Origin of the sequence: Bradyrhizobium sp. 45, assembly GCF_023073155.1 — a bacterium.
Classification (GTDB): Bacteria; Pseudomonadota; Alphaproteobacteria; order Rhizobiales; family Xanthobacteraceae; genus Bradyrhizobium; species Bradyrhizobium canariense_D.
Map to the genome: position 1 here is coordinate 499,070 of NZ_JADPIX010000154.1, position 113,390 is coordinate 612,459.

Consider the following 113,390-nt stretch of genomic DNA (forward strand, 5'->3'; position numbering starts at 1 on the left):
ACGAGGAGTTCGCACCGCAACAGCCCGAGTTGAGCGGGATCGCCGCCAAGGTGTCGATGAGCGAGATACGGTGAGGCGGGCGTAGATAGCGCGTAGGCTGGGTTGAGCTCTAGGTCGTAGGATGGGTTGAGCCCTTACGAAACCCTTCATCTCTCGCCGATCGAGCGGTGATGGGTATCGCTTCGCTCCACCCATCCTACGAGCTGGAGCCAACAATCAATAGCGACCGCCGTGGCCCTTTTGCTGCGTGATCCAGTCCGACAATGTTTTCGGTGTCGATTTCGCAGTCCGGCTCGGTGATGCCTTCGGATTGTCGCGAACGCCTTTCGTCGGACGGGTGCGCGGCGCTTCCGTTCCGTTGACGCCCTTCCGGCCAGCGATCGATGCCTCCGCGGCTTCCTTCTCCAGGCGCAACTGTTTCAATCGCGCCATCTTGAGGCGCTCTGCCTCGACTTCGGGCCGTTCGGCAAGCTGCGGCTTGTGTTGAGCGACCTCCGCCGGGACGATGACACCGATAATGGTTGTCTCGCCGAGCGCCTTGCAGGCTTCGAGCCGATGCAGTCCCTCGACCAGAACGAGGCGGTCTCCGTCGAGCCGGACGGAAATGGGTTCCTGTTGTCCGATGTCCAGCATACTTTCAGCGATCTCCCCGACGATCTCGGGCTTGATGGCTTTCTTCTGCTTCGTGGGAACGAAGATCTTCTCGATCGGGAAGCTTTCCGGTTTGGGCATAATCTGACTCCGCTTCTACCGGGCCCGCCGGAACCGATGCCGGTGAGGACGAGAGTTTAGGAGGGAAGGGCTCGACCGCAAAGGCAATTCGGCGGCAGGGTGTTGATGAGCTCGTAGGATGGGTTGAGCCCTTACGAAACCCATCCCTTCTGTCGATCTGGCGGCGATGGGTATCGCTTCGCTCCACCCATTCTACGGGCTGCACTCCAGCCATCCTGCGAGCTACAGTTAGCGGTTCAATTGATCCAGGTGGACACGCTTGCCGACGCGGGCCTCAAAGGCGTCGACAATATGCTCCCATCGGTTAGAGCGCATCAGGCTCGAAGGATTATACGCCATGGCGCGACCAACGAACGGCATGTCGTCGTCCTGGTAAATATAGAAGTCTAGCCCTTCGTAATTGCCGATCATGCATAGCTTCTGAGGATTCACGTCGCCCAAAGCGATGTTCCACTCGACGTAGCTATCCTTCGATTGGTGGTGCATCCACTGCAATATCTTGAATGGATTGACTGGCACCACGACATCAGCCAACGCCATTAATTCACTGGAAGTCTCGGCCGGATAGCAGTGCAAATGCACTGCTACAGGGGTGTCCCGCAATGCTTCAAAAAGTGGAAAGAAGTCTAGGTCCTTCGTCATGATGTGGGCTTCGGACATGTGGCCAGACGTTGCATGTTTGAAAACGTCGATTGCGAGTAAGATGTCGACGCCTTTTTGACGCAGCGTCTTGTTTTGTCCCCGCGTCAGCCCCTCTCGAACGTGCATAAAAGGCGTGCGATTAACCAGCTCGAATTGTTCTCGCTTGCGTTTCACTCGTCGTTCGTATTCCTCGCCAGATTCATTGTCCTTTTGGGCGGGCAAAGCATCGTAGTAAAAGGTTCTTTGATGCCCGCCAGCGATTGCCCGGTAATCGATTTTGTTACGACTGAGGTCGATCGCGAAATATTCGGATGTCTTCCGCACCATTGCGTCGATAAAGCCACCATCAACAAATGCATATTTTGTCACGGCTGCTGTATCCCTCGATCTGCCGCCTCCGCGGGCTCCAAGTGTCCCAAAGCTCTTTCAACCTCGTTCAGAAGTAGTTATCGATAGAAAACCATAAGTTGCAAGGCGACAATGAAAAAAGGGCGGCCTTCTGGCCGCCCTTCGTAGATGCTCGAGGCAAATCCGGGCCCAGCAATCCTAGCTGTCTAGCCCCTCACGAACACCCCGTCGTGCTTCCACACGTATCGCACTTCATACAAGTACCATTCCGCACCAGCGTGAAGTTGCCGCACTCGCTGCACATCTCGCCCTCATAGCCCTTGGCTTTGGCTTCCGCGCGGCGCTCGGCCTTGCTGGGCACCGCGACTTGCGCGCTGCCGGCCTTGCTCCACTGCAGGGCCTCCAGCTTCTCGGTGGGCGAGAGGTCGTGGGCTACTTCCTGCTTCAGGGCGACAGCGCCTTCCAGGACGTCGCCGGCACGGCCTGCGCCGTGCGAGGCGAGTGAGGTGACCTTGCTGCCGCCGGATGGTGCGCTGTCGTTGCCTTGCGCGACCGCGGTCGAGCCGCCGCGCATCACCACGAGGTTGTCGGTGCGGGAGCGGGTGAGGCCGCGCGACACCAGCTTGGAGGCGCGCTGGCCGTGATCATCCGGCTCCTTGCCTTCCTCGACGCCCTTGCCGAGCACGTCGAACCCGGTCTCGCTGGGATCGACATGGGCGAGGTCGAAGCGGCTGAGATAGCTCACAGCCAATTCGCGGAAGACGTAGTCGAGGATCGAGGTCGCGTATTTGATGCTGTCGTTGCCCTGCACGGGGCCCGCCGGCTCGAAGCGGGTGAAGGTGAAGGCGTCGACATATTCGTCGAGCGGCACGCCGTACTGGAGGCCCAGCGACACCGCGATGGCGAAGTTGTTGATGAAGGAGCGCAGTGCCGCGCCTTCCTTGTGCATGTCGATGAAGATCTCGCCGATGCGGCCGTCGTCATACTCGCCGGTGCGCAGATACACCTTGTGGCCGCCGACGACCGCCTTCTGGGTGTAGCCCTTGCGGCGATCCGGCATCTTCTCGCGCTCGCGCATCACGATGATGCGTTCGACCAGCTTCTCGACGATCTTTTCCGAGACCTGGGCGGTGCGTGCCGCCATCGGCTTGTCGTAGAGATGCTCGATCGCATCGTCCTCGTCCTCATCGTCGGCGATGAGCTGCGAGTTGAGCGGCTGGCTGAGCTTGGAGCCGTCGCGATAGAGCGCGTTGGCCTTCAATGCGAGTTTCCACGACAGCATGTAGGCGGACTTGCAATCCTCCACGGTGGCGTCGTTCGGCATGTTGATGGTCTTGGAGATCGCACCCGAGATGAAGGGCTGCGCCGCCGACATCATGCGGATGTGGCTCTCGACCGAGAGATAGCGCTTGCCGACCTTGCCGCAAGGGTTGGCGCAGTCGAACACCGGATAGTGCTCGGCCTTGAGGTGCGGAGCACCTTCCACCGTCATCGCGCCGCAGATGTGGACGTTGGCCGCCTCGATCTCGCGTTTGGTGAAGCCGACGGCCTGGAGCAGGTCGAAGCCGGGGGCCGCGATCGCCTCGGCACCAATGCCGAGCTGGTCGCGGATGAAGTCTTCGCCAAAGGTCCATTTGTTGAAGGCGAACTTGATGTCGAAGGCGGTCGGCAGCGCCTTCTCGACCTTGGCGATAGCCTCATCAGTGAAGCCCTTGGCCTTCAGCGTCGAGGCGTTGATGCCGGGCGCGTTGGAGAGCGAGCCGTGGCCGACGGCATAGGCCTCGATCTCCGCGATCTCGCTCTCGCGATAACCGAGCGCACGCAGCGCGGCGGGGACCGCGCGGTTGATGATCTTGAAGTAGCCGCCGCCGGCCAGCTTCTTGAACTTCACCAGCGCGAAGTCGGGCTCGATACCGGTGGTGTCGCAATCCATGACGAGGCCGATCGTGCCGGTCGGCGCGATCACCGTGGTCTGGGCGTTGCGATAGCCGTGCTTCTCGCCGAGGTCGAGCGCCGCATCCCAGGCGGCTTGCGCATGGGTGACGAGGTCTCCTTGCGGGCACGACACCAGGTCCATCGGCACCGGGTTGACGCTGAGCCCCTCGTAGCCGTTGGACTGGCCATGGGCGGCGCGGCGGTGGTTGCGGATCACGCGCAGCATGTGCGCGGCGTTCTTCTTGTAGCCGGGAAAGGTGCCGAGCTCGGCCGCCATCTCGGCCGAGGTCTTGTAGGTGATGCCGGTCATGATCGCGGTCAGCGCGCCGGCGATGGCGCGGCCTTCCTTGCTGTCATAGGACAGACCCATGGTCATCAGCAGGCCGCCGATATTGGCGTAGCCGAGGCCGAGCGTGCGGAACTCGTAGGAGAGCTCGGCGATCGACTTCGACGGGAACTGCGCCATCATCACCGAGATTTCGAGCACGATGGTCCAGAGCCGGCAGAGATGCTCGTAGCCTTCGACGTCGAAACGCTTGGAGGGGATGTCGTAGAACGTCAGCAGATTGGCGGAGGCGAGGTTGCACGCCGTGTCGTCCAGGAACATGTATTCCGAGCACGGATTGGAGGCGCGGATGTCGCCGGACGCCTTGCAGGTGTGCCAGTCATTCATGGTGGTGTTGAAGTGCAGGCCCGGGTCGGCCGACGCCCAGGCGGCGTAGCCGATTTTTTCCCAGAGGTCGCGCGCCTTCAGGGTCTTGGTGATCTTCTTGGTGGTGCGTCCGACGAGATTCCAGTCGCCGTCGGTCTCGACCGCGCGCAGGAAGTCGTCCTTCAGCGACACCGAATTGTTGGAGTTCTGCCCCGAAACCGTGAGATAGGCTTCCGAATCCCAGTCGGTGTCGTAGACGTCGAACTGGATGTCCTTGTAGCCTTGCTTGGCAAACTGGATGACGCGATTGATGTAGTTGTCGGGCACGAGGCTGCGGCGCGCCAGCTTGATCTCGCGGCGCAGCGCCGGGTTCTTCTCGGGGTCGAAGCAATCGTCGCCCGAGCCTTCGCAGTTGACGCAGGCCTTCAGCACGGCCTTGAGGTGCTTCTGGTTGATCTTGGATCCGGTGACGAGAGCGGCGACCTTCTGCTCCTCCTTCACCTTCCAGTCGATATAGGTCTCGATGTCGGGGTGATCGACGTCGACGACGACCATCTTGGCGGCGCGGCGCGTGGTGCCGCCCGACTTGATCGCGCCCGCCGCGCGGTCGCCGATCTTGAGGAAGCTCATCAGGCCGGACGAGCGGCCGCCGCCGGAGAGGCGTTCGCCTTCGCCGCGCAGGCGCGAGAAGTTGGAGCCGGTGCCGGAGCCGTATTTGAACAGGCGCGCTTCGCGGACCCAGAGGTCCATGATGCCGCCCTCGTTGACGAGGTCGTCACCGACGCCCTGGATGAAGCAGGCATGCGGCTGCGGATGCTCGTAGGAGGATTTCGATCGGGTCAGCTTGCCGGTAAAGGGGTCGACGTAATAATGGCCCTGGCCGGGACCGTCGATGCCGTACGCCCAGTGCAGACCGGTGTTGAACCATTGCGGCGAGTTCGGCGCGACCATCTGCATGGTCAGCATGTAGCGGAGCTCGTCGTAGAAGGTCTGGGCGTCCTCGTCGGAGGAGAAGTACTTGCCCTTCCAGCCCCAATAGGTCCAGCAGCCGGCGAGACGGTCGAACACCTGCTTGGCCGAGAGCTCGCTGACATAGCGCTCTTTCTCGGGCAGGAGGGCGAGCGCCTCGGTGTCGGGCACGGCGCGCCACAGGAAGGAGGGGACGGACTCTTCCTCGACCTTCTTCAGGCGCGCGGCAACGCCGGCCTTGCGGAAGTACTTCTGGGCGAGGACGTCGGAGGCGACCTGCGACCACGCGGTCGGCACCTCGACATTGTCGAGCTTGAACACGACCGAGCCGTCGGGATTCCTGATCTCCGACGTGGTCAGCCGGAAATCGATGCCGGCGTAAGGTGACTGTCCCGAAGTGGTGTGGCGCCGCTCAATCCGCATGGTCTTGCCCCGTCCTATCTTTGACCGGACCGCCTCCGTTCAGGCGTGCCGGGTCATCATTTCATTTCGCGGTGCTCGAGGCCGCCTGGCCCTTGGCATCGCAGCTCAGCCGGTAGACCCGGCCCGTTTTCTCCCGACGCGATTGCTCGATGCGCGCACCGATCATCCGCCGGCACGTCCAGACCCATCCGCCCCAAAGGGATGAGCCCGACATGCGTTCAACGCCCCACAACGTCACGTCTTCAACCATTGCCATCCGGGCCTGTTTCCAGCCCGTTCAGGCGCCCGAAAAGTCCGCTCTCGCCGGGCAGACAAGCCCGTATCCCGCTGCCCTTGTCTGGCTTGGCGGAGTGCTGTTTTGCAGACCCTTTGGGGGAGTGCCGGCGGGACGCAAACACACTCGCGCCGAACGGATCGAAAACTAGGACTCTCCGTTACGCCCGTCAAGAACTAGTGCGAGTTCCTGAATCAAATACTAAATATGGTGGATTATGGGGGATAACAGGGGGCAGGCCCGCGCCTGTTGTTGAGCCAAGTATCAGTGAGTCCTCAGGGATTCCCAACCGAAAAAATTTGCATCTTGGGGTGCCGCTGAGGCTTCACCCCGCTGTTCACAGGGCAGGTATATTTCTGAATCGCGGGCTTGCCTCGGGGGGACTCACGTAGGGCTACGGAAGGTGAGGGCAGGCATGCCCGCCGGGGTGGTGGTGGGAGGCGCGAATCCGCGCCAAGCTGCCCTCGATTTTGCCGGACTACCCACATGCTTGATTCGACTCGGCCGGTGCTGCGAGCGCGCATCGCCCCGGCCGGCCTGATATTCCTCGCCATCACCTCGGTGGGCTGGGGTTTCAATTGGCCGGTGACGAAATTCCTGCTCTCCGAGCTGCCGCCGCTGACCTTGCGCGGGGCGACGGGCGTGCTCGGCGCGGTGCTGCTGGCGGCGCTGGCACTGATCCGCGCTGACAGCCTCAGCGTCCCGCGCGCGATCTGGCCGCGCCTCGTGACCGCCGCGATCCTCAACGTCACCGGCTGGATGGTGCTGATGGGTCTGGCACTGCTGTGGCTGCCGGCGAGCGAAGCGGCGCTGATCGCCTACACCATGCCGGTCTGGGCCTCGCTGATCGCCTGGCCGGTGCTCGGCGAGCGGCCGACCTTGTTGCGCACCATCGCGCTGGTGATGGCCTTTGCCGGCCTGGCCTCGATCATGGGCGGCAACGGCTTTGCCGCCACTGCGGACAAGCTGCCGGGCATCGTTATGGCGCTGTGCGGCGCGCTCGGCTTCGCCGCCGGCACGGTGTTTTCGAAGAAGTACCCGATCCGCCTGCCGCCGATCACGGCCGCGGCCTGGCAGATCGGGATCGGCTGCCTGCCGATCACGATCATCGGCCTCGCCATCGAGACCACGCATCTGGAACTGGTGACGCCGGTCGGCTGGTGGCTCCTGGTCTATTCGACCGTGGTGCAGTTCTGCATCGCCTATGTCAGCTGGTTCGCTGCCCTTGCGCGCCTGCCGGCCTCCGTCGCCGCGATCGGCACCATGGCGGTGCCCGTCATCGGCGTCGTGGCGTCCGCGATCGCGCTCCACGAGCCGCTGGGGGCAGGGCAGATTGCCGCGCTGGTGTTCACGCTGGCGGCCGTGGTGCTGGCGACGCGGTAGGGCGTATATTCATGAGCGGCTGGCCGCCTGGACTTCCGGTTCATCGTCAACATCGGCCGGAGAGCGGAAGGTCTCCGAGCTCGCAGATGCGCCAAGAGCCGACCTGCCTTGCGGGGGATTGTCTCTACCCAAATCGGTTGGCGAACTCTACGACCGCTGCTGCAACATCTTTACGCCTGGCGTCCGTGCGTGTGAATCCCAGCGGTCCTGTGAACCTGATAACCACCTTTTCAGGATTGGATTTCGGCCGAGCATCGGTCGTCCAAGATAGCTCTCCGGCCCGGACCTTGACAACATCGCGACTGGTGCACGCGGACTCGATCGATGAGAATATCTGCTTTGCTTCATCGACCGAAAGCTTCATCGATTGACACTCACCAGCGCCGACCGACACAAGGGTCAAACCAGACCGTTCGACGCGGAAGTACAGCCCATTGGTCAGCGTGACTTTTTCCTTAGGTCCCAACTCGGCGCCAATACGGGCCAGCGCTTGAGACCCAACTCGCGACAGGAGCCGTCCCAACACTTCAAAAAAGACTTTGATCTTTCGGTGATCATTCATGGGTCGGGCGCCATCGTACGTGGTCCGATGGGGGGACCAAAGCACCTCGCCATTGGCAAACAGTACAACATCCACTTCGGGTCAGCATACGAAGAACTCAACTGAGCAAATCTGGTCCGCCATGCTTCGGGGAGCGACCTCCTGGAGGGCTGCCGCCATCTGCAAACCTTCTCAGAAATACTACGTCTTTTCTTTCTACCCCGGGAGCGAGGTTTCGGAGAGCGTTCGTAGCGAGATATATCTCAAGCCCGACCAGAAGCGGTATTCCCGCGCCCCAAATGTAGATCAGGCCACGCATTGTTGCCTCCGTCAGGATAATTTTGAGCCGCTGCTTCGGGCAGTCTTCCAGGCCAAGGAAGCGGCCACGACAAACGACACGAAACAGAACGCGATCACCCCCAAAGCGCGGACATCGCGGCGCGGCTCGTTGAGCCACACGAGAGCCGCCAGGCAAAGGAGCGCCGGGACCGCGCAGGCTTGTGTTGCGATATACCGACGCCTCAGCGCCAACGGCGCGCGGTCCCCCCAGATAAACGCCTCAACCTGAAACTTGCGAGAAATTGCGTCCGTCCGGGGGAGGCACGACCTATCTAGCTCTGCCACGATGGATTGAAATCCCCATCCGGCAATGCCCAGCAGTGAAAGTCCAAAAAAAGAGTAAGAACAGCGACACTTCACGTGTCTAGCAGCTTCAACACAACCGCGCGAGACCAGTTAGTCCGCAATGGGTCCAACAGCGGACCAACGTTGGGATGCCCGACCTCAGGCGAATACTCTGCGGCGGTGGCGAATGCTGGAGGGCGAGCGCCCATAGAGTTCGCGAAAGACGGCGTTGAACCGGCGCACGCTGCCAAAGCCAGCTCGGTAGGCGATCTGGGCCAGTGGTTCAGTCGTCTCGTCAAGTAGGCGCTTCGCCCTCTGTACACGCCTGGTCTTCGCGACCTGTTGGGGGCTGGCCCCGACGTACCGTTCGAACAGACGCGCAAGGTGGCGCGAGCTTACCCCGAGCCGATCGGCCAGTGCGGCAACCGAAGCGTCATCCAAGGCGCCACCATCGATCAATTTCAAGGCCCGCGCGACTGTCGAACGCGTGCCATTCCAGGCAGCACAGAAGGGCGCGGTCTCCGGACGGCAACGCAGGCAAGGTCGGTACCCCGCGGCCTCGGCGGCCGCTGCAGTTTGATAGTAGGTCACGTTACGGGTCAACGGCTGCTTCACCGGGCAAACCGGGCGGCAGTAGATTCCCGTGGTCTTCACTGCCGTGTAGAAACGGCCGTCATAGCGGGGATCGCGCTGCAAGCGCGCGGTGTTGCATACCTCAAAACTGAGCATGACTCATTTTACCGCAGGCCGCAGCCAGAAGAATAGCCCTGAGATGATCACGTCCGATTCCGGCCAGCGATATCGGTGCGCCCTTCTTATAGAGAAGGTCCAACTTCGCTGAGCACTTGGAGAAGCAAAAATGAACAGCACGAATCCTAAAGAGATCGTCATCAATGCCTGGAAGACTTTTAAAACCCGTGATGCGCAGTTGATCGCGGAGCTGTTTACTCCCGATGCCGAATGGATCGCACCGGCTGGAAATGCCACGGCGGTCGCTCTCAAACACACCGACCACATGATTGGACCGGACCAAATCGCACAGTTTATTGCCTCGGAAATGCATCATCTGTTCTCGAACGTCGACATCTCGTTTCGGGGCATTCATGCCGATGGCGATACTGTGATCGTCGAGGAGCGAATGCGAGCCACTCTTCCTGGAGGCAAGCCCTACGAGAATGACTATTGCTTCGCTTTTGTCCTTTCCGGCGAGCGGATCAAGCTGGTTCGCGAATACATGGACACCCGAAAGGGCTGGCAGATGATTTTCGAGCCGCTTTAAAGGCTGCTTTGGGTCACAAGCGGTCCTCGACCGGCTGCGCAGGGCAGGTCAGCTCTGGGCCACGAACAGACTCCTTTGCTCTTGCCGTGTCCAAGAAAAGCCGCCTCGCGGCGGCCAGATGTCGGAAATACATTTCGATCACTACGCTAGTGCGGACTGCCGCAGAGCCTAGGCTACAATCGGCCGGTGACCCGGTAGACTCGCGCCTCGCCTTCGACGCCGCGCAGCGGCGCCTCGAACTCCTCGACATGGTGGCCCGCCAGCAGCTGGCGAACAGCGGGCGCGGTGTAGAGTGCTTCAGTGAGACAGATTTCGCCGGCGTCGGCGAATGATTGCACCCGCGCGGCAATATTCACGGTCTGGCCGAAATAGTCGAGATTCTCGTTGAGGGTCACGGCGATGGAAGGACCGCAATGTGCCCCCATTTTGAGAACGACGGCGGGCTGGCCGTGCTTGGAGTTGAACTCTCCGATGTCCCGCAGAATGTGCAGCGCTGCCTCCACGGCATCCACCGGCCGGAAAAACGCAGCCATGACGGCGTCGCCGATGGTCTTCACGATGGCACCGGCATGCCGATGGGCAATTGCGTCGAGGAGAGCGAAATGTTCGCGGACGAGAGCATAGGCATTAAGATCCCCGAGGCGCTCGTAGAGCGCGGTCGAACCCTTCAGGTCCGTGAACAGGAACGTCACCTGCCGAACGCCGAGGCCCTCCTCCTCATCTACGCGCTCTGAGCGGAAGAGCTTGCGGAACGTCTGACGCGTCAGCAGCATCCCGCCCGAGACGTAGGGATCGAATTCGAGGGTCGGCTTCTCTGGCATTTCCAAGATTTCAGGTGGCCAGTTGATCAGGAGCAGCGAACCGCGCTTAGGGCCGGTGTTGCTGATCTCGAAGATCACAGGCCCCGACGGCACGGCCGAAACGGCGGGCGTGAACCGCTGCCCGTCATAGGTGGCACGAACGATCGTCGGAGTATTCGGCATCTGCACGGCAGTGGGATCGAGCGCGACCGGGAGCGTAAAGCCCGCCTGGGTCTGGACGTTGACGCCTGAGACCGCGCCCGGCCCAATATCGGTCTGCAGCGTCGTTGTCAGACCGGACGGCAGATAAGTCATTCCGCGAACGAAACCGCGCAAGACATCGACAAATCGAGTCTGTCCGCCGGGCAGCCGTCCGCTGTTGGCGAACTTGAGCTTCCAGTGCAGATCTTCGATCGAGAGATTGTCGACGTCATACAAGGCGAGGTGCCGAATTTGCGGCGAGACGGAGAAGGACACTTCGATGAAGTCGTCGAGTTCGGTGTGACCCTCGATATCGCAAAGCCCGCAGACGAAATGGCTCCGGAGCGCACGGAGCCTCCCGAAGCTTTCCAGCACCAGACCCGAGTGGGGCAGAGAATGTCCCAATGCATGTCGACCAGCCCGGCGCGAGCGGCATGGAGAAACAGATCGATCGACTCCGGCTCAGCCACACTGCGATCACGGGCGAACGCCAGCGGATTGGCGCGGTACAGGCTGACCTCGTCACCACTGCGAATCAGCGTTTCGAACTTGGAGATTACGCGCGGGCTCCAAGTGCGGGCCTGCTCGATCTGCGTCATCTTGCTTTCGAGAAGACGCTCGTCAATGGATGTCATCGATCAGCTCCTGACGATGGCAATCTATCAGCTTCGCCCGGTCCTCGCGAGCCATCCGATGCCGCACGGCCTATTGCACTGCAAGGATTTTCAATCCACCCATGTCGCTTATGGGTCAAAGTGCGAAGAACTCAACCTGAGCAAATCTACTCCGCCATGCCTCGCTGGATGGACCTCAATATGGTGCGCCCACGACGTCGCTGAAGCCCCAAAAGCTGACCCGTATATCGGGAGATGCCGCGCATTGCAGTGAGTCCGATCACATGCAGGAACGGTGGTCTGCTCCAACAGGGCCGTTTGAGAAGGGTAGCTTCCAGCGAGGGGACAGAATGGAGAAGTATGGAGGGGCGCCATCGAGGTGCGTGACTATGACCCCGACTGGCCGGTTCGTTTCCAGCAGGAGTGCCGTCGCTTGCGATTTGTGGTCGGTCCGGCGCTCAAGATCGAACACATGGGCAGTACGTCTGTGTCCGGCCTCTCGGCCAAACCGATTATGGACATCTTGGTCGGCCTCCCGAACTTGTTGCGCGCGAAGTCCACGTTTGTGAGGCCATTCGCGCAACTCGGATACACCTACATCCCCGAGTACGAAGCATGGTTACCTGGTGAACTGTTTTTTCGGAAGAGGATGCCTGGACCCTGGACACACCATCTTCACATCATGGAGCAATGCAATCCACGCTGGAGAGATTTCCTGCTGTTTCGCGACTACTTGCGCTTACACCCGGAAATCGCTGCCGCGTACGGAAGCCAAAAGAAATCGCTCGCGGATGAATTTGGCAAGAACATCGAGGGCTTTCGCAAAACAAAACATCGGTTGTGAGGGAGATAACCGACAAGGCGCTATCAGCATTCGGGAAGTATTGTTTGCGCTGCCACAGCGACGGGATATGCCGTGCGGCGCTGCTAAGATGTCCGCTTCGGGTCCACAAGCGGGAATGCCAACGAGCAGCTCCTTGCTCGAGCCTCACAGCGCAAGGCACGGGTGGAGTTCTCTCCCTTCAGGCGCTTGGCAGGGACCGAGTAAGGAGCTGCCGGCGAGCCTTCTTCAGATCGGTCGCCAGTTTTATTTTCTCTCTCAAAACGAGGATTTCGGAATATTCCTTTTGGATCTCTGGGCGGGTGCGAAGTGCTTCAAGCTGCTGGGCGGTCAGTTTCAGTATCGCGGCAATATGCGTACTCTGGATGTGGTGCATGGCAATCAAATCCGCTGTTGGAAAAAAACGGAACGGCACGATACAGCGAACTGCGGTGCGGCGTCGCTGGAAATAAACAGCCAGCCTTACTGTCGTTTTTTTTGCAGCGCGTCACTGCCCTCATCAGGTGGGGGGCTGCCGTCTGCTCATAATGAATTTCTTGACCGCATGAATCGTGCGAGCAAGCTGTCGCGGCCGGCGACTACGCGGCGGCGTGACTAACACAACGAAGAGCAGGTTCAGCAGCAGCCAGCAGCCGACCGCGATGAAAATGTACTTCATAACTCCTCAAGGGTGCCCTCGGAAGAGCACTGCAAGAAGAGCGGCAGCAACAATCGCGAGCCAGATCATCGAAACAACGAAGCTGGCGAAATGCCAATCTACGTCGCGGCGCCTGGTCTGCATTGTGTCTCCTTCCGGAGGCCGTGTGTCGTCGTCTCAGCGGCCTCTATCGTCCTTGCCGTTGGGGCTGCCGTCTCCGCCGCCGTTGCCCCAGCCGTTGTTGCCGTGATGGTGATGGTCGTCGTGGACCGCGCCTGCGCCCGACTTCGCGATCGCATCCGATGTAAGGGATGTCGACAGGAGTAGGGTGATGGCTGGAGGTGTCACCGCCGCGAACTTTCCGCAGGTTCTTAAGAACTCGCGACGGTCGTCCTGATCTGGCATGCGTTTCTCCGTCCAGAGATAAGCCCAAATTAAATCACAATAACTGAATTAAATCAATTTAATTTCGTTCCAGAAGAAAGCGGCCCGCCCACTCGTCCACTCCCTCAGGGGAAGCTCGACGCGCTGGAGTCCGCTGTGGTCACCGCCGACCACGCCGAAGGTGGGAGCTTCCGCTTTGCCTTGGTAAGCCGACGTTTATGAGGTCACGTCCTCCGCGAGAGCGGCTTCGACCGCTCGGCTCGGCGGCAGGCCAAGAGCAGGTCAGGAACTCGCGGAGGCGTTGCGGATTGGCTCTGTCGGCCGGACTGAGTGCCTCCAGCGAGACGGCTATGGCGAGCGACCGCAACACATTCCTCGGCGTCGCGGCGTGCGACCTTGCCCTGCCTCTTGGCGAAGCCGACGTCGTCATCTTCGGAGCTGCCGACGCCACGCCGCATGTGAAGGGCAGGACCAGCCATGCCGCGAATGGCCCAGCGGCCATTCGCAATGCTTTGCGCGTTTATCAGACCGACCTTGCCAGGTGGGATTTCGACCAAGACGGAATCCTGCTCGACCCGGAGCAAATCCGGGTCGTCGATGGCGGCGATCTTGCCACGTCACCCGAGGCCCCCGAGCAAAACCGGAATGCAATCAGGTCCGCCACCAGGAAGATCCTGAAGTCCGGCGCGGTACCCATGCTGCTCGGCGGAGATGATTCTGTCCCCATACCGTTCTTCGAGGCGTTCGAAGACATGGGCAAGCTGACGATCCTGCAGATCGACGCGCATCTGGATTGGAAGGACCAGCGCGACGGCTCAGCACATACGTTTTCCAGCACGATGCGGCGCGCCAGCGAGTTGCCTTGGGTCGAACGCATTGTGCAGGTCGGTTTACGGGGTATCGGCGGCTCGGGCCTGCAGGAGCTCAGTTGCGCGCGGAATTGGGGCTCCAGGATTATTACGGCACGAGAGCTCAAAAGCCGGGGCGTTCAAGCCGTCCTGAGTGCAATCGAGGACAGCGCGAATTGCCTGATCACGATCGACTGCGACGGCCTGGATCCGTCCGTCATTCCCGGCGTGCTCCTGCCGCAACCTGGCGGCTTGTCCTATTTCGACGTCATAGACCTGATCGCGAGCGTCGCCTCGAAGGCCAGAATTGTCGGTCTTGATCTGGTCGAATTGGTGCCGGAGCGTGATCCGCAGAATATTGGGGCGATCTGCGCAGCGCGGATCATCTGCAACGCCATTGGACATATCGCCAAGCAGAAACGCTAGCCGGTGGGCATGTGTCCGAGCGCCTTGCGGATCATCGCGGCGAGCTGGTTGCGGCGGTAGGGTTTTGTCAGCAGCATGACGCCGTCGTCGAGCTTGCCGTGGTGGACGATGGCGTTGTCGCTATAGCCGGAAGTGTAGAGCACCTTCACGCCGGGGCGGATCGTCGCCACCTTGTCGGCGAGGTCGCGTCCGCTCATGCCGCCGGGGATGACGACGTCGGTGAACAGCAGATCGAACGGCTGGCCGGCCCGGATCAACTCCAGCGCGGCCTTGCCGTCGGGCGCGGCGACGGTCTGGTAGCCGAGGCTCTGGAGCTGCACGGTGACGAAGTTGCGCACCAGCGGATCATCCTCGACCACAAAAATGGTCTCGGCGCCACCCTCGGCCGGCGGTGCGGCAGAGGTGACTGGCTCGGTCATGCCTTCGCCCGGCGGCAGATAGAGCTTGATCGTGGTGCCGTGGCCTTCCTCGCTGTAGATCTTGATGTGGCCGCCGGATTGCTTGACGAAGCCGTAGACCATGGAAAGGCCGAGGCCGCTTCCCTTGCCGACCTCCTTGGTGGTGAAGAACGGCTCGAACGCCTGCTGCTGCACCTCGGCCGGCATGCCGGTGCCGGTGTCGCTGACGGCGAGCATCACGTAAGGGCCGGGCCGCACGTCGGGATTGCTTTGCGCATAGGCCTGGTCGAGCACGACGCGGTGGGCCTCGAGCAGCAGCTTGCCGCCGTTCGGCATGGCGTCGCGGGCGTTGATGGCCATGTTGAGCAGGGCATTGGTGAGGCGGGACGGATCGATGTGCGCGGTCATCTGCCCCTGTTCGAGCACGGTCTCGATCTCGATCTGCTCGCCGAGGGTGGGGCGCAGGAGTTTCGCGATGTCCGCGACCGCGGCGTTGATCTCGACGTTGCGCGGCTGCAGCGGCTGCCTGCGCGCGAAGGCGAGCAGATGCTGAATCAGCTCGGCGCAGCGCTCGGCGGCCTCGTCGATCAGGCGTGCCACGCGCTGGAGCTCGGGCTGCTGCTTCAGGCTCGCCACCAGAGTCTCGGTATTGCCGGAGATCACGGTCAGCATGTTGTTGAAGTCGTGCGCGACGCCGCCGGTGAGCTTGCCGATGGCATCCAGCTTCTGCGACTGGTACAATTGCCGCTCGGTCTCGCGCGAGGTGGTCGCGTCGTGATAGACCAGCACCGCGCCGGAGACGTTGCCTTTCCCGTCCAGCATCGGCCGGCCGCTGATCATGAGATGACGGGGAGCATTGCCGCTGTGCGGGCGGACGATCATCTCCATGTTCTCGAACGGCTCGCCGCGCAGCACGCGTGCCGACGGCAGCTCGTCGGGCTTGAGCGGGGTGAGGCCGTCGCCGTGAAGCACGGTGGACATCGCGCGCAGATTGCGCAGGTTCATGCCGGTCCGGTGCAGCAGCATGCGCTCGGCGGCGGGATTGGACAGAAGGACATTGCCCTCGGCATCGATGACCAGCACCGCCTCCGCCATGCTGTGAAAGGTGCTCTGGAGCACGTTGACCGAGAGGCGCAGCTCGTCATGCGCGGTGACCAGATGCTCGGTGCGCTCGGCCACGGCGGCCTCGAGCTGCTGCTTGGCGGCCGTGGTCTCCATTAGCGTGCTCTTGAGTGCGCCCTCGCTGCGCCGGCTCTCGCGCATCATCATCACGACCAGCAGCAGGATCACCAGCGCGCCGGCGACGTCGATGCCGAGCAGCACGATTCCGGTGCGGCGCGAATCCTGGGAGCGCGCCGCGAGCAATCGTTCTTCCTCTGCGCTCAAATGGTCGAAATTGCCCATCACCGTGTCCATGAGGCCACGGCCCTCGCCCTTGCCCTGGACTGCTGCAATGCCGGCCTGATCGTTTCCGGCGCGCAGGCGCATCACTTCGGCGGCGATCTCGATCCGGCGCAGCGCCAGCGGCTCGGTGCCCTCGAGCAGCGCGACATGTTCGGGAGTGTCGCGCACGCTGCGCTTGAGATCGGCGAGTGCCGGTGCGATCCGGGCGTGCACCGCCTGGAATTCTTCGCTGAAGCTCGGGTTGCGATAGATCTCGTAGCCACGTGCGGCGCTCTCGGCACTGCGCATCAGCACGCGCAGGTCGGAGATCTTCTTCAGCACCTCGACGGTGTGATTGACCCAGGCCGCATCGGACCGTGACTTGACGTCGAGGCCGATCGAGGCCGCGGTGATGATCAGGAGGATGGCAAGTCCAGCACCGAGAATGACGCGCTGCGTTGGGATCAAGGGACTTCTTTCTTGTCCTTCGGCTGCGAGCCATCGCCCGGCACGGCGATGCATTCCCGGATCGTGGTCAGCAGCGTGTCCGGCGTGAACGGCTTGCGCAGGCAGCGGGTCGCGCCAAGCTCCAGCGCCATCCGGAGGAAGTCGGGAGAGGGCGAGGCGGATGATGCGAAGGCGTAGCCGGACATCGCGATTAGCGGAACCGCCGGCGCGCGCTCGTGAAAGATGCGAATGGACTCGAAGCCGCGCATATGCGGCATGAAGATGTCAACCAGCATCACGTCGAAATTCTGTGTTTCGAGCGCAGCCAAACCCGTTTCTCCGCCGTCAGTCAACGTGACGTCGAAGCCCTGACGTTGGAGGAGGACCTCGATGGTCGCGCCGACCATCGGATCGTCATCAACCACGAGAATGCGCGGCATGACACTTCCCAGTCATCGAAGTCCCCACAGCCAAGTTGATACAGGTGAATCGCGCGTCGGGTCAATTTGGGATTGGATAAGGGTAGATATGCACGGTGCGGTGAATAAAGGTCCGCTCGCATCGATTGTACGCGACACTTGCCGATGACGAATACGAGGCGAGCGAAACAGGTGAGGCGCCTGAATGAAAAAGGCGCCGCATCGCTGCGACGCCTTCTTCTTCAAGTGTTTCAGGTCGTGTTACGGGCAGGGATGACGCTGGCCGTCATAGCCCAGATAGGTGCCGGACGCCGGATCGTAGGACTTGTAGCGCTGCGCGCAGTAGGCCGCGGAGTCGCCGCCGCCATCGGGGACCACGGCCACTGTCGGTTCATCATAGTAGCTGTCGCCGTAATAGTAGGGGTCGTCGTAATACCCGCCGCCGTAATAGGCGTACGAGCCGAGGCCGCCGATCGCAGCGCCGGCCGCGAACCCGGGCCAAAAGCCGCCGCCGTGACGATGATGCCAGTGACGACCACTCCAATTGCCGCCACCGCCCTGCCAGTTGCCCGCAGTCGCGACGCTGCGTGTACCGCTGTAGGACGGCGAGAAGGCCTGTCGGCTCACCGTGCCCGCTGCGAAGCTGCCACCGCCCGGACGTACTGCTGCGCCGGCCGCGAAATTGCCGCCGCCGCCGCCGATCCGCGCGCCGCCGAAGTTGCCGCCGAAGTTGCCGCCGCCCATGCGGGCGCCGCCGCCACCGAAATGTGCCCCGCCGCCGCCGCCGCCACCGAAGCGTGCTCCGCCGCCGCCACCGAAGTGTGCTCCGCCGCCGCCGCCACCAAAGTGTGCTCCGCCGCCGCCGACCGCTGCGGCCCGACTTTGGGCAAAGCTCGGCGTCGCCAACGGGATAACCAATGCCACTGCCGCAGCCGTGCTCAAGACTTTCAGACTTTTCATGATCAAAACTCCTTTTCCCGGAAGCAAACCCCATGAAAGGGCCGGAGTTCCTGGGATCACGGGGGTTTGCGTGCGACGAAAAGTTCTCATGGCGACGCTGTATCCGGCATGAACGGATCGCGTCCGATTTGCGGCAGCGTTCCGTGCCGGGGACCGCATCTGCAGCGGGGCATTGCCGCCCGCGCCGAACTGGACATTTCGCCGTCCGGATGGCATCAGGACCCGACGAAGCAGGGCCCTTGCCGCATGAAACAGTTCTTCCTCAAGTTTTTCACCTGGTGGAATGGCCAGACGTTTGGCACCCAACTCTGGACCAAGCGCTACGGCGAGCTGGTCGGCCAGGACGAGCAGGGCAACCTCTATTATCGCACCCGCGGCGGGGCGATCGACCCGGTGCTCGGCTTCGAGCGCCGCTGGGTGGTCTATAACGGCTACGCCGAGGCCAGCCGTATCCCGCCGTCCTGGCACGGCTGGATGCATCACACCGTCGACGTGCCGCCGACGCAGGACAACTACCAGCCGCGCGAATGGGAAAAGCCGCACCAGCCCAATCTCACCGGCACGGCCAACGCCTACCGTCCCGCGGGCTCGACGCTCGCCAGCGGCAAGCGGCCGAAGGCGACCGGCGACTATCAGCCCTGGACGCCGAGCTAGCCTTCCGATTCCCGTCTCACCCTTGTCGTGGGAGTGGATGCAGCCGCATCCGCCTCGCTTTACTGTGGACAACGGGAACAGCGGGGATGAGTCCTGCGCGGGGGTTGCAGCCACGCGGGCGATGCGGCTCAATGGTCGCATCTTACGGAGATGGGAGACCATCGCGTTCGGTTCGGGCAACAGTTCGCGACTGTCCCGAAATGCAGCGGCCGCCGACCAGGACTCGATCGGGAGATAGGCCCCCGGTCTGGAAGCTCCGAAATCGCCCGATGAAATGTGCAGCCGCCGTAAGACAGGAAAGGCCGCTCGGGAAACCGGGCGGCCTTTTTCTTTGGTAGACGGGCGACTGGATTTCGCGTGCCCCGGACGCTGCGCAGCACCGCTACGCGCTGCAGCGCGTCCGGGACACGAGAGTGGAGACTAGGTCATCCGCTCGGCCGCACGCTTCACCGCTTCGAGGCGGCGAGCCTGGTTCGCTGCGCCGCGCTCCCTGAGTAATGCCAGCACCTCCGCCGGCGCGGTATCCGGCGAGCCTGCATTGAACGGCGGGGCCGGATTGTATTCGAGCTGAAGCTGGATCGCCTCCGCGGTGGTGCGATCGACCATGATCGACACCAGGGTCAGCGCGAAATCGATTCCCGCGGTGACGCCGCCGCCGGTGATGCGGTTGCGGTCGACGCAGACGCGCGTCTTGGTCGGCGTCGCGCCGAACTGAGCGAGCATCTCCATCGCGCTCCAATGCGTGGCGGCGCGATAGCCCTTCAAGAGGCCGGCGGCGCCGAGCGCCAGCGATCCCGTGCAGACCGAGGTGACGTATTTGGCACCCTCGGCCTGCCGGCGCAGGAAACCGAGCACCTCCTCGTCATTGAGCAGATCGTTGGTGCCGCCGCCGCCGGGCACGCAGATCACGTCGAGCTGCGGGCAGTCGGCGAATGTCGTGGTCGGCGTCAGCGTCAGCACGGAATCGCTCGGCACGGGCTCGATCCGTTTCCAGATCAAATGCAGTTTTGCGCCGGGCACGGAGGAGAACACCTGCAAGGGGCCCGTGAAATCGAGCTGGGTGACGCGCGGAAACACCAAGAGACCGATCTGGAGCGGGGACGACATGAGAGCCTCCAATTATGAGCTTGACGGAAGCAGCCTCTCATGATGCCTTTCCGTCCAGAATGGCGTATTTCCCTCGCTTTCGGACATGACCATGATCGGCATCCTGATCTTCCCGGACTTCCAGTTGCTCGATGCGGCCGGCCCGATCTCCGTGTTCGAGATCGCGGCGCGCTGCACGGGCAAGACGACGACCGGGATCCGCGTGCTGGCGGTGAGCGCGGGGCCGGTGCGCAGCTCGTCGGGCGTGGAGATGATGGCGCGCGACTTCAAGTCGGCCAATGCGATCACGACGCTGGTCGTGGCGGGAGGCGCGGGCGTGACGGATGCCGCGCGCTGCGAGGTCACGCGCGCCTTCGTGCAGCGGCTGGCGCGGCGCGGCGTGCGGGTCGCGAGCGTCTGCTCGGGCGCCTATGTGCTCGCCGAAGCAGGCCTGCTCGACGGCCGCCGCGCCACCACGCATTGGGGACGCACGCGGGATTTCGTCGCGCGCTATCCCAAGGTGAAGTTCGAGCCGGACCAGATTTTCACCCGCGACGGCAATGTGTGGACGTCGGCCGGCATCACGGCCGGCATCGACCTTGCGCTCGCGATGGTAACGGAGGATCACGGCGAGCAGATCGCGCAGGACACGGCGCGGCAGCTCGTGCTGTATCATCGCCGCAGCGGCGGCCAGTCGCAGTTCTCGTCACTTCTGGAATTGAAGACGCCGAACGGCCGCTTCGGTGCGCTGCTGTCCTGGGCGCGCGAGAACCTCGACGCTCGCTTGACTGTCGAAGATCTCGCCGACCGTGCCGGCATGAGCGCGCGGCATTTTGCCCGCGCCTTTGCCGCCGAGACCGGCACGACGCCCTCGAAGGCCATCAGCGCTTGCGCATCGAGGTCGCGCGCGAGCGCGTGCAGTCCTCGCGCGAGGCGATCGAACTCGTCGCGGAGACAACGGGGTTTCCGCGATCCCGAGCGCATGCGGCGCGCCTTCATCCGCGCCTTCGGCCAGCCGCCGCAAGCGCTGCGGCGCGCGGCAAGGGCCGGGTAGGGAGAATTGATCGAGTTGGAGAGCCCGCTTGAGCAGGTGAGCACACTTGGATATTTGAGCAGACTTGCATATTGCGCGGCATTTCCCCTTTTGGAGCCGGAACGGACCTCGTCAAGCGAATGCACCCGTTGTAGACGATGTGTACAACACGTACCGTCGCCGATCCGATGCAAGGAACCCCAATGACCGATCGAGAAAAGATTCTGATTGCCCTTCTCGAAAAACCTCTGAAGACCTTCGAAGTCATGAAGCGCGTGAACATCAAGAATCAGGACGACTGCCAATCGCTCCTGTTGAAGATGCGTGACGAAGGCGCCGTGAAGTTTGATATTCACAAGGGACATTGGCGCGCTGCGTGAGGGACATTCGCCTGGTCACCAGCGGCCTCGCGATGGCAGAGCGGACATGACTTGCGTGTTGGCAAGGCTTGCGGATTGGTTCAGCCCGATGCGGCCTTGCCGCCGGTCGCCGCAGCGCCCGAGGCCTGCGCGCGCGCCGTCAAGCGCCGCGCGATCGGCATCAGCATGTAGGGCGCCAGGTGAATGGGAAACTGCGTCATCGCGAAATAGAGCCAGGTGGTGGGCGGCAGCGCGCCGGCAGTCGCGGCGAGCATCAGGCCCAGATTGCGCTGTGACACCATCAGCCCGAGCGCCAGCGCGCGCTCATAGCCGATGCGGCGGAACAGCAGCGTGGTGACGGCGAGCAGCGTGAAATAGATCGCGAAGGCGAGAGCTGCGAAGCCGATGGTGGAGACCGGCCGGGCGACGAGATCGCTCGCGACGTCGCCCATGATTGCGGTCGCGAAGACCAGCAGGATGACGATGTTGAAGCCGTCGATCGGCTGCCTGTGGCGCTGGATCGCGGCCGCGCCGAAGATCTGTCGGATCACGGTGGCGGCCAGCAGCGATGCGGCGAGGATGCCGAGCAGCTTCAAGCCCAGCGCAGGCGGCGAGATGCTGAGCATGCCGTCGAGGAACAGGCTTGCGAACAGCGATGCCGTGAACGGTACCAGCGCCGTCGCGCTCACCAGCGTGACCAGCACCAGCGTGGCGTCGAGGCCCATCAGCGCCGCCAGCGCCGGTGCGGCCATCATCGGCGAGGCCATGCTCTGCAGCATCAACGCCAGGGCAAGGTCGGGCGCGCGCGCCGTGAGCCCGGTGACATGGACGATCAGCCCGATGATCACAGGCACGCCGATCATGGTCCAGACGGTCGCGGTCGCGACCAGCGCCGGCCGGCGCAGATGGCCGGTGAGCGCGGCGAGATCGACCCGCATGAAGGAGATGCAAAGCAGAACGAAGATCGCCTCGGTGACGTAGGGGCGCAACAACGCCCCGAGCGGCGGTACCGCGAGCGCGATGAACACGACGGCGGCCACCGCGCGGGTGCCCTGGCCGCCAAGCCATGTCAGCCCGCGCAGGGGGAGGGCGAATATGTTTTGAAGAACGGGCGGCATCGGGAACGGCGTTTCAGGCCAATCCTTTCAGCCACGCGCCGATCTCGCTCACGGCGACATTGGCCTCTCGCAGCAATTTCCCCATCGTGAGAAAGCCGTGGAACTGGCCGGGATAGTGCTTGTAGGCCACGGCCACGCCGGCCTGCCTCAGCCGCTCGGCATATTCGTCGCCTTCGTCGCGCAGGGGATCGGCACCGGCGGTCAGCACATAGACCGGCGGCAGGCCGGCCAGGTTTGTCGCCCGTGCCGGCGAGGCGCGCCAGTCGTGGATATCGCCGGCGCCGTTGAGATAATGGTCGCGGAACCAGCGGATCACCGAATGCGTCAGCAGCACGCTGGTCTCGGGCTCGCTGTGGGAGCCGTGCGTCATGGCGAAATCGGTCGCCGGGTAGATCAGCAACTGGGCCGCGATCGCGGGACCATTGCCGTCGCGCGCGGCGAGCGCGACGACTGCGGCGAGATTGCCGCCGGCGCTATCGCCGCCGATCGAAAGCCGGGAGGCGTCGATGCCGAGTTCGCGCGCGTTGGCGGCGACCCATTTGGTCGCGGCGATCGCGTCATCGATGGCGGCGGGAAATTTGTGCTCGGGCGCGAGGCGGTAGTCCACCGAGATCACGATCAGCGCGCCGGCGTCGGCGAGCTGGCGGCAGACGACGTCATGGGAGTCGAGATCGCCGATCACCCAGCCGCCGCCGTGGAAGAACACCAGCGCCGGGGACAAGCCATCATACCGGCGCGGCTCTTTCGGAACATAGAGGCGCGCGGGAATGGCGCCGTGCGGTGCCGGGATCGACAGCGGCGTGACGCGCGCGAGGTCAGGTGGCTCGGGATTGGTCGCAAAGCGCGCCTGCGCGTAATAGGCCCGCGCTTCCGGTGCGGTCAGGGTCTCATAGGCGGGCCGGCCGGCCTCCTGAAAGGCCTTGTAGACGGCGGCGGCATCGGGATCGAGCACGACGGGCATGGGAAGCGACCTCTGGGTTTCTGATTGTTCGTTGGACGTCGTTTTCGGGGCGATGCCCGCCTGACCCCTGAGAGGAGTGCTCGACTATTCCATCCGGGGGCCGATCTGGCCAGACCGGGCCGGGAAGGGCAGGGATGCCGCCCTTCCCCCGCCGTATTCGCCGTGTTAACCGGATGGCCTGCGAGCGGCGGTATCCCCTGTAGAATGTCCTCCAGCAAGCCCGATTCGCTGTTGAAGCCGCGCGAGATATGTTTCGAACATTTACCCTGACAGGTCTTGCGGCGCTTCTGGCCGCCACCGCACTGACGGCTGCGACGCCGGCGCAGGCGCAGATCGGCACGATCTTCTCCGATCCGCCGCCGCTGCGGCCGCCCGGCACCATTCCGCGTGGCCAGCCCCAGCCGCAGCCGCAGATCCCCGATGACGACGAAGAGGTGCCGGAGCTGCCGCCGCAGGGCCGTGTGCTGCCGTCGCGTCCGATGGCGCCACCGCCAGGCCGGCAGGGCAATGTGATGCCGGGGCCGGTCGAGACCCAACCTCTGGCGCCGCCGCCCGGTTCTAGCGCCGCTCCGCCAAACCAGCCGCCGCCCGTCGCGGTCGCTCCGCCCAATCCGCAAGGCGCCCCGGGTGCGCCCGGTCAGCGTCAGCCACAGCAGAAGGGCGGACCGGGCGGCGCTGTCCCGCAGACGCCGGCGAGCCTTCAGCCGGGCGACGAAGTCGTCACCGAGCCGCCGGCCCAGAAGATCGTGAACAAGAAAGCGACCTTCTCCGGCCTCGACAAGATCACCGGGCGCATCATCAACTTCGACGAGGAGATCGGCGAGACCGTGCAGTTCGGGGCGCTGCGCGTCAAAACCGATGCCTGCTACACGCGGCCCGCGACCGAGGCCGCCAACACCGACGCCTTCGTCGAGGTCGACGAGATCACCTTGCAGGGTGAGGTGAAGCGCATCTTCTCGGGCTGGATGTACGCGGCAAGTCCGGGCCTGCACGGCGTCGAGCACCCGATCTATGATATCTGGCTCACCGACTGCAAAGAGCCGCAGCAAACGATTGCGACCGCGGCACCGGATCCCGGCACCAAGCCGGCACCGCCGCCGCCCGCGCAGAAGAAGGCCGCGCCCAAGCAGGTGCAGCAGCGTCCGCCGCAGCCGTTACCGCCGATCCAGCAGCAGCAGCCGGCACCGCCGCCACCACCTCCGGCGCCCGAGCAGCGGCCTGGTCTGTTCGGTTTCCCCGGGTTTGGCCGGTAATTGCTGATTATTGCCGCGCAGCGATGATCTCGAGCGCGCGCGCGCCCGGGATCGCTTCGCCGGCCGAGAGCCTCAGGAAATCGCCAGGCTCGCCCGCGAGCGCCTTGTCGAGCAGCGCGGTGTAGCGCCGCCGCGAAATCTCGGCCGCGCCAAAACTCTTCAGGTGTTCGGTGACATATTGGGTGTCGAGCAGCTCGAAGCCGCCATGGATGAGCCGCGCGACCAGATGCACCAATGCGACCTTGGAGGCATCGCGTGCGGTGTGGAACATGCTTTCGCCGAAAAAAGCCCGGCCCAGGCTGACGCCGTAAAGGCCGCCGACGAGGTCCTCGCCCTGCCAGGCCTCGACGCTGTGGCAATGGCCGAGCTCGTACAGCCCGCCATAGAGGTCGCGGATGCGCTTGTTGATCCAGGTGTCCTCGCGCCCGGCTTGGGGTGCGGCGCAGCCGGCGATCGTGGCCTTGAAGGCGGTATTAACGGTGACGCGGAATGAATCCGAACGCACGGTGCGCGCGAGCCGCGAGGCCACGCGAAATCCGTCGAGCGGGATGACCCCGCGCAACTCCGGCTCGACCCAGAACAGGGTCGGATCATCGGCGCTTTCAGCCATCGGAAAGATGCCGCAGGCATAGGCGCGCAGCAGCACGGCTGGCGTGATTTCAGACGGGGCAGAGTCGCGCGAAGTCATGGCGCGCCATAATAGCAGGATCGCAAGGCGCTTGCGATGGGCGGTGCGGATCAGTTCGCTGCGGCAGTAGCCGGCTTGCCGGCGGCAGCCGGGACACGGCGGAACATCAACATGACGCGGGTTCCGGAATGGTTGGGGTCGCGCTCGACCGAAGCGTCGAGCTTGCTGGCCATGGCTGCGACGATACGCTGCCCCATGCCGGTGGAGCGCGGATCGGCCTTGACGTTGTCGCCGACGCCATCGTCGCTGATCGACAGCAGGAGATCGTCGCCCTGCGAGGTCAGCTCCACATGGATCGGGCCGGCGCCGTCAGGGTAGGCGTATTTTACCGCGTTCATCACCAGCTCGTTGACGATGATGCCGACGGCGACCGCACGGTCTGGATCGATCTCGATCGGTTCGGCCTTCAGCGTCAGGCGCGACATCCGGTTGCCCTCGGCCGAGCGGCGCAGATCCTCGAGCAGTGAGTCCAGATACTGGTTCAGGACCACGCTCTTCAGGTCTTGCGAGGTGTAGAGGCGGCGGTGCACTTGCGCGACTGCGGCGACGCGGCCCATCGCATTGGTCAACGCAGCCTTGACCTCGTCCTGCGCGGCGGAGCTGGCCTGCAGGTGCAGGAGGGAGGCGATGATCTGCAGCGAGTTGCCGACGCGGTGGTTGACCTCGCGCAATAGCAGCTCGCGTTCGGCTGCAAGAGCAGCGTAGCGGTCGCGCGAGGCATGGATCTCGGCTTCGGCTTCCTCGCGCGCCTTCTGCAATTCGGCCTGGCGCAGCGCGCCATCGGCCGCGACGTGAAGCAGGGGAATGAAGTCGCCCTTGACGTCCTTGACGAGATAATCGGCCGCGCCCGCCTTCAGCGCCGTCACCGCGATGCTGGAATCCTGCGAGGCCGTGACGAAGACCACCGGCGGCGCGCCCGGGATCGCCATGATCTGCTCCAGCGTTTCCAGTCCGTCGAGGCCGGGCATGTATTGGTCGAGCGCCACCACGTCGATACCGCCGGTCGTGGCCGCGCGGCGGATGTGCTCGAGGCCTTCCTCGCCGCTTGCGGCGTGAACGACCTTGTAGCCGCGCCGTGTCAGGCCGCGATCGACCAAGCGCGCCAGCGCCCCGTCATCGTCGATGTAGAGCAGTGTGGGCGTACGTTGATTCATGGGGCGGCGGGCGGGACCTGGATGACCGAGAAGAACAAGCCGAGCTGCCGGATGGCATTGGCGAAATTCTCGTAGTTCACGGGCTTGGTGATGTAGACGTTGCAGCCGAGCTCGTAGCAGCGTTTGATTTCCTGGGAATCGTCGGTGGTGGTCAGCACCACCACGGGCGAGGCCTTCAGGTATTTGTTCTCCTTGATCTGCTTTAAAATGTCGATCCCGGTCATGTCGGGGAGGTTGAGATCGAGCAGGATCAGGAGCGCATTGCCTTTTTGCACGAGCCCGCTACCGTCGGGCCCGAACAGGTGCTTCATCGCCTCAGTGCCGTTGGCAAAGGAGATGATCTCGTTGTTGACGCCGGACCTCCGGATGTTCCGCTCGATCAGCCGCGCGTGGCCCTCGTCGTCCTCGATCATGATGATGGTGACGGGTTGAGTCATTGATCCGCGTTCCGGTTGCTGGCGTTCCAGGTGATGGGCAGCGTGATGGTGAACGTGCTGCCCGTATTCAGTTCCGATGATACCGACATGGTGCCGCCGAGGCGACGCACAAGTGCACGCACATGCGCAAGACCGATGCCCTGACCGGGCTTGTCCTGGGTTCCGGCGCGGCGAAACAGGTCGAAGATCCGCTGGTGGTCCTTGGCGTCGATGCCGCGGCCGTTATCGCTGATCTCGAAGATAGCGTAGCCGAGCTTGGTGCGCCCGCGGATTCTGATCTCGCCGGGGACGCCGGGCTTGAGATATTTGATGGCGTTGTCGATCAGATTGGAGAAGATCTGCTCCAGCGCCAGGCGGTCGCTGACGAGATCCGGCAGCGGGGCGATGTGGATCTCGGCCTGCGCTTCGGCGGCCTGATGCGCCAGCGTCGACACGATGGCTTCGATCAGCTCGCGCGTGTCGATCTTTTCCGGCTGGAACTCGCGCCGGCCCTCGCGGGTGAGATTGAGGATCGCCGAGATCAGGCGGTCCATCTTGGCGATCGACGACTTGATGAAGCCCAGCGCTTCGGAAAAATCGTCTGACAGCTGCTTGTCCGGACCTTCGAGTGCGATCTCGCCGTCCGGCAACGGCGGCCCGTCGGCCGGGACATGGGTGAGGCTGCCGATACGGCGGAAAATGTCGCCGCCGAGCTCTTCGAGCTCACTGGTGAAGCCCATGATGTTAACGAGTGGCGAGCGCAGATCGTGGCTGACGATATAGGCAAAGCGCTGGATCTCGTTGTTGGCTTCGCGCAGATCGGCCGTGCGTTCGTCGACCACGCCCTCCAGATTGACATTGGCATCGCGCAGGCGCGCCTCGGCATCGTCGCGGGCAAGGGCCGAGCGCCGCACCAGCCAGATCGAGATCAGGGCCAGCAGCACGACGAGGCCGGAGCCGATGCCGGTCATCGACGCGGCCAGGGTCTGGCTGCGGTCCGAATTGACCGTTCGCAGCCGGAATAGCCGTTCCTCCTCCTGAATCATCCCGGTCGCGACATTGGCGATCGCGGCCGTGGTGTCCGTGGAGGCGATCTCGCGGACCAGCGCTGCGGCCTTCTCCGGCTCGCCGCGCCGGATGAAGTCCATCTCCTGCACGAACTGGCCGAGCCTAGTCTCGATCGCCGCGCTCAGCTTCTCGATGCTTTGGCGTTGCTCCGGATTGTCGCCGATCAGGCGCGTGAGCCTGTCGAGAGCCGGGACGATGGCCGCCACGGCCTTGTCATGGTCGACCTTGAAATCCTCGCCTTGTGTCAGAAGGTAACCCCGGGCGGTGCTCTCGGCGCGGCGGATTTCCAGCAGGAGGGCGTTGATCTGGTTCTCCGCCTCGATGGTGTGAATCACCCATTTGCTGTCGTCTCTCGCCTTGTTGACGAGGTAGACGGAGCCGGCGCTGATCACGGTCAGCACCAGGAGACCGGCCGCGAACAGCAGGATCTGCCAGAATCTACGCCGCCGCTGCGCGTCAGCGATCACGACGGTCTCGCTCGATCAGGCTTGCCGGACTTCAAAACGCCCCCTCGGTACTGTCCCCATCGTGCCAAACGCGATTAGGGCCAAAGGGTTCCACGGGAAAGGACGGCTACTTCGGGGCGGGTTCCGCCTTGTTGGCGAGATATTGTTCCAGCCAGTGGATGTGATAGTCGCCGTTGATGATGTCGTCTTCGCGCACCAGAGCGCGGAACAGCGGCAGGGTCGTCTCGATGCCCTCGACCACCATCTCGTCCAGCGCCCGGCGCAGCCGCATCAGGCACTCGCCGCGGGTCTTGCCGTGCACGATCAGCTTGCCGACCAGCGAGTCGTAATAAGGCGGGATCGTATAGCCCTGATAGACTGCGGAATCGATCCGCACGCCGAGCCCCCCGGGCGGGTGATATTGCGTGATGCGGCCGGGCGAAGGACGAAAGGTCTGCGGATTCTCGGCGTTGATGCGGCACTCGATCGCGTGGCCGATGACCTGGACCTCGTCCTGCCTCGCCGGCAGGTCGCCGCCGGCGGCGATGCGGATCTGCTCCAGCACGAGGTCGATGTCGGTGATGCTCTCGGTGACGGGATGCTCGACCTGGATGCGGGTGTTCATCTCGATGAAGTAGAACTCGCCGTCCTCGAACAGGAACTCGATCGTGCCGACGCCGAGATATTTCATCTCGCGCATCGCCTTGGCGCAGGTCTCGCCGATCTTGGCGCGCGCCGCCGCGGTCAGCACGGGCGAGGGGCCTTCCTCCCAGACCTTCTGGTGGCGTCGCTGCAGCGAGCAGTCGCGTTCGCCAAGATGAATCGCGCCGCCGCGGCCGTCGCCGAGGATCTGGATCTCGATGTGACGCGGCTTCTGCAGATATTTCTCGAGGTAGACGGAAGCATCGCCGAAGGCGGATTTGGCCTCGTTGGCGGCCGTCGACAGCGCCACCTGAAGATCGGCCTCGCTCTCGGCCACCTTCATGCCGCGGCCGCCGCCGCCCGCCGCGGCTTTGACCAGCACGGGGAAGCCGATCTTCCTGGCGATCGCCATCGCGTCGTCGTTGGGGCCGACCCCTCCGTCGGAGCCGGGCACCACGGGAATGCCGAGCTTCTTGGCGGTCCTCTTGGCCTCGATTTTGTCGCCCATCAGGCGGATGTGCTCGGCCTTCGGGCCGATGAAATGCAGATTATGCTCAGCGAGGATTTCGGCGAAGCGCGCGTTCTCCGACAGGAAGCCGTAGCCGGGATGCACGGCATCGGCCCCGGTGATCTCGCAGGCCGCGAGCAGCGCGGGCACGTTGAGATAGCTGTCCTTGGAGGCCGGCGGCCCGATGCACACGCTCTCGTCCGACAGGCGCACATGCATGGCGTCGGCGTCGGCGGTTGAATGCACGGCGACGGTCGCGATCCCGAGCTCCTTGCAGGCCCTGAGGATGCGAAGGGCGATCTCGCCGCGGTTGGCTATGAGGATCTTGTCGAACATGGTGTCCTTATTGGACTGACGCGCGGAAAGCGGCGAGGGCGATGAGACCGCCCTCGAACGTCACTCAATGATCACGAGCGGCTCGCCGTACTCGACCGGCTGGCCGTCCTCGATCACGATCTGCGTCACCGTGCCGGCGCGCGGCGAGGGGATCTGGTTCATGGTCTTCATGGCTTCGATGATCAGCAGCGTCTGGCCGACCGAGACCTTGCTGCCGACCTCGATGAACGGCTTGGCGCCGGGCTCCGGCGCCCAATAGGCGGTGCCGACCATCGGCGAGGTTACGGCGCCGGGATGCTTCGACAGGTCGGCAGCGGCAGGCGCGGCGGCAGCTGCGGCCGCCGGGAGCGCGGCGGGGGCAGCTGCCATCTGCATCGGCATGGTCGCGGCGACGCTGATATTGCGGGCGACACGCAGGCGCAGGCCGGCACGCTCGATCTCGATTTCGGTGAGGCTGGTCTCATCGAGCAGCAAGGCGAGCTCGCGGACGAGGGCAGAATCCTCGCTGGAAAACTTTGCGGCTGCTTTGTCGTCTGGCTGGCGCGCCATGTTGTTTGATCCGAATGTTCTGTGTGAAGGGGAGCGTCAGGCTTTGGGCTTGATGCCGAGCTTGGCGGCAAGGCCCTGGATGGCGAGGCGATAGCCCTCGACGCCGAAACCGCAGAGGGAGGCGAAGGCCGCGCGCGCGGTGTAGGAGTGATGACGGAAATTCTCGCGGGCGTGGATGTTGGTGACGTGCACTTCGACCGTCGGGATCTGCACCGCGAGCAGCGCGTCGTGCAGCGCGATCGACGTGTGCGAATAGCCGCCGGCATTGATGATGATGCCCTTCATCTTGCGGGCGTGTGCCTCGTGGATGAAGTCGATCAGCTCGCCTTCGCGGTTGGACTGCCGGCAGTCGGCCTTGAGGCCGAACGTCGCCGCCGTCTCCCGGCACAGCGCCTCGACGTCGGCCAGCGACGCATGCCCGTACTTCTCGGGCTCGCGCGTCCCCAACATGTTGAGGTTCGGCCCGTTCAGGACAAGGATCGTGTCGGTTGCTGGTTCGGCCATTCCAATCCCGCAAGAGCTGCTTCAGCGTGGCGGGGTTATAGGTAACAAAGCGCGTGAGGGGAAGCCTTGAAGGACCTCCGAGGTGGCTTCAGATACCTCATCCGGGGTGCAAAAATCTGTGTGGAAGCTACGGAAATTGCTTGTTAACCAGTCCGAAGCATGGCTGCTGGCCGAACGGCAAAGGGGCGGGCATTGCTGCCCGCCCCCGATGGTTGCCGGGTATCGTCTTACGTGTTCAGGACAGCCACGATCTCATAGGTGTCCGGATTCACGATCACGATCTCATCCTTGACCAGGACGTAGCGATAGGTCCGCCATTCCGGATAGATCGTCACGACGCGGGACGGCAGGGTGTGCAGCTCAATACCCTCGCGCGGAATGCGGGTGCCGACCGAGATCGAGAAGTTCACGTTGGTCACCGGACGCACGTGCTCCTCGCGGATCACCGAGGTGATCTGCGTGCGTTGCTCGGTCGAGAGCTTGGCGCCCGCGCCGGCCTGACCGACCGTCGTGTTGGTGCTGCTCTGACCCTGCGCGTTCTGGTTGGAGCTGGTGCCGGTCTGACCCTGCGCGTTCTGGTTGGTGCTGGTGCCGGTCTGGCCCTGAGCGTTCTGGTTGGTGCGCGTCTCGGTACCCTTCTGGTTCTCGGCATTGTTGGTGCTGCTGGTGCCGCTCTTGGCGCCCTCAGCCTTCATGTCCTTCTGGTCCTTGGCGCCGGACTTGCTCGTGTCCTGACTCATGCTCTTGGACTTGTCCTGCTGACCCTGCGCGCGTTCGTCGGTGTGCTGGCCCTTGGTGGCGCCGGACTTGTCCTCAGCCGCGTTCTTGTTCATCTCGCGGCCGGAGTGCTCGTCCTTTGTTGCGCCGGAGGATTTGTCCTCGGCGGACGTGCCGGACTTCATGCTGCTGGAGCCGCCGGCCTGGCCGACGGTGCCCTTCTCATGGGCGGATTCCTTACCCATCGAGCCGCCGCGTTCGGCAGCGCCGCCGGAGGGCTGCGAATGCTGCGTCTGCGCACCACCGGCGCCGCCACCGCTGTCGCGGTTCATGGTGCCCTGTGCGTTCGCCAGACCGGTGCCCGCGACGAGCGCGAGTGTGGCAACCGAGATCATAAAGCGGTTAGACATGGAATTCTCCTCACGTGTTCATTTGCGTCATTGCCCGCGCCGACAACGAAAGGAGATTTGAGTTGTTCCGGAACTTCGGTGGTTCCGAGGCTTTTGTTTGTTGAATGCCAGATGAATGCGCGCGCCAGATTTCGGCGCAATGAAAAGGCCGGCTTTTCAGCCGGCCTTTTGCGTGCGTGAGTTGTAGAGCAGATCGCTGATCAGCAAGTCGCCTTGTTAGCAGGTCGCCTTTTTAACAGGTCGCCTTGCCGCAGCGGGCCACAGCGATCTTTTCCTTCAGGCTATCGACACCGACGGCGCCGACAACGATCTGCTTGCCGATCACGTAGCTCGGCGTGCCGTTCATGCCCATTGCTTCGGCGAGCTTGAAGTTCTCCTCAATGGTGCTGCGCACCTCGGCGCTGCCGATGTCCTTCTCGATTCGAGCGGTGTCGAGGCCAGCTTCCTTGGCCGCCTGAAGTGCGCGCGCCTTGTCGGCCGCGCCACGACCGCCGAGCAGCTTCTGGTGGAAGTCGAGGTACTTCTTGCCGGAGGGATCCTGCATGCGCACCGCGACGGCGACCTGGGCCGCTTCGACCGAGCCCTGGCTCAGTACCGGAAACTCCTTCAGCACCACCTTCAGCTTCGGATCGGCCTTCATGAGGGTGAGCATGTCGTCCATCGCGCGCTTGCAGTAGCCGCAATTGTAGTCGAAGAACTCGACGAAGGTGACGTCGCCGTCCTTGTTGCCGAGCACGACCTGGCGCGGTGAGTTGAAGATCGCATCGGAATTCTGAGCGACGCTGGCCTCGTGTTTCTGCGTCTCCGCCGCGGCCTGGCGCTTGGTGAGCTCGGTCATCGCTTCCTCGAGCACCTCGGGATGGGTGACGAGATAGTTCTTGATGATCGCCTCGATGTCCGTGCGCTGGGCATCGGAGAAGCTGTCGGCCGACGCGGGCGCGGCTGCGCCGAACATGGCGAGCGCAAACAGCGCGGGAGCAAGCAGGCGCAGCGAAGGCATAGGCAAATCCTCTTATCCAAAGCAGGTTTCGGAAAACGTCCCGGCGGACTTAAGCTCGGTGTCGTGACGTCGTTTCGTAAGGCGTCGTGGCGTAAGGCGTCGTCTTGTAAGATCGTCTTGGTCTTGTCAGTTGCGCGGCGGTTTCGACGCCACGATGTCGTCGGCCTTGACCCATCCGGGCGTGCCGACGGCGAAACGGGTTTTCGCGCGCGTCGCAAGCTCGCGGGCGGTCTTGTTGTCGCCGCGCAGATAGGCGGCCTGCGCCGACGCCAGATCCGCCTCGGCATAGTCGCCTTTCCGGCCATACGCCATCGCGAGCTGCATGTAGCCGAGCACGGCCTCCGGTTCCCGTGCGACCGCGGCCCGGAGAATCCGAACGGCGTCATCGGTGTAGGCCTTATTATCGGACCCAACCAGAGCCTGCCCAAGTAACATCTCGATGAGGGGCGCGTTGTTCGAAAGTGCGACAGCCTTGCGCAGGGCCGGGATCGCCTCCGCCGGCTTGCCGCCCTCCAGCAGCGCCTGGCCGCGCACCTCGTAAAAATACGCGTTGTTGGGCTGGACCTGGATCAGCGCGTCGATCTGGGTGAGCGCGCTGCGCAAATCCCCGTGCAGATAGGTGCTGATGGCGCGGGCATAGCGCGCCGGCATGCTGTCGTTGGTCAGGGGATAGCGGCGGTACACCGTTTCCGGCCGCTCCATGAAGGCGGAGATCTTGGCGCGCACCATGTCGTGGCGCAGCTGGAGCGCGGGATCGTCCTTTTTGTCCCAATAAGGGCTGGCGCTGGCGAACTCCTGCAGTGAAGCGACGCGCTCGGCGGGCATCGGGTGCGACTGGAGATAGGGATCGGCGCCGCGCGCCGCGAACAGGCTCTCGCTGGTGAAGCGCTTGAAGGTTTCGTACATGCCCCTGGGCGACTGCTGGGTCGCTGTCAGGAATTTCACGCCGGCGCGGTCGGCGTTCTCCTCCTGCTGGCGCTGATAGGACAGCAGCGTCCGGCGAATCATCTCCTGCGGGCCGGCGAGGGCGGCGGCTCCTGCATTGGCAAGGCCATTGTTACCGGCGCTGCCGCTGCCGCGGGTGCTGCCCACGGCCATCGCGCCGGCGCCGAGCAGCATGGCGATGATCATCTGCGTCTGGGCGTTGGCGAGCTGCTCGCGCAGCTTGGACAAATGGCCGCCGGCCAGATGCCCGGTCTCGTGCGCGAGCACGCCGATGATCTGGTTTGGCGTTTCCGACTGGAGGATCGCGCCGTAATTGACGAAGATGCGGCGGCCATCGGCGACGAACGCGTTGAACGAGCCCTCGTTGACGATCACCATCTGGATGTTCTGCTTCTCCAGGCCGGCGACGCGCAGGATCGGGCGGGTGTATTCGCGCAGCAGCTGCTCGGTTTCGGTGTCGCGCAGGACCGGCGGCCCCTTGGCCTGCGCATGCGCGGCCGAGAACGGCGTCAGCGCGATCGCAGCCGCCGCGAGGAGGGAGATGAGGGCGGTGGCCTTCTTGCGCAATGCGATCTGGAACAACATCAAGCGGTCTGGGTCAAACGGTCTTATCAGCAGGCTGGTCAAGCATTCTTGGTCGAGCAGTTTCGTGATTGGTTTTGGCGATTGGCGGCGGACCGGATACGCGATATGCCCTTTTTGAGCCGTTCCCCTTATGAGCCGTACAATGCGGCCAGTCTGGGGCGCAAGCACCCCGTTTTTCCCGGGTCGGACGGATCGGCCCCGCCAGCGAATAGCAGAAATCGATGCACGATGCGACCTTGAGGAACCGGTTGGGGCAGTGGCTCGCGCCCTCCCGCCGCAGCGATGTTCCCCCGTTCATGGTGATGGACGTGATGGCCGCGGCGGCCCGAATCGAGGCGGCCGGGGGCCATGTCATCCACATGGAGGTTGGCCAGCCCGCCGCCGGCGCGCCTAAGACCGCGATTGCAGCCGCCCATGCGGCGCTCGAGGCCGGGCGGATCGACTATACCTCAGCGCTTGGCATCCCCTCCTTGCGCGAGCGCATCGCGCGGCATTATCGCGATGCCTATGGCTGTGACGTCAGCCCCGAGCGGGTCGTAGTGACCACCGGCTCCTCCGGCGGGTTCATTCTGGCTTTCCTGGCGATGTTTGACCCGGGCGACCGCGTTGCCGTGACGGTGCCGGGTTATCCGCCGTACCGTCATATCCTTACCGCGCTCGGCTGCGAGCCGGTGCTGATCGAGACCACGAACGAGACCCGCCATGCGCTGACGGGCGAGGCGCTGCTGGCCGCCCATCGCAAGGCGCCGCTGAAGGGCGTGCTGGTCGGCAGTCCCGCCAATCCGACCGGGACGATGATGTCCCGCGAGGCGCTCGCTGGCCTGATCGCTGCGGCGGAAGACGCCGGCATCCGTTTCATCTCGGACGAGATCTATCACGGGCTCGACTACGCGTTTCCCGCCGTGACGGCTGCGGCGCTGTCGGACCAAGCACTCGTGATCAACTCGTTCTCGAAGTATTTCTGCATGACGGGCTGGCGCGTCGGCTGGATGGTCGTGCCCGAGATTCTGGTGCGGCCGATCGAGCGGCTGCAGCAGAACCTGTCGATCTCGGTGCCGTCGCTGTCGCAGATCGCGGCCGAAGCGGCCTTCGACGGCGCGGCCGAGATGGAGGAGATCAAGCACGGCTATCAGGAAAACCGGCGCATCCTGATCGAGGGATTGCCCAAGGCCGGCCTGACCAGATTTCTGCCGGCCGACGGCGCGTTCTATCTCTATGCGGACGTCTCGGATTTCACCTCCGACAGTTTCGAGTTCGCCAAGCAGATGCTCGAACAGGGCCATGTCGCGGTCACGCCGGGCCTCGACTTCGATCCCATCCATGGTCGTTCATTCATACGGCTCTCTTATGCGCGTTCGGCTGCGGAGATGCGGGAAGCAGTTGACCGGATCGCTCACTGGCTTAAATAGCCGCCAGTTTTCGCCAGCCTTCTGGAGTGCAACTTGTCTGACCGTTCCGTCCCCTCTACCGCCACGCATTCTCCTCTCGCCGCATTGATGTGGCCGATCCGGCCGGGTGAAACCGTCGGCGCCTTGCGCGCTGTCGTGCTGATTGCGCTCGGCACCGCCCTAATGGCGCTGTCAGCCAAGGTGAACCTGCCGCTGCCTTACGTGCCCATGACATTGCAGACGCTGGTCGTGTTGATGATCGGCGCCGCCTATGGCTGGCGGCTTGGCAGCGCAACCATGATCGCCTACCTCGCCGAGGGCGCGATGGGCCTGCCGGTGTTTGCCGGCCCTGTCGGTGGGATTGCACCGCTGGTGGGCCCGACCGCGGGTTACCTGTTCGGCTTCATTGGCGCCGCCTTCGTCACCGGCTGGCTCGCCGAGTGCGGCTGGGATCGCAGCGTAACGCTGCTGTTTGCGGCCATGGCGGCCGGCCACATCCTCATTCTGGCCGCGGGCTTTGGCTGGCTGGCCTTCGGTCTCGGCCTGGGCGCCGCAAAGGCGTGGCAGGTCGGCCTGATGCCGTTCGTTGCGGCGTCGCTGGTCAAGAACGCGCTGGGCGCGACGTTGATGCCGGCGATACGCCGGGTGGTCGATCGCGGGTAAAGCGCGCAATATCGAGCAGTTCCGATTGACAGGGCCGGCCAAGTTGATCTTGGCTGGCCTGGCGTTTTGAGGGGGAGTGAAACAATGACGACGACAACGATGGTGGGGGCGCCGGTCGCGCCGCCCGCCGCCAAGCCGTGGTACAAGGTACTTTATATCCAGGTGCTGATCGCGATCGTGCTCGGCGCCATCGTCGGCTGGCTCTGGCCGTCGGTCGCCACCAATGAGTGGATCAAGGCACTCGGCGACGGCTTCATCAAGCTGATCAAGATGGTGATCGCGCCGATCATCTTCTGCACCGTTGTCTCGGGCATCGCCCATATCCAGGACGCCAAGAAGGTCGGCCGCATCGGCGTCAAGGCGCTGGTCTATTTCGAGATCGTCTCGACCTTCGCACTGGTGATCGGCCTAGTCATCGGCAATCTGGTGAAGCCGGGTGCGGGCTTCGGCGGTGCCGCCGCCAATGCGCAGGCCGTCGCCAACTACGCCAAGCAGGCCGAAGGCCAGAAGTCGGTCGACTTCGTGCTGCACATCATTCCGGACACCGTCGTCGGCGCCTTCGCGCAAGGCGAGATCCTGCAGGTGCTGCTGTTCTCGGTGCTGTTCGGCTTCGCCATCATGGGGCTCGGCGAACGCGGCCACACCATCCGCTCGTTCATCGACGACGCCGCGCATGCGGTGTTCGGCGTCATCTCCATCGTGATGCGCGCAGCCCCGATCGGTGCATTCGGCGCGATGGCCTACACCATCGGCAAGTTCGGCACCGGGGCGATCCTCAACCTGGTCGGCCTGATCGCGACGTTCTACCTGACCGCGGCGCTGTTCGTATTCGTCGTGCTCGGAATCATCGCGCGCTTCGCCGGCTTCTCCATCTTCAAGTTCCTCGCCTACATCAAGGACGAGCTGCTGATTGTGCTCGGCACCTCGTCCTCGGAAAGCGCGTTGCCGTCCTTGATGGAAAAGCTCGAGCGCCTCGGCTGCTCCAAGTCGGTGGTCGGCCTCGTGGTGCCCACGGGCTATTCGTTCAATCTTGACGGCACCAACATCTACATGACGCTGGCGACGCTGTTCATCGCGCAGGCGCTGGGCTTCGATCTCACCTTCGGCCAGCAGCTCACCATCCTGGTGGTGGCGATGCTGACCTCGAAGGGCGCCTCCGGCATCACGGGCGCGGGCTTCATCACGCTGGCGGCGACGCTCGCCGTGGTCGATCCGCGCCTCGTGCCGGGCATGGCGATCGTGCTCGGCATCGACAAGTTCATGAGCGAGTGTCGCGCGCTGACCAATCTGTGCGGCAACGGCGTTGCCTGCGTGATCGTCGCCTGGTGGGAGGGCGAACTCGATCGCGACAAGCTCAACGCCAACCTCGCCCGGCAGATCGATCCGACCGACATGGAAACGGCGGTCACGACGGACTGATCTGCATGTGGCGGTGCCGAGCGCCGTCAGATGTTGAAATAATAGGGCTGGTCGAGATCCTCGATCAGCCCTTTTTCTTTCGCTGCGAGGGCTTAGAACCGCTCCGGCCGGTACGGCGTGGGATCGATCGCGGGCGTTTCGCCGCTCATCATCTCCGCGAGCAGGCGCCCGGTCGCGGGTCCCAGCGTAAAGCCCTGGTGGCCGTGGCCGAAGTTCATCCAGAGGCCGGGATGGCGTGGGGCGGGGCCGAGCACCGGCAGCATGTCGGGCGTGCAGGGGCGGGTGCCGAACCATGGGTCGGGCTCGACCCGCTTGCCGAGGTCGATCAGCTCGCGCGCGGAAGCTTCCGCGCTGGCGAGCTGCACGGGCGTTGCCAGCGCGTCCAGGCCGGTCAGCTCCGCGCCGGTGGTGATGCGGAGACCCTTCGCCATCGGACCCATGGCGTAGCCACCGGCCTTGTCGACCAGCGGCAGATCGAGCGAGGCGCCGCCGCTGTAATGCATGTGGTAGCCGCGCTTGCGCACCAGCGGGATGCGATAGCCGAATTTGAGCAGGAGATCGGGCGACCACGGCCCGAGCGTCACGACGGCGTGGGCGGCGTCGACGCGCCCATGGTCTGTCTTGACCGACCAGCCGGTGGCGGTCTGCTGCAGGCTTTGGGCATCACCGAGCACGATGGTGCCGCCGAGGCGCTCGAACAGATCGGCATAGGCCGTGACCAGCGCGCCGGGATCGGACACGGTCCAGGTGTCGAGCCAATGGATCGCGCCGGGCAGGTCGTCGCGCAGGACAGGTTCGGCCTTGGCGAGCTCGGCGCCCGAGAGCGCACGAAACCTCACGCCGAATTCGCGCTGGTCTTCTTCCGCCGCCTTGACGGCGAGATCGAACGAAGCTGCGTCGCGATGCAGGTGCCGGTATCCCGCGCGGCGGATCAGATTGTCGGCGTGGGCTTCGCGAATGAGGATGTCGTGCTCCGCCGTCGCGTAGGCGATCAGCCGCGCCCAGGCGTCGATCGCCTCACGATGCCGCTTCGGCGCCGAATGCCACCAATAGCGAAGCAGGGGCTCGATATGGAGATGAAGCGAAGACAGGCTGTAACGCACGTCATTGGTGCGGCCGGTCGCGATCTTCAGGAGCGTGGCGAGGTCGCGCGGCATCGGGTAGGGGCGCACCGCTTCCGCCTGGATCATGCCGGCATTGCCGTAGCTGGTCTCTCGGCCCGGCTCTCTGCGGTCGATCAGCGTGACGGACCAGCCACGCTGCTGCAGGTGCAGCGCCGCGCTGACGCCGATCATGCCGCCGCCGAGGACGATCGCGCTTTGCATTGAACTGACCTCGCCAAATCAAAACCGCCCGGTTTGGCCGGGCGGTTTCAACTATCTTGTTGCTCTATTCGCCGCCGCCGAAGCGGCGGGACCACCAGCCGGCACGACGCGGTGCGGGCGAGGTTTCGCTTGCCGCTGAGGGCGCGGGCTCCGGAGCGGGTGTGGGCGGGGCAACCGGCTCGGCCGCCTGTGCAACCGGTGCCGGTTCACTCTGGCTGCTCGACAGGAAGCTCACCTTTTCCCGAACCGTCGAACGGCGTCGTGCAGCCTTGTCGTCCGCGTGCTCCTCGTCCGCGGCCGAAGGAGCCGGCTCAGGCTGGGCCGTTGCTTCAATCCGTGCTTCGGCCCGCGGCTCAGGCTGGGTGACCTGAGGTTCTGACGTGTGCTCGGCCTGCGCGATCGAGGGCGCTGCCTCGCCGCCAAAACTGTCGAAATCGGCGACTGCGTTGGTGGCTTCCGACGGCGCATTGGCACTAAGCTCGTCGCTGATGGAGCCGGCGAGACCTTCCTCGCCAGGACCGCGACGGCGGCGGCCACCACGGCGACCACGCCGGCGACGGCGATCGGCGCTGCCCTGCTGCTCGCCACGGGCTGCCTGTTCCTCGCCTTCCTCGCCTTCCGGTTCGGCCTCGGCATCCTCTTCGCCTTCGCCGGCCGCCATGGCCGTCTCGGCAATAGCGGGCGCTCCATCCTCGCGCGTCTCCTCGTCCCGCGGACCACCGCGACCGCGGCGGCGACGGCGACGCTTGCGGCGCTGGCTGTCCTGCTCGGTAGCGGCGTCGCCTGCGGTCTGCTCCTCGATGAGACCTTCGGTCTCCTCGGTCTCGACCTCGGATTCGCTCTCCGGATCGAACTCCTCGTCGTCATAGGCCTCTTCGACCAGGGGCGGCGGGCTTGCGGCCGCCTGGGCCGCCAGCAGAGCCTTGGCGGCTTCCAGCGTATGCACCTGCTCGCCGCGGTCGATGACATAGGCCTGCGGTCCGCTGACGCTCGGGTCGGCGATGACCGACAGCGTGACCTTGAAGCCGTTCTCAAGGTCGCGCAGATGGCCGCGCTTGTGGTTCAGCACATAGAGCGCGACGTCGGTGCGGGTGCGGACCACGAGGTTGTGGGTTGCGCCCTTCATCAGGATCTCTTCGAGGCCGCGCAGCAATTGGAGCGCAACCGAGGACACCGAGCGGACATGGCCGGTGCCGCCGCAATGCGTGCAGGGATCGGTTGAGGATTCCAGCACGCTAGCGCGGATGCGCTGGCGTGACATCTCGAGCAGGCCGAAATGCGAGATGCGTCCGACCTGGATCCGCGCGCGGTCCTGCCGGAGGCAATCGGACAGCTTGCGTTCGACCGCGCGGTTGTTGCGCTTCTCGTCCATGTCGATGAAGTCGATGACGATCAGGCCGGCGAGGTCGCGCAACCGAAGCTGACGCGCAACCTCCTCGGAGGCCTCGAGATTGGTCTTGAGCGCGGTGTCTTCGATATGATGCTCGCGCGTCGAACGGCCGGAGTTGACGTCGATCGAGACCAGCGCTTCGGTCTGGTTGATCACGATGTAGCCGCCGGAGCGCAACTGTACGGTCGGCGAGAACATCGCATCCAGCTGGCTTTCGACGCCCATCCGCGAGAACAGCGGCTGGCCGTCGCGATACTGCCTCACCGCGCTCACATTGGCGGGCATCAACATCTTCATGAAGTCGCGCGCTTCGCGATAGCCGGCATCGCCCGCCACCTGGATCTCGTCGATCTCCTTATTGTAGAGGTCGCGCAGCGAGCGCTTGATCAGCGAGCCTTCCTCGTAGACGAGGGTCGGGGCCTGCGACTTCAGCGTCATGTCGCGCACCGTCTCCCACATGCGGATCAGGTACTCGAAATCGCGCTTGATCTCGGGCTTGGTGCGGGCGGCACCCGCCGTGCGCAGAATGATCCCCATGCCCTCGGGTACGTCGAGATCCTGCACCACTTCCTTCAGGCGCGAACGGTCCTGCGCGCTCGTGATCTTGCGGCTGATGCCGCCGCCGCGCGCGGTGTTCGGCATCAAGACGGCATAACGGCCGGCGAGTGAGAGGTAGGTCGTCAGCGCCGCGCCCTTGTTGCCGCGCTCTTCCTTGACGACCTGCACCAGCATCACCTGGCGACGCTTGATGACTTCCTGGATCTTGTACTGGCGGCGGGGACGGAAGGTGCGCTCCGGCACTTCCTCCAGCACATCGTCGCCGCCGACGGATTCAACGACGTCCTCTTCGGCTTCCTCGTCGTCCTCGTCTTCGTCGTCATCCTCGGCCGTCGCTTCGGAGTCGTGATGCGGAGCCTGCGCACTCTCACCTGCGGCGTACACGGCGTCGGCAGGCTCAGTAGCCGATGTCACGGCCTCGGCAAGATCGTGAGCGTGCGCGTCGGAGGCAAACTCCTCCGGCTCGGCAACGGCCTCGGTGGCGACCGCGGGCTCGGCGCCGATCGCCGCGACAGGCGCCGGTGTCTCGTCGGCATGATCATGGTCGTGATGATCGTGCTCGCCATGATGATCGTGGTCGTGATGATCGTGCGCGTGATGATCGTCACCATGGGCATGATGATGGTCGTCGTGGTCATGCCCTTCGTGGTCATGTGCTTCGTGGCCGTGATGATCGTGGCCTTCGTGCTCGCCGTGATGCTCTGCGTCGGCGTGCAGGTGCTCGCCCTCGTGCGAAGCGCCCTCAGGCAGGGCCTCGCCCTGGACCTGCCGGGCCGCGGGATCGCCTTCGACGACCTCGCTGCGGACGCGCTCGCCATGGCTACGGCGGCGGGAATTGCGGTGGCGGGAGCGGCGGCGGCCCTGGGAGCGGTTCTCGCTCTCTTCCTCGGCCTCGCGATGGGCCTGCTCCTCGGCTTCGATCAGCGCCTGCCGGTCGGCAACCGGAATCTGGTAGTAGTCGGGATGGATTTCGCTGAAGGCGAGGAAGCCGTGGCGGTTGCCGCCATATTCGACGAAAGCGGCCTGGAGCGAGGGTTCGACCCTTGTGACCTTGGCGAGGTAGATATTCCCGCGCAGTTGCTTGCGTTGCGCGGTCTCGAAATCAAACTCTTCGACGCGATTGCCGCGGACCACGACGACCCGGGTCTCTTCCGGGTGGGTGGCATCGATCAACATCTTGTTGGGCATGTCTTAACTCTTGGCGGCGGCGGGCGCGATTCACCGTGGGCGCCATCAGCGCTGCCGGGTGACGCGACGGTCCACCTGATTCGGGGGTGAGGGGAAGGCCGAAACACCGTCTCTCGCGCCTTGCCGAACCGAAAGCCGGAGGACCGAAGCGGCGCGCGGAATTGTCACTCCGCAGCGTCGCGAATGGTCCTTCAGAATTGGTCGGCACAGTCTGGCGCATCAAGCGTCGGCCCGTATGAAACATTGGGCGGCGGGGCCGCCCCTCAATCAGTTGCTGTTGGCCAGGCATGGCGCGAGCGCGCTCGCCTTGGGGTATTACGAACCGCTCCCTTGGGATTAAGGGACCGGGTAACGGGTTGCGCCGCTGTCAGAACCGTCCCGGAAACGTGTTGGTAACCGAGGACCGTTCCGCCGCCGGGGCTTGCCCCGCTCCACCTTGCTGCCGCGCACCGCGCTGGACTTAGAGGGGAACGGAAAAACGCTGGAATTCCCAAACCTTGAGAGTTCCGGCGCTGCACCGGGAGGCTGAATGCGACACAACCGGAAATATCGGCCGTCAGCATTCCGTACATACGTGGATTGGGCCATCCGTGCAAGGAGCGTCGCACGGCGGTCACAGTCAGCGAGTTTCGCGTGTCTGTCATTAAGGATCGTTTAACCCTGTGGTTCTATTGCGTTAAAGAGGCTGCTCGGAGGCACGGAATCGGTGGCGAGCCGCGCAAATCAAAGGATCCTGCTGGGATGCGTGCTGCTCTGCGCGGCGGCATTGCCGTGTGCTGATTCCTCGCGCCTGAAGGCCGCGGAAAGTCAGCCTCAACTCCCTGTTGCATCAGCGAATTTCCCAACGGCCTGGGCCGCCCGACTGGCCGGGGACGGCAGGCAGACTCGCTTTGTCCTCGACATCGATCAGACCGTTAGCTTCCGCGCAGTCACTCTGGCCGACCCGTATCGGGTGGTGGTTGACGTTCCCCAGGTCAATTTTCAACTTCCCGCCGGGACCGGGTCCGGCGGACGCGGACTGGTCAAGGCCTTCCGCTATGGGCTTGTGATGCCCGGCGGCTCCCGAATCGTGTTCGACCTGACGGGCCCGGCCAAGATCGCCAATTCCTACGTGGTGGAGGCTGCCAACGGCCAGCCGGCGCGGCTGGTGCTCGAAATGGAGGAGGTCGAGCGCACCGCCTTCGTGCCGTCGCTGGCTCCGGAAAACCGTCCTGAGCTGCGGCCGGCTATTGCCGATCCGCCGCCCGCGACGGTTCCCGCATCTGCCCACCCTGAAGCCGGGCAGAAGGCCGATGGCCGCGCGGTCGTCGTCATCGATCCCGGCCATGGCGGCATCGACAACGGCACGCAGTCGAGCGGCGATAGCGAGAAGAATCTGGTGCTGGCCTTTGGCCTGGCGCTGCGCGAACGGCTGGAAAAGACCGGCAAATATCGCGTGGTGATGACCCGAGACGACGACACCTTCATCCCGCTCAACGACCGGGTCAAAGTCGCCCGCAGCCTCAAGGCGGCGTTGTTCGTCTCGATCCATGCCGACGCGCTGCCGCGCGCCGAGGGCGATGCGCAGGGCGCGACCATCTACACGTTGTCCGACAAGGCCTCCGACGCCGAGGCGCAGCGGCTGGCGGATGCGGAGAACCGGGCGGACGCCATCGCCGGCTTCAACCTCGCGGAGGAGCCGACCGATGTCGCCGACATCCTGATCGATCTCACCCAGCGGGAAACCCGTACCTTTTCAAGCCGTTTTGCTCGCCTGTTGATGGGCGAAATGAAGTCGACGGTGCGGATGCACAAGCATCCCCTGAAGTCAGCCGGCTTCCGGGTGCTGAAGGCGCCCGACGTGCCGTCGGTCCTGGTCGAGATCGGCTATGTCTCCAACAAGGGCGACCTCGAGCATCTGGTCTCCGAGGGATGGCGGTCGCGTGCCGTGGGCTCGATGGCGCAGGCGATCGACGGGTTTTTGGCCAAACGGATGGCCACGGCCGGATCGTCGAATTGACGACCGGGCGATCGTCCAGTTGACGACCCGGGGATCGTTGAATTGAGAGTGATTTTCCGTCCCGCCGCAAAAGCCCTAGTTTGGCCACAGCGGGCGCTTTATAAAAACGCCGCAGGGGGTTCCGGAATCGGCGAGAATCCCGCTCGGCAAGCGCCTTGAGTCCGGCACTAATAGTATTGAGTAAAGCCGGTGAATTCGCGATGGTTTGGTGCCTGTTTCTGGTGCCAGGGCTGATCTTGGGCTGATCCAGAGTTTGAACGGATAAACAGATAATGCGCTTGCTGGTGCGGTTCATGGGCTTCCTGTTCGCCGCGGGAACGGTGTTGTTCCTTGTCGGGGTGGGTGCCGTCGCAGGCCTGATCTGGCATTTCTCCAAGGACTTGCCTGACTACTCTCAGCTTCAGGATTACGAGCCGCCGGTGATGACCCGCGTGCACGCGACCGACGGCTCGCTGCTCGGCGAATACGCCAAGGAGCGGCGGCTGTACCTGCCGATCCAGGCGGTGCCGAAACTCGTGATCAACGCCTTCCTCGCGGCCGAGGACAAGAATTTCTACGAGCATGGTGGCATCGACTACACCGGCATGGCGCGCGCCGGCGTGGTCTACATCCAGAACTACGGCTCCAACCGCCGTCCGCAGGGCGCTTCCACGATCACCCAGCAGGTCGCCAAGAACTTCCTTCTGACCAACGAGGTCTCCTTCGCGCGCAAGATCAAGGAAGCCTTGCTGGCGATGCGGATCGAGAAGACCTACTCGAAGGACAAGATCCTCGAGCTGTATCTGAATGAAATCTATCTGGGCTTAGGTGCCTACGGAATCGCGGCTGCGTCGCTGGTTTATTTCGACAAGTCGGTGAATGAGCTGACCGTCGCGGAAGCGTCCTATCTCGCGGCGCTGCCGAAGATGCCCGCGACGCTGCATCCTGTCCGCAACCGCGACCGCGCCATCGAGCGCCGCAACTACGTGATCGATCGTCTGGTTGAGAACGGCTGGGTCAAGCAGGCCGACGCCGACAAGGCGCGCAAGGAGCCGCTGGCCGTTACCAGCCGTTCCAACGGCGCCCACACCTTCGCCGGCGAATATTTCGCCGAGGAAGTGCGCCGCGACATCTTCGAGCGCTATGGCGAGAAGAAGCTGTATGAGGGCGGCCTTTCGGTCCGCACCACGCTCGATCCCAAGATTCAGGTCATGGCGCGCAAGACCATGGTCGCCGGTCTCGTCAACTATGACGAGCAGCAGGGCTATCGCGGCGCAATCAGCAAGCTCGACATTTCGGGCGACTGGGGCGTGAAGCTCGCCGAAATCAAGTCTCTGTCCGATATCTCGCCGTGGCGCATGGCGGTGGTGCTGGAGACCAGCGACCAGTCGGCGCGCATCGGCTTCCAGCCGAGCCGCGAACTCGGCGGCGCCGTGAGCAAGCAGCGCGAGACCGGCCTCATCACGCTCGACGGTATCAAATGGGCAAGAGCGGCCTCGGGGGCTGCGAAGGGCAGGGCGGCGAGTGCGGTGTCGCAGGTGCTCCAGCCCGGCGACGTGATCTACGCCGATCCGCTGTACAAGGACGCCCAGCCTGTCGAAGGGCAGTACCGGCTGCGCCAGATCCCGGAAGTGTCCGGCGCGATGGTGGTGATGGACCCCTGGACCGGTCGCGTGCTGGCGATGGTCGGCGGCTTCTCGTTCGACCAGAGCCAGTTCAACCGCGCCACGCAGGCCTATCGGCAGCCCGGTTCGTCGTTCAAGCCGATCGTCTATTCGGCTGCGCTCGACAACGGCTATACGCCTTCGACTGTCGTGCTCGACGCCCCGATCGAAATCGATCAAGGCCAGGGCGCGGGCGTGTGGCGGCCTGAAAACTTCTCCTCGGGCAAATTCCAGGGGCCGGTGACGCTGCGCAACGCATTGCGGCAGTCGCTCAACACGGTGACGGTGCGCCTCGCCCAGGACATCGGCATGCCCTTGATCGGCGAATATGCCCGCCGCTTCGGTGTCTATGACGAACTGCCGAACTATCTGTCCTACGCGCTCGGCGCCGGCGAGACCACGGCGATGCGCATGGTCACGGCCTATTCGATGCTCGCCAATGGCGGCCGCCGGGTGAAGCCGACCCTGATCGACCGCATCCAGGATCGCTACGGCCACACCATCTTCAAGCACGACCAGCGCGAATGCCGTGGCTGTGACGCGCCCGGCGGCTGGAAGAACCAGAACGAGCCGCAGCTGATCGACCGCCGCGAGCAGGTGCTGGATTCCATGACCGCCTATCAGATCACCGAGCTGATGGAAGGCGTGGTCCAGGCCGGTACCGCGACCGTGGTCAAGCAGGTCGGCAAGCCGATCGCCGGCAAGACCGGCACCACCAACGAGGCCAAGGACGCCTGGTTCGTCGGCTTCTCGCCCGACGTCGCCGTTGCCATCTATATGGGCTATGACAAACCGCGTCCGCTCGGCAAGGGCAACGCCGCGACCGGCGGCCATCTCGCAGCTCCCATCGCACGCGACTTCCTCCAGCTCGCGCTCGCCGACAAGCCCGCGGTCCCGTTCAAGGTGCCGGCCGGCATCAAGCTGGTGCGGGTCGTCGCCAAGTCCGGCATGCGCGCCGGTCCGGGCGAGACCGGCGGAACCATTCTCGAAGCCTTCAAGCCGGGCACGGCGCCGCCGGATAACTACTCCGTCATCGGCGTTGCCGATGCCGATGGGCGAGGCGGCGTGCCGGCGTCGCAGCAGCAGCAGCCGGATTCCGGTTTCTTCATGCGGCCGGGCACCGGCGGGCTGTACTAAGGCTTAGGACAAGACAGACGTTCGTCGCCGCGGCGGTTGCGCTTTGCAGCCGCCGCCGCTACATCCCGTTGTCATTAGACGCGGAAAAATTCCGCGAGACCAGAGAACCACATGCGCGCCGAAATCGAACGGTTGGTAGAAGAGATCAAGCAGTCTGTCGGGCTGCTGAGGAGGCATCTTTGACGTCGAGAAATCGACGGCGCGCCTCGCTGAGCTGAACAAGCTCGCAGAAGATCCCAATCTCTGGAACGATCCCCAGAAAGCCCAGAAATTGATGCAGGAGCGCACCTCGCTTGAGGATGCGCTCTCCGGCATCGGCAAGGTCGAGCAGGAGCTCGAAGACGACATCGGCATGATCGAGCTCGGCGAAGCCGAGGGCGATGAGGGCGTTGTCAAGGAAGCCGAAGCCGCGCTCAAGACCCTCAAGAAGGAAGTCGCCCGGCGCGAGCTCGAGGCGTTGCTGTCGGGCGAGGCGGATAGTTTCGATTCCTATCTCGAAGTGCATGCCGGCGCCGGTGGCACCGAAAGCCAGGACTGGGCCCAGATGCTGCTTCGCATGTACTCGCGCTGGGCCGAAACCCACAGCTTCAAGGTCGAGGTGCTGGAAGAGTCCGAGGGCGAAGAGGCCGGCATCAAGTCCGCGACCATCCAGGTCTCCGGCCACAATGCCTATGGCTGGCTGAAGACCGAGGCGGGCGTGCACCGCCTGGTGCGGATCTCGCCGTTCGATTCCAACGCGCGGCGGCACACCTCGTTCTCGTCCGTTGCTGTGTTTCCGGTGATCGACGACACCATCAAGATCGACATCAAGGAATCCGACGTCCGCGTCGACACCATGCGCTCCGGTGGTGCCGGCGGCCAGCACGTCAACAAGACCGAGTCCGCGGTGCGGCTGACGCATATCCCGACCGGTGTCGCCGTGGTCTGCCAGGCCGGCCGCTCGCAGCACAAGAACAAGGCGCAGGCCTGGGACATGCTGCGCGCGCGGCTTTACCAGATCGAGCTGAAGCGGCGCGAAGAGAAGGCCGCCGCCGACCAGGCCGCCAAAACCGACATCGGCTGGGGCCACCAGATCCGCTCTTACGTGCTCCAGCCCTACCAGATGGTGAAGGACCTGCGCACGGGTGTGCAGACCTCCGACACATCAGGCGTGCTCGGTGGCGATCTCGACGACTTCATGGCCGCGACCCTGGCGCAGCGCGCCTTCGGCACTCCCGGCGCCGACATCGAGGACGTCGACTGATGCCCCGGATCGCCTTCATCGGGCTTGGGCGGATGGGCCATGGCATGGCCGGCCGCTATCTCGATGCTGGCTTCACGGTGACGCTGTGGAATCGCAGTAAAACAAAAGCGGAAGACCTGATCGCGCGCGGCGCGCTCTGGGCGACCTCGCCTGAGGACGCGGCGATCGACGCCGACGCCGTCGTGACCATGGTCGCCGATGATGAGGCCTCGCGTGCGGTCTGGCTCGGGCCCGAGGGCGCAGCCAAGACCGCGAAGGCCGGCACCATTGCGATCGAATGCTCCACCGTCTCCTATGACCATGCGCGCGAGATGGGCCGCGAGATGAACGCTCGCGGGCTGATCTATATCGATTGCCCCGTGACGGGATTGCCGGATGCGGCCGCGAGCGGAAAGCTGACGTTGCTCGTTGGTGCCGATGCCGCCGATCTCGAACGCGCGCGGCCTTATCTGACGCCGATCGGCTCGACCATCCGCCATTTCGGCGCGGTCGGCTCCGGCACGGTCTACAAGCTGATCAACAATCTGATGGGCGCGATCCAGATCGCCGGCCTCGCCGAGGGGCTTGCCATTGCCGAGCAGGCCGGGCTCGACATGAACCTCGTGCTGGAGTCGATTCAGGCGGGCGTGGCCGCGAGCCCGCAGGTGCAGCGTCATTCCAAGCGCATGGTCTCCCGCGATTTCTCCGGCGCGACATTCACGGCAGCGCTGCGGCACAAGGATGCCGCCTACGCGGTGAAGCTCGCCGAGAGCCTGCTGGCCGACAAGCCGCTGGTCGCGCGCGCCGCGGTGGAAGCCTACGCGCAAGCGAAAGCCGCGATGCCTGACGACGACGAAGGCAAGATGATCGAACTGGTGTCGCGGCCGAAGAAACCGTCCTAGCGGCCGCATCGACATGGGGCAGCCTCGTTCGGAACGCGGTCTCGGCATTGCCCTCGTCATATTAGCTGCGATTGCCTGGAGCACGGCGCCGTTCTTCACACGTCTGTTGCCGTTCGATCCCTGGACCATTCTGTTCTGGCGCGGCGTGTTCGGCGGCAGTCTGATCTCGGTGTTTCTCGTCGTGATGCAGGGACGCGGCGCGCTGCGGCAATTGGTGGCGCCGGGACGCGGCGGCTTGCTCGTCGCCTCATTGTCCACGCTCGGCATGGTTTCCTTCATCCCCGCGCTCCAGATGACCAAGGTGATGAATGTGGCTGTGCTGATCTCCACGCAGCCTTTCGTGGCCGCGGCGCTGGCGTGGCTGTGGCTTGGCGAAGCCGTAACATGGCGTACCCTGATCGCGAGCCTCGTTGCCTTTGGCGGCGTCGCCATCACGGTCGGAGGCATCGAAGCCGGGGCTGATGTTGGAGGCGTGGCGCTGAGCTGCCTCATGGTACTCGCCATCTCGGCGATGACGGTTGTGATCCGACGCTACCAGGAGACATCGATGGTGGCAGCGGCGGCGTTGTCGAATTTCCTGGGAAGCCTCGTCAGCCTTCCGTTTGCGCACGACCTCGTCCATATCGACAGCGCCAACCTCGCGATCCTCGCGATGTTCGGCTGCTTTCAGGTGGCGCTGGGGCTGACATTCTACATGCTCGGCTCGCGCCTCCTGCCGTCGAGCCAGGCTTCCCTGATTGCGACGCTGGAAACGCCGCTGATGCCGTTCTGGATCTGGATTACCTTTCGGGAGGTACCTGCCGTCCACGCCCTTGTTGGCGGTGTTCTGGTCGTTGGGGCGGTGGTTGCGGATATCGCGGTTGACGCGCGAAGTCGCGATCGATCCTGAATCTCGCCCTTTACCCGGAAATCGGGTGGCAATTTTGGTCGCGCAGTCCTAGCAGGTCGGACCATCGCTGTGAGACGCCATGTCCCCGATCGACAACCGTATCGACGCGCGCGACTGGTCGCTGCTCGCTGTGCTCTCGGCGCTCTGGGGCGGCTCGTTCTTCTTCAACGGCGCGGCGCTGCGGGAATTGCCGCCGCTCACGCTGGTGTTTATGCGCGTTGCACTTGGTTCAGCCCTTCTGCTGCCGCTGCTCCGTTTTCAGGGCATCGCCTTTCCCAAGGGCATCGCCGGCTGGAAACCATTCGTCGCGATGGGGCTCCTCAACAACGTCATCCCGTTCTCGCTGATCGTGATCGGCCAGACTTTCATTCCAAGCGGGCTGGCGTCGGTCCTGAATGCCACCACGCCGCTGTTCACGGTGATCGTGATGGCCGCGGCGGGCGAAGAGGCCTTACGGCTCCGCCGCGTCGCCGGCGTAGCACTGGGCCTCGCCGGCGTGATCATCCTGCACGGATGGGGTGTCGAGACACGGGCGGGGCAGGGGCTGGGCATCCTGCTCTGCCTCGGCGGCGCCTTCAGCTATGGCTTCGCGGCGCTGGCGGCGCGCCGGTTGTTGAAGGACTCCCCGCCGCTGGGGACGGCAGCATATCAACTGATGGCTTCCACGGTGATGATGGCGATCGTGGCCGGCGCAGCGGAGCAGCCGTGGCGTCTCCCGCTGCCGGGCGTGACGATTTGGCTCGCGGTGCTCGGCCTTGCCGGCCTGTCGACGGCGCTCGCCTATATCGTCTTCTTCCAGATCCTGCGGCGGTCGGGCGCGACCAATGTGATGCTGGTGACACTGCTCATTCCCGTCACCGCCATTCTTCTGGGATGGCTTGTGCTGGGCGAGCCGATCTCGATGCGAGAGATCGCGGGCGCCATCGTGATCGGCAGCGCATTGCTGGTGATCGACGGGCGCGTTCTGAACCTGCTGCGGCGCGGCACATAGTTCCAGAGCCGCCGTTTCATCTTACGGAAAATCGTGGCGCTTGCCAGCAGAGAGCCACCTTGCGACACTCTCAGCAAAACAAGACTATAAAACACAGGGGAGAGAACGATGCCGGGTCGTCGCAATAGCCTTGCTGCCCTCGCCATTCTAGCTGCCGGCGCGCTCGTCACGACACCGGCCCTGGCGCAGAAAAAATACGACCCCGGCGCCACCGACACCGAAATCAAGCTCGGCAATATCATGCCCTATAGCGGGCCGGCGTCGTCCTATGGCGTGATCGGCAAGACCGAGGCAGCGTTTTTCAAGATGATCAACGATCAGGGCGGCATCAACGGGCGCAAGATCAATTTCATCAGCTATGACGACGCATATTCGCCGCCAAAGGCGATCGAGCAGGCGCGCAAGCTGGTGGAGAGCGACGAGGTGTTGCTGATCTTCCAGCCGCTCGGCACGCCTTCGAACTCCGCCATCATGAAATACATGAACGCCAAGAAGGTGCCGCAGCTCTTCGTCGCCTCCGGCGGCACCAAATTCGGCGACCCCAAGAATTTCCCTTGGACCATGGGCTTCCAGCCGAACTACCAGAGCGAGGGGCGGATCTACGCGAAGTATATCCGCGACAACTTTCCGAACAGCAAGATCGCCGTTCTTTGGCAAAACGACGACGCCGGCAAGGACCAGTTCAAGGGCTTGAAGGACGGACTCGGCGACAAGGCCGATATGATCATCGCCGACAAATCCTATGAGGTCAGCGATCCCTCGATCGACTCGCAGATCGTTGCGCTTCACGATTCCGGCGCCGACATCTTCTTCTCATGGGCCGCGCCGAAAGGCTCGGCACAGGCGATCCGGAAGGTCGGCGAGCTCGGCTGGAAGCCAAAATTCTTCCTCGCCAATACGGCTACCTCGATCGCCTCGGTGCTCAAGCCCGCCGGGCTCGACTGTGCCAAGGATATCATCTCGACAGCATATTTGAAGGATCCGACCGACCCGACCTGGGACAAGGATCCGGCGGTCGTCGCGTGGCGCACCTTCATGGATAAGTACTATCCCGAAGGGGACAAGACCAACGCCAACAACCTTTATGGCTACGTCCAGGCGGAGGCGATGGCGCAGGTGCTGAGGCAGTGCGGCGACAATCTCACCCGTGACAACGTGATGAAGCAGGCCACCAGCCTGAAGGATTTTCACACCGACCTGATGCTGCCCGGGATCATGGTCAACACTTCGGCCGACGATTATTTTCCGATCGAGCAGATGCAGCTGATGCGCTTCAACGGCCAGGCTTGGGAGTTGTTCGGCGACGTCATCACCGGTGAGGTCGGCCACGAGCGCGGCCAATAGTCAGGGCTGGCTCCGCGGCGGGCCAGTTGCCTGGTGTGATGAAGACGGGGCGAGCCTGCCGAAGCGTTGCGATTGCGAACGAAGCTGCGCACCTCGTCGTTCCCGGCATCCGTCCGCTTATTCGGTGACGAGATCGGCGGCGCGTTTCGCCTTCTTGCCGGTATTCTTGACTGTCTCGTCTCCGACCTTTTCGGCCTTGGCGCGAAGCTCACATTTGGTGCGGATCTCGTCGAGCTCGTCGTCGGTCAAATGCTCAATTCCCACGAAGGAATTTTGCACCGCGCTCACCCGGATCAGTTCGTCGAGCTTCACCTGAATGGCCGCGCTATCGCGATTCTGGGAATTCTGAATCAGGAAGACCATCAGGAATGTCACGATGGTGGTGCCGGTGTTGATCACCAACTGCCATGTGTCGGAGTAATGGAAGATGGGACCGGTGACCGCCCAAACCAGGATGATGCCGGCTGCAATCATGAATGTCAGCGCTCGCCCGGCCGCTTGAGATGTTCGGTTAGCAATATCGCTGAAGAGTTGAGCCGCGTTGTTACGTGGCTGGTCCGCTTTGCCCTTGGCCGGACGAGCTTTCGTATGGATCTGTTGCATCAGAAGATCGCGCCATTGAGGACCTGCGACCTAACGCGGATGGAACTCCGAAGTTCCGCCATGTAAACCTGGGACGAGACGAGCGCGCTCTCAACGAGCCTAGCCCGCGCTGAGTCGCACGCCGGCGCGCAAGAACTTCTGCGGATCGACCGCTTCGCCGTCGATCCGGGTTTCATAGTGCAGATGCGGCCCGGTGGAACGGCCGGTCGACCCGACGAGACCAACGACCTGGCCGATTCTAACGATCTCGCCGACCCGGACATTGATCTCGGAGAGATGGCCGTAGCGCGTCGCAAGGCCATTGCCGTGATCGACCTCGATCATGCGGCCGTAGCCGCCGGACCAGCCGGCCGAGACGACCTTGCCGTTGGCGGTGACGCGAACGGGATCGCCGCTCGCGGCGCGGAAGTCGAGCCCGGTATGCATCGCGGGCCGGCCGAGGAACGGATCGCTGCGCACGCCGAAGCCGGAGGTGAACTCGACCTCGCCGATGACGGGCTTGCGATAGGGCACGAGCGCGAGCGTGCGATTGAGCCGGTCCATCTCGGCTCGGGTGTTGTTGATGCGATAGAGCTGCTTCTCGAACGGCCCCGAACTGGCGGTGATTTTAACAGGCACGAACGGCCCGCCCATCGCGGTGCGCGGCACGGCGGCTTCGAGATTTGCGAGGTTCAGGCCGAGATCGCTGACGACGCCGCGCATCCGGCGCATGCGCGAATCCATGCCTTCCTCGACGGCGTTGAGCGCCGCCATCTGGCGACGCTCGACCTGGTCCAGCGAGGTCGTGAGCCGAACGACGACGTTGTCGAACCCCTGGTTCTTGGCGAATTGATTGACGGGCGGAGCTGCGAGGGTCGGCGCGCGCGATTCGAGCCGCGCTTCGCGATCCGGCGGCGCCACGAAGATCACGGTGTCGCTGATCGGCGAGGGCTTTGGCGTGCCCTGCGTCGTCTGGCTGGCATCGCCACGCTGCGGGGTGGAACGTGGAATCGATCCGGTCACGTCCGGCATGGACCCGAGCGCCGTGGCACGGGACTCCAGCGCCGTCTGGCGCTTCATGATCTGGTCGAGCTTCTGGTCGAACTGCTCCTGGTCGAGCAGCTGCCGGCTAGTGGTGCGGTCGACCTTGGCGCGCAGCTCGGCGATGCGGTCCTCATAGGCGTATTGCATCTCGGCCTGCCGGGCGATCAGCCGGGTGAGGACGTCGTCGCGGAAGGCGAAATAGGTCGCGGTTGCGGCCGACCAGAGCCCGAGCAACACGACAGTGCCGACCACGATCCAGAACACCACAGGTCCCAGGCGAACCTGCTTGCCGTGATGCACGATGGTGTAGGCGTCGTCGGTGTCCGGAAGGGGAAGCGCGGTTGCCACTGCGGCGGCACGGCGATGAAAGGCCCGTCCATGGTCGTGCGGGTGATGTTGGGGGTACTGCGAGAGTTGGGCAGAACTTTTCGACATCGGCACTCCCGCGCCGATCGGATGAGTCCGTTCGGCCTAATTGCCGCGGCAATCTGGGCCGGTCATGGTTAATTTTCCGGAAACGGAACCCCTTGAATTTAAATGATTGGTTAAAGGCTCCTTGCGGCTTCCAGCACCTCGTCGGCGTGGCCTTCGACCCGGACATTGCGCCAGATCCGCGCGATCTTGCCGTCGGCGCCAAGCAGCATCGTGGTGCGAAGAATTCCCAGGAAGTTCTTGCCATACATGGACTTTTCGCCCCAGGCGCCGTAGGCCTCCAGCATCTCGTGCGTCTCGTCCGAGATGAGGGGCACGCCGAGACCGTGCTTGTCCCGGAACTTGTCCTGAGCCTTGACCGGATCGGCGGAGATACCGAGCACGGCGGTGCCAGCCTTGGCGAAGGCGCCGGTGAGCCGGGTGAAATCGATGGCCTCCCTGGTGCAGCCCGGCGTGTCGGCGCGGGGGTAGAAGAACAGGACCAGCTTCTGGCCGGTATAATCCGACAGCGCGACGACGCCGCCGCCGTCGCGGGGCAGGCGGAAGGCGGGAGCCTTCTGCCCCTCAGCCAAGCCGGCCTTCGCCGCCGTTTCAGGCGCGAATGCCGATTTGGAAGAATTTAACCGTTTCGATGCGGCCTTATGCGATGCTGTCTTTGCTATGGTCCCAGTTGATTTGCTCGCCGGTGTCCGCTGTGTTTTTGCGGACTTGGTTTGAGTCGCAGCCCGCGCTTTCACGGGCGTCTTTTTAGCCGTCGGAGTGACGGAGGGCGTTTTGGACGATTTCTTTTGGGATTTCTTGGACATACGCCTTCCTTTCGTCGCTTTCGGCGGGTCAACCAAAGCGGTATTGCAGCCCTTTTCCGCTATGCCGGAATCGTGCCCTCGGCGGGGCGAGTCTGACGACGCCGGAGTCTGGTTACAAGGAATTCCACGCACCACCCCACTGCTCGTTGAACGCGCTCCCGGGGCGACATGACGAACAGAAGGAATATTCGAGGTATGGCGGCAATGCCGGCGCGGGAAGCTTCGCTTCCCGTCGACGGCTGCGGCCCCGGCGGCGCTCAATCCCACGACGGGCGCCTGTATCGAGAGGCAATGGCAAGGAATACGTCGCCCCAGGATTACAATCGGGATTTGGATCGGCGCGGCAGCCAACCAGAGCAGCAGCAATGGGACGACGCCGACTGGGATCCGGATCAGGAAGCGGCGGCGGGCCATCGGGCGCGCCGGCTGTTGTCGCGTTCCAATTCGGGCTTCCATCGCTTCGCTGACGGGTTTGGGCCGTTGCGCCGCTGGTTGGGCGGCGGTCGCTGGCTGAAGCGCGTGGCCGTGGTCGTCGGTGTCCTGGTCGTCATCTTCGTCGGCTGTTTCGGCGCGCTGTGGTGGCGGCTCGGCGCCGGTCCCATCAATCTCGACATTGCGACGCCGTGGCTCGCGGCCGCGATCGAGGACAATATCGGTCACGGCAACACCGTGGAGGTCGGCGGCACGCAGATCGAGCGGGCCGGGCGGATCCGCATCGCCGTGCGCATCCGTGATATCGTCGTGCGCGACCACGATCACGTCATTGTCGCCACCGCGCCGAAGGCCGAGGTGAAGCTGTCGGGTGCGGGCCTGCTGATGGGGCATCTGCGCGCCGAAAGCCTCAACCTCGTCGATGCCGAGCTCGCAATCCGGATCGCGCCTGACGGCACCGTCACGGTATCGGCCGGCGACACCGCAAAGCCGCTCGCAACCGGCGTCGCCTCCAAAAGGGACGCGGGACTGCCGCCGACTTTCCCGCGCAACGGTGTGCCACCGCCGCCATTCGCCACCGAGCCTGCGACCTCCGACGCACCGCAAGCCGCGCCCCAGGCCACGTCCCCGACTGGCATTCTTCAGGGCCTCGACTGGCTCGACAGTCTGAGCATGACCGGCCTCGACGGCCAGAATCTCAACGAGATCGGCCTGAAGAACGGCAATCTGATCGTCGACGACCAGCAGCGCGGCAGCAAATGGACGTTTGAGAACATCACGCTCAGCCTGCGCCGACCGAGCCGTGGCGGCGTCGCGCTCAGCCTCGGTGAAGAGGGCGCGCGTCCGTGGTCGTTGCGTGCCACGATCGGCCCCACCGAGAACGGCGTGCGCTCGGTCGATATCCGCGCCGACAAGGTCTCGACCGCCAACATCCTGCTGGCGCTGCGGGTGAAGGACCTCACCTACACCGCCGACCTGCCGCTGACCGGCGAGATCAAGGGCGAGCTCGGCCGCGACGGCGTGCCGACTTTCTTTCGCGGCAAGATCACGGTCGGTGCGGGCAACATCATCGACACCGATACGCCCGATTATCCGATGGCGATCGACTCGGCCGAGATCAATGTCGAGTGGGACGCCAACCGGCGGGTGCTGGTCGCTCCGTTCAAGGTCCTCTCGGGCGCGAACCGCCTGACGCTTCTGGCTCATGTCGAGCCGCCCAACGGCACCGTCAATGACTGGCAGCTCGGTTTCAGCGGCGGTTCGATCCTGCTCGCCGGCATCGACAACGAGCCGCCGCTGGTCTTCAACCGCATTGCGATCGGCTTCCGCTTCGATACCGACCACAAGAGGCTGCTGTTGACCCAGGCCGATATCTCCAACGGAGAGATCGGCGTCGCCGGCACCGGTGCCATCGACTATTCGGGCGAGCCGCGGCTGACATTGGGTTTCGCGGGAACGCCGATGTCGGCCTCCGCGCTCAAGCGGATGTGGCCGACCCTTGTCGTTCCCGAGTTGCGCGAATGGGTGATCGAGCGGATCGAGCGTGGAACGCTCCAGCGCATCGAGATCGGCGTTAATTCACCGACGAAGAATCTTCCGCGCAAGGGCCCACCCATTCCCGACGACGGCTTGTCGGTCAATATCGTGGCGAGCGGTGTCACGGTTCGCCCCGTCGATGGCCTGCCGGTGGTGCACGATGCCGATTTGAAGGCGCGCGTGACCGGCCGCACCGCGACGGTGAACATCGGGCAGGGCATTGCCGATACGCCGGCGGGCCGCAAGGTCACGATTTCCGACTTCGTCTTCGAGGTGCCCGATATGGCGCCCAAGCCGTCGCCGTCGCGGACGAGGTTTCGTGTCGAAGGTCCGGTGCCTGCGGCCGCCGAAATGCTTTCCAACGATCGCTTGAGCGATCTGTCGTCGACCGTCATCGATCCCAATACCAGCAAGGGGACGTTCTCGGCGAACGTCCAGCTTGGGCTGCCGGTCAAGGGCGAGCTGACCAAAGCCGACACCACCTACAGCGTTACGGCCGATCTCAACGGTTTTGGTGCCGACAAGCTGGTGATGAACCAAAAGCTGGAGGCCAACAACCTCAAGATCGTCGCGAGCAACCAGGGCTATCAGGTCAAGGGCGACGTCAAGATCAACGGGCAGGCGGCCTCGCTCGATTACCGCAAGCCGGCCGAGGGCGATGCGGACGTCAAACTGCAGACCACGCTGGACGATGCGAGCCGCGCGCGCCTCGGATTCGATCTGGGTCCCGCCGTCAGCGGATCGGTGCCGATCAAACTGTCGGGCAAGATCGCCGGGGGACCCGACCAGACGACGAAGCTCGGCATCGAGGCCGACCTGACCTCGGTCAAGCTCGACAACATCCTGCCCGGCTGGGTCAAGCTGCCGGGAAGAGCGGGCAAGGCCAGCTTCAAGGTGGTGCCGACGGCGCAATCGACGCGTCTGGAGGACATCGTCATCGAAGGCGGCGGCGCCTCGATCAAGGGGTCGCTCGAGGTCGATGCCAACGGCGAGCTCATGAACGCGAACTTCCCGACCTACGCGCCATCCGACGGCGACAAGGCCTCACTGAAAGTGGAGCGCAGCCAGGACGGCGTGCTCAAGGGTACGATGCGCGGCGACGTATTCGACGGCCGCGGCTTCCTGAAGTCGGCGATCTCAGGCAATTCAAAGGACGATGCCAAGAGCAAGACGAAGAACCTCGATTTCGACATCGACGTGAAGCTCGGCGCCGTCATGGGTTTCAACGGCGAGGCGATGCGCAGCGTCGACGCCAAGATGTCGCGGCGCAATGGTGCGGTCAAAGCCTTCACGCTGAGCGGCAGGATCGGAAAAGACACGCCCGTGGCCGCCGACCTGCGCGGCGGCCGCGCCCAGGGCAACCGCGAGGTGATCTATCTCCAGACCAGCGATGCCGGCAACTTCCTGCGCTTCACAGACACCACCAACAAGGTCTTCGGCGGCCAGATGGTGGTGGCGATGGAGCCGCCGACGTCCGAGCCTACGACACGGGAAGGACTGATCAATGTGCGTGACTTCTCGGTCAAGGGAATGGAGCAACTCGATCGCGTCGCGGCGGGGGCTCCCAACGGCGCCCAGAACGGCGTAGCCTTCACGGCGATGCGTGCGGAGTTCACGCGGCAGAACGGCGCGCTCACGATCCGGGACGGCGTGGTCAAGGGGCCGATGATCGGCGCCACCATCGAGGGCTCAATCGACTTTCCCGGCAACCAGGTTTGTATGAGCGGCACCTTCGTCCCGATGTACGGCGTCAACAACATCTTCGGCCAGATCCCGTTGTTCGGCATCTTCCTCGGCGGCGGCAACAATGAAGGATTGATCGGCGTGACCTACGAGGTCGTCGGCACGCCGGCAGCGCCCGTAATGCGCGTCAACCCGATTTCGGCGATGGCACCCGGTCTGTTCCGCAAGATCTTCGAATTCAACACCGGCAAACAGAACTCGCCGTTCGAGGAATTCCCGTCGCAGTCGAACGATGGCTCGACCGGATCGACGCGCCAGCTATCGAGCGGGTGCACCCTCGCGCGGCGATAGCGAAGGGGCTGCCGACTTCGTCATGCCCGGGCCTGTCCCGGGCATCCACGAACTTTATGTCCATAAGCAAGTAGAACGTGGATGGCCGGGACAAGCCCGGCCATGACGACGTGCTGGCTTTGGTGCCTGCCGTTTACGCCGCGCGCACGCCCGCCAGGAAAGTCCCGACTTCGCCAGAGAGCTGCTCGGCCTGCTTGGAGAGGTTTGAGGCTGCTGCGAGCACCATGCCTGCGGCATTGCCGGTCTCGTTCGCTGCCGTACTGACGCCCCCGATATTGGTGGTGACTTCCTGGGTTGCCTCGGCCGTCTGGGAGACGCTGCGGGCGATCTCGGCGGTGGCGGCGCCTTGCTCCTCGATGGCGGCGCCGATCGAGGTGGCGATCCGGCTGACCTCCTCGATGGTGGCGGTGATGCCGCCGATGGCGTCTACCGCTTCCTTGGTCGCGCCCTGGATCTGGGCGATCTTGTCGCCGATCTCGCGGGTGGCTTCGGCAGTCTGGCTCGCCAGCGACTTCACCTCCGAAGCGACGACAGCAAAGCCGCGGCCGGCTTCGCCGGCGCGTGCTGCCTCGATGGTGGCATTGAGCGCGAGCAGATTGGTTTGCGCCGCGATGCTGGAAATCAGCTCGGCGACGTGCTCGATCTGCTGGGCGCCGTCCGAGAGGGCGCGCACGATGGTGTCGGTGCGGCGTGCGCTGTCCACGGCACGGCCGGTGACCACGGCGGACTGCGCGACCTGACGGCTGATCTCGGTGATGGAGGAGGAGAGCTCCTCGGCCGCGGCCGCGACCGTCTGGACGCGCTGGCTGGCTTCGGTGGCGGCCGAGCCGACGACGGCGGCGCGGCGGTTGGTGCCTTCCGCGGTCGACGACATCGACTTGGCGGTGACCTCCAGCTCGCCGGAGCCCGAGGCCATCAGGCCGACGAGCTGGCCGACGGAGGCATCGAACCGGTCGGCAAGCGAGATCAGCGCGTCGCGCTTCTCCTGTTCGCTGCGGCTCTTGGCGGCGACCTGCTCGGCCTCCAGCTTGCGCGCGGTCAGCGCGGTCTGCCTGAGCACTTCGAGGGTCTCGGCCATGCGGCCGATCTCGTCGCCGCGACCGGTCTCCTCGACCGCCGTGTCGATGGCGCCTTCGGAAATGGCCTGCATGCGGTTCTTCTGGCGATCGAGCGCGCCGAGCACGTCGCGGGCGATCAGCCAGGACAATGTCGCCATCAGCAGCATCAAGCCGATGCCGATCGCCCCCAGCTCCAGCGTCAAGGCTCGCACGTCGGCGTCGATGTCGTCGACATAGAGGCCGTAGCTGATCGTCGCGTTCCAGGGCGCGAATTTGCGCGCGAAAACGGTCTTGCGGACGGGCTCCGTCTGGCCGGGGCGGGGGTAGAGATATGAGGTTACGCCGCCCTGAGCAGCCTGGTTGCCGGCCGTTACGATCGCATCTGCGATGAGGACACCGTTGGAGTCCTTGGCGCCCGTGATCTTGCCTTCGAGCTGCTGGTTCGCGCCGTTGATCAGGATCGAGGTATCGGCGTTATAGACCACCGGATAGCCTTGGCCGCCATTGAAGCTCATGCGGCGGCCGCGCAGATGGAACTGGATTTTCGCTTCGGCCTGCGTCAGCTTGCCGGCGCCGACCTCCTCTTCGAGTGATTGGGCGAGGTTGTGGAGCATGTCGACCGCGGTCCGCATCTGCTGAACGCGATCCTCCAGCATGCGGCTCTTGCTGAGCACGGACGACACCCCGATGATGGCCGTGACCGTGAGTGCCGAAAGACAGACCATGCTGGCGAGCTTGGTGCGGATCTTGAGGTGACTCAGCAGCTTCATCACGGCCTCGACGGAATGGTTATTGTTGCTCGCGTCGGTAGCATGAAATTCTTACCAATCATGAATGGACGCGTGCGACGGCTGCCGCGCAAGCGGCGTGCGCAAACATGCAGGTCGTCATGCGCTTCTCGGGCGCATGGCGCGTCAACTCGGAGAAAAATCGTGTGGGTCTTTAGTCGCGACCTAATCCGTTGGGAGCGGCAATGAACCGATTCGTTCACCGCCTCATCATGTCGATGCTGCTGGTCGCGGTCCTCGTCCTGGTCTGGAACGTGCTGGGCTCGCGCTGAGATGGCACCCGTGAACATACGGATGCCATCTCTTCATTCGCGAATCAATCGCTGACGCCTCAGCGCCGCGCGAACGCGCCGCTAGTCCTTGCCCATCGCCGCATCGGCGCTGACCGAGCCGCCGCCGGCTGCCGAGAGGTAGAGGCAGGCGAAGCAGAACAGGATCGCCGCGGTGCCACCATTGAGCAGCGGCAGGAACACCGGCGTTTCGCCCTTGAACATGTGCCCCATGAAATAGGCGAAGGCCATCTCACCCGAGAGGATGAATGCCGCGAGGCGGGTGAACAGGCCGATCATCAGCAACGCGCCAAGCACGAGCTCAAGCGTACCGGCTGCGTAGATGATCGGCGGGATGTTTGCGAAGTAGGGAAGCACCGGAAACTTGAACAGCTTGGCGACACCGTACTGGAACAGCAGCAGGCCGGTGATGAAGCGAAACAGGCTCAAGAGAACCGGTTGAAAGCGAACGAGATAGGGAAAGTTCATTGGTTTGTGCCCTCCATCCAATGCTGCGACTAGGACCGCATTCAGTTCCGCCCTGCAAGCCGCCCAAGGGCAATTTGCGCTGACATTTTTGTCATGTCGGACAAAACACCGCAGGAAGGACTTTCAGCCGCGTGCGATCCACATCTTCGTAGCTGTTCGCGTCGTGCCCATCCGTAATTTCCCGGTGACGCGAATGCGCTCAAGTTACCTTCAGGAGACCTACCGCCGCAAGGCGGGCACGACCAGGAACGGGATCATCCCGAGCACCACGCTCGCGAGTGCGAAGGCGAGCAGCGCGTTGTAGCCATGGGTCGCGTCATGGATCAGGCCGCCGCTCCAGGAGCCGAAAGCCGAGCCGAGCCCGCTGCCGATCGAGATGGTGCCATAGATGGTGCCGACGCGCTTGCCCCCAAAGATCTTCATCGCGGTCGCCGTGATCAGCGGTCCACGTGAGCCCATCATGCTGCCGAAGCAGACCACGAATCCGGTGAGCAGGAGGAAATTGGCGGAGTATTGCAACAGCCACAGCAGGAAGATGCCGAGGATCGAGATCGCGTAGCTGAGCAGCACCGACGGCCGGCGACCGATCAGGCCGTCGAGCGCGGACACGCCTAGCATGCCAAACACCAGCACGATGCCGGAGAAGCCCCAGGCCGTGGCGGCCTGCAGCGGTGGAAAGCCGGCATCGATCAAATAGGCCACGATCTGGGCGGCGATCGCATACATGCCGACCGCGGTGAAGAAGAATGTCGAGAAAAGCGCCCAGAAGGCGTGATGGCGCATCGCGCTCGGAAGGGTCCAGCCGTGATCGACGAAATCCGGATCGGTCTTCTTCGCGATCTGCGGCGAGCCCGAGGCGAACAGCCGCCATGGCAGCAGCATGAGCGGCACCAGCAGGCCGAGCGCGGCGAAGCCGAACAGCTGGTAGGTTTCGCGCCACCCCAGATGATCGATCAAAAGCTGCGAGGCCGGCAGCAGCGCCAGCACGCCGCCACCCATGGCCGAGTAGACCACCGCCATCGCGGTCGGGAGTTTTGGGCCGAACCAGCGGCCCAGCAGGATCGAGTTCGGCACATTGCCGATGAAGGCGACGCCAATGCCGACGCAGAGTCCGATCGAGAGCTGGAACTGCCAGAGTGACTGCGCGTGGCTTGCGATCAGGAAGGCCGAGCCGAGCAGCAAAAGCCCCAGTGCATAGACGATGCGCGGTCCGGAATGATCGAACAGGCGCCCGACCAACGGCGCCGTCAGTCCGCTGACGAGCCAGGTCAGCGAATAGATCGAGACCACTTGGGCGCGATCCCAGCCAAAGTTTTCCGAGATCGGCTTCAGGAAGACGGTGAAGCTTTCGCTGAGGCCGCGGCCGAGCACGGCGAGTGTGAAGCAGAGCGCGAGCACCACCAGCGCGGTGCGCACGACGCCCTGCGGCGTCGCCGTGACGCGTTCCCTGGTCGCTTGCTTGGACTGTTCCTCTAGCGTGTTCTGGTCCATTGCCGATCAGGGAGCGCGCTTCAGCGCGCCCTGACAAGCAGCGAAAAGCTCATACGCCTATGCAGGCCTCAGGAGGATGTGCTTCTTCTTGCCGAACGACAGCTTGACCACGCCTTCCGGCGTCAGGTCGGCCGCCGACAACGCCATCTTCTCGTCGGTGACGGGCTCGTCATTGACGCGCAGGCCGCCGCCCTTGATCTGGCGCCGTGCTTCGCCGTTGGAGGCAACGAGGCCCGCCTTGACGAAGGCGTTGAGCACGCCGAGGCCGGCGTCGAACTCGCCGCGCGGAATTTCCACGGTCGGCAGGCTCTCGGCCAGCGCGCCTTCCTCGAAGGTGCGGCGCGCGGTCTCGGCCGCCTCGTTCGCTGCGTCGCGGCCATGCAGGAGCGCGGTCGCCTCGGTGGCGAGCACCTTCTTGGCCTCGTTGATCTCGGAGCCTCCGAGCGCCTCGAGCTTCCTGATCTCGGTCATTGGCAGCGTCGTGAACAGCTTGAGGAACTTGCCGACGTCGGCGTCTTCGGTGTTGCGCCAGTACTGCCAGAAATCATACGGCGAGAACTGGTCGGCGTTGAGCCAGACCGCGCCCTGAGCGGTCTTGCCCATCTTGGCCCCCGACGCCGTCGTCAGCAGCGGCGTCGTCAGGGCGAACAGCTGATGCGTGCCCATGCGGCGGCCGAGATCGACGCCCATGATGATGTTGCCCCACTGGTCGGAGCCGCCCATCTGCAAGTTGCAGCCGGTCCGCCTGGCGAGCTCGACGAAGTCGTAGGCCTGGCAGATCATGTAGTTGAACTCGATGAAGCTCATCTCCTGCTCGCGCTCGAGGCGCAGGCGCACGGAGTCCATCGTCAGCATGCGGTTGACCGAGAAATGCCGCCCGACGTCGCGCAGCATCTCGATGTAGTTGAGCTTTGTCAGCCACTCGGCATTGTCGAGCATGATGGCGTCGCTCTTGCCCCCGCCATAGCGCAGCACCTTTGCGAACACGCCGCGGATCGATTCCTTGTTGGCCTCGATCTCGGCGACGGTGCGGATCGCGCGCGTCTCGTCCTTTCCGGAGGGATCGCCGACCATGGTTGTGCCGCCGCCCATCAGCGTGATCGGCTTGTTGCCGGACTGCTGCAGCCAGTGCAGCATCATCATGGTCAGGTAGTTGCCGATGTGCAGCGAGCGGGCGGTGCAATCGTAACCGACATAAGCCGTCGCCTCGCCCTTGGCGGCGAGGGCGTCCAGCCCCTCGAAATCGGAGCATTGGTGGATGAATCCACGTTCCTGCAGCGTATTGAGGAAATCCGATTTGAATGCAGTCATTTGTCGGCGCGCCTGACAATTCTTGGTTTACTGTTTTGGGAGCAATTTAAGGGTCATCCGTGGGAACTCGGTTGCTGCCCGCTACTTTGGCCTGTGGCATTATAAGATGTGTCCCTCTGGCACAAGATCGGCATGCCGGAAGGGTCTCTTGAGGACGCTGATCCATGATGTTGACGGCACTCGGTTTGATGAGCGGCACCTCGCTGGACGGGGTGGATGTTGCGCTGATCGAAACCGACGGAAAGCAGGTGAAGGCATTCGGGCCGTCCGGCTACCGGCCGTATAGCCCGGCGGAGCGCAACCTGCTGCGTCAGGCGCTGAGCGAGGCCGTGCACCTGGCGCAACGCGATGCTAGGCCGGGAGTTCTGGCCGAGGCCGAACGCGCAGTGACGCTCGCGCATGCCGAGGCGGTGGCCGCCTTCGTCGCCCAGAACCGGATGAAGCCGGAAGACATCGACATCGTCGGCTTCCACGGCCAGACCGTGCTGCACCGCCCCGAGAAGCGGCTGACGGTGCAGATCGGCGACGCGCCGGCGCTGGCCAGGGCGATCCATATCCCGGTGATGCATGATTTTCGCGCCGCCGACGTCGAGGCCGGCGGGCAGGGCGCGCCATTTGTGCCGGTTTATCACCGCGCGCTCGCCCATTCGCTGGAGCGCGAAGGGCCGATCATCGTGGTCAATATCGGCGGCGTCTCCAACATCACCTATATCGACGGCAACGACACGCTGATTGCCTGCGACACCGGACCCGGCAACGCGCTGCTCGACGATTTCATGTACCGCACCATGAACCAGGCGTTCGACGCGGACGGAAAGCTCGCAGCCCTCGGCAAGGCGGACGAAGCCTGGATCGCGCGGGCGCTGGAGCTGCCGTTCTTCGTAAGCCCGCCGCCGAAATCGCTCGACCGCAACGATTTTGCAGCACTAAAGCTCGGCGATGTCCTGCCGGCCGACGGCGCCGCGACCCTGACCGCCTTCACCGCGGCGGCCATCGCCCGCATCATCCCGCTGCTGCCACGCAGGCCGCGGAGCTGGATCGTCTGCGGCGGCGGCGCCCGCAACCGGACCATGCTCCAGATGCTGCGGGAGCGCGTTGGGTCCGCCACTGTCGAGGCCGCGGAGGCAGTCGGCTGGGCCTCCGACGCCATCGAGGCGCAGGCCTTCGGCTTCCTCGCCGCGCGCGGCCTGAAGGGCCTGCCGCTGTCGTATCCCGGGACCACGGGCGTGCCGATGCCGATGACGGGCGGGGTGATCGCGCGGCCTTGAGATCATAGGCGGGATGATGCAGATGCATTGATCTTGACAGGTAGATGCACATGCATCTATCTTTGATGCAGTTGCATCTAACCGTCGGGATTCTCGCCATGACCGCTTCACTGAAACTGATCAGCCACAAGCTTTGCCCCTATGTGCAGCGCGCGGTGATCGCGCTCAACGAGAAGGGCGTGCCGTTCGAGCGGGTCGACATCGATCTCGCCAATAAGCCCGACTGGTTTCTCAAACTGTCGCCGCTCGGCAAGGTGCCGGTGCTGGTCGTGACGAGCGAGAAGGGCGAGGTCGCGCTGTTCGAGAGCAACGTGATCTGCGAGTACATCGAGGAGACGCAAGGCGGCGTGAGACTGCATCCGGCGGATGCCTTGGAGCGTGCCGAGCACCGGGCGTGGATGGAGTTCGGTTCAGCAGTGCTCGCCGATCTCTGGGGCCTAGAGACCACGACCGATGCGGCGACGTTCGAGAGCAAGCGCCAGGCGCTGATGGTGAAGTTCGCCCGGGTCGAAGCGGCGCTCGGTGCCGGTCCTTATTTTGCTGGCGAAGCGTTCAGTCTCGTCGACGCCGTATTCGCCCCCGTCTTCCGCTACTTCGATCTGTTCGACGAGCTGACCGACCACGGCATTTTCCGCGATGTGCCGAAGGTCCGCGCATGGCGCGCCGAACTGGCGAAGCGTCCGAGCGTCCGTACTGCGGTGGGCGCGGACTATCCGCAATTGCTGCGCGCCTTCCTCGTGCGCCACGACGCGCATCTGCTCAAGCTTGCGGCCTGAGCCCACGCCGATGTCGCAATCCATGGCCTGGCTGATGCTGGTGATCGCAGGCGCACTCGATGTTGGCTGGGCGATCTCGATGAAATATGCGGAAGGCTACACGCGCGCTGGCTGGAGCGTCGTTTCGCTCGTGCTGCTCGTAGCCTTCGTTGTCCTGCTCGGGCGTGCTTTGAAGGTGCTCGAGGTCGGCGTCGCCTATTCGGTCTGGACCGGCATCGGCGCCGCCGGCACCGTCGTCATGGGTGTGGTGCTGTTCGGCGAGGCGCTGAGCGCGATGAAGATCGCGGGGATCCTGCTGGTGCTGACGGGGATCGCGGCGCTCAAGCTGGCCTAGAGCTCTGCGGCCATTTTCGCGAGCGTCGCGATCGTTTTCATGTTGCGCGCGGTGCCGGTCTTGGCGGCGGGGATGACCAGCTTCGACGTGCCCATGCCGTCGCCGTAATGCACGTAGATCTCGCGGCGGCCGAGGCGGATCTCCTCCTTGTTCTGGCCGCGAATGCCGGCGAGCGCATCCGCCGGCGGCGCCTTGTCGAGGAAGATCGCGACGGTACGGTTGGGGGCGGCCTTTGGAAACGGATTATCGGCCAAGACCTGCGCCATCTCGGTGGCGCTGCGCACGAGCACGCCGACCGGCGCGCCGGCATAGGCGTGCAACCGCTTTTCGAGTGCGGTCTTGATCGCAGATTGCGACTTGCGGCTTGTGAAGACGACGTTGCCGCTTGCAATATAGGTGCGCACGGCGGCGTAGCCGAGCTCCTCGCACATGGCCTTGAGTTCGCTCATCGGCAATTTGCCGGTGCCGCCGACATTCACGGCACGCAGCAATGCGATGAACGCACCCACGGAAAGCTCAGCGCACGTTGGCGAGGCGCATGTCGAGATAGGCGGTGATGGTTTCCATCAGCGGCTCGAGCTTGGCGTCGAAGAAGTGGTTGGCGCCCGGGATGACCTGCTGGTCGATCACGATGCCCTTCTGGGTCTTCAGCTTCTCGACCAGCGTGTTGACGTCCTTGGGCGGCACCACCGCGTCCTTCTCGCCATGCACGATCAGCCCCGAGGACGGGCAGGGTGCGAGGAACGAGAAGTCGTAGAGGTTGGCGGGCGGCGCGATCGAGATGAAGCCCTCGACCTCGGGGCGGCGCATCAGCAGCTGCATGCCGATCCAGGCGCCGAAGGAGAAGCCGGCAACCCAGCAGGCGCGCGCTTCGGGATTGATGGTCTGCGCCCAGTCGAGCGCCGCGGCCGCGTCCGACAATTCGCCGGTGCCGTGGTCGAACGAGCCCTGGCTGCGGCCGACGCCACGGAAATTGAAACGCAGCACCGAGAAGCCGCGATGCGCGAACGCATAGTAGCACTGGTAGATGATCTGATGATTCATCGTGCCGTGGAACTGCGGATGCGGATGCAGGACCATCGCGATTGGCGCGTTCTTCTGCTTGGCCGGATGGTAGCGGCCTTCGAGGCGGCCGGCGGGGCCGGTGAAAATAACTTCAGGCATGATGATCTCTTGATTGATCCCTTGAAGACGCTCTTCAACAATCAACCGATTGTGCGGATTTCATCGGCTGCTGGGCCGATCAAGCCGCGAATGGAAGGGTGGAGCGGCGCCCTCGGATGATGCGCGAGCGGCGCGCGGCGAACTGACGCGCGCGTTCTAACATGAGCCGAGGGTCAAAAAGCAAGCATCTTGAACATCGCCCAATGAGCTCAAGGCGTTAGCGTCATGGCCGCGTCGTCGCGCGATGGGGGAATCCGGAATCGAGATTGCCAAGTGCTCCAGGGGAGCCCATGTCGGGTACCAGCGCTGGCGCAGCAATCAGTCTCAGGTAATATAATACTCTATGCCGAGCCGCATCTATCTCGACTGGAATGCGACCACGCCGCTTCGCGCCGAGGCCCGAAGCGCGATGCTCGCAGCCTCCGAGCTCATCGGCAATCCGTCCTCGGTTCATGCCGAGGGGCGCGAGGCGCGGCGCCTTGTCGAGGACGCGCGGGCCCTGCTTGCGACCTCCGTCGGCGCGCTGCCGCGGAACGCGGTTTTTACCTCCACGGGAACCGAAGCCAACGCGCTGGCGCTGTCACCGGGTCTTCGAGGGCCCTCTGGCGGGCCTGTCGAGCGGCTTCTGGTCTCGGCTGTCGAGCATGCTTCGGTGCTGGCGGGCGGCCGGTTCCCGACCGATCAGATCGGTCAGATCAGGGTCACGCGCTCCGGCGTGATCGACCTCGACCATTTGAAGGCGCTGCTCGGCGACGGCCCGCCGGCGCTGATCTCCATCATGGCGGCCAACAACGAGACGGGCGCGCTGCAGCCCATCGCCGAGGCCGCGGGAATCGTTCACGGGGCTGGCGGCCTGCTGCACGTCGACGCAATCCAGGCGTTTGGAAAAATCTCATTTGATATCAAAGTGATCGGCGCAGACCTTGCGACCTTTTCTGCACACAAGATCGGCGGCCCCAAGGGGGTCGGCGCGCTGGTCGTGGCCGAGGGCGTGGCCGGACTTGAGCCGTTGCTCCGAGGCGGCGGGCAGGAGCTCAACCGGCGCGCCGGAACCGAGAATGTCGCCGGTATTGCCGGCTTCGGCGCAGCGGTGCGGGTCGCCCTTCAGGCTTTGCCCGAGGATGCGGAGCGGATGGCAAGCCTAAGAGATCGCTTGGAAAATGGCATTCGCTCCATGGCGGGTGCAACGGTCTTCTCAAGTGATGTTGGGCGGTTACCTAACACCGTTCTTTTCACGGCTCCCGGGTTGAAAGCCGAGACGGCGGTGATCGGTTTCGACCTCGAAGGTGTCGCGGTGTCCTCGGGATCTGCCTGTTCCTCGGGCAAGGTGCAGCCGTCCCACGTGTTGTCGGCAATGGGGTATGATCCGACCGTCGCCCAAGGAGCGGTGCGTCTCAGTCTGGGCTGGTCCACGGAGCCGGATGACATCAACAGGGCGTTAGAGGCTTGGCGAAAGCTCGGTAATACCCTACTTAATGGATAAGCGATGAAACACGCCTTGAACGGTTCTAAGCGCGTGCGTCCCGCCAAGAAACATCGTAATAGTCGTCCGAGTTTGATGATCCACCGCGGTCCTTGAAACCGCGAGCGGAGGATAGAATGCCAGCCGTGCAAGAGACGGTCGAGCGCGTGAAGCGCATCGACGTCGACCAGTATCGTTATGGGTTTGAGACCCTGATCGAGTCCGACAAGGCCCCCAAGGGGCTGTCGGAAGAGACCGTCAAGTTCATCTCCGAGAAGAAGAACGAACCCGCCTGGATGCTCCAGTGGCGGCTCGAGGCCTATCGGCGTTGGCTGACCATGACCGAGCCAACCTGGGCCCGCGTCGACTATCCCAAGATCGACTTCCAGGACCTCTATTACTATTCGGCGCCGAAGCCGAAAAAGACGATCACCTCGCTCGACGAGATCGATCCCGAAATCCTCAAGACCTACGAGAAGCTCGGCATTCCCTTGCGGGAAGTCGCCATGCTCGAAGGCGTCGAGCCGAAGCCCGGCGAGGAAGACCCCAACAGGCGCAAGATCGCGGTCGACGCGGTATTCGATTCGGTCTCGGTTGCGACCACCTTCAAGGCCGAGCTGAAGAAGGCCGGCGTGATCTTCATGCCGATCTCGGAGGCGATCCGCGAGCATCCCGAGCTGGTGCAGAAATATCTGGGATCCGTGGTGCCGACGTCGGACAATTTCTACGCAACGCTGAACTCGGCGGTGTTCTCGGACGGCTCGTTCGTTTACGTGCCGCCGGGCGTGCGCTGCCCGATGGAACTGTCCACCTACTTCCGCATCAACGAGCGCAACACTGGCCAGTTCGAGCGCACGCTGATCATTGCCGACAAGGGCTCCTACGTCTCTTATCTCGAGGGCTGCACCGCGCCGCAGCGCGACGAGAACCAGCTGCACGCGGCCGTGGTCGAGCTCGTCACGCACGACGACGCCGAGATCAAATATTCGACGGTGCAGAACTGGTATCCCGGCAATTCGGAAGGCAAGGGCGGCATCTACAATTTCGTCACCAAGCGTGGTGACTGCCGCGGCAACAATTCCAAGATCTCCTGGACCCAGGTCGAGACTGGTTCGGCGATCACCTGGAAGTATCCGAGCTGCATCCTGCGCGGCGACAATTCGCGTGGTGAATTCTACTCGATCGCGATCTCGAATGGCTATCAGCAGGTCGACAGCGGCACCAAGATGATCCATCTCGGCAAGAATACGTCGAGCCGCATCATCTCCAAGGGAATCGCAGCCGGCAAGTCGCAGAACACCTATCGCGGGCTCGTTACCGCGCATCGCAAGGCGACCGGCGCGCGCAACTTCACCGCCTGCGATTCGCTGTTGATCGGCGACAAATGCGGCGCGCACACCGTGCCCTACATCGAAGCCAAGAACTCGTCGGCGACGTTCGAGCACGAGGCCACCACGTCCAAGATCTCCGAGGACGTGCTGTTCTACTGCATCCAGCGCGGCCTCACGCAGGAGGAGGCGGTCGGCCTCGTCGTCAACGGCTTCGTCAAGGACGTGCTGCAGCAACTGCCGATGGAATTCGCGGTGGAAGCGCAGAAGCTGATCTCGATCTCGCTTGAAGGATCGGTCGGCTAGCGCCGGCCCTCGCGGCGCGCGTCGCGCGCCCTATGCATCATTTGAATAAACTGGACACCAAGATGGCTTTGCTTGAAGTGAAAGACCTCAAGGTTCGTGTCGAGGAGCGTGAGATCCTCCATGGGTTGACGCTGACCGTGAACGAGGGCGAGATCCACGCGATCATGGGGCCGAACGGCTCCGGCAAATCGACGCTGTCCCACGTCATCGCCGGCAAGCCTGGTTACGAGGTCACCGACGGCGAGATCCTGTTCAAGGGCGAAGACCTGCTCGCGATGGCGCCCAACGAACGGGCCGCCAAGGGCGTGTTCCTGGCGTTCCAGTATCCGGTCGAGATCCCCGGCGTCTCCACCATGAATTTCCTGCGCACCGCGCTGAACGCGCAGCGCAAGGCGCGCGGCGAGGGCGAATATTCGACGCCCGACTTTTTGAAGAAAGTCCGCGAAGTCTCGAAGTCGCTGAACATCCCGCAGGACATGCTCAAGCGCGGTGTCAATGTCGGCTTCTCCGGCGGCGAGAAGAAGCGCAACGAGGTACTGCAGATGGCGCTGTTCGAGCCGAGCCTGTGCATCCTCGACGAGATGGATTCCGGCCTCGACATCGACGCGCTGCGGATTGCGGCCGACGGCGTCAACGCGCTGCATTCGCCCAAGCGCGCGATGGTCGTCATCACCCATTATCAGCGGCTGCTGAACTACATCGTGCCTGACGTCGTGCACGTGATGTCAAAAGGCCGTGTCGTGAAGAGCGGCGGCAAGGAACTGGCGCTGGAGCTGGAAGCGTCCGGCTACGCCCAGTTCGAGGACGCCGCGTAAGGAATTTTGAGATGAACGTTGCTGTGGCAAAGACCGGAAACGGCCGCGCGGTGAGCGATCTCTTCGCCAGCGCCGAAGGCCGGCTGCCGGGTTCGCCTTCCGTGATCGCGGTACGCCGCGAGGCGTTCGAGACCTATGAGCGTCTCGGCCTGCCGCACCGCCGGATCGAGGAGTGGAAGTACACCGATCTGCGCGCGCTGGTCGGCGAGGTACTGCCGCTCGCGGCTGCGCCCGATGCGACTGCGTTGAAGCGCGCCGCGGACGCGGTGAAAGCGCATGCGATCACGGGCGCCCGCAAGCTGGTGCTGGTCGACGGCGTGTTCGCTCCCGATCTCTCCGACGTCAAGGCGCTGGCCTCCGAGGCGGGCTTTAAGACATTGCGGGAGACGCTGGAGAAGGATTCCGGTCTGTTAAAGACCGCGGCCACCGATGCGGTGATCGCGCTGAACGCCGCGATGGCGACCGACGGTGTCGTGCTTCATATCGCCGACGGCACGCAGCTGTCCGCGCCGATCCAGATCATTCACATCGCGGTTGCATCTTCCGCGTCGGCTTTCACCCGCTCGCAGGTTGCGGTCGGGAAGGGCGCTCGTGCCACGATCATCGAGAGCTTTGTCGCGGCCGGCGCCAAGGCTTACCAGGTCAACGATGCCGTCATCCTCTCGGTTGGCGATAATGCCGACATCGCGCATATCCGTCTGATGGACGATTCGCCGGATGCTGTGAACATCACCTCGCAGTTCGTCACGGTCGGCGCGAATACAAAGCTGAACTTCTTTAACATGACGACCGGCGCGGCAGTCAGCCGCCTGCAGGGCTTCATCACGCTGGCAGGCGAGGGCAGCGAGCTCTCCGTCAACGGCGTGAACCTGTTGCAGAAGACCGAACATGGCGACACCACGCTGGTGGTCGACCATGCCGTGCCGAACTGCGTCAGCCGAGAAGTTTTCCGCGCCGTGATCGACGATCGCGCCCATTCGGTGTTCCAGGGCCGCATCATCGTTCGTCCCGATGCGCAGAAGACCGACGGCAAGATGATGATCCGCGCGCTGCTGCTCTCGGATGAGGCGGAAGCCGACAACAAGCCCGAGCTCGAGATCTTTGCGGACGACGTCTCCTGCGGTCACGGCGCCACCGCCGGTGCGCTGGACGACAGTCTGCTGTTCTATCTGAAGGCGCGCGGCCTGCCGGAGAAGCAGGCCCAGGCGCTGCTGATCCAGGCCTTCGTCGGCGAGGCGATCGAGCAGATCGCCAACGATGATCTGCGCGAGCACGTGATCGGCATTGCCGAGCGCTGGCTGGAGCGGCGCCAATGAGCACGCATCCGGCAGTCAAGAACGGCTCTTACGACGTTGCGCGCGTGCGCCAGGATTTTCCGGCGCTGGCCATGCAGATCTACGGCAAGCCGCTGGTCTATCTCGACAACGCCGCATCTGCGCAGAAGCCGAGCGCCGTGCTCGATCGCATGACGCAGGCCTACACCTCCGAATATGCCAACGTGCACCGCGGCCTGCATTATCTCGCCAACGCCGCGACCGAAGCCTATGAGGGCGGCCGCACCAAGGTGGCGCAGTTCATCAACGCGCCGCGGACCGAGGAAGTGATCTTCACCCGCAACGCGACCGAGGCGATCAACCTCGTCGCCTCGTCCTGGGGCGAGCCGAACATCAAAGCAGGCGACGAGATCGTCATTTCGATCATGGAGCACCACTCCAACATCGTGCCCTGGCATTTCCTCAGGGAACGCCATGGTGCCGTGATCAAATGGGCGCCGGTCGACGACGAGGGCAATTTCCTCATCGACGAATTCGAAAAGCTGCTGACGTCGAAGACCAAGCTGGTCGCGATCACGCAGATGTCGAACGCGCTTGGCACCATCGTCCCGGTCAAGGACGTCGTGAAGATCGCCCACGCCCGCGGCATTCCCGTGCTGGTCGACGGCAGCCAGGGCGCGGTGCATATCCCAGTCGACGTCCAGGACCTCGGCTGCGACTTCTATGTCTTCACCGGCCACAAGGTCTACGGGCCGACCGGCATCGGCGTGCTCTGGGCCAACTACGACCACCTGGTCGCGATGCGCCCCTATAACGGCGGCGGCGAAATGATCCGCGAGGTCTCGCGCGACATCGTCACCTACGGCGATCCCCCGCACAAATTCGAGGCCGGCACGCCGGCGATCGTCGAGGCCGTCGGGCTCGGCGCCGCGATCGACTACGTCAATTCGATCGGCAAGGAGCGCATCGCCGCGCACGAGCACGATCTCGTCACCTACGCCCAGGATAAGCTGCGCGAGATCAACTCGCTGCGGCTGATCGGCACGGCGCGGGGCAAGGGCCCGGTGATCTCCTTCGAACTCAAGGGCGCGCACGCCCACGACGTCGCCACCGTGATCGACCGCCAGGGCATCGCGGTGCGCGCCGGCACCCATTGCGTGATGCCGCTTTTAGAGCGGTTCAACGTCACAGCCACATGCCGGGCGTCGTTCGGCATGTATAATACGCGGGAAGAAGTCGATCATCTGGCACAGGCGCTGTTGAAGGCGCGGGATTTGTTCGCATGAGTGACACGGCCGAAATCAAAGCCAATCCGATGGAAACCCAGTCGGCGCTGCCGCCTGAGGAGACCGAGCGTCTCACCACCGAGATCATCGCCGGGCTCAAGACCGTGTTCGACCCGGAAATCCCGGCTGATATCTACGAGCTCGGCCTGATCTACAAGGTCGAGATCAAGGACGATCGTTCCGTCGATGTGCAAATGACGCTGACGACACCGAATTGCCCGGCCGCCGGCGAGCTGCCGACCATGGTCGAGAACGCGGTCGCCAGCGTCCCCGGCGTCGGCGTGGTCGACGTCAAGGTGGTCTGGGAGCCGGCATGGACGCCGGAACGCATGAGCGACGAGGCCCGCCTCGTGCTCAACATGTGGTGACGCGTAACCTCGGCTTTAGATCCTTGTTAGATCCTTGGCATTGAATTCGCTCGGCAACGGACCACATCATTGACATGACACAGATATCGTCGGGCTCGACACCAGCATCCACTCCAAAGCCGAGGCGGCCCCGCCCGCAGGTCATGCGGCTGACGGACGCTGCCGCCCAGCGCATCAGCGAGCTGACCCAGCGGGCCGATTCCGAGATCGTTGGCCTGCGCGTCGGCGTCAAGAACGGCGGCTGTGCCGGACAGTCCTACACCGTCGAATACGCCCATGATGTCCGCCCGACCGACGAGGTCGTCGAGGACAAGGGCGTCAAGATCCTGGTCGATCCGAAGGCCGTGCTGTTCCTGCTCGGCACCGAGATGGACTACAAGGCCGACAAGATGCAGGCCCAGTTCGTCTTCAACAACCCCAACCAGATTTCCGCCTGCGGCTGCGGCGAGTCCGTCGAGCTGCGCCCGGCGCAGATCGACGGGTAGTCCGTTTCTCGCAAATCGCTCCGCTGTCGTCCTGGCGAAGGCCAGGATCCATACCGCGTGATCTCGCGGTGATCGTCGGTGCCAATACCGACGCTGGCACGACTGGCAGTCTTCGCTAAACTCCCTCCCGTGGAATGGGTCCTGGCTTTCGCCAGGACGACCGTGCGGAAATAGTTCAGCCATGGACCGCGAATTTCTGATCGACCTGTTCGCCGATTTCGGCCCCGTCGCCATCCGGAAAATGTTCTCCGGCTACGGCATCTCCGCCGACGGCGTCAACTTCGCGCTGGCCTTGCGCGCCGGCCTGTTCTTCCGCGCTGACGAGATGACCATCCCGGATTTTGAGGCGGAAGGCTCGAAGCCGTTCCAATACTCGACCCGCGCCAAGACCGTGGTGGTGAACTCCTATTGGGAGCTGCCGGCCCGCCTGTTCGACGATTCCGCGGAACTCGCGCAATGGGCGAGGGCCGCGCTTGCTGCTGCCCAGCGCGCCAAGGTGAAGAAGCCGCCCAAGGTGAAGAAGGCGGCGAAGAAGGTTGCGAAGAAGCCCGTTGCAACGAAGCGGCCGACCAAGAAGAAAACAGTGCGCAGGGCGGGCAAAGCGAAGCGTGCCCTCCGCTGAGGTGCTGGTGTGGGAGATGATGGGCATGGCGCTGAGCGCCTTTGCCCACCCGATGGGACTTCACTCCACGGCCTTGGTCAGACCAACCCGCATGTCCCTGGCGGTGAAGACGCAGACGCCGTCGGCCAGCACGCGACCGTCGGCAATTCCGAGCACCAGCTTGCCGCGCCGGACCATCCTCATGGAGACCTCGTAGCGCACGCGTTGCGCGTTCGGTGTGACCTCGCCCGTGCACGCGACTTCGCCGACGCCGATGGCGCGGCCCTTGCCCGGCGAGCCCGACCATCCCAGCCAGTAGCCGACCATCTGCCACATGGCATCCAAACCCAGAGACGCTGGCATCGTGGCATCGCCGTGATAGTGGCAATCGAAGAACCAATGGCCCGGCGCGATGTCGAGTTCGCCGACGATATGGCCCTTGCCGAACTCGCCGCCATCCAGGCTGATCTCCGTGATGCGATCCATCATCAGCATCGGCGGCGCTGGCAATTGCGCATTGCCCGGCCCGAAATAGCCGCCCTCGCTCGATCTCAGCAGCTCGTCCCTGGTGTAGGACGGTTGCGGTGAGTGAAAATCATGCGGATTGGGCAAGACGACAAGTCCTCCGGATCTTCGCAGTCGGACGCCTCAAGACGGCGAGGGAGATGTCGTTCGTCGGGTCAGAATGTCAAGCGCTGGCGGTGCGCGGCTTCGGCGTCACGCCACCCGGTTATGGGTCTCGACCGTGAATTCCGGATCGGCCTCGCAGATCACGCGGTTGCGGCCGTTGCGTTTGGCGGCGTAGAGGCAGGCATCCGCGCGTTCGATCAGCGCATCGGTGTCGTCACCCTGCTTGAGCATGGAGACGCCGACGGAGATGGTGACCCGGCCAAGGATTTCGCCGGTGGACTTCTTCTTTAGTTCCTTCGCCATCACCGCGCGGCGGATGTGATCGGCCACCGTGAGGGCCTGGCGCAGCGCGGTGTTGGGCAGCACGACCGCGAATTCCTCGCCGCCATAGCGGGCGGTGATGTCCTGGCCCTTGATGGTCTGCTTCAGCGACAGGCCGACCAGCCGCAGCACCTGGTCGCCGGTGAGATGGCCGTAGGAATCGTTGAACGACTTGAAATGATCGATGTCGACCAGCAGCAGCGACAGCGGCTCGCCGGAGGCGAGCGCGCCTTGCACGGCCATGTCGATCATGCGATCGAAATATTTGCGGTTGCCGAGCCCCGTCAGCGGATCGGTCAGGCTCTCGGCGCGGATCGCCTCCAGGCTCTGCTGGAGGTTGCTGATCTCGCTCCTCGAGAGCGTCAGCCGGTCTTCCAGCGCCTTGTTGGTCTCGCGCATCTCGCTGGTCGAATGCAGCAGCGTCTCGATGATCGACTTGATCTGCTCGCGGCTTTCGGCCGATGACAGCTTTTTGGTCGCGTCTGACAGGCTCGCATCGTAGGAGCCGGTCATCGCGAGCGCGTCGCCGAGAACCTTTATGACGTCGTCGATCTCGCCGATGACGCGCGCGCCGACCTTGTCGATGCGCTCGGTGGTCTTGATGTGGGAGAGGTAGGTCTCGTAGATCTGATCGAGATCGGCTTCGGTCAGCTTGCCGCTTCGCGCCAGCGTCTCGTTGATGATCTTGTTGAGCGGGGCGTTGTAGCCGGTGGCGTAGACGTACCAGATCTCGTAATTGCGGGGAATTGCCGTCTGCCGTAGCGATCGGATCTGACCGAGCGCTACCTGGGCGAACGCCATCGTGCGTTCGTGTTCGTCGAGCACCTTGACCACGGAACATACCCCACAGCGACCGGCGCGCCGACGACCGCAGCAATACTTAAATTATGTTCGTAGGCTAACGGACGATCGTGAACGCCCCGTAAATATACGTCCACGAATGCATCCGAAAAAGTGCGCGCCGGCTTGGTTTCAACCAAAGCTGGGCGCGCATCGTGCTTCAGGCGCCGGCGGGGGAGCGAACTGGACGCAGCAGAAAGGCCGGCAGATGCGAGTGGTCACCCGGCTCGCTGTCGGCTTCGCGTTGGCGGCGCGGCTCGGGACGGCCGATCGACGGCACATGCGACGGATTGGCCTGCTGGCGCGCACCGTCACGCGGCTCGGATGATGGCTTGGCTTCGCGCGGCGGCCTGGCTTCACGCGAAGGTCTGGCTTCACGCGGAGGCCTTGCCTCGCGCGCGGGCCTTGCTTCGGAAGCGGGCCTTGTCTCGGGAGCGGACCGTGCTTCGGCCGAAGGCTGTGCCTCGCCACGCGGTTCGCGCGGCTCGTGGCTGCGCTCACGATCGCGGCCGCGCTGCGGCTTGCCGCGTCCGCCGCGTGAACGTTCACGGCCGCGCTGCTCGCGCGGACGCTCGCTCGCGTCGGAAGCATCGGTGCGGACTTCGAAATCGCCCTCCGCGCGTGGAATGCTCTGGCCGATCAGCTTCTCGATCGCCACCATCGACTTCTGGTCGAGCGGCGTGACGAGCGAGATCGCCATGCCGGACCGCCCTGCGCGACCGGTGCGGCCGACGCGGTGGACATAATCGTCGGGATGGTGGGGAACGTCGAAATTGAAGACGTGGCTGACCTCGGGGATGTCGAGGCCGCGGGCGGCGACGTCGGATGCGACCAGGAGGGGCAGCTCGCCCTTGCGGAACTGCTCGAGTGCCGCCGTGCGGGCCGACTGGTCCATGTCGCCGTGCAGCGCGCCGACGCTGAAGCCGTGCTTTTGCAGCGATTTGTGAACGACGGCGACCTCGCGCTTGCGATTGCAGAAGATGATCGCGTTCTGGAGATCCTTCGCCTCGCGCAGCAATCGGCGAAGCAGCTCGCGCTTCTCGTGCGCCTCGCGCCCGGCCGGGACCTGACACTGCGTAACGGTGACAGCGGTGGTGGCGGGCTTCGATACCTCGATCTTCTGCGGATTGTGCAGGAAGGTTTCGGTGATGCGCCGGATCTCCGGCGGCATGGTCGCGGTGAAGAACAGGGTCTGCCGCGTGAACGGGACGAGCTTGCAGACGCGCTCGATGTCGGGAATGAAGCCCATGTCCAGCATGCGGTCGGCTTCGTCGATGACGAGCAGCTCGACGCCGGTGAGCAGCAGGCCGCCGCGCTCCGTGTGGTCGAGCAGGCGGCCGGGAGTGGCGATCAGCACGTCGACGCCGCGCGTTAGCTTGGCATCCTGGTCGCCGAAGGAAACGCCGCCGATCAGGAGGGCGACGTTGAGTTTCTGGCCCGCGCCGTAGCGGTCGAAGTTTTCCTTCACCTGCGCCGCGAGTTCGCGGGTTGGCTCAAGGATCAGGGTGCGCGGCATGCGCGCCCGGGCGCGGCCCTTTTCGAGAATGGTGAGCATCGGCAGCACGAAGGCCGCGGTCTTGCCGGTGCCGGTCTGGGCGATGCCGAGCACGTCCTTGCGAGCGAGGACGTGAGGGATCGCCTGTTCCTGAATGGGGGTGGGGGTGGTGTAACCGGTGGCCGCCACTGCAGCGAGGACTTTTTCGGATAGTCCGAGATGGGTAAAAGACATTGAGCCTCTGGTCGAAACCGCCGTTCGGAATCGAGGGTAATAAGGCTGTCGCGTTCCACCCCAAAACGGCGCGCTCTCAAAGAAGCTGGGGGTGCTGACTCACGCGAACAAAGCGCCAAACTCAGGAATCGCTCTTCGATCTGAGCCGCGTCGCCACGGAACATAGGGGGGAATCGGCCAAAGTCAATGGAGCGGGCGCGGGAAGGCCCTAAAAAACCTGAGGTTTTCGCCCAAATAGTGGGAGCGGCTGCGGTTTTCCGCCCAAACGTCGGCTAGCGCCCCTCCGGCCCCTGCGCGCGGAAGTCGCCGGGCGCGATCCCGTAGGCGGCGTTGAAGACCCGGTAATAGGTCGCGACGCTCTCGAAGCCGCAGGAGGTCGCGATGTCGGCAATCAACCGGTCCGGGGCTTCGCGCATCAAGCGGCGGCTCTGGTTCAGGCGTTCGTCCGTCACGGTTTGCGAAAAACTCCTTGCCGCGCTTTCGAACAGCATGTGCAGGTGACGCACGGAGACACCGAGCAGGTCGGCCACCATGGCCGGCGCCAGATTTGGGTCTTGCAGGTGCCGCGCGATCAGGCGCCGCGCCTGCGAGAGCCGGGCGGTCCGCAGCGCGGCCTGCCCGAGGCGGCTGCCGGCCCGCAGCATGCCGCGCTCGATCAGCGCCAGATGGGCTAAAGCCTCGACGAGCGAAGCGGCATCGGCGGCGCCGTCATCACCCGCGGCAACCGTACCGAGATCGGCGAAGCAGGCGTCGAGCAGGGGCTTCAAGCCGGGATCGTCGAACGTCCGGGGCGCAAGCTCGCGCATGCGCTTGTCCTGCATGGAGAGGCCGCTCACGGGAATCTTCAGGATCCGCAGGTGGAAGCCGCCCGTGCCCAGCGGCGTGGCGCGATAGGTCTGGTCGGTATGGCTGGTGGCGAAGCTGCCATTGGCGATCGTGAAGTCGCTGCCGCGCATGCCGCCGAACCACGCGCCGCTGCCGAGCTGCTGATAGACGCAGAGGCTGTCGCCCGGCGCGTGAGCGATGTCGGTCACGCTGCGCTCGACCGTGTAATGGGAGGCCTTCAGCTCGACGAGGCCGGCTCCGCCAAGCCGGCGCAGCGAGAATTCGCCGAAGAAGTTCGCGCGGCGTTCGGGCTCGAGTTCGACGGTGACGCCGAACAGGCCCTTGGCGCGCACCTCGCGCCAAAAGTCGAAGCGGTCGTGCGGCTCGACCTCGTCGGTGCACCAGCGATACACGGCGGCCCCTCGCTTCCAGCGGAATTGCCCACAAGAATTGACCGAGAAAAAGCAAATTCCGGTGGCATCTACCATAGGCTGGACAACAGACCTGAGTCCTCAGGGCGGTTGAACCAGCGATGTGGCTGGGCCGACTATCACATCAAAGGCGCGGTTCCCATGAACCGCTGTTCGAGGGAACCGGCGTGGGCCGTTCTTGAGGGATTTTCGATGACGCGTCGGCTTCTCAGAGTACTGGCAGCGCTTGGCCTTGCGGCCGGCCTCAGCGGTTTCGCGCTTCCCGCCTGTGCCGAGAAGCGCGTTGCGCTCGTCGTCGGCAACAACGACTACAGGAACGTTCCGAAGCTGCTCAAGGCGGTCAACGACGCCCGCACCATGGGCGATACGCTGAAGCAGCTCGGATTCTCCGTGATGCTCGCCGAAAACCAGAGCCGGCAGCAATTTTCGGAGACGCTGCTCGCGTTCGATCGGACGATCGAGCCCGGCGACACCGCGTTCTTCTTCTATGCCGGCCACGGCTTCGAGATCGCAGGCCAGAACTATCTGCTGCCGACGGACGTGCCCGCGGCGACGGAAGGGCAGGAAGAACTGGTGCGTGACGCCTCCATCCTGGCCGATCGCATCGTCGAGCGCCTCCAGAACAAGAAGGCGCGGACCTCGATCCTGGTGTTCGACGCCTGCCGCAACAACCCGTTCGAGCGCAAGGGTACCCGCGCCGTCTCCGGTGGCGGCGGGCTTGCCCCGATGGTGCAGCTGCCCGAAGGCGTGTTCTCGGTCTTCTCGGCGGGCCCGCGCCAGACCGCGCTCGACCGCCTCTCCAATGACGACGCCAATCCCAATTCGGTATTCACGCGCACCTTCGCCAAGGAACTGCTCCAGCCCGGCGAGAACCTGGTGCAAGTGGCGCAGCGTACGCGCCGTCTCGTGAGCGAGATGGCCGACACTGTCAAGCACAGGCAGGTGCCGGTCTATTTCGATCAGATGGTCGATGACGTCTTCCTCAGCGGCATCGCCAAGGATGCCGCCGCGCGCCCGGCCGATCCGCCGGCGCAGAAGCTCGCGGCGCTGCCACCGGTGTCGGTGCCGCGCGTGCCGAAGGAGGAGACCACCAACGCGCCGATCGCGAGCTTCTCGCGTCACAATGGCGGCTGGAGCGTGGTGTTCTCCTTTGCCGATCCGACCCTCGGCGTTTCCTGGCGCATGGCCGGCAACGGCGACTTCCGCGAAACCGGCTTCATCGATACGCTCGACCCGCGCACGCGCAAGAGGATGCCGAACCCGTCGATCGAATTGCCGCCGGACGCGCAGGCCGGCACCATCGAGGTTCGCTATGTCGACCAATCCGGTGACATGCAGGGGCCGTTCCCGATCAGGTTCGATCCCGAAGCCGCGCTGATCCGTGACCAGCGCAAGATCCTGGACATGACCGCGACGAGCTGGCTGTCATTCCGCGAGTTCAACGGGCTGCTGGTCTACTACACGCACCTAGTGTCCTACCGCTGCGCCATCCGCGAGGTGCGCATCGGCATCGATACCGCCGTTCCGAACCAGGTGTTGAAGATGCCGGGCTGCGACATGCGCGATCCCAGTGCGATCAGCGCCGGCATGCCGCTCTCCATGAAGCTCGCGCCGGCAACGCAGTTCATCTCGGTGGAGCTGACCTATCGCGACGGCAGCGTGTCGGAGATCAAGAGCTTCCGCAGCGCGAACCGCAGCAACAACTGAGGTGTCGAGCAGGCCGCTTAGCTATTCGCGGCGCTTCCGGATGAAGCGTTTGAGGGCCTCGATCAAGGACGGGGTCAGCGGGAAGAAAGCGCCCATCGCGATCGAGATGATGACTTGGCGCGGCAGGAGCTTGACCTACTCCTCGTGCGGATAACCGTTCTGTTCGATGCGCACCGGCGCAAGCGGCGGCCTGCGCGGTGCGATCATGATCAAGACGAAAAGCACGTTGATCAGGATCCAGACGCCGAGCAGTATGAGGATTGTCTGCACTGCAATTTCCCGAATGAGTCGGAATTGGAGGCAAGGCTAACGGCCATTCACAACCGCAGCAAATGAATCTTGCTTGCTGCACTGCACAGAATGCTTGGCTCGTGAAGGAGGACCCGACCGTGAAACCCGATACGTTGCAGCGTCCCCAGGGCTCCCCGCTGAAGGTGCGGTGTTGCATCGTCGGCGGCGGACCGGCGGGCATGATGCTCGGCTATCTCCTCGGGCGCGCCGGCATCGATGTCGTGGTGCTGGAGAAGCATGCGGATTTCTTCCGCGACTTCCGCGGCGACACCGTGCATCCTTCGACGCTCCAGGTGATGGACGAGCTCGGCCTGATCGACGGATTCCTGAAGCTGCCGCATCAGCGCTTGCAAAAGCTGGACGGCCTGTTCGGCAGTACCCCCGTTCGCATCGCCGATCTCAGCCGGCTCCGCACCAAGTACCCCTTCATCGCCTTCATGCCGCAATGGGATTTCCTGAATTTCCTGCGCGAGGCCGGCCAGCGCTTCGCCTCGCTGCAGGTGATGATGAACACGGAGGCCGTCGATCTGATCCGCCGCGGCGAGACCATCGCCGGCGTGCGGGCGAATACGCCTGACGGTATCGTGGACATCGAAGCTGATCTCACCATCGCATGTGACGGCCGGCATTCGACCGTGCGCCAGCATTCCGGCCTCGAGGTCGAGGAGATCGGCGCGCCCATGGACGTGCTGTGGTTCCGCGTCGGACGCAAGGCGAACGAGACCGAGAACCTGTTCGCGCGCGTCGAGCCCGGCAAGATGATGATCACCTTCGACCGCGGCGACTATTGGCAGTGCGCCTATGTCATCGCCAAGGGACAATACGACGCGGTGAAGGCGAGGGGATTGCAGGCGCTGCTCGACGACGTCGTTCGCATGGCGCCGGTCCTGAAGAGCGGCATAGCCGAGGTGAAGAACTTCGACGATGTCAAGCTGCTCACCGTCGCGATCAACCGCCTGCCGCGCTGGACGCGGCCGGGCCTGCTTCTGATCGGCGACGCCGCACATGCGATGTCGCCGGTCGGCGGTGTCGGCGTCAATCTCGCCGTCCAGGATGCGGTCGCGACCGCAAACCTGCTGGCGGACGAGCTGCAGCGCGGCTGCCCGTCGGAGGACGAACTCGATGCCGTGCGCCGTCGCCGCGAATTCCCGGTGAAGATGACGCAGCGGATGCAGATGATCGTGCAGAACAACATCATCAGCGGCGCCTTGCAGGGCGGCGACCGGCCGCTGAAAGTGCCGCTGGTCCTGCGCCTCATCACCGCGCTGCCGTGGCTCCAGGGCATTCCGGCGCGCCTGCTCGCGCTTGGCGTCCGGCCCGAGCACGTGCAGTCGAAGGCTGCGCCGGCACGGTAGCGCAAGGGCTCGGTAGGGATAACGCGGCGTTAAATCGCGCTCGGCGCGTTGCCTGCGTGCAACAGCGCAAACGGATTGAAGGCGCGCTGCTTGCCAATCCGACGTCTTAACTGTCTTGATTCAAATTTGAGTAAGACCTGCGTGTGAGCGTGCACCCATCAAAGGACACGGGGTGTACCATGCGTAACAAGTTGATTGCCGCCTTCGCCTGCACGACCGCTCTGATTTCGACCGGCGCCGCTTCCGCCGCCGATCTCGGTGCTCGGCCCTACACAAAGGCGCCGGCCTATATGGAGTCGATGTTCAACTGGACCGGCTTCTATGTCGGCGGCCACATCGGCGGTGCATGGACCAACGAGCAGTTCATCAACAACGGGACCGGCGCACCGTTTGGCGATCTGACCCCGGGGCAGGGCTACCGTCAGCGCAACTCCGGCATCCTGGGCGGCGCCCAGATCGGCTACAATTGGCAGGCCAACAACTACGTGTTCGGTATGGAAGGCACGATCTCGGGCCTCGACAACAAGGGCTCGTTCTTGAACACCGCGTTCGGCGCGGGTGACGACGTGTTCTCCTGGCGCACCAATGTGCTTGCCACCGTCGTCGGTCGCGCGGGCTTCGCCGTGCAGAACAACCTGTTCTACATCAAGGGCGGCTATGCCGGCGTGAACAACCGTCTGTCGGTCACCGATACGGTCGGTCCGGCCACCGGTTCCGGCGGTCAGACCCATTGGGCCAACGGCTGGACCGTCGGTGCCGGCTGGGAATACGGCATCACCCGCAACTGGATCGTCGGCCTCGAATACAACTACGCAGCCTTCGCCAGCCAGACCTATCAACTCGGCGGCACCTCCGGCAATTACAGCTTCGATGCCAAGCCGCGCGACCTGCAGTGGGCCGTCGTGCGCGCCAGCTACAAGTTCGACGCGCCGGTCATCGCCCGCTACTAAGTGGGTCAACGAACGACCAAGCAGCCATAAAAGACGATCACTGCCCAAATTCAAAAGCCGCGGCATTGTCCGGGGCTTCTTTTTTGTGTGCAGATTTATTGGTGCGGCCTACGCCATCACCGAGAACCCGCCATCGACGGGGATCGCGGTGCCGGTGACGAAGTTGGAGGCGGATGAGGCGAGGAACACGGTGATGCCGGCGAAGTCGTCGATGTCGCCCCACCGCCCCGCAGGCGTGCGTGCCAGCACCCGCTCGTGCAATCCCGATACCTGCTGCCGCGCACCGCGGGTCAGGTCGGTGTCGATCCAGCCCGGCAGGATGGCATTGACCTGGATGTTGTCGGGCGCCCACGCATTGGCGCAGGCGCGCGTGTACTGAACGATGCCGCCCTTGCTCGCCGCATAGGCCGTTGCGAAGCTCGCGCCGAAGATCGACATCATCGAGCCGATGTTGATCACCTTGCCGTTGCCGGACGCCTTCAGCGCCGGATAGGCCAGCTTCGAGCACAGGAAGGCGCTGGTGAGATTGGTGTTGATCACCGTGTTCCACTCGTCGAGCTCGAGCTCGTGCGGCGGCTTGCGGATGCTCATGCCGGCATTGTTGATGAGGATGTCGATCCGGCCGAGATCCCCGACGACGCGATCGATCATCGCGGCGATGGCCGCCTTGTCGGTGACGTCGGTGGCAACAGAGATCGCCTTCACGCCGCGTTGGCTGAGGTCGGCGATGGCGGCGGCGGATTTGGTTTCGTTGCGCCCGACCACGGCGATGTTGGCGCCGGCGTCGGCGAGGCCACGGGCCATGCCGAGCCCGATGCCGCCATTGCCTCCCGTGACAATCGCGACCTTGCCGCGCAGATCGAACCGACTGGATGTCATGCTGCTATTCCCTGGTTTCTTCTATTGGTTGCTCTGCCAGATCAGCACCAGCCCGAAGCCGGCCATGGCTGCGCCATAGCCGGCCCATTGCAGCTGGTTGACCATGAAGCTCGATCGCGGCCACGCGACGGTGCCCGTACCCTGTCCGATCCAGAGCAGCCCGACGGCAAGGGCAAACAGGCCTGCTACAAGCAGAAATCTGCGCATGCATTCCTCCCCGGCGGTTTGCTTCTGTCGTGACGCGACATGACGATTGCCGCGGCCCGAAAACTTGCCGGGAGACTAGCCGTAGCCGTGGTCGGGATACAATGGCCGCTGATGCAGGCCGCAGGGCGGATGCATGTCCATACGCAAGGTCCGCTGAAGCACCGTACAACGAAAAAGCCCCGGACGATGCCGGGGCTTTGACGTCTGAACTTGCGTTCGGATCAGTACTTCGCGACGACCGGACCGGTCCAGTTGAAGCGGTAAACCAGCGAAGTCGAGATCGTCTGGTTCCAGCTGTTGGCGCGAATGCTCTGACCGACCGGGAGGTTACCGGCATCGAACAGGATGTCCTGGGTCTTTGCATTGTAGAAGGCCGAACGGTACTCGGTCTTCATGAACCAGCCGGGCGACTGGATGCCGAAGATGTTCAGGTTGTTCTCAACGCCGCCGCCGATGAACCAGCCATTGCGGTTGTAGCCGTTGAGGTGAACGCCGGCCGGAGCGCCAGCCAAGGTCATGAAGTTGGTGCTGCCGAAGTGGGCGCCGGAGTAACCGCCGTTGACGTAGGAGAGAACGTTCGGAGCGACCAGCCAGCCGAGGCGCACACCAGCGGCCCAGGAGTCTTCTAGCTTCTGGTTGCCGGTGATGCCGAGCAGGGGATCTTGAATGGTAGCACGGATGCTGCCGAACTGACCGTCAGCGAACACGCCGGCGACCCAGGTGCCACTGAACTGCCAGTCGTAGCCGAGACCGACGGTGCCGAACCAGCCCGAGCCACCCTGGCGCTGATCGATCGTCAGGGGAACTGCGCCAACCGTCGTCTGCACGTGCTGGTCGGCGTTCGAGAGACCGCCACCGCCACCGCCGAAGATGTAGAAGCCGGTCCAGTTGGCGACGGGAGCCGCCATCGGCGCCTTCGCGTAGGGACGGGCGCCAAGGTCAGCGGCCGAGGCCGAACCGGTCATCGCGGCAACCGCGGTCAGTGCGAGCAAAATCTTCTTCATCTTAAAAATCCCCAAGCTTTGGTCTGTCTGGCAGGCGCGAGCGCACTGAAGTCCGTGTGATCTGATGTCCCGGACTATACCTGCTTCTCTCCGAAATGCTGTTGCAGAGCAGGCACAGTCGCCGGGAAACGCCGCACGGCAGGGATTCTGGGTGCCGTCGTGGAAATGTGAAATAAGTACGCATTATCAATGCAGTACGTCGAATTTTGCGATTTGCGTTTTGGTAGCTTCTCGTTAGCGAATTCGGCTTTGTCCGAAATGGAGGCAGTCCTGCATCAGTCATGGCTCGGTGAGTCGTTGGCCGAGTCGCGGCGCGATGAGGCCGGGAATCAACGAAATCGAGGCGAACGTTGGCAGGATTGGCGGGAAAGAGCGGTTGTCATCTCCCAAAAACAAAAGAGCCCCGGGCATCATGCCGGGGCTCTGGATGGATACGACCGGGCAGCGCCTGCGGATCAGACGTCCAGCAGGTCGTCGTTGGCGAATTCGGCCTTGTCCGAGATGAACGCGAAGCGCGCTTCGGCCTTGGTGCCCATCAGGCGCTCCACCGAATCCGCCGTGGTGTCGCGGTCGTCGGCGAGCAGAACCACTTTCAACATGGTCCGCTTTGCCGGATCCATGGTGGTTTCCTTGAGCTGCGCCGGCATCATTTCGCCGAGGCCTTTGAAGCGATTGACCTCGACCTTGGCGTTGGCGTTGAACTCGCTCTTGATCAGCGCTGCCTTGTGCGCGTCATCGCGGGCGTAGACCGACTTCGTGCCGTTGGTCAGCTTGTAGAGCGGCGGCACGGCGAGGAAGAGATGGCCTTCATCGATCAGCCGCGGCATCTGCCGGTAGAAAAAGGTGATCAGCAGCGACGCGATGTGGGCACCGTCGACATCGGCGTCGGTCATGATGATGATGCGCTGGTAGCGCAGATCCTCTTCGCGATACTGCGCGAGCATGCCGCAGCCGATCGCCTGCACGAGGTCGGCGAGCTGCGTGTTCGCCGTCAGCTTGTCCTTGCCGGCGGACGCGACGTTGAGGATCTTGCCGCGCAGCGGCAACACGGCCTGGGTCTTGCGGTCGCGCGCCTGCTTGGCGCTGCCGCCGGCCGAGTCACCCTCGACGATGAAGAGTTCTGAGCCTTCCAACCCTGCATCGCTGCAATCGGCGAGCTTGCCGGGGAGGCGCAGCTTCTTGCCGGCGGTCTTGCGCGCGGTCTCCTTCTCCTGGCGGCGGCGCAGCCGCTCCTCGGCGCGCTCGACCACGAACTCGAGCAGCCTGTTGGCCTGGTTCGGATTGCCCGACAGCCAATGGTCGAACGGATCCTTCATCGCCTGTTCGACGATGCGCTGCGCTTCGGCGGTGGCGAGACGGTCCTTGGTCTGGCCCTGGAATTCAGGCTCGCGCACGAACACCGAGAGCATCACGGCTGCACCCACCATCACGTCTTCCGACGTAATGGACGACGCGCGCTTGCCCTGGCCGACGCGTTCGGCGTGGTCCTTGAGGCCGCGCAGCAGCGCGCTGCGCAGGCCGGATTCGTGCGTGCCGCCGTCGGGCGTCGGCACAGTGTTGGTGTAGGAAGACAGGAAGCCGTCGGCATCCGCGGTCCAGGCCACCGCCCATTCGCAGGCGCCATGCGCGCCGTTGCGGCCCGACTTGCCGGAGAAGATGTCGGGATGCACCAGCGTGTCGGCGTGGATCGCGGCGGCCAGATAGTCCTTGAGGCCACCGGGGAAGTGGAACGTCGCTTCCGCCGGCACGTCGTCGACGCCCTTAAGCAGTTCGGGCGCGCAATTCCAGCGGATCTCGACGCCGCCGAACAGATACGCCTTCGAACGCGTCATCTTGAACAGGCGCTGCGGCTTGAACGCTGCCTTGGCACCGAAGATGTCGGTGTCCGGCTTGAAGCGCACGCGGGTTCCGCGGCGGTTGTTGATCTTGCCGAGATCCTCGAGCTTGCCCTTTGGGTGGCCGCGCTCGAACGTCATGCGATAGAGTTTCTGGCTGCGCGCGACCTCGACCTCGAGCAGCGAGGAGAGGGCGTTCACCACGGAGATGCCGACGCCGTGCAGGCCGCCCGAGGTCTCGTAGACCTTGGAGTCGAACTTGCCGCCCGAGTGCAGCGTACACATGATGACTTCGAGCGCCGACTTCTTCGGGAATTTTGGATGCGGATCAACCGGGATGCCGCGGCCGTTGTCCGTGACGGTCAAAAAGCCGTCCGCGCTCAATTCGACTCCGATGAAGGTCGCATGCCCCGCGAGCGCCTCGTCCATCGAGTTGTCGATGACTTCGGCGAAGAGGTGATGCAGCGCCTTCTCGTCGGTGCCGCCGATATACATGCCGGGCCGGCGGCGCACCGGTTCCAGACCTTCGAGGACCTCGATGTCGGCTGCGGTGTAGTCGGCCTCGGCACCGCCCGCGCGCGGGGCGGCCTTGGCGGCGCGGGGCTTGGGCTCATCGCCGCCGAAAAAATCGTCTTTTGCTTTGGGCTTCAACTGCTTGGACATATATCTTTATGCGTTTTGAGGGCCGCATGAGCGGCGAATCGGTTGGGCCGACTATGCCACTTCTGACTTGGAAAGGTTATCGCGGGGCGGGCCCGGCGGTGTGGTTGGGAGCCAATCCCGGCGATTGTACGCCGCATCCCATCAATTCCCGGCAATGTGACGGTCCGGTCCGGCTGGACCTGGCTTTGTGACTTGATGTCACACAAGTCATTGGCTTACCAGTCATTTTCATCGAGCAGCACCTTCGGGCAGGACGGAAAGGCTATTTTTGAATGGAGCAGTTTGCGCACGGGCTCGCCGATTTCGTGCGCGCTCACCAGACGTGGGCAGCTCCCATCGTGTTCGTGCTCGCCTTCGGGGAGTCGCTCGCCTTCATCTCGCTGCTGATCCCGGCCTGGGGCGCGTTGGTCGCTATCGGCGCGCTGATCGGCGCGAGTGGCATCAGCTTCTATCCGGTCTGGATCGCCGGTGGCATCGGGGCGGCGCTGGGCGACTGGGTCTCTTACTGGTTCGGCTATCGCTACAAGGAGCAGGTCGCGCAGATGTGGCCGCTCTCGCGTTATCCGGAACTCCTGCCCAGAGGCGAGGCCTTCGTGCGCAGCTGGGGCGTGCCGAGCATCTTCATCGGCCGCTTCTTCGGCCCCTTGCGTGCCTCCGTGCCGCTTGCAGCCGGCATTTTCGAGATGCCCTATTGGAGCTTCCAGGCCGCCAATTTCGTCTCGGCACTGATCTGGTCGGCGGCGCTGCTGCTGTTCGGAGATGTGATCGCCAAGATCATGGAATGGATCTGGGGCGTGGTGTGACGTCGGAACCTTGACGGCGACCGCAACTGGCCTTATAGCCCCGCGCCATGATCAACGCCGCGACCATTTTGTTCGCCCGGCGCCGCCGCCGCAGCTTTGCGGTTTGGGCGGTCGATCGCGTTTGAGATCATCGTCTTTGCCGCTGGATCCGATCCGCGGCATTCTCTCTCCTGTCAGTGCGATCTGATCCGGCGGCCACCAAGGAGGCCAGCAGGAGACTACGATGTACACGCCACCCTTTTTCAAGCAGGACCGCGCCGCGAGCCTGAAATTCGCCGACACGCGCGGCTTCGGCACCATGTGCGCCTTCGACGGCCACAAGCCGATCGCCTCGCCGCTGCCGTTCTATTTGACCTATGCCGCGGACGGCACGCCGCAGGCCGCGTTTCATGTCGCCCGTCACAATCCGCTGCTAAAGCTTGCGGACGGGACGACCTCCTGGCTCCTCGGGGTCAACGGCCCCGATGCCTACGTGTCGCCGGACTGGTACGTCTCGCCGGATCAGGTGCCGACCTGGCTGTACCAGTCGGTCCATCTGACCGGGCCGGTGCGGTTGTTGTCGGATGGTGAACTGGCCGTGCAAATCGATACGCTCAGCAACAAGTTCGAGAACTGGCTGTTGCCGAAGAAGCCGTGGACGTCGGGCAAGATGACGGCCGGGCGGCTCGAGGCGATGAAGAAGGCGATCGTGGGTCTGGTCATGACGGTTGAGGAGGTCGAAGCCAGCTTCAAGCTCAACCAGCACAAGTCCGACGCCGATTATACGGCGATCGCCAATGCGCTTGGCGCGCAAGCCCATGCCGACGCCAGGGAGATCGCGCAACTGATGCAGGACGTAAGGCCGGATGCCTTCGCATCCGAAACCAACATGCTCGAAAGGAGCGCGCCATGAGCCTCACTGAAACGACGAAAGCACCGACCACTGGCGCTGCGACAAAGCCGGCCACTGTCTTCGTCGACGGCGGCTCCGGCACCACAGGGCTTGGCATCAACGAGCGGCTGAAGCTGCAGAGCGACGTGGTCGTGAAGACGATTGCCGACGACAAGCGCAAGGATCCCGCGGCCAAGAAGGCGCTGATGGAGAAGGTTGATCTGGTCATCCTCTGTCTGCCCGACGATGCTGCCAGGGAAACGGTTGCGCTCATCGACAGCATGGGGCCGTCGGGCCCGAAGGTGCTGGATGCCTCGACCGCGTACCGGGTCGCGCCCGACTGGGCCTATGGCTTTCCGGAACTGACGCCGGATCAGGCTGGCAAGATCAAGGCTGCGAAGAAGGTGTCCAATCCCGGCTGCTATCCGACCGGCGCGATCGCGCTGCTGCGACCGATCGTCGATGCCGGCCTGCTGCCGCGCGACTATCCCGTCACCATCAATGCGGTGAGCGGCTATTCCGGCGGCGGCAAGTCGATGATCGCGAGTTTCGAGGACGGCAGCGCGCCGTCCTTCGAACTCTACGGCCTCGGCTTCGAGCACAAGCATCTGCCGGAGATGCAGCTCTATTCGAACCTGACGCGGCGGCCGATCTTCATCCCGTCGGTCGGCAATTACCGGCAGGGCATGCTGGTGTCGGTGCCGCTCCAGCTCGACACGCTGCCCGGCAAGCCGAGCGGTGCGGACCTGCAAGCCGCATTGGCAGAACGTTACGCCGGCTCAAAATATGTCTCGGTGATGCCGCTGCAGAACGAGACGACCAAGGGTGGCAAGCTCGAGCCGGAAGGGCTCAACGAGACCAACACGCTCGAGCTCTACGTCTTCGCCAGCGACAAGTACCATCAGGCGGTGCTGGTCGCGCGGCTCGACAATCTCGGCAAGGGCGCGTCCGGCGCGGCCGTGCAGAACATGCGACTGATGCTGGGACTGCCGGAGGCGTAGGCGCAAGAGTCGCTGCTCGTCATGGCCGGGATAAGCCCGGTCATGACGGCTGCGAGGGCGCTTTCTCAGTACTTCGCGATGATCGGGCCGCCGAATTTGTAGTTGATGCGGGCGGTGATCAAGTCGACGTCCTGGCCAATGCGGTCGGTACGTGAGAACGTGCCGACGGGTGCCAGCACGCCGTTTGCCGTGAGGGTAACGTCGCGCCGGCCCATGAACAGATGGTCGTATTCGAAGCCGACCGACCAGTTCGGCGCAAAGCCGTATTCGATGCCGACGCCGACCGTGCCGCCCCAGCGGGTGTCGTCGGCGCCGTCGAACTCGGCTCCGGCCAGACCGCCGGTTCCGATGCCGCGGTAGCGATTGCGGGTGACGGCGGCGCCGCCCTTTGCGTAAAGCAGTGCGCTGTTCCAAGCGTAGCCGATCTGGCCGGTGAACAGGCCGAAAGCATCGACACGGGTGCGGTTCGCGACGCCGAGCACGGTGCTGGCGTTCCGGCCGGAGAGGTCCGCCCAGTCGCCCTGCGCTTCGAGGCCGAATACGAAGGCGCTGCTCTGCCAGCGATAACCGATCTGGCCGCCGGCGACGCCGCCCGTCGCGTCATGGCAGCCTTCCGCAACGCCGGCCGCGAAACCAACCGTCTGGTCCCAGCAATTGCGTGACGAGCCATATCCGCCGGTGGCGCCGATGTAGAAGCCGCTCCAATCATAGATCGCGGCGATCATCGGTGGCGCCTTGGTGTAGGGACGGGCGGCGAGATCTGCGGCGTTAGCCTGGGTCGCGACGGCAACGAGCGACAACGCGCCGACGGCGGATGCAATCTTCCAATTCATGTCTGCCCCGAATCAATCAATTGCGATGGGCAAATATACCTCTGGATGTGCGATCCATCGTGTCAGCCCAAGAGGGCATTGCTGCTTTTTTCCGCACTGTCGTCATTCGGCAACACCGGCAGCCGCGATAGGCCTTCGAGATTTCACCCGTTCGTTGCAGGCGCCAACCCAACCGGGGCCGATCAGAGCACCTTGAAGATCGCGAGCGCCAGCACGGCTTGGGCGAGAAAACCGACGGTGAAGGCGAGGGTGCGGAAGACGGGAATACCCATCGCATAGACGATCAGATGCGCAACGCGCGACCAGAAATAGACGGCGCAGGCAAGCACCGTCCACTTCGAGGAGTAGTCGATCGCATTCAGGATCAGCACCAGCGGCGCGAACAGCACGAGGTTCTCGACGGCGTTGTCATGCGCGAACATCAGGCGGTTCGCCCATTCCGACTGCGGCTTGTCGGTGCGCGAGGGATTGGCCATCGCACCACCAAGCCCGCGAATCTGGCAGCGGTTGATGGTGTAGGGAATCCAGAGGATTCCAGTCAGGACCACCGTCAGTGTCAGCCAGAACAATTCACGCGTCATAACCCGGTCCCCTCATCAATTTCTGCTGCAGGCATGGAGCTTATACGAAAGCGCGAAAGATTCTGCTATGCGCGAACCCTGACATAGCTGCCGGGTGCGTCCTCGATCGGGGGAAACGCCTCGCTGCCGACCGTGCGGGCCGGGACCTCCTCGGGATCGAGTGCGCCCAGCCATTGCCGCCAGTCCGGCCACCAGGAGCCCTTGTGCTCGACCGCGCCCTTCATCCACTCGGCGACGTTGGCGGACTTCACGTTGTCGTTGGTCCAGTACTGGTATTTGTTCGAGGCGGGCGGATTGACCACGCCGGCGATGTGGCCCGAGCCGGACAGCACGTATTTCACCGGGCCTCCGAAGAACTGGGAGCCGTACAGCACCGATTCAGCCGGCGCGATATGGTCCTCGCGGGTTGCGAGATTGTAGATCGGCACCATGACCTTGGAGAGATCGAGCAAGGTGTTGTCCAGCACCAACGTGCCGGTCGAGAGCCGGTTCTCAAGGTAGCAATTGCGCAGGTAGTACGAATGGTTCGACGCGGTCATGCGGGTCGCGTCCGAATTCCAGTGCAGCAGGTCGAACGCGCTCGGCTGCTGGCCTTTGAGGTAATTGCTGACGACATAGGACCAGATCAAATCGTTGGAGCGCAGCATGTTGAAGGCCATCGCCATCTTCGAGCCTTCGAGCACGCCCGCCGCCTTCATGTCCTGCTCGAGGGATGCGATCTGCTCCTCGTCGACGAACACGAGCAAATCACCGGCATGGGTGAAGTCGACCTGTGCCGCGAAGAACGTCGCGGACGCCACGCGCTGGCGGCGCTTCTCGGCGAGCCAGGCCAGCGTGGTCGCGAGCATGGTGCCGCCGACGCAATAGCCGGCGGTGTGCACCTTCATCTCGCCGGTGACCTTCTCGATCACGTCCATCGCCGTGAGCGGGCCTTCCTTCATGTAGTCTTCCCAGCTCTTGGCTCCGAGGCGTTTGTCGGGATTGACCCATGAGATCACGAACACGGTGATGCCCTGATCGACGCACCATTTGATGTAGGATTTCTCCGGCTTGAGATCGAGGATGTAGAATTTGTTGATCCAGGGCGGGATGATCAGGAGCGGCGTGCGCAGCACCTTCTCCGTCGCCGGCGCATACTGGATCAGCTGCATCATCTCGTTCTGGTAGATCACCTTGCCCGGCGTCGTCGCCATGTTCACGCCGACGACGAGATTGTCCGGATCGGACTGACGGATCTTCAGCGTGCCCTTGCCGGCGGCGATGTCCTCGGCCAGCATCTTCAGGCCGCGCGCGAGATTTTCGCCGCTGCTGGCCACCGTCGCGCGCAGCACTTCCGGATTGGTCAGCACGAAGTTGGAGGGCGATATCGCGTTGGTGACTTGCTGGACGTAGAACTCGGCCTTGCGGCGGGTCTGCGGATCGAGGCCCTCGGCTTCGCGCACAAGCTCCTGCGCAAATTTGGTCGTGAGCAGATAGAGCTGCATCATGAAATCGAAGAACTGGTTCGACTTCCATTCCGGATCGGCAAAGCGCTTGTCGCGCGGCGAGGGTGCGATCGCGGGCGGTGCGTCCTGACCGGCCATGCGGCGCGCCGCCGAACCCCAGAGGTCAAGATAGTCCTTGGCGAGCTTGGTCTGGAGTGCGGAGGCCCGCGACGTATCCGACAGCCAGTATTCGGCGACGGCGGTGAAGGTCTTGATGACCTCGGTAAGCTCCGCCGGCGGACGATCCTGCACCTCGCCGCTCTCGCGCGGCTTCAGGTACGCGGCAAGCGCCTTGCCGCCGCTTTCCATCGCCCGCGCGACATTCATCGCGAAGGCTTCCGCATCGAACTTCGTCTCGGGTTTGGGCGTATCGGTGGTGGCCATACTCATGAGGAGAACAGTAACGATTCATTCCGTATTCGTCACCGCGAAGCTCGCATGTTTGGCGTTAAACACTCTCGAAGATGTGTTGCAGTGCGACAAATTTTCTTGGTTCCGTCACAATCGAGCCGCACCGCTCGGCTTGATGGACTGGGGCTATTTTCTCGCTCGCACCATTTGGGCAGCAATGGTTTGAGCTTGGGCGCGGACTTGGGTAAGGTTGCCCGGGGCCGTGCTTTGGGACGAAGTGGGGATTTCCCTAGTGTTGGCGTTGAGGGACCTGCAAAAGTCGCGGCGGATCTGTGGCGCGCTGCTGATGGCGACGCTCGCCCTGGGCGGCTGCTCGAGCCAGCTCGCGGATATGACGCCTTCCGATGCTCAAGCGCATCCCAGAGAGGCCGGTAGCTATCTGCCGGTGCACGATCTGCCGCCGGATCGCGATCAGGCCGTCATGCCGCCGGACCAGCGCGCCAAGATCGAGGCCGAACTTGCTGCCGCGCGCGACCGTCAGGCGGTTGCCACCAAGGACGCGAAATAGGGCGCCGCAAGGTAATCGCTGGCGCCTCCGCCTCGCCGTGCTAAAAGACCTTAGTTCAGCCGAGAGTCAGGGCGAACGACTTCAGTCAACATCGTCGATGATTGCTCTAAGTATTTGATCTTGAGTAATTTTCGCGAGAGATGCGGGCGCCTTCCGCCTGGTCTTTATGGCCTGTCGATTCTGTCCTGACCGGTTGCCCGGAGCTGAGAGAGCCATGGAAGAATTTTACCGCATCCGCCGCCTTCCGCCTTACGTGTTCGAACAGGTCAACCGGGCCAAGGCAGCTGCGCGGAACGCCGGCGCCGACATCATCGACCTCGGCATGGGCAATCCGGACCTGCCGGCGCCAGCGCACGTGCTGGAGAAGCTGAAGGAGACGCTGGGCAAGCCGCGCACCGACCGCTACTCGGCCTCCCGCGGCATCCCCGGGCTGCGCCGGGCCCAGGCCGGCTACTACGCCCGCCGCTTCGGCGTGAAGCTCAACCCCGACACCCAGGTGGTGGCGACGCTCGGCTCCAAGGAGGGCTTTGCCAACGTGGCGCAGGCGATCACCGCGCCCGGCGACGTCATCCTTTGTCCCAATCCGAGCTACCCGATTCACGCCTTCGGCTTCTTGATGGCGGGCGGCGTGATCCGTTCGGTGCCCTCGGAGCCGATGCCGCAATTCTTCGAGGCGGTCGAGCGGGCGATCGTGCATTCGATCCCGAAGCCGCTGGCGCTCGTGGTCTGCTATCCTTCGAACCCGACCGCCTATGTCGCGAGCCTCGACTTCTACAAGGACCTGGTCGCGTTCGCGAACAAGCACGAGATCCTGATCCTGTCGGATCTCGCTTATGCCGAGGTTTATTTCGACGAAAGCAACCCGCCGCCCTCGGTGCTCCAGGTGCCGGGCGCGATGGACGTTGCCGTCGAGTTCACCTCGATGTCGAAGACCTATTCGATGGCTGGCTGGCGCATGGGCTTCGCGGTCGGCAACGAGCGCGTGATTGCGGCACTCGGCCGCGTCAAATCCTATCTCGACTACGGTGCGTTCACGCCGATCCAGGTCGCAGCGACCGCCGCGCTGAACGGACCGGACGATTGCATCAAGGAGATGCGCGACACCTACCGCAAGCGGCGCGACGCGCTGGTGGAATCGTTCGGCCGTGCCGGCTGGGAGATCCCGCCGCCGGAAGCATCGATGTTCGCCTGGGTGCCGCTGCCGGAAGCCTTCCGCAGCGTCGGCAGCATGCAGTTCGCGACCCTGATGGTGGAGAAATCCGGTGTCGCGGTCTCGCCCGGCGTCGGCTTCGGCGAGCATGGCGAAGGATATGTCCGCATCGCCATGGTGGAAAACGAGCAACGGATCAGGCAGGCCGCGCGTGGCGTGCGCCGCTTCCTTGAAAGCGGCATCGAAACGTTGCACAACGTCGTTCCGCTCGCCACTCGGCGTTAAGTTCTCTTCCGCAGGTTTTCCAAGGCATCATGGTTGCACCCCTGAAAGTGGGCATAGCGGGGCTCGGCACCGTGGGCGCCGAAGTTGTCCGTCTGATCGAAACGCAGGCGCGGGTGCTTGCCGGCCGCAGCGGCCGTGGCATCCGTGTCGTCGCCGTCACCGCACGCTCGAAGGCGAAGAAGCGCGGCGTCGATCTGCGCGGCATCGAATGGGTCAAGGATCCGCTTGCCCTCGCCACGCATCCGGGCATCGACTGCTTCGTCGAGCTGATGGGCGGCGCGGGCGATCCCGCGCTGGCGGCGGTCGAGGCCGCGCTCGCCGCCGGCAAGTCCGTCGTCACCGCCAACAAGGCGTTGCTGGCAAAGCACGGCCTCAAGCTGGCAAAGGCCGCCGAAAAGCACGGCGGCGCGCTGAATTTCGAAGCAGCCGTCGGCGCTGCGATCCCTGTCATCAAGACGTTACGCGAAGGTCTTGCCGGAACCGGCATCAACCGGGTCTACGGCATCCTCAACGGCACCTGCAATTACATCCTGACCCGGATGGAGCAGGAGGGCCTGTCCTTCGCCGAATGCCTGAAGGACGCGCAACGGCTCGGCTATGCCGAGGCCGATCCGTCATTCGACGTCGACGGCCACGATACCGCGCAAAAGCTCGCCATTCTCGCCAGCCTCGCTTTCGGCACGAAAGTTGCTCAAAGCGCGGTGTATGTCGAAGGTATCTCCTCCATCGCGCCGGAAGATCTCCGTGCCGCTGACGATCTCGGTTACCGGCTCAAGCTGCTCGGCGTCGCGGTTCGCACTGCCACGGGCATCGAGCAGCGCGTGCATCCGACCATGGTTCCGAAATCCTCCTCGATAGCGCAGGTGATGGGTGTCACCAACGCGGTCACGATCGATGGCGAGGGCATCCCGCCGATCACGCTGGTCGGCCCCGGTGCCGGCGGCGCCGCGACCGCATCCGCCGTCGTCGCCGACATCGCCGACGTTGCGCGCGGCATTCGCGCCAATCCGTTCGGCCGGCCGATTTCGCAGCTGCGCGACACCAAGAAGGCGCCGATGGAGCGCCACGAGGGCGGCTACTACATCCGCCTTCTGGCACGCGATTTCCCGGGCACCGCGGCTGCGATCGCGACCCGGCTCGCCGAGCAGAAGATTTCAATCGAGTCGATCGTGCAGCGCCATCCCAATGGCGGCCCTGCGCCGGCAGACGGCAAGGCGGTCCCGGTGCCTGTCATTCTCATCACCTATGCCACGCATGAGGACGCCGTGCGCCGTGCGCTCGCGGCCGTGCAGAAGGACAGGGTGATCAGCGGACGGCCACAGGTTATCAGGATCGAGAAGAACTGACACGGTTCGAACGAACTGTGGGTGTTACGAGTTGATGCGGCGGAGATGTCCGTCCAAAACTGTTTCGAAGGAGTGAGCCGATGTCGACCCATATTTCAGTCCCGCCGCAAGCATTGCTCGAGCGCATTCTCACGCTGGAGATCGTGCGTGTGACGGAGCGGGCGGCGGTGTCTTCGGCGCGTCTGCGCGGGCACGGCAACGAGAAGGCGGCCGACCAGGCCGCGGTGGACGCGATGCGGCGCGAGCTCAACAAGCTGCCGATCGAGGGCACCATCGTCATCGGCGAGGGCGAGCGCGACGAGGCGCCGATGCTCTTCATCGGCGAGAAGGTCGGCATGAACGCCGGCCCGCAGGTCGACATCGCCGTCGATCCGCTTGAAGGCACCACGCTGTGCGCCAAGAACATGCCGGGCTCGATTGCCACCATGGCGATGGCCGACGGCGGCACGCTGCTGCACGCCCCCGACGTCTATATGCAGAAGCTCGCGATCGGTCCCGGTTACGACAAGGGCGTCGTCGAGCTCGATGCGACACCGGCCGAAAACGTCCGCCGGCTCGCCATGGCCAAGGGCGTCAAGCCCGACGGCATCACCGTTCTCGTGCTCGACCGGCCACGCCATGCCAGCATCATCGAGAGCGTGCGATCGACTGGCGCCGCCGTGCGCCTGATCACCGACGGCGACGTCGCCGGCGTGATCCACTGCGCCGACCCCGACAATACCGGCGTCGACATGTATCTCGGCACCGGCGGCGCGCCGGAAGGCGTGCTCGCGGCCGTGGCGCTGCGCTGCATTGGCGGCCAGATGCAGTGCCGTCTCATCCTCGACTCCGACGAGAAGCGCGAGCGCGCCGCCAAGATGGGCGTCAGCGATCCCAAGATGATCTACGGCATCGAGGACATGGCGCGCGGCGACTGCCTGTTCGCAGCCACCGGCGTCACCACGGGCTCGCTGCTGTCGGGCGTCAAATTCCGCAAGGACGGCGTGATCGAGACCGAGACGGTGGTGATGCGCTCCGTCACCGGCACCGTGCGCTACATCAAGGCCGAGCACCGCGAGCTGGCGAAATTCCACCTCGACTGACGACTGCCGTCATTCAGGACGGCGCGACAGCGTCGAGGCCGGAATCTCGTGCCAATAACCTCTGGATTCCGGGGCCGCTCTGACGAGAGTCCCCGAATGACGAACAACAAAAAGAGGAAGCGCACATGTCCGACCTCTCCGCCGTCAAAGCCCTGGTCTTCGACGTGTTCGGCACCGTCGTCGACTGGCGCACCAGCCTGATCACCGACTTCATGTGGTGGGCGAAGGGCCGCGGCATCAGCGCCGACTGGACCGCCTTGGTCGACGGCTGGCGCGGCATGTACATGGCTTCGATGGATGACGTGCGCAAACATCCCGAGCGCGGCTACGTCATGCTCGATGATCTGCATCGCCGCTCGCTCGAAAAACTGGTCGCGCAATTTTCGATTCCAAACCTGACCGAGGCCGATCTCGATCACCTCACCAAGGGGTGGCACCGCTTGCACCCGTGGCCCGACAGCGTCGCCGGCCTGACCCGACTGAAGACGAAATTCGTGATCTCGCCGCTGTCGAACGGCAATGTCGCGCTGCTCACCAACATGGCGAAGTTCGCAGGGCTTCCCTGGGACCTCATCATGTCGGCCGAGCTGTTCGAGCACTACAAGCCCGATCCCGAAACCTATCTCGGCGCCGCGCGCCTGCTCGGCCTCAAGCCGGAGCAGGTGATGATGGTCGCGGCCCACAACGGCGATCTCGCCGCCGCGCAGAAAAACGGGCTGAAGACGGCCTTCGTGGCGCGGCCGACCGAATACGGTCCGCTTCAGAAGGTCGATTTCGAGGCCACCGGCAATTGGGACATCGTCGCCAAGGATTTTGGTGGGATCGCCGACAAGCTCGGGTGCTAGGGCGGCTGACGCTCATCCGAGGCGGACGAGGCCCGGAATGCTGAACATATGGGCCAAGGCTCAGCCTCGCAGGACGTTCCACGGGGCGAAGGCATTGTTGACGCCCTCGAGCGCCGGTCCGAGTTGCGGCATATGCCGCAGCAGCACCGATTTCATTCCGTTGTTGTGGATCCAGTCCAGACCGAAGTTGGTGTAGACTTCCGCGCGGTAGTCATCGGTGAAGAACCGGTCGCTCTTCAGACGCCGCGATGCCATCAGGATGAAAATGCGGAAGGCGGTATCGCTGAAGCCGAAACCCTCCGGCAGGTCCTCGGCCAATAATCCGACCATCAGATCAACGCGATCGACGTTGCCCTTGTAGATCGCGCGCATCTTCCTGGCGGCACCGGGGATGCTGGTGATTTCTTCGAATGTGTTGACCCGCTTCTTGCCGACCAGCTCGCGAAACCGGTTGTAGCGCGGCACGCCGCGCTCGCGATCACGCATGATGTCGATCGCGGCCACGTCGAGCAGCGGCTGGCCGTCTTTCGTGAACCGGCGCAGGAAGTTGGGAAAATTGTGGAGGCGAATGGCGCCGGGATGAGCGGTGCCGAACGAGTACAGCAGGTTGGCGAAGCCGTGAGTCTGCATGAACTTGCGGGAGGCGGGGCCCTGCATTTTGACCAAGTCGCTAGCGGTAATCTCTGTGCTATCGAGCCGCCGTACATCAAGGTTTTCCGGGATCAACGGGTGCAGGCGGTACACGGCGGTGAATTCCTCGGTCATCGCGTAGGGCGCGCTGTGCTGATCCGTCGGAGAGCCGATGATGCCAAAGGCGGCTTCGCTGTTCTTGCCGAGCACGGCGCGCAGCACCCGGCACGGGATCCCCGACCAGTTGGCGTGCATGCTGAAGTCCAGTGCGGGATGGCCGAGGATGCCTGGCGTCCATTCGACGGTGTGGATCTTGGCGATCAGGGCCGCGTTGATCAGGCGCGCATGCTGGAATAGCTCCTCGTCCTTCCAGGTCGGATACCGCGCCTTCAAGCCGTCGCAGATGACATTGTGCTCGCGTGCAAAGAGATTGTGCAGCAGGCTGAGCCCCACCCACCAATTGTCGTTGAAGCCGGTGAGATCGGCGCCGGGATGCACCGGATCGGCTGGAAGCATCCCATCATCGCCGACCGCGATCTTCCCATCTGCCCCGGAACGGATCTGCATCTGCCTTGCGCGGTCGCTGCCGTAGATTTGTCCGGCGTCCCACCAGTGCGAGTTGAGGTTGCGGAACGTGGGGGTCGCGCCGAGCCATGGTTCACGTGGCGTCCCGTCGCAAACGGTCCGACGGATCTTCATGCAGCCGTCGATCCGTTCATGGGCCGGCCATTCGTCGTTTGGCGTCAGCGGAATTTTGAACTCGTTTCCCGACTTAGGGGACCCATGGCTGAACCAATTATGCGTTTCGAACTGGATCCAGGCGGCGGCCAGCAGATTGAGGCTGGTCGCCGGAATAAATTCGTGGCGCGCCAGCAATTCCTCCGAGATCACGCGCGGACTGGGTTCGAGCAGGTCGTCCAGGCTGTCCGGTACGCATTCTGACAGCGCGAAATTGCGTCCGAACCGGGCGCCAGCCATGCCCATGCGCGGATGGTCGAGGCTGTTGAACGAGCCGTCGGCGGAACGCCACCGGTCATTGCCCGTGTTCCAGCGAGGCGATGTCGTGCCGTAGCCGGTATGGTGCAGATTGCGCTCCCGCAGACGGTCGCGGAACGCCGAGAGATTGGCGGCTCCGAGCAGGGTCGGCAGTTTGTCCCATGTGACAAAGAAGTTGACGGCCCGATAGATAACATCCGGGACCCATTGGAGCAGGTCGCGATGGAAGACAAAACCATCGTTCTCGCGGGACATTGACGCTCCCAAACGCAATTGAGCGAAATGAACTTAACTTGCAACAGGAAGTAATGTTTGCCAACGCCGCCGGAGGCATCACGAATTTGAAGTTCTTTACCGGCCAGTCGGACGGCGGTGATCGTTCGGATGGTCCGGGCGGCGCGTGCGTCGCCCGGACCAGATCCGGCGATTACAAAGTCATCTGCATCGGTTCGGGATAATAGTGGAATCCTTCACCCGCCTTGGCGACATGGCCATAGCCCGGCCAGGCGAAGTGATAGGACATCACGGGCGTCTTGTTCGCAGCAAGCATGGTCAGCAGTTTTACGCGTGACTCGGCCGCCTGTTTCGGGTCGGTGTCGTAGGAGAATTCCATCCGCGGCCGCTCGAGCAGCAGGACGGGATGATGCGACAGGTCACCAAGGAAGGCGAAGGACTTGCCGGCCGACGAGACCATGAAGATGGTGTGGCCGACGGTATGACCGGGCGCTGCGATTGCCTGCACGCCAGGCAGAAATTCCTGGCCGTCCTTGAAGAACACGATGCGGTCGCGGACCGGCAGCAGGTTCTTGCGGGCGTGAACGACGAAATCCTTGGCCGCGCTGCCAAGCTTGCCTTCGTCGGTCCAGAAGTCGAAATCGGTCTGCGAGATGTAGATCTGCGCGTTGGGAAACAGCGGCTTGCCGCCGTCGTCCACGATGCCGCCGATGTGGTCGATATGGGCATGCGAGCAAACCACGGCGTCGATGTCGCCGGGCTTAATGCCGGCCTCGGTCATGCTCTTCTGCTGCCGACCGGTGGTGGCGCCGAACATCTTGGATGAGCCCATGCCGGTATCGAACAAGATGAGCTTGTCGCCGGTGTTGACGATCGGCGAGTTCTGCTCGAGCACGACATTGTCCGGCGACAGGAAATTGTCGACGAGCATCTTCTTCACCTCTTCCTTGGAAACACCGGTGAAGGTGCCCGAGGGATCGCCCAGGGGAAGCGGTCCGTCGGACACGACGGTGACTTCGGCGTCGCCGAGAACGAAGCGGTGCCAGTAGGGCGTCTGGGTGCCGAGCTTGGGAGCGCGCGCCAAGGCGCTGCCGCCGAGCATTGCGCTGGCACCAAGGCCAGCCCCGAGGGTCAACAAGGACCGACGTGAGACATCGATTGTCATGCGTTTCCTCCGCTTTTGTCTTTTGTTTTGCGCAATTGCTTGCGCGTTACATTCGGCCCGCGCCGATGGTCGAATGCTGCGCCGGTTCAGGCAGGCGAGCAAGTGGAATTGATTTGGCGATGATCTCGGTTTGTCGAAGTTGGATGCGCAATTCCGGCGCGCGACAAAAGACGTCCGTTGCCGACGAGCCTCGTCAGCACGATCCGTGCCAGTACAGCCAAAAGCAATCAATGATTGTGTCGTGATTGTGTCTGCTGGCCGCCCGATCCGGCGTGACCGCAAGATTCTTTGTACGTCGCGAACCTATGGCTCACGCAATTCTCGGCGCGAGCTCGCTCCCTTCCGTTTCGGCAAAGCCCGCCTGCAAAACCTCTTCGCGCTTGTGGCGCAAATGCGCTCGCAGGATATGGGCGAGGCCGACGCCGTCGCGCCTCTGCAGTGCGTTCAGGATGGCATCGTGCTCCTTCACGGCGACCGCCCAGCGTTCGGGCGTCATCGGCGTGACATAGCGCGCGCGGCGGATGCGCGCGGTCACGGACGTATACAGCCCCGCGAGCACCGGGTTTCCGGCCGCAACGACGATGGCTTCGTGAATGGCGCGGTTGCCGCGATAGTACTGGATCAGATCGCGTTCGCGATAATGCCGCACCATGTCCGCGTGCGCGGCGGCGATCGCGTCGATCTCGGCATCGGTGATGCGTTCGCAGGCGAGTTCGCCGGCGAGCGCCTCGAGACCCTGGCAGACCTCGAACAAGTCGCGCATGTCCTTGTCGGTCAGTTTTGCTGCGCGCGAGCCGCGATGCGGCAGGAGCTGCACGAGACCTTCGGCGGCGAGCACCTTGAGCGCCTCGCGGAGCGGCGTGCGCGATATCTGCAGCCGCTCGCACAGTTCGCGCTCGGGAATCCGCGCGCCCGGCGGGATCTCGCCGTCGAGCAGGATGGCCCGGATGCGGCCGACGACTTCCTCATGAAGCATGGGTCTGAAGTCCATTTGAATGCAAAAATGGAGCTATATACGCATTAATGCAAGTTCCGGCTTGTAAATCGATCATTTTGCATTCAAAAATGTAGAAAAGCAGAAGGACATCGAGGAAATGGACCAGCAGGTGAAGGCGGAAGACCTCGTTTTCGAGCGCCAGGACGGGATCGGGCGGATCACCTTCAACCGCCCGCAGGCGCGCAACGCCTTCACTTTCGCGATGTATGAGCGGCTCGCCGCGATCTGCGAGGAGATCAACGACGATCACGCGATCAAGGTACTGGTGCTGCGCGGGGCCGGCGACAAGGCGTTTGCCGCGGGCACCGACATCAATCAGTTCCGCGATTTCAAGTCGCCGCAGGACGCGATCGACTACGAGAACCGCATCGATCGGGTGTTGACCACGCTCGAGCAGTGCCGCGTGCCGACGATCGCGGCGATCAACGGGTTCTGCACCGGCGGCGGCGCGGGCATTGCCGCGGCATGTGACCTCCGCATCGGCACCCAAAGCGCGAAAATCGGCTTTCCCATTGCCCGCACGCTCGGCAACTGCCTGTCGATGTCCAATGTCAGTCGTCTCACCGCGCTGATCGGCGCCGCCCGCGTCAAGGATCTGATCTTCACGGCGCGGCTCGTCGACGCGACCGAGGCTGCCAGTGTCGGGCTGCTCGGCGAGGTCGTCGAGGATATCGCCGCGCTCGAAAGGCGCGCGGACGAGGTTGCCAAATTGCTCGCCAGCCACGCGCCGCTGACGCTGAATGCGACCAAGCAGGCCGTGGCGCGCCTGCAAAGGCGCCTGACGCCCGACGAGGGCGAAGACCTCATCCTGATGTGCTACACGAGCCAGGATTTTCGCGAAGGGCTCGATGCTTTCCTCACCAAGCGCGCGCCGCAATGGCGCGGCCAATAGGACGCCCCGATGCAAAGCGATCGCTCGCAATCAACCTCCGGCCGTTCGGGGCCGCTTGCCGGCCTCAAGGTGATCGATCTCACCCATGTCATGGCAGGGCCGACCTGCACCTTGATGCTGGCCGATATGGGCGCCGACGTCATCAAGATCGAGAAATCGCCGAACGGTGACGACACCCGCCATTCGGTGCCGCCGAAGATCGGCGACGAGGCGGCCTCCTTCCTGATGATGAACCGCAACAAGCGCGGCATCGTGCTGGATCTGAAGACCGATGGCGGCAAGCAGGTGTTGCGGCGGCTGATCGCGGGCGCCGACGTGCTGGTCGAGAATTTTGCGCCGGGCGCCATGGAGCGCCTCGGCTTCGGCTATGACGACCTGCACAAGCAGCATCCAACGCTGATCTATTGCTCGCTGTCTGGCTTCGGCCGCACCGGACCCTACAAGCATCGCCGCGGCTTCGATCTGGTCGCCCAGGCCATGAGCGGAATCATGAGCTTTACCGGCGAACGTCCCGATGGTCCGCCCGTGAAATGCGGCCCGCCGCTGTCCGACATCACCGCCGGCCTGCTGGCGAGCATGGGCATCCTCGCGGCCTACACGCACCGTCTCAAGACCGGCGAAGGGCAGTGGGTCGAGACCTCGCTCTATGAGGCCGCGCTGGTGCAGACCTACTGGCAGTCGACCATCGCGCTGGCCGCGGGCACCGCGCCGCGGGCCATGGGTTCGGCGCATCCGCTCAACGCGCCATATCAGGCGTTCGAGGCCTCGGACGGCTGGTTGGTGGTCGGCGGCGCCAACAAGAAGCATTGGCTGTTGATGCTGGAGGCGCTCGGCGCAAGCGAGCTCGCAGCCGATCCACGCTTCGTCACCGGCGCCGACCGCATGGCCAATTTGAAGGAGCTCGAAGCTGTTCTGAGCGAGCGCTTCCGCACCCGCACGCGCGCGCACTGGCTGGCGGCACTGGACGAGAAGGGCGTGCCGTGCGGCCCCGTGCACGACATGCTGGAGGCGCTCAGCGATCCGCAGACGCTGGCGCGCGAGATGGTTGTCGAGGTCGAGCATTCCACGCTCGGGCCCGTGAAGACGATCGGCTTGCCGGTCAAGTTTTCGGAGACCCCAGGCAAAGTGCGCACGGGCGCGCCGGTCTACGGTGAGCATACAAGCGAGGTGCTGGCCGAGCATGGGTTCGACCGGAAGCAGATCGACGCGCTCGAACAAGAAGGCGCAATCGTGTTGGCATCGGGAAGAGGCGAGGAACGGGTCGCCTGACCGGACGTCGAAAACAACAAGAACAAGAGACAAAAATAAGCTGGAGGACATCATGGGTCAGACATCAAAACTTCTGCTCTCCGCAGCCGCAATTGTGCTCGCCGGCACGACGCCGGCGCTCCCGGCCTGGCAGCCGCAAAAGCCGATCGAGTTCGTGGCGACCGCCGGGCCCGGCGGCGGCACGGACAATCTCGCGCGCGCCGTGCAGAACATCATCACCAAGCACAAGCTGGTGGAGCAGCCGATCGTCGTCGTCAACAAGGGCGGCGGCAGCGGCGCGGAAGGCTATGTCTACGGCAAGGCGTCCGCCGGCGATCCCTACAAGGTGATCTTCGGCACGTCGAATGCCTGGCAGCAGCCGCTCGTCTCCAAGGTCGCTTTCAACTACACCGATCTCACCCCGATCGCGGCGATGGCGCAGGACGAGTTCCTGCTCTGGGTCAAGCAGGACGCGCCCTACAAGACGGCGGGCGATTATCTGAAGGCGGCCGCATCAGGCGAGTTCAAGATGGGCGGCGCGCAGTCAAAGGATACCGACGAGGTGCTGACCCGCATGATCGAGAAGGCCGGCCACATCAAGCTGACCTATATTCCCTTCAAGAGCGGCGCCGAGACCGCCGTGCAGCTCGCCGGCGGACACCTCGACTCTCACGTCAACAATCCCAGCGAGAGTCTCGGGCAATGGCGTGGCGCCACCCAGCGCCCGCTTTGCGTCTTCAGCCCGAAGCGGCTGCCGCAGGGCGCCAAGGTCACCGCGACCGAAGGCTGGGGCGATGTTCCGACCTGCGTCGAGCAGGGCCTCGACATCAAGCAGTATGAGCAGCCGCGCACAGTGTGGCTCCCCGGCAAGGTCACGCCGGACCAGGCCGCGTTCTATGTTGACCTGATGAAGAAGGTGCAGGCGACGCCGGACTGGAAGGACTACATCGAGAAAACCTCCCAGGTCGACACGTTCCTGACCGGTGCCGAGTTCGACAAGTTCATCAAGGAGGATCTCGAGCGCGTCAGGCTGGTTGCGAGCGAGCAGGGTTGGTTGGTCAAGTGAGGCGGCGCACGCCTCAAACCCCTCCGCCGGAACGACAGCGAACGCTGGGAAAACACGTGCGCCATAATCGGACATTGTACGTGGCCTGACCGGAGCCCTCGATGATATCGCGCCGCGCTCTCGAACTTGCGACAGCCGTTCTCACCGGAAGCTTCGGTGTGGCGGTCGTCATTTCCAGCCTCGATAACGGCATCGGCTGGTCGAGCGCGGGCGTGGACGCCGGGACGTTTCCGTTCCTGACCGGGATCATCATCGTGCTCGGGAGCCTCTACAACCTGTTTCGAGGTGTCATGCCGGCCGCGACGCTCGCCAGCGTCCCAATTGCCATCACATCGATCGAGCTGCGCCGGCTTGCCGGCCTGTTCGTGCCGGCCGCGATTTTCGTGGCTGCGATCCCGTTGGCCGGGATGTACGTCGCCTCGGCCCTGTACATCTTCGCGGTGCTGGCGATCCCCCGACAACAATCCGTGCCGCGCGCGCTTGGCATGGCGGCGGCGACGGCGCTTGCGCTCTACGTCGTGTTCGAGCGCATGTTCCAGGTGAGCTTGCCGCACGGCGCGCTCGCCGCGGCGTTCGGCTTCTGACGGAGAGGCCGATGGACAATCTCGGAGAACTCCTTCACGGCTTCAGCATCGCGATCACGCTGCCGCATCTGGCGCTGATGGTGATCGGCGTGTTGCTCGGCATTCTCGTCGGCGTGCTGCCTGGGCTGGGTGCTCCGAACGGGGTGTCGCTGCTGCTGCCGCTGACCTTCGGCATGCAGCCGGTCTCTGCCATCATCCTGCTCTCCAGCATGTATTGGGGCGCGTTGTTCGGGGGATCCGTGACCTCGATCCTGTTCAACATCCCTGGCGAGCCGTCGTCTGTCGCCACCACCTTCGACGGCTACCCGATGGCGCGCGATGGACGGCCGACGACGGCGCTCGCCACCGCCTTCGGCTCGGCGGCATTCGGCGCGCTGATCGGCGTCATCCTGATCACCTTCCTCGCATCATGGGTGGCGCAAGTCGCACTCGCCTTCGGGCCGGCGGAATATTTTGCGGTCTATTTTCTTGCCTTCGCCAGCTTCGTCGGCATGGGCGGGGCTGCTCCGATCAAGACTGTCGTCGCGCTGGCGATCGGCTTTGCCATCGCCGCCATCGGCATCGACACCGTCTCCGGCAGCGTGCGCCTCACCATGGGCGTCGACGAGCTGGTCAAGGGCGTCAACTTCGTCGTCGCGGTGATGGGCCTGTTCGGCATCGGCGAGCTGCTCGTGGCCGTCGAAGAGGAGTTTCATGCCCGCGCGGTCTCGTCGAAGATAGAGTGGCGCGAGGTGTTTCGCGCGATCGGTCGCCTGCCGCGGCATAGCGTTGCGCTGTTGCGCAGCGCGGCGATCGGATGCTGGATGGGGATCACGCCCGGTGGCCCGACTGCGGCGTCGTTCATGAGCTACGGCATCGCCCGGCGCTTCTCGCGCCGTGGCCGATATTTCGGCACCGGGGAGCTTGAAGGCATCATCTCGCCGGAGACGGCCGATCATGCGGCTGGCACTAGCGCGCTTCTGCCCATGCTCTCGCTCGGCATTCCCGGCTCGGCCACTGCGGCCGTCATGATGGGCGGGCTGATGATCTGGGGCCTCAATCCCGGGCCGATGCTGTTCGTCGACCAGAAGGACTTTGTCTGGGGCCTGATTGCCTCGATGTATGTCGGCAACATCGTCGCCGTCGCACTCGTGCTGCTGACCGTTCCGGTCTTCGCGGCCCTGATGCGGATTCCCTTCGTGATCATCGCGCCGCTGATCGTGATCATCTGCGTCGTCGGCGCCTATTCGGTATCGAACTCCTATCTCGATGTCGTCATGATGCTCGGCTTCGGCATCGTCGGCTATCTCTTCAAGAAGCTGTTCTATCCGCTGGCGCCGCTCGTGCTCGCGATCGTCATCGGGGACAAGGCCGAGGACGCGTTCCGGCAGTCGATGCTGATGTCCAAGGGATCGCTCGGGATCTTCTTCGCCAACAAGCTGGTGACATGCCTGATCGTGGCCGGCATCGCACTTTTGCTGCTTCCGCTCGTGCTGCAGCTTGCGCGCCTGCTGCGGAAGCCTGCGCCGTCCACCGACGAGACGACAGCCCAAGAGAGAACGCAAGAGAGAGCTCAAGAGACCGCTCGGGAGAAAGTGATCATATGACCGCAAAGCCGCTCATTGCATTGGCAATGGGAGATCCCGCCGGCATCAGCCCGGAATTGACCGCAAAGCTCGTGGTGCAGGACGATATCCGCGCCCGCAGCCAGATTGTCGTGATCGGCAACCGCCGCATCTTCGACGCGGGCGCGCGCGTTGCCGGCGTCGAGCCGGAGCTGACAACAGTGGAGCAGGGGGCCGATCTGCGCGCGGCGGAGGGCGAGACTCTGTTCGTCGATCTCGGCCATCTCGATCCCGGCAACATCCAGCAGGGGATCGCGAGCCTTGCCGGCGGCAGGTTCGCGCTTGCCAACTACAAGCACGCGCTCGAACTCGGCCGCGACGGCCGGGTCGATGCCGTCTGCTTCACGCCGTTCAACAAGCAGGCGATGCGGCTGGCCCGCGCCGAGTATGACGACGAGATCGCATTCTCCGCCGAAGTGGTCGGACTCAAAACCCCCGCAAGCGAGTTCAATGTGCTGGACCGGCTGTGGAACGCCCGCGTGACGTCCCACATCCCGCTCAAGGACGTCGCCGCGCGACTGTCCGGCGAACGCATCCATAGCGCGCTGAAGCTGACCGATGCCTGCATGCGCAACGCCGGCTTTGCGCGGCCGCGCATCGCGGTGGCCGGGCTCAATCCGCACGCCGGTGACGGCGGCAATTTCGGCCGCGAGGAGATCGACATCATTGCGCCCGTGGTCGCCGCCGGCCAGCGCGATGGTATTGCCGCGGAAGGGCCGTTTCCCGCTGACACCGTATTCCTGCGCGCCAAGGGCGGCGCCTTCGATGCGGTGCTGACGATGTATCACGACCAGGGCCAGATCGCGATGAAGCTGATGGGTTTTGATCGTGGCGTGACTTTGCTTGGCGGCTTCCCGTTCCCGATCTGCACGCCCGCGCACGGCACCGCGTACGACATTGCCGGGCAGGGCATTGCATCAATCGGGGCCAGCCGCGCCGCGCTGCTGCTAGCCGGAGAGATGGCGGCTCGTCGCGTCGCCTGATTTCTCCGAGGGCGCCTGCTTGTGCCCGCGGTGGCCGTGCGCAGCTTCGGGCCTCCGGGAAAAAGTGGAAACTTCCGCCGTCGTAACGAGTTGCTGTCCCATGAACGTCTCCATCTCGGAGTTGGAACATGGTAGACGACGACCCGCTGCGAACGGCGGTGGATATTGCTTGGTCCGTTTACCGCGCCCGGCATCGCCACGTCGATGCCGCAGATTGCCGTCGCTGCCTGCTCGAGCGTCATCTGCAAGGGAGATGGGAAGCGCGCGGGAGCGATGCCGAAGAACTCACGAGATTCGGGATTGCCTACCTCGATCGGCTTCCCGAGGACGAATGTTAAGGCTCGTGGAAGGGCTCGTCTGCCGGGTCGCGGCCGCAAGTGCCAGGCCGAATTGGACGCTGCTCGCGATTTCGAACCTTCTGTCCGCCGCGATCGTGCTGATCGTGCGTGCGGCGGCTTGACGGGTAGCCTGCCATGCGCATCGCTCAGCTTGCTCCCCTGGCCGAAAGCGTCCCTCCGAAGCTCTACGGGGGCACCGAGCGGGTGGTGGCCCTTGCCGAACCCGCTGCTCTGCTGTTTCCGATCGATTGGCCGGAGCCGTTTGGGCTGGTTATGATCGAAGCGATGGCATGCGGAACGCCCGTGATCGCCTATCGCTCCGGCTCCGTCCCCGAAGTCGTCGAGCATGGATTGACCGGCTTCATCGTCGAGAACGAGGAGCAGGCCGTCAAGGCGATCGGCGAACTGGGAAAACTGGATCGAAGGAAGGTGCGCGCCCGCTTCGAGGAGCGCTTCTCTGCGAGCCGAATGGCGAGGCAGTACGAACACCAATACCGCAAGCTCGCTAGCGCCGCGGCTCGGGAGTTGATCACTGAACCGTCGGAAACGTGAAAGGACCCGGCGATGTCGCTCGGAAAAGCGGGGCAGATTTGCATCTTTCTGGTCTTCGCTCTGGCTGCGCCGCCGGCGTTCGCCGCGGAGATCAACGCCGCTGCCATCAACGTCGCCGAGCCGTCGAAGAAAACCCTGTCGAACGATAAGCCGACCGCGGCCGGGGTCCGGTTGCAGGTCCTGCTGGACCGCGCGCACTTCTCGCCCGGCGCGATCGACGGCAGATTCGGCGAGAACGCCAAAAAGGCGTTGCGGGCCTATGCCGAAGCACGGCAGCTGCCGGTTTCGGACGCCGTGACGGACGATGTCTGGACCGCGTTACGGGCGGACGACCGGCCGGTGACGATGACCTATGCCATCACCGAGCAGGACGTGGCGGGTCCTTTCCTGAAAAAGCTGCCGTCGAAGATGGAGGACATGAAGGAGCTTACAAAGCTCGGCTTCACCAGTGCGCGCGAGGCCCTGGCCGAGAAATTTCACATGAGCGAGCAACTCCTGGCCGCGCTCAACTCCGGGCGCCATTTCGATCGCGCCGGCGACACCATCGTCGTGGTGGACACATCAGGCGCAGGCGAGGGCATCCCCACCAAGGCCGAGAGGATCGAGGTCGACAAGGTCAGGCAGACCGTAAAACTGTTCGACAAAACGAATGCGCTGATCGGATTTTATCCCGCGACGGTCGGCAGCGAGGAGAAGCCGTCGCCCTCAGGCACGCTCAAGGTCACGGAAGTCAGCCGAAATCCGTACTATCGCTACAATCCCGCTTATCGCTTCAAGGGCGTCCATTCCCGCAAGCCCTTCACCATCAAGCCCGGTCCGAACAATCCGGTCGGCACGGTCTGGAT

101 protein-coding genes and 3 pseudogenes (2 of these 104 running past the window's edge) are annotated in these 113,390 nt (G+C 63.9%); 52 read left to right on the forward strand and 52 right to left on the reverse strand.

The genetic code is table 11. From position 1 onward, the window contains the following. Positions 1–74 carry the 3' end of a hypothetical protein gene (locus IVB42_RS39615; RefSeq protein ID WP_018454509.1) on the forward strand. Its footprint begins 391 nt before the window's first position, so only the last 74 of its 465 coding nucleotides appear in the window; its start codon lies off the left edge, out of view; its stop codon occupies positions 72–74. 142 nt (positions 75–216) lie between these two features. Here the strand turns inward: IVB42_RS39615 and IVB42_RS39620 are convergent, their stop codons facing one another. The 4 genes from IVB42_RS39620 to IVB42_RS39635 form a co-directional block, all read right to left on the reverse strand. Beyond that, positions 217–732 (reverse strand): ParB N-terminal domain-containing protein, encoded by a 516-nt coding sequence (locus tag IVB42_RS39620; RefSeq protein ID WP_085353544.1) that lies wholly within the window; start codon positions 730–732, stop codon positions 217–219. A gap of 228 nt (positions 733–960) precedes the next feature. Continuing rightward, complete coding sequence (locus tag IVB42_RS39625) at positions 961–1,743, reverse strand: NYN domain-containing protein (protein WP_157642915.1); 783 nt, start codon at positions 1,741–1,743, stop codon at positions 961–963. 193 nt (positions 1,744–1,936) lie between these two features. Beyond that, entirely contained in the window at positions 1,937–5,701 is a 3,765-nt protein-coding gene (locus IVB42_RS39630) for a vitamin B12-dependent ribonucleotide reductase (protein WP_247395225.1), read from the reverse strand. Between the two features lie 61 nt (positions 5,702–5,762). Further along, complete coding sequence (locus tag IVB42_RS39635; RefSeq protein WP_026232747.1) at positions 5,763–5,957, reverse strand: hypothetical protein; 195 nt, start codon at positions 5,955–5,957, stop codon at positions 5,763–5,765. 504 nt (positions 5,958–6,461) lie between these two features. Between IVB42_RS39635 and IVB42_RS39640 the strand changes: the two genes are divergently transcribed. Beyond that, positions 6,462–7,358 (forward strand): DMT family transporter, encoded by an 897-nt coding sequence (locus tag IVB42_RS39640; protein WP_085353541.1) that lies wholly within the window; start codon positions 6,462–6,464, stop codon positions 7,356–7,358. A 124-nt stretch (positions 7,359–7,482) separates the two neighbouring features. Here IVB42_RS39640 and IVB42_RS39645 read toward each other — a convergent pair whose 3' ends face one another. Both IVB42_RS39645 and IVB42_RS39650 read right to left on the reverse strand, forming a co-directional pair. Continuing rightward, positions 7,483–7,920, reverse strand: coding sequence for a hypothetical protein (locus tag IVB42_RS39645; RefSeq protein WP_231188560.1), 438 nt, complete (start codon positions 7,918–7,920; stop codon positions 7,483–7,485). 762 nt (positions 7,921–8,682) lie between these two features. After that, positions 8,683–9,252 (reverse strand): Ada metal-binding domain-containing protein, encoded by a 570-nt coding sequence (locus IVB42_RS39650; RefSeq protein WP_085353539.1) that lies wholly within the window; start codon positions 9,250–9,252, stop codon positions 8,683–8,685. A gap of 130 nt (positions 9,253–9,382) precedes the next feature. Between IVB42_RS39650 and IVB42_RS39655 the strand changes: the two genes are divergently transcribed. Further along, entirely contained in the window at positions 9,383–9,802 is a 420-nt protein-coding gene (locus IVB42_RS39655) for a nuclear transport factor 2 family protein (RefSeq protein WP_085353538.1), read from the forward strand. A 173-nt stretch (positions 9,803–9,975) separates the two neighbouring features. Here IVB42_RS39655 and IVB42_RS39660 read toward each other — a convergent pair. Beyond that, positions 9,976–11,438, reverse strand: a pseudogene (locus IVB42_RS39660) (DUF5939 domain-containing protein). Between the two features lie 358 nt (positions 11,439–11,796). Between IVB42_RS39660 and IVB42_RS39665 the strand changes: the two are divergent. Further along, positions 11,797–12,261 carry a GrpB family protein gene (locus IVB42_RS39665; RefSeq protein ID WP_204511068.1) on the forward strand — a complete coding sequence of 155 codons (465 nt, stop codon included), beginning with the start codon at positions 11,797–11,799 and terminating at the stop codon, positions 12,259–12,261. A gap of 178 nt (positions 12,262–12,439) precedes the next feature. Here the strand turns inward: IVB42_RS39665 and IVB42_RS39670 are convergent, their stop codons facing one another. From IVB42_RS39670 to IVB42_RS39680, 3 genes are all read right to left on the reverse strand, one after another. Then, positions 12,440–12,634 (reverse strand): hypothetical protein, encoded by a 195-nt coding sequence (locus IVB42_RS39670; RefSeq protein ID WP_018454499.1) that lies wholly within the window; start codon positions 12,632–12,634, stop codon positions 12,440–12,442. Positions 12,635–12,757: 123 nt separating this feature from the next. Further along, the gene (locus IVB42_RS39675) at positions 12,758–12,916 is read right to left on the reverse strand and encodes a hypothetical protein (RefSeq protein WP_204511069.1); all 159 of its coding nucleotides are present in this window, start codon (positions 12,914–12,916) and stop codon (positions 12,758–12,760) included. A gap of 156 nt (positions 12,917–13,072) precedes the next feature. Then, positions 13,073–13,300, reverse strand: coding sequence for a hypothetical protein (locus tag IVB42_RS39680; RefSeq protein ID WP_085353535.1), 228 nt, complete (start codon positions 13,298–13,300; stop codon positions 13,073–13,075). 329 nt (positions 13,301–13,629) lie between these two features. Here IVB42_RS39680 and IVB42_RS39685 point away from each other — a divergent pair, with 329 nt between their 5' ends. Beyond that, a complete protein-coding gene (locus tag IVB42_RS39685) occupies positions 13,630–14,553 on the forward strand; it encodes an arginase family protein (RefSeq protein WP_247395224.1) in 924 nt (307 codons plus the stop codon). Here the strand turns inward: IVB42_RS39685 and IVB42_RS39690 are convergent. From IVB42_RS39690 to IVB42_RS39700, 3 genes are all read right to left on the reverse strand, one after another. After that, entirely contained in the window at positions 14,550–16,802 is a 2,253-nt protein-coding gene (locus tag IVB42_RS39690) for a CHASE3 domain-containing protein (protein WP_247395223.1), read from the reverse strand. The two genes, IVB42_RS39685 and IVB42_RS39690, sit on opposite strands and share 4 nt — an antisense overlap. Beyond that, a complete protein-coding gene (locus IVB42_RS39695) occupies positions 16,799–17,221 on the reverse strand; it encodes a response regulator (protein ID WP_085353532.1) in 423 nt (140 codons plus the stop codon). The genes IVB42_RS39690 and IVB42_RS39695 overlap by 4 nt, the downstream gene beginning before the upstream one ends. Positions 17,222–17,461: 240 nt before the next feature. Next, positions 17,462–18,160, reverse strand: a complete 699-nt coding sequence (locus IVB42_RS39700) for a BA14K family protein (RefSeq protein WP_247395222.1) — start codon at positions 18,158–18,160, stop codon at positions 17,462–17,464. 246 nt (positions 18,161–18,406) lie between these two features. Between IVB42_RS39700 and IVB42_RS39705 the strand changes: the two genes are divergently transcribed. Then, the gene (locus IVB42_RS39705) at positions 18,407–18,814 is read left to right on the forward strand and encodes an NADH:ubiquinone oxidoreductase subunit NDUFA12 (RefSeq protein WP_026232746.1); all 408 of its coding nucleotides are present in this window, start codon (positions 18,407–18,409) and stop codon (positions 18,812–18,814) included. A 420-nt stretch (positions 18,815–19,234) separates the two neighbouring features. Here IVB42_RS39705 and IVB42_RS39710 read toward each other — a convergent pair whose 3' ends face one another. Further along, positions 19,235–19,921: a DJ-1/PfpI family protein gene (locus IVB42_RS39710; RefSeq protein WP_018454493.1), complete on the reverse strand. Its 687-nt coding sequence runs from the start codon at positions 19,919–19,921 to the stop codon at positions 19,235–19,237. Positions 19,922–20,012: 91 nt separating this feature from the next. Between IVB42_RS39710 and IVB42_RS39715 the strand changes: the two genes are divergently transcribed. Together IVB42_RS39715 and IVB42_RS39720 are read left to right on the forward strand one after the other, a co-directional pair. Next, on the forward strand, positions 20,013–20,954 hold the full coding sequence (locus tag IVB42_RS39715) for a DJ-1/PfpI family protein (protein WP_247395221.1): 942 nt from the start codon (positions 20,013–20,015) through the stop codon (positions 20,952–20,954). Positions 20,955–21,136: 182 nt separating this feature from the next. Then, the gene (locus IVB42_RS39720) at positions 21,137–21,313 is read left to right on the forward strand and encodes a hypothetical protein (RefSeq protein ID WP_247395220.1); all 177 of its coding nucleotides are present in this window, start codon (positions 21,137–21,139) and stop codon (positions 21,311–21,313) included. Between the two features lie 80 nt (positions 21,314–21,393). Here the strand turns inward: IVB42_RS39720 and IVB42_RS39725 are convergent, their stop codons facing one another. Together IVB42_RS39725 and IVB42_RS39730 are read right to left on the reverse strand one after the other, a co-directional pair. Then, a complete protein-coding gene (locus IVB42_RS39725) occupies positions 21,394–22,410 on the reverse strand; it encodes a Na+-dependent transporter (RefSeq protein WP_247390470.1) in 1,017 nt (338 codons plus the stop codon). A gap of 13 nt (positions 22,411–22,423) precedes the next feature. Continuing rightward, positions 22,424–23,371 carry an alpha/beta hydrolase gene (locus IVB42_RS39730; RefSeq protein ID WP_247395219.1) on the reverse strand — a complete coding sequence of 316 codons (948 nt, stop codon included), beginning with the start codon at positions 23,369–23,371 and terminating at the stop codon, positions 22,424–22,426. Positions 23,372–23,575: 204 nt separating this feature from the next. Between IVB42_RS39730 and IVB42_RS39735 the strand changes: the two are divergent. Beyond that, a pseudogene (locus IVB42_RS39735) lies at positions 23,576–24,624 on the forward strand (DUF2155 domain-containing protein). A 7-nt stretch (positions 24,625–24,631) separates the two neighbouring features. On the opposite strand, the gene aat reads toward IVB42_RS39735, so the two are convergent. The 10 genes from aat to IVB42_RS39785 form a co-directional block, all read right to left on the reverse strand. Then, on the reverse strand, positions 24,632–25,312 hold the full coding sequence (aat, locus tag IVB42_RS39740) for a leucyl/phenylalanyl-tRNA--protein transferase (protein WP_026232743.1): 681 nt from the start codon (positions 25,310–25,312) through the stop codon (positions 24,632–24,634). Between the two features lie 50 nt (positions 25,313–25,362). Continuing rightward, positions 25,363–26,466: a histidine kinase dimerization/phosphoacceptor domain -containing protein gene (locus tag IVB42_RS39745; RefSeq protein WP_247368580.1), complete on the reverse strand. Its 1,104-nt coding sequence runs from the start codon at positions 26,464–26,466 to the stop codon at positions 25,363–25,365. Then, positions 26,463–26,903, reverse strand: a complete 441-nt coding sequence (locus IVB42_RS39750; protein ID WP_018454485.1) for a response regulator — start codon at positions 26,901–26,903, stop codon at positions 26,463–26,465. Before IVB42_RS39750 ends, IVB42_RS39745 begins: the two co-directional genes overlap by 4 nt. Next, positions 26,900–28,417: a CHASE3 domain-containing protein gene (locus tag IVB42_RS39755; protein ID WP_085353526.1), complete on the reverse strand. Its 1,518-nt coding sequence runs from the start codon at positions 28,415–28,417 to the stop codon at positions 26,900–26,902. Before IVB42_RS39755 ends, IVB42_RS39750 begins: the two co-directional genes overlap by 4 nt. 106 nt (positions 28,418–28,523) lie before the next feature. Further along, positions 28,524–29,882 (reverse strand): acetyl-CoA carboxylase biotin carboxylase subunit, encoded by a 1,359-nt coding sequence (gene accC, locus IVB42_RS39760; RefSeq protein ID WP_018454483.1) that lies wholly within the window; start codon positions 29,880–29,882, stop codon positions 28,524–28,526. 60 nt (positions 29,883–29,942) lie between these two features. Next, positions 29,943–30,431, reverse strand: a complete 489-nt coding sequence (gene accB, locus IVB42_RS39765) for an acetyl-CoA carboxylase biotin carboxyl carrier protein (RefSeq protein WP_007591611.1) — start codon at positions 30,429–30,431, stop codon at positions 29,943–29,945. Between the two features lie 36 nt (positions 30,432–30,467). After that, the gene (aroQ, locus tag IVB42_RS39770; protein ID WP_247395218.1) at positions 30,468–30,935 is read right to left on the reverse strand and encodes a type II 3-dehydroquinate dehydratase; all 468 of its coding nucleotides are present in this window, start codon (positions 30,933–30,935) and stop codon (positions 30,468–30,470) included. 227 nt (positions 30,936–31,162) lie between these two features. Continuing rightward, on the reverse strand, positions 31,163–32,062 hold the full coding sequence (locus IVB42_RS39775; RefSeq protein ID WP_085353522.1) for a DUF1236 domain-containing protein: 900 nt from the start codon (positions 32,060–32,062) through the stop codon (positions 31,163–31,165). 232 nt (positions 32,063–32,294) lie between these two features. Further along, a complete protein-coding gene (locus IVB42_RS39780) occupies positions 32,295–33,062 on the reverse strand; it encodes a DsbA family protein (protein ID WP_018454480.1) in 768 nt (255 codons plus the stop codon). 126 nt (positions 33,063–33,188) lie between these two features. Further along, the gene (locus tag IVB42_RS39785; protein WP_247390484.1) at positions 33,189–34,592 is read right to left on the reverse strand and encodes a M48 family metalloprotease; all 1,404 of its coding nucleotides are present in this window, start codon (positions 34,590–34,592) and stop codon (positions 33,189–33,191) included. A 221-nt stretch (positions 34,593–34,813) separates the two neighbouring features. Between IVB42_RS39785 and IVB42_RS39790 the strand changes: the two genes are divergently transcribed. From IVB42_RS39790 to IVB42_RS39800, 3 genes are all read left to right on the forward strand, one after another. Continuing rightward, positions 34,814–36,001: an aminotransferase class I/II-fold pyridoxal phosphate-dependent enzyme gene (locus tag IVB42_RS39790; protein ID WP_247395217.1), complete on the forward strand. Its 1,188-nt coding sequence runs from the start codon at positions 34,814–34,816 to the stop codon at positions 35,999–36,001. A gap of 87 nt (positions 36,002–36,088) precedes the next feature. Further along, complete coding sequence (locus tag IVB42_RS39795) at positions 36,089–36,643, forward strand: biotin transporter BioY (RefSeq protein ID WP_247395270.1); 555 nt, start codon at positions 36,089–36,091, stop codon at positions 36,641–36,643. Between the two features lie 84 nt (positions 36,644–36,727). After that, positions 36,728–38,062: a dicarboxylate/amino acid:cation symporter gene (locus tag IVB42_RS39800; protein ID WP_018454476.1), complete on the forward strand. Its 1,335-nt coding sequence runs from the start codon at positions 36,728–36,730 to the stop codon at positions 38,060–38,062. A 92-nt stretch (positions 38,063–38,154) separates the two neighbouring features. Here IVB42_RS39800 and IVB42_RS39805 read toward each other — a convergent pair whose 3' ends face one another. Both IVB42_RS39805 and IVB42_RS39810 read right to left on the reverse strand, forming a co-directional pair. Beyond that, positions 38,155–39,387 carry an FAD-binding oxidoreductase gene (locus tag IVB42_RS39805; protein WP_204511082.1) on the reverse strand — a complete coding sequence of 411 codons (1,233 nt, stop codon included), beginning with the start codon at positions 39,385–39,387 and terminating at the stop codon, positions 38,155–38,157. 64 nt (positions 39,388–39,451) lie between these two features. Beyond that, positions 39,452–41,749 carry an Rne/Rng family ribonuclease gene (locus tag IVB42_RS39810; protein WP_345946678.1) on the reverse strand — a complete coding sequence of 766 codons (2,298 nt, stop codon included), beginning with the start codon at positions 41,747–41,749 and terminating at the stop codon, positions 39,452–39,454. Positions 41,750–41,764: 15 nt separating this feature from the next. Between IVB42_RS39810 and IVB42_RS42430 the strand changes: the two genes are divergently transcribed. The 8 genes from IVB42_RS42430 to IVB42_RS39845 all read left to right on the forward strand — a co-directional run bounded on the left by IVB42_RS42430 (position 41,765) and on the right by IVB42_RS39845 (position 52,650). Beyond that, positions 41,765–42,613 carry a hypothetical protein gene (locus tag IVB42_RS42430; protein ID WP_345946677.1) on the forward strand — a complete coding sequence of 283 codons (849 nt, stop codon included), beginning with the start codon at positions 41,765–41,767 and terminating at the stop codon, positions 42,611–42,613. A 616-nt stretch (positions 42,614–43,229) separates the two neighbouring features. Then, on the forward strand, positions 43,230–44,522 hold the full coding sequence (locus IVB42_RS39815; RefSeq protein WP_247395215.1) for an N-acetylmuramoyl-L-alanine amidase: 1,293 nt from the start codon (positions 43,230–43,232) through the stop codon (positions 44,520–44,522). 272 nt (positions 44,523–44,794) lie between these two features. Continuing rightward, complete coding sequence (locus IVB42_RS39820; RefSeq protein WP_085353514.1) at positions 44,795–47,302, forward strand: penicillin-binding protein 1A; 2,508 nt, start codon at positions 44,795–44,797, stop codon at positions 47,300–47,302. Between the two features lie 111 nt (positions 47,303–47,413). After that, positions 47,414–48,545 (forward strand): peptide chain release factor 2 gene (prfB, locus tag IVB42_RS39825; protein WP_247395214.1). Its coding sequence is split into 2 segments (ribosomal slippage): positions 47,414–47,482 and positions 47,484–48,545, totalling 1,131 coding nucleotides; the frame shifts between segments, so codons are not numbered across the junction. Beyond that, positions 48,545–49,426, forward strand: coding sequence for an NAD(P)-dependent oxidoreductase (locus IVB42_RS39830; protein WP_085353511.1), 882 nt, complete (start codon positions 48,545–48,547; stop codon positions 49,424–49,426). Before prfB ends, IVB42_RS39830 begins: the two co-directional genes overlap by 1 nt. A gap of 13 nt (positions 49,427–49,439) precedes the next feature. Then, on the forward strand, positions 49,440–50,315 hold the full coding sequence (locus tag IVB42_RS39835) for a DMT family transporter (RefSeq protein ID WP_247395213.1): 876 nt from the start codon (positions 49,440–49,442) through the stop codon (positions 50,313–50,315). 79 nt (positions 50,316–50,394) lie between these two features. Beyond that, complete coding sequence (locus IVB42_RS39840) at positions 50,395–51,306, forward strand: DMT family transporter (RefSeq protein WP_247371047.1); 912 nt, start codon at positions 50,395–50,397, stop codon at positions 51,304–51,306. 108 nt (positions 51,307–51,414) lie between these two features. Further along, the gene (locus tag IVB42_RS39845; RefSeq protein WP_247472133.1) at positions 51,415–52,650 is read left to right on the forward strand and encodes an ABC transporter substrate-binding protein; all 1,236 of its coding nucleotides are present in this window, start codon (positions 51,415–51,417) and stop codon (positions 52,648–52,650) included. 117 nt (positions 52,651–52,767) lie between these two features. Here the strand turns inward: IVB42_RS39845 and IVB42_RS39850 are convergent, their stop codons facing one another. From IVB42_RS39850 to IVB42_RS39860, 3 genes are all read right to left on the reverse strand, one after another. Then, positions 52,768–53,253: a low affinity iron permease family protein gene (locus IVB42_RS39850; protein WP_026232740.1), complete on the reverse strand. Its 486-nt coding sequence runs from the start codon at positions 53,251–53,253 to the stop codon at positions 52,768–52,770. A gap of 99 nt (positions 53,254–53,352) precedes the next feature. Further along, positions 53,353–54,711 (reverse strand): M23 family metallopeptidase, encoded by a 1,359-nt coding sequence (locus tag IVB42_RS39855; RefSeq protein WP_198957644.1) that lies wholly within the window; start codon positions 54,709–54,711, stop codon positions 53,353–53,355. A 110-nt stretch (positions 54,712–54,821) separates the two neighbouring features. Then, a complete protein-coding gene (locus tag IVB42_RS39860) occupies positions 54,822–55,514 on the reverse strand; it encodes a peroxiredoxin (protein WP_247395269.1) in 693 nt (230 codons plus the stop codon). Between the two features lie 204 nt (positions 55,515–55,718). Between IVB42_RS39860 and IVB42_RS39865 the strand changes: the two genes are divergently transcribed. Then, positions 55,719–59,516, forward strand: a complete 3,798-nt coding sequence (locus IVB42_RS39865) for a DUF3971 domain-containing protein (protein ID WP_247371187.1) — start codon at positions 55,719–55,721, stop codon at positions 59,514–59,516. Positions 59,517–59,649: 133 nt separating this feature from the next. Here IVB42_RS39865 and IVB42_RS39870 read toward each other — a convergent pair whose 3' ends face one another. From IVB42_RS39870 to tyrS, 4 genes are all read right to left on the reverse strand, one after another. Then, complete coding sequence (locus IVB42_RS39870; protein WP_247395212.1) at positions 59,650–61,344, reverse strand: methyl-accepting chemotaxis protein; 1,695 nt, start codon at positions 61,342–61,344, stop codon at positions 59,650–59,652. Between the two features lie 371 nt (positions 61,345–61,715). After that, positions 61,716–62,120: a DoxX family protein gene (locus tag IVB42_RS39875; protein ID WP_018454461.1), complete on the reverse strand. Its 405-nt coding sequence runs from the start codon at positions 62,118–62,120 to the stop codon at positions 61,716–61,718. Between the two features lie 219 nt (positions 62,121–62,339). Further along, positions 62,340–63,611 carry an MFS transporter gene (locus IVB42_RS39880; RefSeq protein WP_085353503.1) on the reverse strand — a complete coding sequence of 424 codons (1,272 nt, stop codon included), beginning with the start codon at positions 63,609–63,611 and terminating at the stop codon, positions 62,340–62,342. A gap of 57 nt (positions 63,612–63,668) precedes the next feature. Beyond that, positions 63,669–64,922 (reverse strand): tyrosine--tRNA ligase, encoded by a 1,254-nt coding sequence (tyrS, locus tag IVB42_RS39885; protein ID WP_018454459.1) that lies wholly within the window; start codon positions 64,920–64,922, stop codon positions 63,669–63,671. A gap of 164 nt (positions 64,923–65,086) precedes the next feature. On the opposite strand from tyrS, the gene IVB42_RS39890 reads away from it, so the two are divergent. From IVB42_RS39890 to IVB42_RS39900, 3 genes are all read left to right on the forward strand, one after another. Continuing rightward, positions 65,087–66,190, forward strand: coding sequence for an anhydro-N-acetylmuramic acid kinase (locus tag IVB42_RS39890; protein WP_018454458.1), 1,104 nt, complete (start codon positions 65,087–65,089; stop codon positions 66,188–66,190). Between the two features lie 98 nt (positions 66,191–66,288). After that, entirely contained in the window at positions 66,289–66,966 is a 678-nt protein-coding gene (locus IVB42_RS39895) for a glutathione S-transferase family protein (RefSeq protein ID WP_018454457.1), read from the forward strand. Between the two features lie 10 nt (positions 66,967–66,976). Next, positions 66,977–67,300 (forward strand): multidrug efflux SMR transporter, encoded by a 324-nt coding sequence (locus IVB42_RS39900; protein ID WP_039799056.1) that lies wholly within the window; start codon positions 66,977–66,979, stop codon positions 67,298–67,300. On the opposite strand, the gene IVB42_RS39905 is transcribed toward IVB42_RS39900, so the two are convergent. Together IVB42_RS39905 and IVB42_RS39910 are read right to left on the reverse strand one after the other, a co-directional pair. Beyond that, a complete protein-coding gene (locus IVB42_RS39905) occupies positions 67,297–67,809 on the reverse strand; it encodes a DUF1697 domain-containing protein (RefSeq protein WP_085358775.1) in 513 nt (170 codons plus the stop codon). The genes IVB42_RS39900 and IVB42_RS39905 overlap by 4 nt on opposite strands. A gap of 7 nt (positions 67,810–67,816) precedes the next feature. After that, entirely contained in the window at positions 67,817–68,464 is a 648-nt protein-coding gene (locus IVB42_RS39910) for an alpha/beta hydrolase (protein ID WP_007591562.1), read from the reverse strand. Positions 68,465–68,807: 343 nt separating this feature from the next. Here IVB42_RS39910 and IVB42_RS39915 point away from each other — a divergent pair, with 343 nt between their 5' ends. The 8 genes from IVB42_RS39915 to IVB42_RS39950 all read left to right on the forward strand — a co-directional run bounded on the left by IVB42_RS39915 (position 68,808) and on the right by IVB42_RS39950 (position 76,410). Further along, positions 68,808–69,947 carry a cysteine desulfurase family protein gene (locus tag IVB42_RS39915; RefSeq protein WP_247395211.1) on the forward strand — a complete coding sequence of 380 codons (1,140 nt, stop codon included), beginning with the start codon at positions 68,808–68,810 and terminating at the stop codon, positions 69,945–69,947. Positions 69,948–70,063: 116 nt separating this feature from the next. Then, positions 70,064–71,560, forward strand: coding sequence for a Fe-S cluster assembly protein SufB (gene sufB / locus IVB42_RS39920; RefSeq protein ID WP_027569858.1), 1,497 nt, complete (start codon positions 70,064–70,066; stop codon positions 71,558–71,560). Between the two features lie 62 nt (positions 71,561–71,622). Then, a complete protein-coding gene (sufC, locus tag IVB42_RS39925) occupies positions 71,623–72,375 on the forward strand; it encodes a Fe-S cluster assembly ATPase SufC (protein WP_007609807.1) in 753 nt (250 codons plus the stop codon). An 11-nt stretch (positions 72,376–72,386) separates the two neighbouring features. After that, positions 72,387–73,691 (forward strand): Fe-S cluster assembly protein SufD, encoded by a 1,305-nt coding sequence (gene sufD / locus IVB42_RS39930; protein WP_247297406.1) that lies wholly within the window; start codon positions 72,387–72,389, stop codon positions 73,689–73,691. Next, on the forward strand, positions 73,688–74,935 hold the full coding sequence (locus IVB42_RS39935) for a cysteine desulfurase (protein WP_204511094.1): 1,248 nt from the start codon (positions 73,688–73,690) through the stop codon (positions 74,933–74,935). Before sufD ends, IVB42_RS39935 begins: the two co-directional genes overlap by 4 nt. Further along, the gene (locus IVB42_RS39940) at positions 74,932–75,303 is read left to right on the forward strand and encodes an SUF system Fe-S cluster assembly protein (RefSeq protein ID WP_007591551.1); all 372 of its coding nucleotides are present in this window, start codon (positions 74,932–74,934) and stop codon (positions 75,301–75,303) included. Before IVB42_RS39935 ends, IVB42_RS39940 begins: the two co-directional genes overlap by 4 nt. Before the next feature lie 74 nt (positions 75,304–75,377). After that, the gene (locus tag IVB42_RS39945; RefSeq protein WP_007609828.1) at positions 75,378–75,788 is read left to right on the forward strand and encodes an iron-sulfur cluster assembly accessory protein; all 411 of its coding nucleotides are present in this window, start codon (positions 75,378–75,380) and stop codon (positions 75,786–75,788) included. 181 nt (positions 75,789–75,969) lie between these two features. After that, positions 75,970–76,410: a TfoX/Sxy family protein gene (locus IVB42_RS39950; protein WP_018454449.1), complete on the forward strand. Its 441-nt coding sequence runs from the start codon at positions 75,970–75,972 to the stop codon at positions 76,408–76,410. Positions 76,411–76,470: 60 nt separating this feature from the next. Here the strand turns inward: IVB42_RS39950 and fabA are convergent, their stop codons facing one another. The 4 genes from fabA to IVB42_RS39970 form a co-directional block, all read right to left on the reverse strand. Beyond that, the gene (fabA, locus tag IVB42_RS39955; RefSeq protein WP_085353496.1) at positions 76,471–77,001 is read right to left on the reverse strand and encodes a bifunctional 3-hydroxydecanoyl-ACP dehydratase/trans-2-decenoyl-ACP isomerase; all 531 of its coding nucleotides are present in this window, start codon (positions 76,999–77,001) and stop codon (positions 76,471–76,473) included. 105 nt (positions 77,002–77,106) lie between these two features. Continuing rightward, positions 77,107–78,174, reverse strand: a complete 1,068-nt coding sequence (locus IVB42_RS39960; protein ID WP_085353495.1) for a GGDEF domain-containing protein — start codon at positions 78,172–78,174, stop codon at positions 77,107–77,109. A gap of 166 nt (positions 78,175–78,340) precedes the next feature. Then, a complete protein-coding gene (locus IVB42_RS39965; protein ID WP_026232735.1) occupies positions 78,341–79,909 on the reverse strand; it encodes a DEAD/DEAH box helicase in 1,569 nt (522 codons plus the stop codon). Between the two features lie 272 nt (positions 79,910–80,181). After that, positions 80,182–81,147 (reverse strand): helix-turn-helix transcriptional regulator, encoded by a 966-nt coding sequence (locus tag IVB42_RS39970; protein ID WP_085353493.1) that lies wholly within the window; start codon positions 81,145–81,147, stop codon positions 80,182–80,184. A gap of 210 nt (positions 81,148–81,357) precedes the next feature. Here IVB42_RS39970 and IVB42_RS39975 point away from each other — a divergent pair, with 210 nt between their 5' ends. Then, a complete protein-coding gene (locus IVB42_RS39975; RefSeq protein ID WP_018454444.1) occupies positions 81,358–82,872 on the forward strand; it encodes a caspase family protein in 1,515 nt (504 codons plus the stop codon). A gap of 135 nt (positions 82,873–83,007) precedes the next feature. Here the strand turns inward: IVB42_RS39975 and IVB42_RS42125 are convergent, their stop codons facing one another. Beyond that, complete coding sequence (locus IVB42_RS42125; RefSeq protein ID WP_256465053.1) at positions 83,008–83,142, reverse strand: hypothetical protein; 135 nt, start codon at positions 83,140–83,142, stop codon at positions 83,008–83,010. A gap of 119 nt (positions 83,143–83,261) precedes the next feature. Between IVB42_RS42125 and IVB42_RS39980 the strand changes: the two genes are divergently transcribed. After that, positions 83,262–84,518 carry an FAD-dependent oxidoreductase gene (locus IVB42_RS39980; protein WP_247297404.1) on the forward strand — a complete coding sequence of 419 codons (1,257 nt, stop codon included), beginning with the start codon at positions 83,262–83,264 and terminating at the stop codon, positions 84,516–84,518. A 179-nt stretch (positions 84,519–84,697) separates the two neighbouring features. Further along, the gene (locus IVB42_RS39985) at positions 84,698–85,468 is read left to right on the forward strand and encodes an outer membrane beta-barrel protein (RefSeq protein ID WP_204511099.1); all 771 of its coding nucleotides are present in this window, start codon (positions 84,698–84,700) and stop codon (positions 85,466–85,468) included. A 108-nt stretch (positions 85,469–85,576) separates the two neighbouring features. Here IVB42_RS39985 and IVB42_RS39990 read toward each other — a convergent pair whose 3' ends face one another. The 4 genes from IVB42_RS39990 to parE form a co-directional block, all read right to left on the reverse strand. After that, positions 85,577–86,347, reverse strand: a complete 771-nt coding sequence (locus IVB42_RS39990; protein WP_085353491.1) for a glucose 1-dehydrogenase — start codon at positions 86,345–86,347, stop codon at positions 85,577–85,579. 21 nt (positions 86,348–86,368) lie between these two features. After that, positions 86,369–86,554, reverse strand: a complete 186-nt coding sequence (locus IVB42_RS39995; RefSeq protein ID WP_007591540.1) for a hypothetical protein — start codon at positions 86,552–86,554, stop codon at positions 86,369–86,371. A 221-nt stretch (positions 86,555–86,775) separates the two neighbouring features. Then, on the reverse strand, positions 86,776–87,558 hold the full coding sequence (locus tag IVB42_RS40000; protein ID WP_085353490.1) for an outer membrane beta-barrel protein: 783 nt from the start codon (positions 87,556–87,558) through the stop codon (positions 86,776–86,778). 455 nt (positions 87,559–88,013) lie between these two features. Beyond that, a complete protein-coding gene (gene parE / locus IVB42_RS40005; protein ID WP_247395209.1) occupies positions 88,014–90,056 on the reverse strand; it encodes a DNA topoisomerase IV subunit B in 2,043 nt (680 codons plus the stop codon). 272 nt (positions 90,057–90,328) lie between these two features. On the opposite strand from parE, the gene IVB42_RS40010 reads away from it, so the two are divergent. The 3 genes from IVB42_RS40010 to argC all read left to right on the forward strand — a co-directional run bounded on the left by IVB42_RS40010 (position 90,329) and on the right by argC (position 92,731). Then, positions 90,329–90,859: a DedA family protein gene (locus IVB42_RS40010; protein ID WP_018454436.1), complete on the forward strand. Its 531-nt coding sequence runs from the start codon at positions 90,329–90,331 to the stop codon at positions 90,857–90,859. Positions 90,860–91,082: 223 nt separating this feature from the next. Next, positions 91,083–91,751, forward strand: coding sequence for an FMN-binding negative transcriptional regulator (locus tag IVB42_RS40015; protein WP_247395208.1), 669 nt, complete (start codon positions 91,083–91,085; stop codon positions 91,749–91,751). Next, the gene (gene argC, locus IVB42_RS40020) at positions 91,748–92,731 is read left to right on the forward strand and encodes an N-acetyl-gamma-glutamyl-phosphate reductase (protein WP_247395207.1); all 984 of its coding nucleotides are present in this window, start codon (positions 91,748–91,750) and stop codon (positions 92,729–92,731) included. The genes IVB42_RS40015 and argC overlap by 4 nt, the downstream gene beginning before the upstream one ends. Before the next feature lie 65 nt (positions 92,732–92,796). On the opposite strand, the gene IVB42_RS40025 is transcribed toward argC, so the two are convergent. The 3 genes from IVB42_RS40025 to phaC all read right to left on the reverse strand — a co-directional run bounded on the left by IVB42_RS40025 (position 92,797) and on the right by phaC (position 96,019). Then, on the reverse strand, positions 92,797–93,564 hold the full coding sequence (locus IVB42_RS40025) for an outer membrane beta-barrel protein (protein WP_247395206.1): 768 nt from the start codon (positions 93,562–93,564) through the stop codon (positions 92,797–92,799). A 182-nt stretch (positions 93,565–93,746) separates the two neighbouring features. Continuing rightward, positions 93,747–94,145: an MAPEG family protein gene (locus tag IVB42_RS40030; protein ID WP_018454432.1), complete on the reverse strand. Its 399-nt coding sequence runs from the start codon at positions 94,143–94,145 to the stop codon at positions 93,747–93,749. 65 nt (positions 94,146–94,210) lie between these two features. Next, positions 94,211–96,019 (reverse strand): class I poly(R)-hydroxyalkanoic acid synthase, encoded by a 1,809-nt coding sequence (gene phaC, locus IVB42_RS40035; RefSeq protein ID WP_026232733.1) that lies wholly within the window; start codon positions 96,017–96,019, stop codon positions 94,211–94,213. 253 nt (positions 96,020–96,272) lie between these two features. Here phaC and IVB42_RS40040 point away from each other — a divergent pair, with 253 nt between their 5' ends. From IVB42_RS40040 to IVB42_RS40060, 5 genes are all read left to right on the forward strand, one after another. Beyond that, the gene (locus IVB42_RS40040) at positions 96,273–96,548 is read left to right on the forward strand and encodes a hypothetical protein (protein WP_027517741.1); all 276 of its coding nucleotides are present in this window, start codon (positions 96,273–96,275) and stop codon (positions 96,546–96,548) included. A 214-nt stretch (positions 96,549–96,762) separates the two neighbouring features. Next, the gene (locus tag IVB42_RS40045; protein ID WP_247395205.1) at positions 96,763–97,983 is read left to right on the forward strand and encodes an LL-diaminopimelate aminotransferase; all 1,221 of its coding nucleotides are present in this window, start codon (positions 96,763–96,765) and stop codon (positions 97,981–97,983) included. A gap of 29 nt (positions 97,984–98,012) precedes the next feature. Continuing rightward, positions 98,013–99,329 (forward strand): homoserine dehydrogenase, encoded by a 1,317-nt coding sequence (locus tag IVB42_RS40050; RefSeq protein ID WP_247395204.1) that lies wholly within the window; start codon positions 98,013–98,015, stop codon positions 99,327–99,329. A gap of 80 nt (positions 99,330–99,409) precedes the next feature. After that, positions 99,410–100,411: a class II fructose-bisphosphatase gene (gene glpX / locus IVB42_RS40055; protein ID WP_247395203.1), complete on the forward strand. Its 1,002-nt coding sequence runs from the start codon at positions 99,410–99,412 to the stop codon at positions 100,409–100,411. A gap of 125 nt (positions 100,412–100,536) precedes the next feature. Then, positions 100,537–101,256: a haloacid dehalogenase type II gene (locus tag IVB42_RS40060; RefSeq protein ID WP_247395202.1), complete on the forward strand. Its 720-nt coding sequence runs from the start codon at positions 100,537–100,539 to the stop codon at positions 101,254–101,256. 60 nt (positions 101,257–101,316) lie between these two features. On the opposite strand, the gene IVB42_RS40065 is transcribed toward IVB42_RS40060, so the two are convergent. From IVB42_RS40065 to IVB42_RS40075, 3 genes are all read right to left on the reverse strand, one after another. After that, a complete protein-coding gene (locus IVB42_RS40065; protein WP_247395201.1) occupies positions 101,317–103,137 on the reverse strand; it encodes a peroxidase family protein in 1,821 nt (606 codons plus the stop codon). Between the two features lie 172 nt (positions 103,138–103,309). After that, positions 103,310–104,281, reverse strand: coding sequence for an MBL fold metallo-hydrolase (locus IVB42_RS40070; RefSeq protein ID WP_085353482.1), 972 nt, complete (start codon positions 104,279–104,281; stop codon positions 103,310–103,312). 310 nt (positions 104,282–104,591) lie between these two features. Continuing rightward, complete coding sequence (locus IVB42_RS40075; protein ID WP_018454423.1) at positions 104,592–105,257, reverse strand: GntR family transcriptional regulator; 666 nt, start codon at positions 105,255–105,257, stop codon at positions 104,592–104,594. A gap of 118 nt (positions 105,258–105,375) precedes the next feature. On the opposite strand from IVB42_RS40075, the gene IVB42_RS40080 reads away from it, so the two are divergent. From IVB42_RS40080 to IVB42_RS40120, 9 genes and pseudogenes are all read left to right on the forward strand, one after another. Further along, the gene (locus tag IVB42_RS40080) at positions 105,376–106,170 is read left to right on the forward strand and encodes an enoyl-CoA hydratase/isomerase family protein (protein WP_018454422.1); all 795 of its coding nucleotides are present in this window, start codon (positions 105,376–105,378) and stop codon (positions 106,168–106,170) included. A gap of 9 nt (positions 106,171–106,179) precedes the next feature. Next, a complete protein-coding gene (locus IVB42_RS40085; protein ID WP_204511108.1) occupies positions 106,180–107,439 on the forward strand; it encodes a CoA transferase in 1,260 nt (419 codons plus the stop codon). Between the two features lie 52 nt (positions 107,440–107,491). Then, positions 107,492–108,484: a tripartite tricarboxylate transporter substrate-binding protein gene (locus IVB42_RS40090; RefSeq protein WP_204511109.1), complete on the forward strand. Its 993-nt coding sequence runs from the start codon at positions 107,492–107,494 to the stop codon at positions 108,482–108,484. 101 nt (positions 108,485–108,585) lie between these two features. Next, on the forward strand, positions 108,586–109,068 hold the full coding sequence (locus IVB42_RS40095) for a tripartite tricarboxylate transporter TctB family protein (RefSeq protein WP_204511110.1): 483 nt from the start codon (positions 108,586–108,588) through the stop codon (positions 109,066–109,068). Between the two features lie 11 nt (positions 109,069–109,079). Next, positions 109,080–110,654 (forward strand): tripartite tricarboxylate transporter permease, encoded by a 1,575-nt coding sequence (locus IVB42_RS40100; protein WP_204511111.1) that lies wholly within the window; start codon positions 109,080–109,082, stop codon positions 110,652–110,654. Next, positions 110,651–111,655: a 4-hydroxythreonine-4-phosphate dehydrogenase PdxA gene (locus tag IVB42_RS40105; protein WP_247395199.1), complete on the forward strand. Its 1,005-nt coding sequence runs from the start codon at positions 110,651–110,653 to the stop codon at positions 111,653–111,655. The genes IVB42_RS40100 and IVB42_RS40105 overlap by 4 nt, the downstream gene beginning before the upstream one ends. Positions 111,656–111,783: 128 nt before the next feature. Next, entirely contained in the window at positions 111,784–111,993 is a 210-nt protein-coding gene (locus IVB42_RS40110; protein ID WP_247395196.1) for a hypothetical protein, read from the forward strand. Positions 111,994–112,218: 225 nt separating this feature from the next. Further along, a pseudogene (locus IVB42_RS40115) lies at positions 112,219–112,545 on the forward strand (glycosyltransferase); the annotation flags it as partial. 12 nt (positions 112,546–112,557) lie between these two features. Then, on the forward strand, positions 112,558–113,390 hold the 5' portion of the coding sequence (locus tag IVB42_RS40120; RefSeq protein WP_085353475.1) for a L,D-transpeptidase family protein. It continues 166 nt past the right edge of the window; only the first 833 of its 999 coding nucleotides appear in the window; it begins with the start codon at positions 112,558–112,560; the stop codon falls past the right edge of the window.

What these genes read in the sequence shown, in the direction of transcription:
- IVB42_RS39860 (WP_247395269.1), bottom strand. Translation starts at nt 55,514, where the DNA reads ATGTCCAAGAAATCCCAAAAGAAATCGTCCAAAACGCCCTCCGTCACT.
- IVB42_RS39730 (WP_247395219.1), bottom strand. Translation starts at nt 23,371, where the DNA reads ATGCCCGTCGTGCTCGATCCCGATGCCGCCGCCGTCTACAAGGCCTTT.
- IVB42_RS39675 (WP_204511069.1), bottom strand. Translation starts at nt 12,916, where the DNA reads ATGAAGTACATTTTCATCGCGGTCGGCTGCTGGCTGCTGCTGAACCTG.
- IVB42_RS39865 (WP_247371187.1), top strand. Translation starts at nt 55,719, where the DNA reads ATGCCGGCGCGGGAAGCTTCGCTTCCCGTCGACGGCTGCGGCCCCGGC.
- IVB42_RS40090 (WP_204511109.1), top strand. Translation starts at nt 107,492, where the DNA reads ATGGGTCAGACATCAAAACTTCTGCTCTCCGCAGCCGCAATTGTGCTC.
- IVB42_RS40070 (WP_085353482.1), bottom strand. Translation starts at nt 104,281, where the DNA reads ATGACAATCGATGTCTCACGTCGGTCCTTGTTGACCCTCGGGGCTGGC.
- IVB42_RS39940 (WP_007591551.1), top strand. Translation starts at nt 74,932, where the DNA reads ATGAGTGACACGGCCGAAATCAAAGCCAATCCGATGGAAACCCAGTCG.
- IVB42_RS39800 (WP_018454476.1), top strand. Translation starts at nt 36,728, where the DNA reads ATGACGACGACAACGATGGTGGGGGCGCCGGTCGCGCCGCCCGCCGCC.
- IVB42_RS39790 (WP_247395217.1), top strand. Translation starts at nt 34,814, where the DNA reads ATGCACGATGCGACCTTGAGGAACCGGTTGGGGCAGTGGCTCGCGCCC.
- IVB42_RS39875 (WP_018454461.1), bottom strand. Translation starts at nt 62,120, where the DNA reads ATGAACTTTCCCTATCTCGTTCGCTTTCAACCGGTTCTCTTGAGCCTG.
- IVB42_RS39635 (WP_026232747.1), bottom strand. Translation starts at nt 5,957, where the DNA reads ATGGCAATGGTTGAAGACGTGACGTTGTGGGGCGTTGAACGCATGTCG.
- phaC (WP_026232733.1), bottom strand. Translation starts at nt 96,019, where the DNA reads ATGAGTATGGCCACCACCGATACGCCCAAACCCGAGACGAAGTTCGAT.
- accB (WP_007591611.1), bottom strand. Translation starts at nt 30,431, where the DNA reads ATGGCGCGCCAGCCAGACGACAAAGCAGCCGCAAAGTTTTCCAGCGAG.
- IVB42_RS39725 (WP_247390470.1), bottom strand. Translation starts at nt 22,410, where the DNA reads ATGCCGCCCGTTCTTCAAAACATATTCGCCCTCCCCCTGCGCGGGCTG.
- parE (WP_247395209.1), bottom strand. Translation starts at nt 90,056, where the DNA reads ATGTCCAAGCAGTTGAAGCCCAAAGCAAAAGACGATTTTTTCGGCGGC.
- IVB42_RS39850 (WP_026232740.1), bottom strand. Translation starts at nt 53,253, where the DNA reads ATGCAACAGATCCATACGAAAGCTCGTCCGGCCAAGGGCAAAGCGGAC.
- IVB42_RS39630 (WP_247395225.1), bottom strand. Translation starts at nt 5,701, where the DNA reads ATGCGGATTGAGCGGCGCCACACCACTTCGGGACAGTCACCTTACGCC.
- IVB42_RS39650 (WP_085353539.1), bottom strand. Translation starts at nt 9,252, where the DNA reads ATGCTCAGTTTTGAGGTATGCAACACCGCGCGCTTGCAGCGCGATCCC.
- IVB42_RS39640 (WP_085353541.1), top strand. Translation starts at nt 6,462, where the DNA reads ATGCTTGATTCGACTCGGCCGGTGCTGCGAGCGCGCATCGCCCCGGCC.
- IVB42_RS39945 (WP_007609828.1), top strand. Translation starts at nt 75,378, where the DNA reads ATGACACAGATATCGTCGGGCTCGACACCAGCATCCACTCCAAAGCCG.
- argC (WP_247395207.1), top strand. Translation starts at nt 91,748, where the DNA reads ATGAGCCTCACTGAAACGACGAAAGCACCGACCACTGGCGCTGCGACA.
- IVB42_RS39745 (WP_247368580.1), bottom strand. Translation starts at nt 26,466, where the DNA reads ATGAATCAACGTACGCCCACACTGCTCTACATCGACGATGACGGGGCG.
- IVB42_RS39890 (WP_018454458.1), top strand. Translation starts at nt 65,087, where the DNA reads ATGATGTTGACGGCACTCGGTTTGATGAGCGGCACCTCGCTGGACGGG.
- IVB42_RS39975 (WP_018454444.1), top strand. Translation starts at nt 81,358, where the DNA reads ATGACGCGTCGGCTTCTCAGAGTACTGGCAGCGCTTGGCCTTGCGGCC.
- aroQ (WP_247395218.1), bottom strand. Translation starts at nt 30,935, where the DNA reads ATGGCCGAACCAGCAACCGACACGATCCTTGTCCTGAACGGGCCGAAC.
- IVB42_RS39705 (WP_026232746.1), top strand. Translation starts at nt 18,407, where the DNA reads ATGAAACAGTTCTTCCTCAAGTTTTTCACCTGGTGGAATGGCCAGACG.
- IVB42_RS40075 (WP_018454423.1), bottom strand. Translation starts at nt 105,257, where the DNA reads ATGCTTCATGAGGAAGTCGTCGGCCGCATCCGGGCCATCCTGCTCGAC.
- IVB42_RS39900 (WP_039799056.1), top strand. Translation starts at nt 66,977, where the DNA reads ATGTCGCAATCCATGGCCTGGCTGATGCTGGTGATCGCAGGCGCACTC.
- IVB42_RS40110 (WP_247395196.1), top strand. Translation starts at nt 111,784, where the DNA reads ATGGTAGACGACGACCCGCTGCGAACGGCGGTGGATATTGCTTGGTCC.
- IVB42_RS39715 (WP_247395221.1), top strand. Translation starts at nt 20,013, where the DNA reads ATGATCGGCATCCTGATCTTCCCGGACTTCCAGTTGCTCGATGCGGCC.
- IVB42_RS40025 (WP_247395206.1), bottom strand. Translation starts at nt 93,564, where the DNA reads ATGAATTGGAAGATTGCATCCGCCGTCGGCGCGTTGTCGCTCGTTGCC.
- IVB42_RS39910 (WP_007591562.1), bottom strand. Translation starts at nt 68,464, where the DNA reads ATGCCTGAAGTTATTTTCACCGGCCCCGCCGGCCGCCTCGAAGGCCGC.
- IVB42_RS39685 (WP_247395224.1), top strand. Translation starts at nt 13,630, where the DNA reads ATGGCGAGCGACCGCAACACATTCCTCGGCGTCGCGGCGTGCGACCTT.
- IVB42_RS39845 (WP_247472133.1), top strand. Translation starts at nt 51,415, where the DNA reads ATGCCGGGTCGTCGCAATAGCCTTGCTGCCCTCGCCATTCTAGCTGCC.
- IVB42_RS40065 (WP_247395201.1), bottom strand. Translation starts at nt 103,137, where the DNA reads ATGTCCCGCGAGAACGATGGTTTTGTCTTCCATCGCGACCTGCTCCAA.
- IVB42_RS39965 (WP_026232735.1), bottom strand. Translation starts at nt 79,909, where the DNA reads ATGTCTTTTACCCATCTCGGACTATCCGAAAAAGTCCTCGCTGCAGTG.
- IVB42_RS39775 (WP_085353522.1), bottom strand. Translation starts at nt 32,062, where the DNA reads ATGTCTAACCGCTTTATGATCTCGGTTGCCACACTCGCGCTCGTCGCG.
- IVB42_RS40010 (WP_018454436.1), top strand. Translation starts at nt 90,329, where the DNA reads ATGGAGCAGTTTGCGCACGGGCTCGCCGATTTCGTGCGCGCTCACCAG.
- IVB42_RS39830 (WP_085353511.1), top strand. Translation starts at nt 48,545, where the DNA reads ATGCCCCGGATCGCCTTCATCGGGCTTGGGCGGATGGGCCATGGCATG.
- IVB42_RS40095 (WP_204511110.1), top strand. Translation starts at nt 108,586, where the DNA reads ATGATATCGCGCCGCGCTCTCGAACTTGCGACAGCCGTTCTCACCGGA.
- aat (WP_026232743.1), bottom strand. Translation starts at nt 25,312, where the DNA reads ATGACTTCGCGCGACTCTGCCCCGTCTGAAATCACGCCAGCCGTGCTG.
- IVB42_RS39710 (WP_018454493.1), bottom strand. Translation starts at nt 19,921, where the DNA reads ATGTCGTCCCCGCTCCAGATCGGTCTCTTGGTGTTTCCGCGCGTCACC.
- IVB42_RS39870 (WP_247395212.1), bottom strand. Translation starts at nt 61,344, where the DNA reads ATGAAGCTGCTGAGTCACCTCAAGATCCGCACCAAGCTCGCCAGCATG.
- sufD (WP_247297406.1), top strand. Translation starts at nt 72,387, where the DNA reads ATGAACGTTGCTGTGGCAAAGACCGGAAACGGCCGCGCGGTGAGCGAT.
- IVB42_RS39700 (WP_247395222.1), bottom strand. Translation starts at nt 18,160, where the DNA reads ATGAAAAGTCTGAAAGTCTTGAGCACGGCTGCGGCAGTGGCATTGGTT.
- IVB42_RS39670 (WP_018454499.1), bottom strand. Translation starts at nt 12,634, where the DNA reads ATGCACCACATCCAGAGTACGCATATTGCCGCGATACTGAAACTGACC.
- IVB42_RS40050 (WP_247395204.1), top strand. Translation starts at nt 98,013, where the DNA reads ATGGTTGCACCCCTGAAAGTGGGCATAGCGGGGCTCGGCACCGTGGGC.
- IVB42_RS39720 (WP_247395220.1), top strand. Translation starts at nt 21,137, where the DNA reads ATGACCGATCGAGAAAAGATTCTGATTGCCCTTCTCGAAAAACCTCTG.
- IVB42_RS39805 (WP_204511082.1), bottom strand. Translation starts at nt 39,387, where the DNA reads ATGCAAAGCGCGATCGTCCTCGGCGGCGGCATGATCGGCGTCAGCGCG.
- IVB42_RS39655 (WP_085353538.1), top strand. Translation starts at nt 9,383, where the DNA reads ATGAACAGCACGAATCCTAAAGAGATCGTCATCAATGCCTGGAAGACT.
- IVB42_RS39995 (WP_007591540.1), bottom strand. Translation starts at nt 86,554, where the DNA reads ATGCGCAGATTTCTGCTTGTAGCAGGCCTGTTTGCCCTTGCCGTCGGG.
- IVB42_RS39820 (WP_085353514.1), top strand. Translation starts at nt 44,795, where the DNA reads ATGCGCTTGCTGGTGCGGTTCATGGGCTTCCTGTTCGCCGCGGGAACG.
- IVB42_RS40085 (WP_204511108.1), top strand. Translation starts at nt 106,180, where the DNA reads ATGCAAAGCGATCGCTCGCAATCAACCTCCGGCCGTTCGGGGCCGCTT.
- sufC (WP_007609807.1), top strand. Translation starts at nt 71,623, where the DNA reads ATGGCTTTGCTTGAAGTGAAAGACCTCAAGGTTCGTGTCGAGGAGCGT.
- IVB42_RS40100 (WP_204511111.1), top strand. Translation starts at nt 109,080, where the DNA reads ATGGACAATCTCGGAGAACTCCTTCACGGCTTCAGCATCGCGATCACG.
- IVB42_RS39645 (WP_231188560.1), bottom strand. Translation starts at nt 7,920, where the DNA reads ATGAATGATCACCGAAAGATCAAAGTCTTTTTTGAAGTGTTGGGACGG.
- IVB42_RS40080 (WP_018454422.1), top strand. Translation starts at nt 105,376, where the DNA reads ATGGACCAGCAGGTGAAGGCGGAAGACCTCGTTTTCGAGCGCCAGGAC.
- IVB42_RS39785 (WP_247390484.1), bottom strand. Translation starts at nt 34,592, where the DNA reads ATGTTGTTCCAGATCGCATTGCGCAAGAAGGCCACCGCCCTCATCTCC.
- IVB42_RS39880 (WP_085353503.1), bottom strand. Translation starts at nt 63,611, where the DNA reads ATGGACCAGAACACGCTAGAGGAACAGTCCAAGCAAGCGACCAGGGAA.
- IVB42_RS39855 (WP_198957644.1), bottom strand. Translation starts at nt 54,711, where the DNA reads ATGTCGAAAAGTTCTGCCCAACTCTCGCAGTACCCCCAACATCACCCG.
- accC (WP_018454483.1), bottom strand. Translation starts at nt 29,882, where the DNA reads ATGTTCGACAAGATCCTCATAGCCAACCGCGGCGAGATCGCCCTTCGC.
- IVB42_RS40060 (WP_247395202.1), top strand. Translation starts at nt 100,537, where the DNA reads ATGTCCGACCTCTCCGCCGTCAAAGCCCTGGTCTTCGACGTGTTCGGC.
- glpX (WP_247395203.1), top strand. Translation starts at nt 99,410, where the DNA reads ATGTCGACCCATATTTCAGTCCCGCCGCAAGCATTGCTCGAGCGCATT.
- IVB42_RS39950 (WP_018454449.1), top strand. Translation starts at nt 75,970, where the DNA reads ATGGACCGCGAATTTCTGATCGACCTGTTCGCCGATTTCGGCCCCGTC.
- IVB42_RS40015 (WP_247395208.1), top strand. Translation starts at nt 91,083, where the DNA reads ATGTACACGCCACCCTTTTTCAAGCAGGACCGCGCCGCGAGCCTGAAA.
- IVB42_RS39780 (WP_018454480.1), bottom strand. Translation starts at nt 33,062, where the DNA reads ATGCCTTCGCTGCGCCTGCTTGCTCCCGCGCTGTTTGCGCTCGCCATG.
- IVB42_RS39795 (WP_247395270.1), top strand. Translation starts at nt 36,089, where the DNA reads ATGTGGCCGATCCGGCCGGGTGAAACCGTCGGCGCCTTGCGCGCTGTC.
- IVB42_RS40000 (WP_085353490.1), bottom strand. Translation starts at nt 87,558, where the DNA reads ATGAAGAAGATTTTGCTCGCACTGACCGCGGTTGCCGCGATGACCGGT.
- IVB42_RS39990 (WP_085353491.1), bottom strand. Translation starts at nt 86,347, where the DNA reads ATGACATCCAGTCGGTTCGATCTGCGCGGCAAGGTCGCGATTGTCACG.
- IVB42_RS39895 (WP_018454457.1), top strand. Translation starts at nt 66,289, where the DNA reads ATGACCGCTTCACTGAAACTGATCAGCCACAAGCTTTGCCCCTATGTG.
- IVB42_RS40105 (WP_247395199.1), top strand. Translation starts at nt 110,651, where the DNA reads ATGACCGCAAAGCCGCTCATTGCATTGGCAATGGGAGATCCCGCCGGC.
- IVB42_RS39985 (WP_204511099.1), top strand. Translation starts at nt 84,698, where the DNA reads ATGCGTAACAAGTTGATTGCCGCCTTCGCCTGCACGACCGCTCTGATT.
- IVB42_RS39680 (WP_085353535.1), bottom strand. Translation starts at nt 13,300, where the DNA reads ATGCCAGATCAGGACGACCGTCGCGAGTTCTTAAGAACCTGCGGAAAG.
- IVB42_RS39620 (WP_085353544.1), bottom strand. Translation starts at nt 732, where the DNA reads ATGCCCAAACCGGAAAGCTTCCCGATCGAGAAGATCTTCGTTCCCACG.
- IVB42_RS40045 (WP_247395205.1), top strand. Translation starts at nt 96,763, where the DNA reads ATGGAAGAATTTTACCGCATCCGCCGCCTTCCGCCTTACGTGTTCGAA.
- tyrS (WP_018454459.1), bottom strand. Translation starts at nt 64,922, where the DNA reads ATGACTGCATTCAAATCGGATTTCCTCAATACGCTGCAGGAACGTGGA.
- IVB42_RS39840 (WP_247371047.1), top strand. Translation starts at nt 50,395, where the DNA reads ATGTCCCCGATCGACAACCGTATCGACGCGCGCGACTGGTCGCTGCTC.
- IVB42_RS39835 (WP_247395213.1), top strand. Translation starts at nt 49,440, where the DNA reads ATGGGGCAGCCTCGTTCGGAACGCGGTCTCGGCATTGCCCTCGTCATA.
- IVB42_RS40030 (WP_018454432.1), bottom strand. Translation starts at nt 94,145, where the DNA reads ATGACGCGTGAATTGTTCTGGCTGACACTGACGGTGGTCCTGACTGGA.
- IVB42_RS39915 (WP_247395211.1), top strand. Translation starts at nt 68,808, where the DNA reads ATGCCGAGCCGCATCTATCTCGACTGGAATGCGACCACGCCGCTTCGC.
- IVB42_RS39935 (WP_204511094.1), top strand. Translation starts at nt 73,688, where the DNA reads ATGAGCACGCATCCGGCAGTCAAGAACGGCTCTTACGACGTTGCGCGC.
- IVB42_RS39695 (WP_085353532.1), bottom strand. Translation starts at nt 17,221, where the DNA reads ATGCCGCGCATTCTCGTGGTTGATGACGATCCGATGGTCGGCGCGACC.
- sufB (WP_027569858.1), top strand. Translation starts at nt 70,064, where the DNA reads ATGCCAGCCGTGCAAGAGACGGTCGAGCGCGTGAAGCGCATCGACGTC.
- IVB42_RS39750 (WP_018454485.1), bottom strand. Translation starts at nt 26,903, where the DNA reads ATGACTCAACCCGTCACCATCATCATGATCGAGGACGACGAGGGCCAC.